103 protein-coding genes and 1 pseudogene (1 of these 104 only partly in view) are annotated in these 115,343 nt (G+C 40.6%); 47 read left to right on the plus strand and 57 right to left on the minus strand.

Annotated features, from left to right (window positions below):
* The 4 genes from metF to gloB form a co-directional block, all read right to left on the minus strand.
* A protein-coding gene (gene metF, locus EC846_RS10460) for a methylenetetrahydrofolate reductase [NAD(P)H] (RefSeq protein WP_005229551.1) crosses the window boundary here: on the minus strand, positions 1 to 406 show its 5' portion. The gene continues 431 nt to the left of window position 1, outside the view; 406 of the gene's 837 nt are visible here — the first part of the coding sequence; the start codon lies at positions 404 to 406; the stop codon falls past the left edge of the window.
* Between the two features lie 73 nt (positions 407 to 479).
* On the minus strand, positions 480 to 1,862 hold the full coding sequence (ahcY, locus tag EC846_RS10465; RefSeq protein ID WP_123775131.1) for an adenosylhomocysteinase: 1,383 nt from the start codon (positions 1,860 to 1,862) through the stop codon (positions 480 to 482).
* A gap of 562 nt (positions 1,863 to 2,424) precedes the next feature.
* The gene (locus EC846_RS10470) at positions 2,425 to 2,631 is read right to left on the minus strand and encodes a hypothetical protein (protein WP_004771531.1); all 207 of its coding nucleotides are present in this window, start codon (positions 2,629 to 2,631) and stop codon (positions 2,425 to 2,427) included.
* A gap of 297 nt (positions 2,632 to 2,928) precedes the next feature.
* A complete protein-coding gene (gloB, locus tag EC846_RS10475; RefSeq protein ID WP_123775132.1) occupies positions 2,929 to 3,660 on the minus strand; it encodes a hydroxyacylglutathione hydrolase in 732 nt (243 codons plus the stop codon).
* Positions 3,661 to 4,011: 351 nt separating this feature from the next.
* On the opposite strand from gloB, the gene EC846_RS10480 reads away from it, so the two are divergent.
* Together EC846_RS10480 and EC846_RS10485 are read left to right on the plus strand one after the other, a co-directional pair.
* The gene (locus EC846_RS10480) at positions 4,012 to 4,998 is read left to right on the plus strand and encodes a hypothetical protein (RefSeq protein WP_123775133.1); all 987 of its coding nucleotides are present in this window, start codon (positions 4,012 to 4,014) and stop codon (positions 4,996 to 4,998) included.
* Entirely contained in the window at positions 4,992 to 5,858 is an 867-nt protein-coding gene (locus EC846_RS10485; RefSeq protein ID WP_123775134.1) for a histone deacetylase, read from the plus strand. The genes EC846_RS10480 and EC846_RS10485 overlap by 7 nt, the downstream gene beginning before the upstream one ends.
* Before the next feature lie 54 nt (positions 5,859 to 5,912).
* Here EC846_RS10485 and EC846_RS10490 read toward each other — a convergent pair whose 3' ends face one another.
* The 9 genes from EC846_RS10490 to EC846_RS10530 all read right to left on the minus strand — a co-directional run bounded on the left by EC846_RS10490 (position 5,913) and on the right by EC846_RS10530 (position 15,598).
* Positions 5,913 to 6,608, minus strand: coding sequence for a methionine ABC transporter permease (locus EC846_RS10490; protein ID WP_123775135.1), 696 nt, complete (start codon positions 6,606 to 6,608; stop codon positions 5,913 to 5,915).
* Positions 6,605 to 7,633, minus strand: coding sequence for a methionine ABC transporter ATP-binding protein (locus EC846_RS10495; protein ID WP_005256835.1), 1,029 nt, complete (start codon positions 7,631 to 7,633; stop codon positions 6,605 to 6,607). Before EC846_RS10495 ends, EC846_RS10490 begins: the two co-directional genes overlap by 4 nt.
* Before the next feature lie 337 nt (positions 7,634 to 7,970).
* The gene (locus EC846_RS10500; protein WP_004771540.1) at positions 7,971 to 8,846 is read right to left on the minus strand and encodes a MetQ/NlpA family ABC transporter substrate-binding protein; all 876 of its coding nucleotides are present in this window, start codon (positions 8,844 to 8,846) and stop codon (positions 7,971 to 7,973) included.
* A 608-nt stretch (positions 8,847 to 9,454) separates the two neighbouring features.
* A complete protein-coding gene (purD, locus tag EC846_RS10505; protein ID WP_004771543.1) occupies positions 9,455 to 10,741 on the minus strand; it encodes a phosphoribosylamine--glycine ligase in 1,287 nt (428 codons plus the stop codon).
* Positions 10,742 to 10,944: 203 nt separating this feature from the next.
* The gene (gene purH, locus EC846_RS10510; RefSeq protein WP_009514779.1) at positions 10,945 to 12,519 is read right to left on the minus strand and encodes a bifunctional phosphoribosylaminoimidazolecarboxamide formyltransferase/IMP cyclohydrolase; all 1,575 of its coding nucleotides are present in this window, start codon (positions 12,517 to 12,519) and stop codon (positions 10,945 to 10,947) included.
* 80 nt (positions 12,520 to 12,599) lie between these two features.
* Entirely contained in the window at positions 12,600 to 12,869 is a 270-nt protein-coding gene (gene fis / locus EC846_RS10515; RefSeq protein WP_001086304.1) for a DNA-binding transcriptional regulator Fis, read from the minus strand.
* Positions 12,870 to 13,243: 374 nt separating this feature from the next.
* Positions 13,244 to 14,104: a DUF3426 domain-containing protein gene (locus tag EC846_RS10520; RefSeq protein WP_123775136.1), complete on the minus strand. Its 861-nt coding sequence runs from the start codon at positions 14,102 to 14,104 to the stop codon at positions 13,244 to 13,246.
* 14 nt (positions 14,105 to 14,118) lie between these two features.
* Positions 14,119 to 15,021 (minus strand): 50S ribosomal protein L11 methyltransferase, encoded by a 903-nt coding sequence (gene prmA / locus EC846_RS10525; protein WP_004771547.1) that lies wholly within the window; start codon positions 15,019 to 15,021, stop codon positions 14,119 to 14,121.
* A gap of 184 nt (positions 15,022 to 15,205) precedes the next feature.
* The gene (locus EC846_RS10530; protein WP_004771548.1) at positions 15,206 to 15,598 is read right to left on the minus strand and encodes a hypothetical protein; all 393 of its coding nucleotides are present in this window, start codon (positions 15,596 to 15,598) and stop codon (positions 15,206 to 15,208) included.
* A gap of 251 nt (positions 15,599 to 15,849) precedes the next feature.
* On the opposite strand from EC846_RS10530, the gene mnmG reads away from it, so the two are divergent.
* Positions 15,850 to 17,730, plus strand: a complete 1,881-nt coding sequence (gene mnmG, locus EC846_RS10535; RefSeq protein WP_123775137.1) for a tRNA uridine-5-carboxymethylaminomethyl(34) synthesis enzyme MnmG — start codon at positions 15,850 to 15,852, stop codon at positions 17,728 to 17,730.
* Positions 17,731 to 17,844: 114 nt separating this feature from the next.
* Complete coding sequence (locus EC846_RS10540; RefSeq protein ID WP_047432466.1) at positions 17,845 to 18,177, plus strand: DMT family transporter; 333 nt, start codon at positions 17,845 to 17,847, stop codon at positions 18,175 to 18,177.
* A 184-nt stretch (positions 18,178 to 18,361) separates the two neighbouring features.
* Here the strand turns inward: EC846_RS10540 and EC846_RS10545 are convergent, their stop codons facing one another.
* Positions 18,362 to 18,595 (minus strand): DUF6500 family protein, encoded by a 234-nt coding sequence (locus tag EC846_RS10545; RefSeq protein ID WP_123775138.1) that lies wholly within the window; start codon positions 18,593 to 18,595, stop codon positions 18,362 to 18,364.
* A gap of 335 nt (positions 18,596 to 18,930) precedes the next feature.
* On the opposite strand from EC846_RS10545, the gene EC846_RS10550 reads away from it, so the two are divergent.
* The 4 genes from EC846_RS10550 (at position 18,931) to EC846_RS10565 (ending at position 24,387) form a co-directional block, all read left to right on the plus strand.
* Positions 18,931 to 21,132, plus strand: a complete 2,202-nt coding sequence (locus EC846_RS10550; RefSeq protein ID WP_123775139.1) for a TonB-dependent receptor — start codon at positions 18,931 to 18,933, stop codon at positions 21,130 to 21,132.
* 309 nt (positions 21,133 to 21,441) lie between these two features.
* Entirely contained in the window at positions 21,442 to 21,627 is a 186-nt protein-coding gene (locus EC846_RS10555) for a hypothetical protein (protein WP_123775140.1), read from the plus strand.
* 329 nt (positions 21,628 to 21,956) lie between these two features.
* Positions 21,957 to 23,276, plus strand: coding sequence for an NCS2 family permease (locus EC846_RS10560; protein WP_123775141.1), 1,320 nt, complete (start codon positions 21,957 to 21,959; stop codon positions 23,274 to 23,276).
* 112 nt (positions 23,277 to 23,388) lie between these two features.
* A complete protein-coding gene (locus EC846_RS10565; RefSeq protein WP_123775142.1) occupies positions 23,389 to 24,387 on the plus strand; it encodes an adenosine deaminase in 999 nt (332 codons plus the stop codon).
* A 45-nt stretch (positions 24,388 to 24,432) separates the two neighbouring features.
* Here EC846_RS10565 and EC846_RS10570 read toward each other — a convergent pair whose 3' ends face one another.
* Entirely contained in the window at positions 24,433 to 24,990 is a 558-nt protein-coding gene (locus EC846_RS10570; RefSeq protein WP_004771560.1) for a cytochrome b, read from the minus strand.
* A gap of 226 nt (positions 24,991 to 25,216) precedes the next feature.
* Here EC846_RS10570 and EC846_RS10575 point away from each other — a divergent pair, with 226 nt between their 5' ends.
* Together EC846_RS10575 and rnhB are read left to right on the plus strand one after the other, a co-directional pair.
* Positions 25,217 to 25,600 (plus strand): hypothetical protein, encoded by a 384-nt coding sequence (locus EC846_RS10575; RefSeq protein ID WP_004771561.1) that lies wholly within the window; start codon positions 25,217 to 25,219, stop codon positions 25,598 to 25,600.
* Positions 25,601 to 25,636: 36 nt separating this feature from the next.
* Positions 25,637 to 26,209 (plus strand): annotated as a pseudogene (rnhB, locus tag EC846_RS10580) (ribonuclease HII); the annotation flags it as partial.
* A 56-nt stretch (positions 26,210 to 26,265) separates the two neighbouring features.
* Here the strand turns inward: rnhB and csrA are convergent.
* From csrA to alaS, 3 genes are all read right to left on the minus strand, one after another.
* The gene (gene csrA / locus EC846_RS10585; RefSeq protein ID WP_004771563.1) at positions 26,266 to 26,529 is read right to left on the minus strand and encodes a carbon storage regulator CsrA; all 264 of its coding nucleotides are present in this window, start codon (positions 26,527 to 26,529) and stop codon (positions 26,266 to 26,268) included.
* Between the two features lie 237 nt (positions 26,530 to 26,766).
* A complete protein-coding gene (locus tag EC846_RS10590; RefSeq protein ID WP_004771564.1) occupies positions 26,767 to 28,047 on the minus strand; it encodes an aspartate kinase in 1,281 nt (426 codons plus the stop codon).
* A gap of 66 nt (positions 28,048 to 28,113) precedes the next feature.
* Positions 28,114 to 30,804, minus strand: a complete 2,691-nt coding sequence (gene alaS, locus EC846_RS10595; protein WP_171410015.1) for an alanine--tRNA ligase — start codon at positions 30,802 to 30,804, stop codon at positions 28,114 to 28,116.
* 257 nt (positions 30,805 to 31,061) lie between these two features.
* On the opposite strand from alaS, the gene EC846_RS10600 reads away from it, so the two are divergent.
* The 6 genes from EC846_RS10600 (at position 31,062) to EC846_RS10625 (ending at position 36,727) form a co-directional block, all read left to right on the plus strand.
* The gene (locus EC846_RS10600) at positions 31,062 to 32,090 is read left to right on the plus strand and encodes a type I glyceraldehyde-3-phosphate dehydrogenase (protein ID WP_047432484.1); all 1,029 of its coding nucleotides are present in this window, start codon (positions 31,062 to 31,064) and stop codon (positions 32,088 to 32,090) included.
* 37 nt (positions 32,091 to 32,127) lie between these two features.
* A complete protein-coding gene (locus EC846_RS10605; RefSeq protein WP_123775143.1) occupies positions 32,128 to 32,445 on the plus strand; it encodes a hypothetical protein in 318 nt (105 codons plus the stop codon).
* A gap of 69 nt (positions 32,446 to 32,514) precedes the next feature.
* Entirely contained in the window at positions 32,515 to 33,582 is a 1,068-nt protein-coding gene (locus EC846_RS10610; RefSeq protein WP_123775144.1) for a hypothetical protein, read from the plus strand.
* A 204-nt stretch (positions 33,583 to 33,786) separates the two neighbouring features.
* A complete protein-coding gene (locus tag EC846_RS10615) occupies positions 33,787 to 34,953 on the plus strand; it encodes an ATP phosphoribosyltransferase regulatory subunit (protein WP_123775145.1) in 1,167 nt (388 codons plus the stop codon).
* Between the two features lie 58 nt (positions 34,954 to 35,011).
* Positions 35,012 to 36,331: an adenylosuccinate synthase gene (locus EC846_RS10620; RefSeq protein ID WP_004771572.1), complete on the plus strand. Its 1,320-nt coding sequence runs from the start codon at positions 35,012 to 35,014 to the stop codon at positions 36,329 to 36,331.
* Positions 36,332 to 36,409: 78 nt separating this feature from the next.
* Complete coding sequence (locus EC846_RS10625) at positions 36,410 to 36,727, plus strand: putative quinol monooxygenase (protein WP_123775146.1); 318 nt, start codon at positions 36,410 to 36,412, stop codon at positions 36,725 to 36,727.
* Between the two features lie 331 nt (positions 36,728 to 37,058).
* Here EC846_RS10625 and EC846_RS10630 read toward each other — a convergent pair whose 3' ends face one another.
* A complete protein-coding gene (locus EC846_RS10630; RefSeq protein ID WP_123775147.1) occupies positions 37,059 to 37,991 on the minus strand; it encodes a hypothetical protein in 933 nt (310 codons plus the stop codon).
* A 98-nt stretch (positions 37,992 to 38,089) separates the two neighbouring features.
* Positions 38,090 to 39,094, minus strand: a complete 1,005-nt coding sequence (locus EC846_RS18400; protein WP_123775148.1) for a helix-turn-helix transcriptional regulator — start codon at positions 39,092 to 39,094, stop codon at positions 38,090 to 38,092.
* A gap of 202 nt (positions 39,095 to 39,296) precedes the next feature.
* On the opposite strand from EC846_RS18400, the gene EC846_RS10640 reads away from it, so the two are divergent.
* Entirely contained in the window at positions 39,297 to 40,031 is a 735-nt protein-coding gene (locus EC846_RS10640; RefSeq protein WP_047432498.1) for a proteasome-type protease, read from the plus strand.
* A gap of 49 nt (positions 40,032 to 40,080) precedes the next feature.
* Here EC846_RS10640 and alr read toward each other — a convergent pair whose 3' ends face one another.
* The 13 genes from alr to ppsA all read right to left on the minus strand — a co-directional run bounded on the left by alr (position 40,081) and on the right by ppsA (position 53,436).
* Complete coding sequence (alr, locus tag EC846_RS10645; RefSeq protein WP_123775149.1) at positions 40,081 to 41,151, minus strand: alanine racemase; 1,071 nt, start codon at positions 41,149 to 41,151, stop codon at positions 40,081 to 40,083.
* Positions 41,152 to 41,210: 59 nt separating this feature from the next.
* Positions 41,211 to 42,656, minus strand: a complete 1,446-nt coding sequence (gene dnaB / locus EC846_RS10650) for a replicative DNA helicase (protein ID WP_004771579.1) — start codon at positions 42,654 to 42,656, stop codon at positions 41,211 to 41,213.
* Between the two features lie 184 nt (positions 42,657 to 42,840).
* Complete coding sequence (locus EC846_RS10655) at positions 42,841 to 43,140, minus strand: TM2 domain-containing protein (RefSeq protein ID WP_123775150.1); 300 nt, start codon at positions 43,138 to 43,140, stop codon at positions 42,841 to 42,843.
* A 114-nt stretch (positions 43,141 to 43,254) separates the two neighbouring features.
* Positions 43,255 to 43,701, minus strand: coding sequence for a 50S ribosomal protein L9 (gene rplI / locus EC846_RS10660; protein ID WP_004771583.1), 447 nt, complete (start codon positions 43,699 to 43,701; stop codon positions 43,255 to 43,257).
* Positions 43,702 to 43,713: 12 nt separating this feature from the next.
* Positions 43,714 to 43,941, minus strand: coding sequence for a 30S ribosomal protein S18 (rpsR, locus tag EC846_RS10665; protein ID WP_000090661.1), 228 nt, complete (start codon positions 43,939 to 43,941; stop codon positions 43,714 to 43,716).
* Between the two features lie 11 nt (positions 43,942 to 43,952).
* Positions 43,953 to 44,336: a 30S ribosomal protein S6 gene (gene rpsF, locus EC846_RS10670; RefSeq protein WP_004638540.1), complete on the minus strand. Its 384-nt coding sequence runs from the start codon at positions 44,334 to 44,336 to the stop codon at positions 43,953 to 43,955.
* 386 nt (positions 44,337 to 44,722) lie between these two features.
* Entirely contained in the window at positions 44,723 to 45,601 is an 879-nt protein-coding gene (gene cyoE, locus EC846_RS10675) for a heme o synthase (protein ID WP_004771584.1), read from the minus strand.
* Between the two features lie 10 nt (positions 45,602 to 45,611).
* Positions 45,612 to 45,941: a cytochrome o ubiquinol oxidase subunit IV gene (locus EC846_RS10680; RefSeq protein WP_004771585.1), complete on the minus strand. Its 330-nt coding sequence runs from the start codon at positions 45,939 to 45,941 to the stop codon at positions 45,612 to 45,614.
* Positions 45,941 to 46,561 (minus strand): cytochrome o ubiquinol oxidase subunit III, encoded by a 621-nt coding sequence (gene cyoC, locus EC846_RS10685; protein WP_004771586.1) that lies wholly within the window; start codon positions 46,559 to 46,561, stop codon positions 45,941 to 45,943. Before cyoC ends, EC846_RS10680 begins: the two co-directional genes overlap by 1 nt.
* Before the next feature lie 4 nt (positions 46,562 to 46,565).
* Positions 46,566 to 48,557, minus strand: coding sequence for a cytochrome o ubiquinol oxidase subunit I (gene cyoB / locus EC846_RS10690; RefSeq protein WP_004771587.1), 1,992 nt, complete (start codon positions 48,555 to 48,557; stop codon positions 46,566 to 46,568).
* Positions 48,558 to 48,560: 3 nt separating this feature from the next.
* Positions 48,561 to 49,628 (minus strand): ubiquinol oxidase subunit II, encoded by a 1,068-nt coding sequence (gene cyoA / locus EC846_RS10695; protein ID WP_062847228.1) that lies wholly within the window; start codon positions 49,626 to 49,628, stop codon positions 48,561 to 48,563.
* Between the two features lie 298 nt (positions 49,629 to 49,926).
* Complete coding sequence (locus EC846_RS10700) at positions 49,927 to 50,691, minus strand: RDD family protein (protein ID WP_062847227.1); 765 nt, start codon at positions 50,689 to 50,691, stop codon at positions 49,927 to 49,929.
* A 366-nt stretch (positions 50,692 to 51,057) separates the two neighbouring features.
* Positions 51,058 to 53,436 carry a phosphoenolpyruvate synthase gene (gene ppsA, locus EC846_RS10705; protein ID WP_123775151.1) on the minus strand — a complete coding sequence of 793 codons (2,379 nt, stop codon included), beginning with the start codon at positions 53,434 to 53,436 and terminating at the stop codon, positions 51,058 to 51,060.
* 158 nt (positions 53,437 to 53,594) lie between these two features.
* On the opposite strand from ppsA, the gene EC846_RS10710 reads away from it, so the two are divergent.
* Together EC846_RS10710 and EC846_RS10715 are read left to right on the plus strand one after the other, a co-directional pair.
* Positions 53,595 to 54,431: a pyruvate, water dikinase regulatory protein gene (locus EC846_RS10710; RefSeq protein WP_004771591.1), complete on the plus strand. Its 837-nt coding sequence runs from the start codon at positions 53,595 to 53,597 to the stop codon at positions 54,429 to 54,431.
* 77 nt (positions 54,432 to 54,508) lie between these two features.
* Positions 54,509 to 55,225 (plus strand): hypothetical protein, encoded by a 717-nt coding sequence (locus EC846_RS10715; protein WP_123775152.1) that lies wholly within the window; start codon positions 54,509 to 54,511, stop codon positions 55,223 to 55,225.
* A gap of 42 nt (positions 55,226 to 55,267) precedes the next feature.
* Here the strand turns inward: EC846_RS10715 and EC846_RS10720 are convergent, their stop codons facing one another.
* Entirely contained in the window at positions 55,268 to 56,269 is a 1,002-nt protein-coding gene (locus EC846_RS10720; RefSeq protein ID WP_171410023.1) for an LLM class flavin-dependent oxidoreductase, read from the minus strand.
* A gap of 144 nt (positions 56,270 to 56,413) precedes the next feature.
* On the minus strand, positions 56,414 to 56,911 hold the full coding sequence (locus EC846_RS10725) for a glycine zipper 2TM domain-containing protein (protein WP_004771597.1): 498 nt from the start codon (positions 56,909 to 56,911) through the stop codon (positions 56,414 to 56,416).
* A 246-nt stretch (positions 56,912 to 57,157) separates the two neighbouring features.
* Here EC846_RS10725 and EC846_RS10730 point away from each other — a divergent pair, with 246 nt between their 5' ends.
* Positions 57,158 to 57,871 (plus strand): pseudouridine synthase, encoded by a 714-nt coding sequence (locus EC846_RS10730; RefSeq protein WP_123775154.1) that lies wholly within the window; start codon positions 57,158 to 57,160, stop codon positions 57,869 to 57,871.
* Here EC846_RS10730 and EC846_RS10735 read toward each other — a convergent pair whose 3' ends face one another.
* The 3 genes from EC846_RS10735 to EC846_RS10745 form a co-directional block, all read right to left on the minus strand.
* On the minus strand, positions 57,872 to 58,315 hold the full coding sequence (locus tag EC846_RS10735; protein ID WP_004771600.1) for a GNAT family N-acetyltransferase: 444 nt from the start codon (positions 58,313 to 58,315) through the stop codon (positions 57,872 to 57,874). It abuts the gene before it with no gap.
* A 98-nt stretch (positions 58,316 to 58,413) separates the two neighbouring features.
* Positions 58,414 to 58,722 carry a type II toxin-antitoxin system RelB/DinJ family antitoxin gene (locus EC846_RS10740; protein WP_004771601.1) on the minus strand — a complete coding sequence of 103 codons (309 nt, stop codon included), beginning with the start codon at positions 58,720 to 58,722 and terminating at the stop codon, positions 58,414 to 58,416.
* 109 nt (positions 58,723 to 58,831) lie between these two features.
* Entirely contained in the window at positions 58,832 to 59,740 is a 909-nt protein-coding gene (locus tag EC846_RS10745; protein ID WP_123775155.1) for a pseudouridine synthase, read from the minus strand.
* Between the two features lie 116 nt (positions 59,741 to 59,856).
* Between EC846_RS10745 and tsaE the strand changes: the two genes are divergently transcribed.
* From tsaE to EC846_RS10770, 5 genes are all read left to right on the plus strand, one after another.
* The gene (gene tsaE, locus EC846_RS10750) at positions 59,857 to 60,333 is read left to right on the plus strand and encodes a tRNA (adenosine(37)-N6)-threonylcarbamoyltransferase complex ATPase subunit type 1 TsaE (protein ID WP_123775156.1); all 477 of its coding nucleotides are present in this window, start codon (positions 59,857 to 59,859) and stop codon (positions 60,331 to 60,333) included.
* Positions 60,323 to 62,269 (plus strand): DNA mismatch repair endonuclease MutL, encoded by a 1,947-nt coding sequence (gene mutL, locus EC846_RS10755; RefSeq protein ID WP_123775157.1) that lies wholly within the window; start codon positions 60,323 to 60,325, stop codon positions 62,267 to 62,269. The genes tsaE and mutL overlap by 11 nt, the downstream gene beginning before the upstream one ends.
* A gap of 6 nt (positions 62,270 to 62,275) precedes the next feature.
* Positions 62,276 to 63,220 carry a tRNA (adenosine(37)-N6)-dimethylallyltransferase MiaA gene (miaA, locus tag EC846_RS10760; protein ID WP_123775158.1) on the plus strand — a complete coding sequence of 315 codons (945 nt, stop codon included), beginning with the start codon at positions 62,276 to 62,278 and terminating at the stop codon, positions 63,218 to 63,220.
* 92 nt (positions 63,221 to 63,312) lie between these two features.
* The gene (gene hfq / locus EC846_RS10765; RefSeq protein WP_004771610.1) at positions 63,313 to 63,828 is read left to right on the plus strand and encodes an RNA chaperone Hfq; all 516 of its coding nucleotides are present in this window, start codon (positions 63,313 to 63,315) and stop codon (positions 63,826 to 63,828) included.
* Positions 63,829 to 63,909: 81 nt separating this feature from the next.
* Complete coding sequence (locus tag EC846_RS10770; RefSeq protein ID WP_004771611.1) at positions 63,910 to 64,767, plus strand: EamA family transporter; 858 nt, start codon at positions 63,910 to 63,912, stop codon at positions 64,765 to 64,767.
* Positions 64,768 to 64,801: 34 nt separating this feature from the next.
* On the opposite strand, the gene EC846_RS10775 is transcribed toward EC846_RS10770, so the two are convergent.
* The 3 genes from EC846_RS10775 to EC846_RS10785 all read right to left on the minus strand — a co-directional run bounded on the left by EC846_RS10775 (position 64,802) and on the right by EC846_RS10785 (position 66,947).
* Complete coding sequence (locus EC846_RS10775) at positions 64,802 to 65,455, minus strand: oxygen-insensitive NAD(P)H-dependent nitroreductase NfsB (protein WP_047432537.1); 654 nt, start codon at positions 65,453 to 65,455, stop codon at positions 64,802 to 64,804.
* A 244-nt stretch (positions 65,456 to 65,699) separates the two neighbouring features.
* Entirely contained in the window at positions 65,700 to 66,416 is a 717-nt protein-coding gene (locus EC846_RS10780; protein WP_123775159.1) for a UDP-2,3-diacylglucosamine diphosphatase, read from the minus strand.
* A gap of 21 nt (positions 66,417 to 66,437) precedes the next feature.
* Complete coding sequence (locus EC846_RS10785) at positions 66,438 to 66,947, minus strand: peptidylprolyl isomerase (protein ID WP_004771615.1); 510 nt, start codon at positions 66,945 to 66,947, stop codon at positions 66,438 to 66,440.
* Between the two features lie 168 nt (positions 66,948 to 67,115).
* On the opposite strand from EC846_RS10785, the gene EC846_RS10790 reads away from it, so the two are divergent.
* Complete coding sequence (locus EC846_RS10790; RefSeq protein WP_123775160.1) at positions 67,116 to 68,843, plus strand: glutamine--tRNA ligase/YqeY domain fusion protein; 1,728 nt, start codon at positions 67,116 to 67,118, stop codon at positions 68,841 to 68,843.
* Positions 68,844 to 69,317: 474 nt separating this feature from the next.
* On the opposite strand, the gene EC846_RS10795 is transcribed toward EC846_RS10790, so the two are convergent.
* The 5 genes from EC846_RS10795 to EC846_RS10815 form a co-directional block, all read right to left on the minus strand.
* Positions 69,318 to 70,031, minus strand: coding sequence for a glutamine amidotransferase (locus EC846_RS10795; protein ID WP_123775161.1), 714 nt, complete (start codon positions 70,029 to 70,031; stop codon positions 69,318 to 69,320).
* A gap of 118 nt (positions 70,032 to 70,149) precedes the next feature.
* A complete protein-coding gene (eutC, locus tag EC846_RS10800) occupies positions 70,150 to 70,962 on the minus strand; it encodes an ethanolamine ammonia-lyase subunit EutC (RefSeq protein WP_123775162.1) in 813 nt (270 codons plus the stop codon).
* Positions 70,963 to 70,972: 10 nt separating this feature from the next.
* A complete protein-coding gene (locus EC846_RS10805) occupies positions 70,973 to 72,358 on the minus strand; it encodes an ethanolamine ammonia-lyase subunit EutB (RefSeq protein ID WP_123775163.1) in 1,386 nt (461 codons plus the stop codon).
* A 23-nt stretch (positions 72,359 to 72,381) separates the two neighbouring features.
* The gene (gene eat, locus EC846_RS10810) at positions 72,382 to 73,812 is read right to left on the minus strand and encodes an ethanolamine permease (protein WP_123775164.1); all 1,431 of its coding nucleotides are present in this window, start codon (positions 73,810 to 73,812) and stop codon (positions 72,382 to 72,384) included.
* A gap of 151 nt (positions 73,813 to 73,963) precedes the next feature.
* A complete protein-coding gene (locus EC846_RS10815) occupies positions 73,964 to 75,475 on the minus strand; it encodes an aldehyde dehydrogenase family protein (RefSeq protein WP_004771624.1) in 1,512 nt (503 codons plus the stop codon).
* Positions 75,476 to 75,597: 122 nt separating this feature from the next.
* Here EC846_RS10815 and EC846_RS10820 point away from each other — a divergent pair, with 122 nt between their 5' ends.
* Positions 75,598 to 76,776 (plus strand): transcriptional regulator, encoded by a 1,179-nt coding sequence (locus tag EC846_RS10820; RefSeq protein WP_123775165.1) that lies wholly within the window; start codon positions 75,598 to 75,600, stop codon positions 76,774 to 76,776.
* 20 nt (positions 76,777 to 76,796) lie between these two features.
* Here EC846_RS10820 and EC846_RS10825 read toward each other — a convergent pair whose 3' ends face one another.
* Positions 76,797 to 77,762: an alpha/beta hydrolase gene (locus tag EC846_RS10825; protein ID WP_123775166.1), complete on the minus strand. Its 966-nt coding sequence runs from the start codon at positions 77,760 to 77,762 to the stop codon at positions 76,797 to 76,799.
* Positions 77,763 to 77,957: 195 nt separating this feature from the next.
* On the opposite strand from EC846_RS10825, the gene EC846_RS10830 reads away from it, so the two are divergent.
* The 6 genes from EC846_RS10830 to EC846_RS10855 all read left to right on the plus strand — a co-directional run bounded on the left by EC846_RS10830 (position 77,958) and on the right by EC846_RS10855 (position 89,376).
* Complete coding sequence (locus EC846_RS10830) at positions 77,958 to 79,670, plus strand: AAA family ATPase (RefSeq protein WP_123775167.1); 1,713 nt, start codon at positions 77,958 to 77,960, stop codon at positions 79,668 to 79,670.
* Positions 79,671 to 79,682: 12 nt separating this feature from the next.
* Positions 79,683 to 80,045, plus strand: a complete 363-nt coding sequence (locus EC846_RS10835) for a 5-carboxymethyl-2-hydroxymuconate Delta-isomerase (protein ID WP_123775168.1) — start codon at positions 79,683 to 79,685, stop codon at positions 80,043 to 80,045.
* Positions 80,046 to 80,274: 229 nt separating this feature from the next.
* Entirely contained in the window at positions 80,275 to 83,469 is a 3,195-nt protein-coding gene (locus tag EC846_RS10840; protein WP_123775169.1) for a type VI secretion system Vgr family protein, read from the plus strand.
* Positions 83,470 to 83,488: 19 nt separating this feature from the next.
* The gene (locus EC846_RS10845) at positions 83,489 to 88,525 is read left to right on the plus strand and encodes an RHS repeat-associated core domain-containing protein (RefSeq protein ID WP_123775170.1); all 5,037 of its coding nucleotides are present in this window, start codon (positions 83,489 to 83,491) and stop codon (positions 88,523 to 88,525) included.
* The gene (locus EC846_RS10850; RefSeq protein WP_123775171.1) at positions 88,515 to 88,925 is read left to right on the plus strand and encodes a hypothetical protein; all 411 of its coding nucleotides are present in this window, start codon (positions 88,515 to 88,517) and stop codon (positions 88,923 to 88,925) included. Before EC846_RS10845 ends, EC846_RS10850 begins: the two co-directional genes overlap by 11 nt.
* Positions 88,926 to 89,100: 175 nt before the next feature.
* On the plus strand, positions 89,101 to 89,376 hold the full coding sequence (locus tag EC846_RS10855) for a hypothetical protein (protein WP_123775172.1): 276 nt from the start codon (positions 89,101 to 89,103) through the stop codon (positions 89,374 to 89,376).
* A gap of 13 nt (positions 89,377 to 89,389) precedes the next feature.
* On the opposite strand, the gene thiM is transcribed toward EC846_RS10855, so the two are convergent.
* Both thiM and EC846_RS10865 read right to left on the minus strand, forming a co-directional pair.
* Positions 89,390 to 90,217, minus strand: a complete 828-nt coding sequence (thiM, locus tag EC846_RS10860) for a hydroxyethylthiazole kinase (RefSeq protein WP_123775173.1) — start codon at positions 90,215 to 90,217, stop codon at positions 89,390 to 89,392.
* Between the two features lie 33 nt (positions 90,218 to 90,250).
* Positions 90,251 to 91,411, minus strand: coding sequence for a hypothetical protein (locus tag EC846_RS10865; RefSeq protein WP_123775174.1), 1,161 nt, complete (start codon positions 91,409 to 91,411; stop codon positions 90,251 to 90,253).
* A gap of 346 nt (positions 91,412 to 91,757) precedes the next feature.
* Between EC846_RS10865 and EC846_RS10870 the strand changes: the two genes are divergently transcribed.
* Together EC846_RS10870 and EC846_RS10875 are read left to right on the plus strand one after the other, a co-directional pair.
* A complete protein-coding gene (locus EC846_RS10870; protein WP_123775175.1) occupies positions 91,758 to 92,231 on the plus strand; it encodes a DUF2147 domain-containing protein in 474 nt (157 codons plus the stop codon).
* Positions 92,232 to 92,443: 212 nt separating this feature from the next.
* Positions 92,444 to 92,917 (plus strand): DUF2147 domain-containing protein, encoded by a 474-nt coding sequence (locus EC846_RS10875; protein ID WP_004771644.1) that lies wholly within the window; start codon positions 92,444 to 92,446, stop codon positions 92,915 to 92,917.
* Positions 92,918 to 92,976: 59 nt separating this feature from the next.
* Here EC846_RS10875 and EC846_RS10880 read toward each other — a convergent pair whose 3' ends face one another.
* On the minus strand, positions 92,977 to 93,234 hold the full coding sequence (locus EC846_RS10880) for a hypothetical protein (protein WP_004652954.1): 258 nt from the start codon (positions 93,232 to 93,234) through the stop codon (positions 92,977 to 92,979).
* 342 nt (positions 93,235 to 93,576) lie between these two features.
* On the opposite strand from EC846_RS10880, the gene pepN reads away from it, so the two are divergent.
* The 6 genes from pepN to EC846_RS10910 all read left to right on the plus strand — a co-directional run bounded on the left by pepN (position 93,577) and on the right by EC846_RS10910 (position 101,215).
* Entirely contained in the window at positions 93,577 to 96,183 is a 2,607-nt protein-coding gene (gene pepN / locus EC846_RS10885; protein ID WP_123775176.1) for an aminopeptidase N, read from the plus strand.
* Between the two features lie 112 nt (positions 96,184 to 96,295).
* Positions 96,296 to 96,982, plus strand: coding sequence for a dienelactone hydrolase family protein (locus tag EC846_RS10890; protein ID WP_032810658.1), 687 nt, complete (start codon positions 96,296 to 96,298; stop codon positions 96,980 to 96,982).
* Between the two features lie 65 nt (positions 96,983 to 97,047).
* Positions 97,048 to 97,485: an RDD family protein gene (locus EC846_RS10895; protein WP_123775177.1), complete on the plus strand. Its 438-nt coding sequence runs from the start codon at positions 97,048 to 97,050 to the stop codon at positions 97,483 to 97,485.
* Positions 97,486 to 97,794: 309 nt separating this feature from the next.
* A complete protein-coding gene (locus EC846_RS10900; RefSeq protein WP_123775178.1) occupies positions 97,795 to 98,490 on the plus strand; it encodes a hypothetical protein in 696 nt (231 codons plus the stop codon).
* Between the two features lie 56 nt (positions 98,491 to 98,546).
* Entirely contained in the window at positions 98,547 to 99,266 is a 720-nt protein-coding gene (locus tag EC846_RS10905; protein ID WP_004771651.1) for an MgtC/SapB family protein, read from the plus strand.
* A gap of 116 nt (positions 99,267 to 99,382) precedes the next feature.
* Positions 99,383 to 101,215: a monovalent cation:proton antiporter-2 (CPA2) family protein gene (locus EC846_RS10910; protein ID WP_005256967.1), complete on the plus strand. Its 1,833-nt coding sequence runs from the start codon at positions 99,383 to 99,385 to the stop codon at positions 101,213 to 101,215.
* 105 nt (positions 101,216 to 101,320) lie between these two features.
* On the opposite strand, the gene leuE is transcribed toward EC846_RS10910, so the two are convergent.
* The 3 genes from leuE to EC846_RS10925 form a co-directional block, all read right to left on the minus strand.
* The gene (leuE, locus tag EC846_RS10915) at positions 101,321 to 101,971 is read right to left on the minus strand and encodes a leucine efflux protein LeuE (protein ID WP_004771654.1); all 651 of its coding nucleotides are present in this window, start codon (positions 101,969 to 101,971) and stop codon (positions 101,321 to 101,323) included.
* A 74-nt stretch (positions 101,972 to 102,045) separates the two neighbouring features.
* Positions 102,046 to 103,035 carry a transaldolase gene (gene tal / locus EC846_RS10920; protein WP_123775179.1) on the minus strand — a complete coding sequence of 330 codons (990 nt, stop codon included), beginning with the start codon at positions 103,033 to 103,035 and terminating at the stop codon, positions 102,046 to 102,048.
* A 113-nt stretch (positions 103,036 to 103,148) separates the two neighbouring features.
* The gene (locus tag EC846_RS10925; protein ID WP_005256980.1) at positions 103,149 to 104,039 is read right to left on the minus strand and encodes a LysR family transcriptional regulator; all 891 of its coding nucleotides are present in this window, start codon (positions 104,037 to 104,039) and stop codon (positions 103,149 to 103,151) included.
* Between the two features lie 88 nt (positions 104,040 to 104,127).
* On the opposite strand from EC846_RS10925, the gene aceI reads away from it, so the two are divergent.
* The 5 genes from aceI (at position 104,128) to EC846_RS10950 (ending at position 110,998) form a co-directional block, all read left to right on the plus strand.
* Positions 104,128 to 104,556, plus strand: a complete 429-nt coding sequence (aceI, locus tag EC846_RS10930) for a chlorhexidine efflux PACE transporter AceI (protein WP_004771659.1) — start codon at positions 104,128 to 104,130, stop codon at positions 104,554 to 104,556.
* A gap of 219 nt (positions 104,557 to 104,775) precedes the next feature.
* On the plus strand, positions 104,776 to 105,279 hold the full coding sequence (locus tag EC846_RS10935) for a hypothetical protein (protein WP_123775180.1): 504 nt from the start codon (positions 104,776 to 104,778) through the stop codon (positions 105,277 to 105,279).
* A 138-nt stretch (positions 105,280 to 105,417) separates the two neighbouring features.
* Positions 105,418 to 108,876 (plus strand): transcription-repair coupling factor, encoded by a 3,459-nt coding sequence (gene mfd / locus EC846_RS10940; protein WP_123775181.1) that lies wholly within the window; start codon positions 105,418 to 105,420, stop codon positions 108,874 to 108,876.
* 198 nt (positions 108,877 to 109,074) lie between these two features.
* Positions 109,075 to 109,509, plus strand: coding sequence for an HIT domain-containing protein (locus EC846_RS10945; protein WP_004771663.1), 435 nt, complete (start codon positions 109,075 to 109,077; stop codon positions 109,507 to 109,509).
* A 52-nt stretch (positions 109,510 to 109,561) separates the two neighbouring features.
* Positions 109,562 to 110,998, plus strand: a complete 1,437-nt coding sequence (locus EC846_RS10950; protein ID WP_004771664.1) for an adenylate/guanylate cyclase domain-containing protein — start codon at positions 109,562 to 109,564, stop codon at positions 110,996 to 110,998.
* 12 nt (positions 110,999 to 111,010) lie between these two features.
* On the opposite strand, the gene EC846_RS10955 is transcribed toward EC846_RS10950, so the two are convergent.
* Positions 111,011 to 111,466 carry an Rrf2 family transcriptional regulator gene (locus tag EC846_RS10955; RefSeq protein WP_123775182.1) on the minus strand — a complete coding sequence of 152 codons (456 nt, stop codon included), beginning with the start codon at positions 111,464 to 111,466 and terminating at the stop codon, positions 111,011 to 111,013.
* 113 nt (positions 111,467 to 111,579) lie between these two features.
* Between EC846_RS10955 and EC846_RS10960 the strand changes: the two genes are divergently transcribed.
* On the plus strand, positions 111,580 to 112,461 hold the full coding sequence (locus EC846_RS10960; protein WP_123775183.1) for an NAD(P)/FAD-dependent oxidoreductase: 882 nt from the start codon (positions 111,580 to 111,582) through the stop codon (positions 112,459 to 112,461).
* Between the two features lie 58 nt (positions 112,462 to 112,519).
* Here EC846_RS10960 and fdx read toward each other — a convergent pair whose 3' ends face one another.
* From fdx to hscB, 3 genes are read right to left on the minus strand one after another with little or no spacing between them, the layout of a single operon-like run.
* Positions 112,520 to 112,858 carry an ISC system 2Fe-2S type ferredoxin gene (gene fdx, locus EC846_RS10965; RefSeq protein WP_004771669.1) on the minus strand — a complete coding sequence of 113 codons (339 nt, stop codon included), beginning with the start codon at positions 112,856 to 112,858 and terminating at the stop codon, positions 112,520 to 112,522.
* 17 nt (positions 112,859 to 112,875) lie between these two features.
* Positions 112,876 to 114,735, minus strand: coding sequence for a Fe-S protein assembly chaperone HscA (hscA, locus tag EC846_RS10970; protein WP_123775184.1), 1,860 nt, complete (start codon positions 114,733 to 114,735; stop codon positions 112,876 to 112,878).
* Positions 114,736 to 114,773: 38 nt separating this feature from the next.
* The gene (gene hscB, locus EC846_RS10975; protein ID WP_123775185.1) at positions 114,774 to 115,292 is read right to left on the minus strand and encodes a Fe-S protein assembly co-chaperone HscB; all 519 of its coding nucleotides are present in this window, start codon (positions 115,290 to 115,292) and stop codon (positions 114,774 to 114,776) included.
* Positions 115,293 to 115,343: the final 51 nt, after the last annotated feature.

Consider the following 115,343-nt stretch of genomic DNA (forward strand, 5'->3'; position numbering starts at 1 on the left):
CTGCCACTTCAATGTGGAAATGATCACCTGAATGTTCACGAATAAAGCGAACCAGATCCTGTGCATAAGGAAGTTCACCTAAGCCCACCTGACCTGAAGGTAGATCACCACGCAACGCAACAATACGATCAATGCCTTGAGATTTATATAAGTCTAAAAGTTCTGCGATACGGGCCTTGTCATCCCCGATACAAGACAGGTGAGGTGCAACAGGCGTACCTTGACCATTAAAGTCATTAATCGCAGCTAAAGTACGTTCACGGGTAGAACCGCCAGCACCATAAGTAATGGAGAAAAACTCTGGATTTAACAGTTGTAGTTCTTGATGAACAACACGTAACTTTTCCGCACCCGCATCAGTTTTTGGTGGGAAAAACTCAAAAGAAATAGGAACACGCTTCGTCATTTCAAATCCTTTTTAACTCGCCTGAAAAATTTTAGAAAAAAGGGCAGTCCGTAAAACGTCTGCCCTGATTTTCTTAGTATTTGTAAGCGTCAGATTTGAACGGGCCTTCCACTGGAACGCCTAAGTAATCTGCCTGTACTTGCGTCAGTTGTGTTAATACACCACCGAAGCCAACAACCATTGCTGCAGCAACTTCTTCGTCTAATTTCTTAGGAAGTACTTCTACGCGAATCGCCGCTTGTTTTTGATCAGCAGGCAAGTCAGCAAATTTCTCAGCGAATAAATGCATTTGACCTAAAACCTGGTTTGCGAAAGAACCATCCATTACACGTGAAGGGTGGCCTGTGGCATTACCAAGGTTTACTAGGCGACCTTCAGAAAGAAGGAGAAGGTAGTTATTTTCATCTTCTGAACGATATACTTGGTGTACTTGTGGCTTCACTTCAACCCACTTGTAACCACGGAGGTAAGCTGTATCGATTTCAGTGTCAAAGTGACCGATGTTACATACAACCGCACCCGCTTTTAAGCTATCTAACATTGCTGAATCACATACGTGGTAGTTACCCGTAGTAGTTACAACAAGGTCAGTATTGCCGAGTAGATCGTGATTGATGTCTTCTTTCTTGCCTGTTTGCACGCCATTTTTGTATGGAGATACAACTTCGTAGCCATCCATACATGCTTGCATTGCACAAATCGGATCAACTTCAGTTACACGTACGATCATGCCTTCTTGACGTAAAGATTGCGCAGAACCTTTACCTACGTCACCATAACCGATCACAAGTGCACGACGACCAGAAAGCAACATATCAGTTGCACGTTTGATCGCATCGTTTAATGAATGACGGCAACCATATTTGTTGTCGTTTTTCGATTTAGTGATCGAATCATTCACATTGATTGCAGGAACTTTAAGTGAACCGTCTTTCCACATTTCCAATAGACGTTGCACGCCTGTAGTGGTTTCTTCGGTAATACCGTGAATGCGTTCTAACAGCGCAGGGTATTTTTCATGAACAAGTGCAGTCAAGTCACCGCCATCGTCCAGAATCATGTTGGCATCCCAAGGCTGACCATTCACATTGATCTGTTGCTCTAGGCACCATACATATTCTTCTTCTGTTTCACCTTTCCAGGCAAATACAGGCACACCGCTTGCAGCAATGGCAGCAGCAGCATGGTCTTGAGTAGAGAAGATGTTACAAGAGGTCCAACGCACTTCTGCGCCAAGTTCAACTAATGTTTCGATTAGAACAGCAGTCTGGATTGTCATGTGGATACAACCCAAGATTTTTGCGCCAGCAAGTGGTTTAGCTGCTGAATAACGCTTACGTAAACCAATCAAAGCTGGCATTTCTGCTTCAGCAAGTTTGATCTCTTTACGACCGTAGTCAGCAAGGGAAATATCAGCAACTTTATAATCTGTAAATGAAGCATTCACCGCGTTCATCAGGATCTCCTAGAAAAAATAGTATGGATCATTCTGTTCGCGGATGCCGTTGTTGGCTAAAGCGAATGTTTAACCGATCGTCGAGCCTGGCAAATTGATCTTTAGTGCCGATCAATTGTCGCAGCATCCCTCGACTGGGCAATATGATACTTGGAAATCAGTTTTGTTCCAATAGGGACTGTTGATATTTCACAGATACTTGCGACAGAGGATATTTTTTAGGCGGTACAAGGAGAGTTTTGCGAAACTTAGTACTCTAAGTAAGCAAAACATAACGTAGTAACGGCAAAAAATAGCCCTGTCCCAGAGGGTTGTAGCTAAATTCCCTAAACTACGTTATGAAACTTGGCAAGGGGCTGCGATTGCCTGCTTTTCATGCCTTGTTGATGTGGTTTTAGCGAATAACGCAATGTATGGCTGAAATGTCACCAGACCCTAATATTTTATTGGAAATGGCTAGAAAATGAAGAATTAAAAGGGAGATAAAGTTGGAAATATTCTTATCTGTATAAATCAAGGATTCCAAATCCCTTTGGAATCCTCATATTTAGGAAATTTGTCATTAGGCTTTTAAATGATCTTCGAATTCTTCACCCAACTGCATTGCTAAAGCATTACCAGAGAGATCGCCTGTCACCAAACCATATTCTTTTTTAAAGCTAAAGGTAAAACCACGGTTATCTGTCAGATTCTTAACTGAATATCCCAATTTTTCTAACCAAATACGGAAAGCCAATACGTTTTTTGCTTTAACAACTCTGTTTTTCATGACAGATCTCCTTGTGAACATGTATTTATTAATAAGGGTCAGATAATTTTTTTTAAAGGGGCATTGCATAGAATTATTTTGCCACGTGTAAGTAATGTAAAATTAGCGTAATTTTTCTAGGTATAATGTTATCTGATGATTTTTTATCTAATTGAAATTAAAGGTTAAAGTGTTTTTATTTTTTGGTATTTAAAAATTATTTTTTAAATAAATATTTCATGACAAATGTAAAAAATGATTTCATTTTCTACCTAAATAGAAAAGTAGAAAATGAATCGCTTAAATTTACATCATTAATTAAAACTGATCTTTTAGGCTGCGGATACGCGCAAAGTCCTCAGCACTTTCAGTACGTAAAAATGGATTGGTTTCGAGTTCCTGTTCAATCGTACTTGGTAAGGTGATTTGATCTGCATCTCTTAATGCTTTGACCTGTCGCATACGTTCTTGCAGGGCAACATTATGTGGCTCTACAGTCAAGGCAAATTCACCATTCGCAAGCGTATATTCATGGGTGCAATACACTTTGGTCTGGATAGGTAGTGCACCCAGTCGATTTAAGGAGTGATACATTTGCTCGGCTGTGCCTTCAAATAATCGTCCACAGCCCATTGCAAACAGAGTATCTCCACTGAACAAACTGTCCATCTCTTCAATGAAATAAGTGATATGACCTAAAGTGTGACCAGGGGTCGCGATGACTTCAATTTTGAGGTCATTAAAATGAAAATGATCATTATTCTGTAGTGGATTTGAGATCAGGGAAATTTTACTTAATTCATCTCTAGGGCCATAAACCAGAAGATTCTGATTTGCCAATAAGCCCGGGACACCGCCAGTGTGGTCAGGATGCCAATGGGTCAGCCAGATCTGTTTCAGAGTGAGTTGATGTTGCTGGCAAAACGCTGTGACCAGCTCGGCTTCCGTCGGATCGACCGCCACAACTTCTTTGCTGCGGGTATCTTCCAATAACCAGATATAATTTTTTAAGGCATTTTTTACGTCAATTACATGAATCTTGTAATGCATAGCCGAGTCCTGAATCTTTGTTCCATGTGGTTATTGCGAGTTGGGTACTCAATACTGAGTGCCTGATTCTAGTTTAAGTGCAAATGCTATCGAGTGCAAAAAAGTGCTGTATTTGTACAGTAATACTGACTTTTTGGGGCAGATTCTGACGTCGATATTGATCGCGTCTATTTATAGTTGACAAGTGTTGTATTTTAAATAAAGATGAAAGAAAACTTTTATAAGTTAATAGTTTATATTCATCTTTAATCTTATAAGAAATACTTTATTAAAGCTAAATCAATTAAAAATTAGATTTAACAAAATAAGGATGAGGTCGTTTTAAATCATTAGGATGAAGCAGGGGAGCTTATGTCTGATTTGGTCGATCACGAAGTGGTCATGATTTTTAAAAAATATTTATATCCGCTCTCTGCCAAGCTGACAGAAATGTTAAATGAACACTTTAGTCATCAAACAGAACGGAGAGGTTGTGGCTATACACAAGCGACTCGCGTTATTGCAGAGTTTGTTTCGCAGGTGCGTGATCCGGTTGGGTTTCAGGATTTACGAATTTTTGAGGACTATGAAACCAAAGCGCTGAGAAATATTCTCAATCAAGCGGGTTCATATGGTCTGACATTAGAAACGTGGCGGAATCTGGATATCAATTTAGAAGTCCAGCAGACTTTAAAACGTTTAAACCCGCAAGAGAGCTTTGCACAGAATTTACAGCAAGAGGTCGATTTTCAAGCCAAACTTCGAAGCATTCATCAATATGCCCAGTTGGAAGAAAGTATCCTGATTTGCCAGTTGCTTGCCGATATTATCCTGCCTCGAGCGGCGCAGGATTTTGGCATGATCGAATGTCAGGCTTTGCTTGAAAAGCCTAAAGTGGGTTCTTGCCCGATGGCAGAAAAATTCTTTTTGCGCATTGCGCATCATCGGTTATTACGACAGGGTGAAATCAATATTTTTGTTGATGAACATGCTCAACCGATCATGATGGAAAAATTGAATATGGGCGATAACCATTCCTGTATCAGTTTGGTGCCTTTAATGATGAATGGGGTACGATTACCTGCGGGGAGTTTATTCTCAGCGCATTATGAGATTGAACAGCTCGATAAGCATAAAAACAAGCAATATAAAGGCTATGTGATCCCGATTGCCGAGATGAATGGTTTCTGGTTTTTGCGTTTAACCACTTTGGCTGTTTCACCACAACATCGTGCGCGGGCATTTGGCTATCATTTTAAACAGCAGGTAGACAATGGATTATTCAGGCCTGATAGCACTGAATTAAGTCAACTGATGGATATTGCTAAAGATCAGATTTATGTAGGACATCCATGCTAAAAGCTTGTTACTCTCCACGCTACTTTGCGCAAACGCATACCAATAGTATGGAAAAACTCACAGCTGTAGCTGATGTGTTGCGTACGCATCAAATGGCAGAACTGGTGGATCCTGGGCTGATTGATGTGGAAATCTTGAGGAAATTGCACAATCCACAATATGTCGATGCTTTTTTATCAGGAGAATCGGCATTTGCCACTGTTCAAGGTTTTAAGCCGTGGAATGAACAGTTGCGAGATGCGATTTTATCGGTTCAGGCTGGACAATTACTGGGCGCTGAAATTGCCTTGAAAGAAGGGGTTGCGGCCAATATTGCACAGGGATTTCATCATGCCAGTTATGAATCCGGTGCAGCCTATTGCACCTTTAATGGTCTGGCGCTGGTTGCCAAACAATATCCCGAGAAACGTATTTTTATTTTGGATTGTGATCAACATGGTGGGGATGGCACGGCTATTTTCACCAACCGTATGACCAATCTGATTAATTTTGGCATTTTTGGAATTCGGTTTGGCTGCAAGGCTGGCGAACGTAGCTTGACCCGTTATATTCATCCCAAACAAGGTAATTTTGATTTATATCGAGAGGCAATTTTTGAGGCCTTTCAGTATGCTTCACGTTGGGAGGCGGATCTGATGATTTATCAGGCGGGCATGGACTGTCACCAACATGATAAATATGGTTCAAAATGGTTGACCACAGAATTACTTTTTGAGCGTGATCGCATTGTCTTTGAAATGGCGAAGAAAATGAAAATCCCGATGCTATTTGTATTGGCTGGCGGCTATCAGAATTTAACCGATTTAGTTCCGCTCCATGTCAACACCTTCAAGGCAGCCAATGAAATTTACTTTCCTTAAAAAGGTTCAGGTGTAAAAAAAGCGCCCATCATGAGCGCTTTTTCTATATTTTTATTAACGTAATTTTGCTAGCCAGTCACCGAACATTTGTACCATTTGCACTAACAGCAATAATACAATGACGGTTAAAATCACTACGCTCGTATCGAAACGTTGGTAACCATAAGAAATCGCCAAGTCACCGATACCGCCTGCGCCTACAGCACCTGCCATTGCAGTCGCACCGATGAGAGAAATCGTACCTGTGGTCAAGTTTAGTATGAGTGAGCTACGCGCTTCAGGAATAATAAATCTGAAGATGATTTGCCACGGTGAAGCACCCATTGCCTGAGCAGATTCCACAATACCTTCATTCACTTCAAGCAATGAGGTTTCGATCAGACGGCCTAAGTATGGGCCCACATAAATGGTCAAAGGCACAATCGCTGCCCATGTGCCAATTGAAGTGCCAACCAGCATTTTAGTCAGTGGAATAACGGCAATCAGCAGAATAATGAAGGGAAGGGAACGCAGTGCATTCACAATCGGGTTTAGGAAATAATAAATCGCACGATTTTGCAGGATACCGCCTGAGCGAGTAACAACTAGCGTAATACCTTGAATCAATCCCCAAATGCAACCAAACAGCAGAGAGAAGAACACCATTTGAAAGGTTTCTTGCAGTGCTGTCACAAACTGGTCGATTGAGAGGGAACTATGCCAAAATGGAGCAGTGACTTGGGTCAGCCATTGTACGATTAAGTCTCTCATTGGCTTACCACTCCAGATTGTTCCACTTTCACGCCTTGAAGCTCAAGGAATTTTACGGTTTCCTGAATGATCAACGGATCACCTAAAAGCTGGATAAACATTTGTCCGATCACCGTACCATTGATCTCGGTCATATTGGCAAACAGAATATTTAAACTCACATCAAATTGTTTAATCGCAGCCTGAATCACGGTTTCCTGTGCTGAAGTGCCGAGGAACTGCAAGCTATAGATACTATTATGATGTTGATGTTCAAGATTACTCAAAATATTTACAGGTAACTGCTGTTGCAATACCGTTTGAATAAAGGTCTTGGTGGTTGGATGCTGTGGCTGACTGAAAATATCCAGCGTCGGGCCAGTTTCAATCACATGACCTGATTCCATGACCGCCACATAATCACATACTGATTCGATTACATCCATTTCATGGGTGACCATGACAATGGTAATGTTCTGTTCTTTGTTAATTTTTTTTAATAGCGCTAAAACAGATTTGGTGGTCTGTGGATCAAGGGCGGAAGTTGCTTCATCGCACAGTAGAATCTTGGGATGATTGGCCAGCGCACGCGCGATACCCACACGTTGTTTTTGACCCCCTGAAAGCTCATCAGGGTAGGCATCTTTTTTATGTTTAAGATCGATAAACTCTAATAGTTCAGCCAGACGCTTTTCACGTTCAGCTTTGCTATGCCCAAGTAATTTAAGTGGCATTTCAATATTTTCAGACACGGTTTTAGTCTGAAGGAGATTGAAGTGCTGAAAGATCATGCCAATATTTGCACGTTCTTGACGAAGTGTTCGCGCGTCCATAGCAGTAAAGTCTTTTTGATTGATAATGACTTGTCCCTGCGTCGGGCGTTCAAGCAAATTAATCAAACGGATCAGCGTACTTTTACCTGCACCACTATAGCCGATAATGCCAAAGATACTACCGTCCGGAATCTCTAAATTGATCTGGTCCAGTGCATTGATCGTTTGACCTTTCAACTGATAGTGTTTCGAAATGTTTTTAAATTGGATCATGTTCGTCAGTACTATGGCAGAAAAGAAAAAACAGGCAAAATCACTTTGCCTGTTTTAGGATCTGTTGATATTTCAGTCATGCATTGCGTTATTGGCGAAAACCACGCAAACAAGGCATGAAACGAAGGCAATGGAGATACCCTTACCAAGTTTCATAACGAAGTTTGCGGCAGTTTTAGCCATAACCCTTTGGGACAGGGATATTTTTTGCTGTTACTACGTTATGGCTTAATCATTTAGAATGACTAAATTTCATAAGCCATGCCTTGTACCATCTAAAAAATATCCTCTGTCGCAAGCATCAGTGAAATGTCAACAGACCCTGTGCGACATTATATTACGAATTTGCTTCTGTGAGGTAGCTTGTTGGTTTGTTCACGTCAACTTTCGTACCTGCAAAGTGTTCTTGAACATATTGCTTCACAGCTTCAGTATGGTAAAGCGCGCCAACTTTTTGCAATACAGCATCATCTTTACGAGATTCTGCAGTCGCTAGGACGTTTACATTCAGCTTCGTGCTTTGATCTACAGGCTCATAGAAGATCGCATCTTTCAGAACGTTTAAACCGCCTTCCATTGCAAGTGTATTACCTAATAAAATCGCATCAACTTCGTCTTTAACACGTACAGCTGTTGCCATTTGAATTGGTTTGATCACAATTTTTTTCGGGTTTTCAGTAATGTCAGCAGGGGTGCCTTTTACTGGATCAAAGTCAGCTTTTAACTTGATTAAGCCCGCGCTTTGTAAAAGTAATAATGCACGTGATTCGTTCGCGCCGTCATTTGGAATCGCAATGGTTGCACCTTCAGCAAATTCGTCAACTTTTTTGACTTTGCTTGAGTAGATACCCATTGGCTCTAAATACGTGGTTGAAACAGGTGCAATCTTATCTTTATTGGCAGCATTAAATGCCACAAGGTATGCGTAAGACTGGAATGCATTCAAATCAACTTCTTTGTTCGCTGCAGCAGTATTCATGGCAACGTAATCAGTGAAGTTTTTAATTTCAAGTTTGAGACCAGCAGCTTTGGTTTCTGGTAAAGTTGCGATATAACGCCAGATATCAGCGTCAGAACCTGTAGAAGCGATTACAACAGTTTGTAATGCAGCAGCATCACCTTTTTGCTCGGTAGATGCGGTATCTGGTTGTTTACTGCAAGCTGCAAGTAATAACACCGATACACTTAAAAAAAGACTAATCAGCTTTTTCATGTATAAATCCTAATCGGAATAATGGCGAGAAAATCAGCATTTCTCGAGCATTAATAATTGCAATAGGTTTGTATGTTGTAAATTGGCATCGTCCTCAAACAATCACGTGAATTATTTTTGAGGTTTTTGGTAGAGTCCTTTCCACAACACGCGAAAAATAAATGAATATTCATGTTCCCATTCAGTATATATACAGTGGGAAATCAAGCATTCATATCTTTTTCTAATCAAATTTGGATTTAGCTGCAATTTGTTTTGTTAGGAAAAATATTCTAATCATTTGAAATGAATGAAAAAGAATACTGAATTAACATAAAAACAACATCTAAAATTTCGGCAATCATACCAATAATTTAATGCAGGGGACAGTGCAGCAGATTGTCCTAGTGAGTATAAGACTATGATTATTTGAGAGAAATTAAATCATAAGTAAATATAAATTGATGATAGTTTTATGGTTTTTTCAAAAAAGATCTGTAGCAGATTGAATTAGAACACAAATATATATTTTTCTGAATTTTATATTTAAATAATGAATATAGAAGTGAGAATTATGCAATTTAAGGAATAAAAAAGCCTTCCGAAGAAGGCTTTCAAGCATAATTTACTTATTCAGCTTTTTCACGGGCAATGGCGCGATAACCAATATCGCTACGGTATTGCATACCAGTGAAAGTGACTTGACCACAAACTTCCAGCGCATTGATTTGCGCTTCAAGCACGGTATCACCCAGTGCAGTAACGCAGAGTACGCGACCACCCGCAGTAATCACATGACCATCAGCACTCATTGCAGTACCGGCATGGAAGATTTTGGTATCTTCTGGAGATTGACCAAGACCTGAAATTACATCGCCTTTGCGTACAGTTTCAGGGTAACCACCAGCAGCAAGAACGATACCAATCGATTTGCGCTCATCCCATTCAGCTTCGCTTGGTAAGTTACCTGCAATACCAGCCTCAACCAAATCAACCAAAGATGATTTTAAGCGCATCATGATCGGTTGAGTTTCAGGATCACCAAAGCGACAGTTGAATTCGATCACACGTGGTTGACCTTGTTCATCAATCATCAGGCCTGCGTATAAGAAACCTGTATAAACGTGACCGTCCGCAGCCATACCATCAACGGTTGGACGCATCACTTCATTCATGACACGTTCAAAGACTTCCGCAGTGACGACAGGCGCAGGAGAGTAAGCACCCATACCACCTGTGTTTGGACCTTCATCGCCTTCAAAAATACGTTTATGGTCTTGTGACGTTGCCATTGGCAAAATATTATTGCCATCGATCATGCAAATGAAGCTTGCTTCTTCGCCTGCAAGGAATTGTTCAATCACAACGCGTGAACCCGCATCACCAAATTTGTTGCCTGCTAGCATATCGTCGATTGCTGCAAAAGCTTCTTCATTGGTCATGGCAACGATCACGCCTTTACCCGCAGCAAGACCATCGGCCTTAATGACGATAGGTGCGCCATTTTGCTCAACATACGCTTTAGCCGCATCTACTTCAGTAAAGACATCATAAAAAGCGGTTGGAATGTTGTGACGTTTTAAGAAGTGTTTTGCAAATGCTTTAGAACCTTCTAGCTGAGCTGCATATTGGGTTGGTCCCCAAATTTTTAAGCCAGCTTCGCGTGCTGCATCAACCACACCATTCACTAAAGGCGCTTCAGGGCCAACGATGACTAATGCCACATCATTTTCTTTGGCAAAAGCAATAATGGCTGGATTGTCTAAAATATCGAGTTCAACATTTTCACATTTGTCTTCAGTTGCAGTACCTGCATTACCTGGTGCTACAAAGACTTTAGTGACTTTTGCATCTTGTGCGATTTTCCATGCAAGTGCATGTTCACGGCCACCGCTACCCAAAACTAAAATATTCATTATAAAGTTATTTCCCTTTTTCCGTATTTAAGAATATACCTGTTCAGAATAAAAAAGTCCCCCTTAACCTCTCCCTTACGGAACTACAATCGTTCCTCATCTCCTAAGAGGAGAGGGAACCCATATTGATATTTGTGTAGTCTCCCTCCTTTTAGGAGAGAGATTTAGAGGGAGGTAAATAAGATGGAAACTTTAAAGTAGGATTAGTGACGGAAGTGACGCATACCCGTGAATACCATTGCAATACCAGCTTCATCTGCTGCTGCAATTGTTTCTTCGTCACGCATCGAACCGCCTGGCTGGATAATGCATTTAATGCCAGCTTTGGCAGCATTATCAATACCATCACGGAATGGGAAGAATGCATCAGATGCCATAACTGCACCTTCAACCACTAAACCTGCATGTTCAGCTTTAATCGCAGCAATACGTGCAGAGTTTACGCGGCTCATTTGACCAGCGCCTACACCAATTGTTTGACGATTTTTTGCATAAACGATTGCATTTGATTTCACATATTTTGCAACTTTCCATGCAAAAATAAGATCATCAATTTCCTGTTCAGTCGGTGCGCGTTTAGTCACAACTTTCAAGTCATCTTTAGTGATCATGCCCAAGTCTTGATCTTGAACCAATAAGCCGCCATTAACACGCTTATAGTCAAGCTGTGGAGCACGTGCATCAATTGCAGGAAGTTCGCCACAGACCAGCACGCGTACATTCTTTTTCGCACCTGTGATTTCAAGTACGCCATCCGCAATGCTTGGTGCAATAATCACTTCAACAAATTGACGATCAACAATTGCTTGCGCTGTCGCGGTGTCTAATTCGCGGTTGAATGCAATGATGCCACCAAATGCTGATTCAGGATCGGTTGCATAAGCAAGATCATAAGCTGCTTTGATACCATCCAATGAAACAGCGACGCCACAAGGGTTTGCATGTTTAACGATGACACACGCAGGCTTCGCAAATGATTTCACACATTCAAGTGCTGCATCGGTATCTGCAATATTGTTATAAGAGAGTTCTTTGCCTTGTAATTGCTTCGCAGTAGAAACAGATGCTTCTTTTGCATTTTCTTCTACATAGAATGCTGCGTTTTGATGAGGGTTTTCACCATAACGTAAATCTTGTGCTTTATTTAGTTGCGTATTGAAGGTACGAGGGAAGAGATCCGCTTCGCCTTCTGCTTTACCCACGCGTGCACCTAAATAAGAAGCAATCATGCCATCGTATTGTGCTGTATGTTCAAATGCTTTTACTGCTAAGTCGAAACGCGTTTCATAAGAAAGCGTACCATTTGCTTTTAGCTCGGCAACAACTGTGTCATAGTCCGCTGCATTAACGATAATTCCCACTGAAGCGTGGTTTTTCGCTGCAGCACGAACCATGGTCGGACCACCGATGTCGATGTTTTCGATTGCATCTGCAAGCGAGCAGTTTGGTTTAGCCACAGTTGCAGCAAATGGATAAAGGTTAACAATCACCAGATCAATCGGATCAATGTTGTGTTCTTGCATCACCGCTTCGTCCAGACCACGACGAGCCAGGATGCCTCCATGAATCTTTGGATGTAATGTTTTAACACGACCATCCATCATTTCAGGAAAACCTGTATGTTCAGAAACTTCTACTACGGCAATATTGTTGTCTTTAAGCAACTTATATGTACCGCCCGTAGATAAAATTTCTACCCCTAGAGCTACAAGATTTTGAGCGAATTCAACGATTCCGGTTTTATCAGATACAGAGATTAAAGCACGTTTGATAGTCATGATTTTAGTCAACAGTTTGAAGTCTACAGATTAAAACAAAGGCAAAAAAAATGCCCACGAGAACGTGAGCATTTTATCAATTATTCACTCATTAAACCGTGAGCTTTTAACTTTTTGCGTAAAGTTCCGCGGTTAAGGCCTAAAATCTCAGCAGCACGCGTTTGGTTGCCACGAGTATATTCTAAGACCACAGATAAAAGAGGTTTCTCCATTTCTGCTAAAACCATGTCATAAACTTGAGATGGTTGCTCACCTTGCAATTGTGCAAAATAATGACGAACTGCGCGATCTACATGGATGCGAAGAGCGACATCAGATTGAGCCGTAAAAATAGGAGATTTGCTATTCATGCGTGTTAATCCGAAAAATCAAAATATCACTTGGGTAAAGTGATATAAATGTGGTCTAAATTACTGAGCCCCGTTTTAGATCCTAAAACAGTGACTCTAAAACAAAAGGACTATTAGCTTGCCACAAATCCTCGAGTTGTGTAAAAAATAAGCGTAACAATAGTTAAATATTTGTTACCGCCTACTTTCAAAAACAAAAAAACCAACAATGCGCTTATTGGGTAAAAGCACAGTTCGTTTAACGATTTTATTGTCTGTAGATTACGAGGAGTAAGTGGGTCAAAGCATTCGTGGCGCGTATCATACCACTGTCAGCGAAAAAGTGAGCAAATTAACTGCACTTTTTTTTGTTTTTTTGTCACTTTTTTGAGCTTTTAGGGCTGTACAAATTCTAAACTATAGTCATTGAAGCTATTTTTGCTTTTCGGAATGGTAAATTCGAAGCGAAAAGGGCTATTTGATGGGATGCGCTGAATGGTCTTTAAACTGTCGACTAAATAGTCTTGCGGTTTCAAAACGGTATAAGAAATTGCTTCACCGTTTTGTTTAAGTACCACTTTAATTGGGGGAAGCACAACGCTATTTGCATCTTGGTTAAGCAATACGCCAGAAAAACCTGTGGCATTATGCTCAACCCGTTTCAGTTTTACTTTCTCAAAACTAAGAGACTGATATTGTTCATTGGCGACTTTGCAGCTCAAAAGACCACAGACATAATTAAACATCTGGTTTAATGCTGGGCTTTCATGCATGAGTTTCGGGTTAAACCATAAAATTTGAAAAGCAAACACCAGAATCAGTGCAATATTTCCAATACCCCAAAGGGTGTAATACAACCAGCCATGTTGTTTGTCATTATTTTCCTGATCCATTGACAGTGCATCTTCTGAAAGATTCAGGTTAGGCAGGGCAGTGACGGGTTCGGTATTAAAGTAATTCAGGTTATTTAAATAAGTGAGTAGATCAATATTTGAGTTTTCAATTTTCTGATCGAAGATCCTTAAGATCTGCATCTGCTTTTCTGCAAATGAGCTATCTGGCTGAATCGATGAAAACAGTGAGCGATTAACGGGCGTTGGTGTCGCATCACTGTCTGTTTCGAGCAAATTGGTTAATGCATTAAAGTTAATGACGCATTTTGGGCAACAAACCATACCCTGTGCAACACTGAGTTGTGAAAGGGTCACTTTGTACACAGTTGAACATTTAGGGCAGCGGGTTTGTTTTTCACTCATAAGTTATAAAATTCTCAAATTGTTTTTCGTTTTCCTGAAATGCGGCACCAGTTTTCTTCACGCTTTTCGATTTCTAATATATCAAAAAACTCAGCGTAAACGCTAGAAACATCAGCAACTTGCTCTTCAATTACACCTGCTAGTGCGAACTCTCCCTCATTTTTTAATAAAGTTGAGAATTCAGGCGCAAGTGCCATGAGTGGAGCTGCAAGAATATTGGCAACCAGAATATCAGCCTGTTGAGGTTTGAATTCCTGATCAAACTCTTCAGGCAAACCGACATAAAGGCGGTCAAGCACACCATTTAACTCGGCATTTTGTTTTGTTGCCAGTACAGCTTGTGGGTCGATATCCGTTGCATAGACTTTTTTAGCGCCTAATAAAAGGGCAGCAACGCCTAAAATACCTGAACCACAACCATAGTCGATCACAACTTTATCTTTTACATCAGTTTTACCTAACCACTGTAAACATAAGAATGTGCTGGCGTGGTTACCTGTACCGAACGCTAGACCTGGATCAAGTTTAATGTTGGTTGCATCTGCTTCAGGTGGTTCTAACCATTCAGGGACGATCCAGAATTTTTCACTAATTTGAATTGGTTCGTAATAATCCATCCATGCGCGTTCCCACACCTGATTTTCAAGGTATTCATGGCGCATTGGAACATCAGGAAGTTGTGCTTTAAGGAAAGTTTCCAAAGCATCTACGTCAATTGGGTCATCTTCTTCTTGTTGGTAAATACCCGTAACGATGACTTTATTCCAAAGCGGAGTTTCGCCTGGTAATGGCTCAAGCAGGGCTTGATCTTCTGCATCATCTAAAGTAACACTCACCGCACCCAATGAAAGGAGCAATGTTTCGGTAAGTTCAACTTGATTTTGATCAACAGTAATATGAATTTGTAGCCAGTTCACAGGAAAACCTAAATAAATGTATTTGTGCGTATTGTAATAGATTAAAACTTATTAAAGGGATTATAAAATAGACAGATTACAATTTTAAGGACAAATATTTAAGTCAGTGAGCTCTAGAACATTGTTTTTAGATTTAATAGATAAAAAAAGAAGGCCATCAAGACCTTCTTTATTTGTGCTGCAATTATGGCGCAGTCTGTTCAACATCTGGAGCAACTGGTGGTGCAGGAGTCGCTGCAGGTGCCTCCATAGCAGGCGCAGCTTCCATTGGGGCGCTGCTCACTGGACGTGGAGCTGACTGAGTTTCAGAGAGACGACTTTGTGTGTCTACAGCAGCGTTAGAAGCTGGCATTGGCGGTTGGAATGCGAGTTTACCGGCTTCATTTGGTTCACATGAACCATTGAAAACAACGCCTTTATACGCAAATGAAACTGGATCACCTTGTTTTTTGCCTTTACAAACCTGTTGGTACTTTTTGGCTTGTTGATCTTGGGTAGCTTTGGTATCTGCCGCATGTGCAGCTACGCTAAAACATAGGCTACAAATAAGAGATGAAAATAAAAGCTTTGTGTTCATATCATTTTCCTAAAGTATTTGTTATGCACTTTTTAGGATAAGAAATTCATCAAATAAAACAGTGGTGTTCGAGTTAATAGTTTAGGCAGCTCTGTTAAGTATAAGATGAAAATGCAACAGAACGTTTCTTTTTGTATGTTTTGTCGACATATCTTAGGCTTGGAATCCAGAAGAATATTGATGATTTTTGCCAATTTGATGCAAAACTCCTGTATAATACTCTGTCATTTTTTGAATACATATTTACCACTATGCACTATCCTAAAGTTTACGACGTTATCGTAATTGGTGGCGGTCACGCTGGTACGGAAGCGGCGCTCGCTGCGGCACGTATGGGAAGACAAACATTATTGTTGACGCATAATATTGAAACTTTGGGGCAGATGAGCTGTAACCCGGCAATTGGTGGTATTGGTAAATCACATCTCGTCCGTGAGATTGATGCACTCGGTGGTGCAATGGCACTTGCGGCGGATAAAGGTGGTATTCAATTCCGTATTCTCAATTCGCGTAAAGGCGCTGCCGTTCGTGCGACACGTGCACAGGCAGATCGCGTACGTTATAAAGCTGCAATTCGCGATACTTTAGAAAATCAGGCCAATCTGGACATCTTCCAGCAAGCAGCAGATGACTTAATTGTTGAAGGGGATGCGGTTAAAGGTGTTGTTACCCAGATGGGTATCCGTTTTGATGCCAAAACTGTGGTATTAACAACAGGTACTTTCCTTGGTGGTGTGATCCACGTTGGTTTACAAAACTCAAGTGGCGGTCGTGCAGGGGATCCACCATCCATTGCACTAGCTCATCGTTTACGTGAACTTAAACTTCCTGTTGGGCGTTTAAAAACAGGTACACCACCACGTATTGATGCACGCTCAGTTGATTTCTCTGTGATGACGCCACAACCGGGTGATTTCCCATCTCCTGTCATGTCATTTATGGGTGATGCGTCAATGCATCCTGAGCAAGTTAATTGCTATATCACGCATACCAGTGAAAAAACCCACGAAATTATTCGTGGCGGTTTAGACCGTTCACCAATGTATACGGGTGTGATTGAAGGTGTTGGCCCACGTTATTGCCCATCGATTGAAGATAAAATTCATCGTTTTGCTGATAAAGATTCACATCAGGTATTCCTTGAGCCAGAAGGCTTAGATACTCATGAGCTTTATCCAAATGGTATTTCGACTTCATTGCCGTTTGATGTACAGTTCAATTTAGTTCGTTCGATCCGTGGTATGGAAAATGCACATATCCTTCGTCCGGGTTATGCGATTGAATATGATTATTTCAATCCACAGGCTTTGAAGTTCACACTTGAAACCAAAGCGATTCAAAACCTGTATTTTGCTGGCCAAATTAACGGTACGACAGGCTATGAAGAAGCGGGTGCGCAAGGTTTATTGGCGGGCTTAAATGCTGCACGCCGTGCTTGGGAACAAGAAGAGTGGACGCCAAAACGCGATCAGGCTTATATGGGCGTGTTGGTTGATGACCTGATTACATTAGGGACCAAAGAGCCGTACCGTATGTTTACTTCACGTGCGGAATATCGTTTGATGTTGCGTGAAGACAATGCGGATCAGCGTTTAACCACGATTGGCCGTGAGCTTGGTCTGGTTGATGATGAACGTTGGGCGGCTTATAGTGAAAAAATGGAAGCAGTTGAGCGCGAAACCTCTCGTTTACAACATTTATGGGCAGCACCAAATAACCCAATGGGTAAAAAATTCGTTGAAATGACGGGTGTTGATCTTAGTAAAGAATGTAGTGCGGTTGATTTGCTTAAACGTCCAAATATTAACTTCAGTCAAATTGCGGAATTAACAGGTTCAGAAGTTTCACAGCAAGTCGGCGAGCAAATTGAAATTGCGGTGAAATATGAAGGCTATATCAATCGTCAGCATGAAGATGTTGCGCAATTGAAGCGTCTTGAAGAAACCAAGATTCCAGCTGATTTTGAATATGATGGTATTTCAGGTTTATCGCGTGAAATTACTTTGAAGTTGAAAACAGTTCGTCCAGAAACCTTGGCACAAGCAAGCCGTATTCCTGGTGTTACACCAGCTGCTGTGCAGTTACTGATGATTACCATCCGTAAAAACAACATGGCGAAGAAGTCAGCTTAAGCTTTCATTCGACACATTCAAATAAACATTAAAAAACACCCTTTTCATAAGGGTGTTTTTTTCTCTGAATATTTTATTCCTATCATAAATATAGATTTGCTGAGGTGCGGTTAAATGAAAAACTGGATTATTTTGTTTATCGCGATTATTGCGGAAGTGATTGCGACTTCAGCATTGAAAAGTAGTGAAGGTTTTACCAAGCCGCTCGCTTCTATTGTGGTTGTACTTGGCTATGTGATTGCATTTTACTGTCTCTCTTTGACACTTAAAACGATTCCAGTCGGAATTGCGTATGCAATCTGGTCGGGTGTCGGGATTGTCTTGATCACAACAGTAGCATGGTTTGTGTTTGATCAAAAACTAGATGTTTGGGGAATTGTTGGAATTGCACTGATTATGAGTGGGGTACTGATCTTAAATCTGTTGTCGAAATCCAGTTCGCATTAATTCTCTAATTATAAAAAACCGAGCCGTCTGAGCTCGGTTTTAGAAATCCTTATCTATCTTTGTAAGACTATTTTAATGTCTTTTCATATACGTTGGGGCTAAATGTGATGTGGCCTGAGCTTTCCAATAATTTTAAATCTCATAATACAGACCGGTTGTAAGGGGCGTTACAATACGCACTTAATTACGTATTTTCTTGAGTAGATTGACTCAAGATCAGCGCTTTAATTTTTGTGGCTTTCTCAAAATGATCAAGTCGATTTTCCATAATCCACCATTGGGCAGCTTCCATAAGACGTTCAGGATCATCATTCTTATTAGCAAAGAACGCATAAAAAGAAAGCCCGACCTGACTACCTTTTTTAGCAATTTTTTCGTCGCACACTTGAATGATTTTGGCTCTAATTTCTTTTCTCATTTTTTGTAAATAGTCTGTTGATGGCTGAACTGAATTATTTTAGCACTTATGTCATGAGAATTTGCTGAAGGAGAGGCGGTTTACATTGATTTAATATGTGAAAATCCAGTGAAAAGATCATCAATTCATCAATCTTTGGATGCTTACAAAGCGTATTCTTTATTGATATGAGGGTAATAAGGAATGTCAAACAGTCTGAATGTTTAATAAACCGACCAAAAGATGGAAAATGGTAGAAAATATAGTGAAAATGAGAATGATTTTTATTAAAATTGTAGCGTTTGTTTATTTTTAAGTTTTTTTTAATTTTTTGTCTGAATTTTTTTGGAAATTTTATGAAGCCTTTAGACTTGGGTGTGAGCATTAAACCGATATTTAAGTTTAGCTTGTTAACCATGATGATGTTGCAAGCACATCATGCAATTGCAAATGAACAGAGCGCTCCAACGGCAGTCATGCCAACGATTAAAATTGAAGCGATGAGCGAGCTTGATCCGATCAAAAGTTATATTGATTATGAGCAGGCAAGTGTGACCCGTAATGGTCTTAAGAAAAAAGATATACCACAAACGATTGATACCATTGATGTGCAAAAATATAAAATCTATGGTGCAAATGATCTCAGTGTCATGTTGCAAGGCACACCAGGGGTTTCTACCAGTTATGACATGCGTGGGGATGGTATTAATTTAAGAGGATTCAATGCAGATACTGGTGATATTTACCGTGATGGTATCCGAGAAAGTGGCCAAGTTCGCCGTAGCACTGCAAATATTGAACGTATCGAGATTTTAAAAGGCCCTGCATCTGTACTTTATGGTCGTAGCTCAGGTGGCGGTGTGATCAATATGGTAAGTAAATTTGCCAATTTTGATTCTAAAAGTTCTGTTGGTGTTTATGGTGGATCATATGATAACTATGGAACCACAGTCGATTTCAACCAAGTATTGAATGACAACGTTGCGGTACGTTTGACAGGTGAATACGGAGAGTCGAATAGTTTCCGTTCAGGCATTGAAAATAAAATCGAAATGCTTTCCCCAAGTTTTACTTATAAAAATGATGACGGTTTAACTTGGACCATGCAATATACCTATGACAAGTTGCATCGAGTTCCTGATCGTGGACCGTCATATACATCGCTTCCAAAAGGTACCTCAATAAAAACTGGTTTTGCGCAAGAGGGGGATTTCGTCAATGACGTATTGCAGGTTGCGCGTTCTGACTTGAATTATGAATTTGCACCAAATTGGAATTTTCATTGGGCTTTAAGCTATCGTCAAGCTGAACAAAATTTTGATCATTTTTATGCGGGCGGACTTTGTACGACTGAGAGTACTACAATTTCAAATGCTGGATCATGCAAAGGGCATGTCGGTGACATCTCGCAAATTTATTATTGGCAGAAAACTGATAATAAAACCACCAGTAATACTTTTGATATCCGTGGTGAGTTTGATACAGGCAGTATTAAGCACAATTTATTGGTCGGTGCAGACTGGACCTATGAACAGCGTGAGCCACTTCTAGCGAATAAGAACGAAGATGGTACGGCAATATATGGATATGTAAATCCATTAACGGGTCAGCGTAGTAGTTCAAGAGGTTCTGGTCATCTAAAGCTAAATACACATAACTATAATCAAGGGGAAGGTTATGGCGTGTTTATTCAGGACTTAATCAGTTTCAATGATTATTTTAAGGTGATGCTGGGTGGCCGTTACGATTATTACCAATCGGAAACAACCAATCGTTTAAAGCCAAGTGACGCTCTGGATTATCACCGTAGTATTGATGGGGATAGTTTTAGTCCTAATATTGGTTTTATCTGGCAACCCGTTGAGAGTCAGAGTTTCTATGCTTCTTATAGCAAAAGCTTTGCACCATTTGGTGGGCGCGTGGGGGTAAGTGTCGTCTCTGCAAATACAGATGTTGATACATTCGATGCTAAACCACAATATAATGAACAATATGAAGTCGGTGTAAAAAGTGACTGGCTAAATGATCGTTTAAATACGCAGCTTTCTGTGTTTGATATTCGCAAGAATAATATTCGTTACCAGCCAAATCCAGATGAACCAGAAAATTGGGTAGTTGGTGCTCAGCACCAGTCGAAAGGCATCGAGTTTAGCTTTATTGGGCGCGCTTTAGACAATCTCTTTGTTCGTGGTGGTTATAGTTATATGGACACCGAAGTGACGAAAGATCCTAAGCCAGAAAATGTAGGTAAGCAGCTAAACAATACACCACGTCATACTGGTAATCTATTTGTTCGTTATTTACCAACCGATAAGATTTATGGTGAAGTTGGTGCAACCTATGTCGGTGATGCCAAGGTTTATCCGAATGGTAACCTTGATAGAGAACCGAATGATTTTGCAGGTTTTACTCGTCTTGATGCAGCAATTGGCTATAGTGCAGATCCATGGAATCTGACAATTGCAGTCAATAATCTCACCAATAAGGAATACTGGCGCTCAGAGTCAATGCCAGGCACTCCACGCAACTTCTTGGTGCGTTTAAATTACCAGTTCTAAATAATTTAGTTCATTATTCTTTTAAGCATCTCTGTATCAGCAGGGATGCTTTTTTATTGGGGAGCACTAAAACAATCTAAAAAATAAAGATGTAATTTATATCTATCTTATTGAATTATATAAAATGCCATTGCTTAAAATACGGTAATATTCTAATATTTAATTGTATGAAAAATAAGCAATAAAATCTTAAGAATAACTGTATAATTGTGATGTAGTTCTCATTTTTGGTTTTATTATGCTTATTTTTACTCTGTTTAATACTTTTTTGCTAGTATTAAAGAAAACATTAAAATAGAGATAATAATAATGAAGATTACACTGACTTTACTTGTGAGCTTTGCCATCATCGTTTTAGGTTATGTGGCCTATACCGACGCGCAGATGAAAAAGCGACAAGAGCTCATGAAAATTGTCCAAGATGCAGAACATAGCCTTGATAATATTCAGCAAGACCCTCGTAGCCATTTATCCTCATATAAACGCGGTAATTAGAAGTCTACCGCTTCACACAGGGTAGATGACTCAATTGTTTACTTGAGATTGTCGATTAAGTGGTCTTTTTTTACTTTGCGATGCGCAAGTTTTAAATAGAATCTGTTAAAATATTTACCACTAAATAAAAAGCTGCATCAAGATATGCGGCTTTTTACGTTTTGATAGCGAAATTAAATTTATACATGTTGTCTATGTAACAAGTACCAAGCTGGCATATAGATTGCTTTCTAGCTTCGAGTACTCTTTTGTGCAAATTCAAAAAAGATTGTCGCACAAGAGTATAGATTTCACGTCCTACGATCTTAGATTTTAACAGGTGCTATGTTATGACAACGCCTAATGCTTCAGCTGGTTTGTTAGAACGCTTATTTAAATTAAGCGATAACAAAACTAACTTTAGAACAGAAGTTTTGGCAGGTGTAACCACATTCTTAACCATGTGTTACATCATTATTGTAAATCCGCTCATTCTTTCTGAAACAGGAATGGATCACGGAGCGGTGTTTGTTGCGACCTGTCTGGCTGCTGCAATCGGCTGTTTAGTCATGGGGATTATTGCGAATTATCCAATCGCATTAGCACCTGGTATGGGCTTAAATGCTTATTTTACCTATTCTGTCTGCTTAGGCATGGGTGTGCCTTGGCAAACTGCCTTGGCTGCTGTTTTTGTTTCAGGGATTATTTTCCTTGCCATCAGCTTCTTCAAAATCCGTGAAGCAATTGTCAATGCGATTCCAATGTCACTTAAATTTGCCATTGGTGGTGGTATTGGTTTGTTCCTAGCTTTGGTTGCTTTAAAGAACTCAGGCATTATTGTTGCAAATCAGGCAACTTTAGTTGGGCTGGGAGATATTAAACAGCCGACGGTATTGCTTGCATTATTTGGCTTCCTGTTGATCGTATTGTTACATCAATTCAAAGTGCGTGGCGCAATCATTATCAGTATCTTGGCTGTGACTGCTATTGCAACATTGCTGGGCTTAAATGAATTTAAGGGTGTGGTAGGTGAGATTCCTTCGATTGCACCGACATTTATGCAAATGGACTTTGAAGGTCTGTTTACAGCCAGTATGGTGGGCGTGATTTTTGTTTTCTTTATTGTCGATTTATTTGACAGTACAGGGACATTGGTTGGTGTTTCGCACCGTGCAGGCCTCTTGCAAGATGGTAAATTGCCGCGTTTGAAAAAAGCATTATTTGCTGACTCAACTGCGATCGTTGCTGGTGCTGCTTTAGGTACATCATCAACTACTCCTTATATTGAGTCTGCATCAGGTGTGGCAGCGGGTGGTCGTACAGGCTTGACCGCTGTTGTTGTGGCACTCTTATTTGTGGGCTGTTTATTCTTGGCACCATTGGCTCAATCTGTACCAGGTTTTGCAACTGCGCCTGCATTATTGTTCATTGGTGTGTTGATGATCCAAGGGATCACCAATATCGACTGGGATGATATTACTGAAGCCGTTCCTGCATTTTTAACGATTGTATTTATGCCATTTGCGTATTCAATTGCTGATGGTATTGCAATGGGCTTTATTAGCTATGCGCTGGTTAAATTATTCACAGGTAAAGCGAAAACTGTACCGTATATGGTCTGGATCATTGCTGCGCTTTGGGTGTTTAAGTTCGCGGCATTTGGCGGTTAATCCAAGATTTATTATTTTTAAATAATTCTTTGTTTGAATGGTTGTTCAGGCAAAGAACCCGAAAAGGGTGTCCATTTGGTAACACCCTTTTTTCTTTAGACGTGGAGTTAATATGAATCAAATCGAGCTGATTCGTGCTTTACCCAAAGCCGAATTGCATGTGCATATTGAAGGGACTTTTGAACCGGAATTGATGTTTGCTATTGCACAGCGTAATCAGATTCAGATTCCTTATCAATCTGTTGAAGAAGTGAAGCAGGCGTACAACTTTCATAATCTTCAATCTTTTCTCGATATTTATTATGCAGGCGCGAATGTGCTTGTGCATGAGCAGGATTTTTATGACCTTGCTTGGGCTTATTTTGAAAAATGTGCTGAAGATCATGTTGTTCACACCGAAATGTTCTTTGATCCACAAACGCATACAGAGCGTGGGGTGGCGTTTGCAACGGTATTGGCTGGTCTTAAACGTGCCTGTAAAGATGCACAAGATAAGTTGGGCATTAGTTCTCAATTGATCATGTGCTTCCTGCGCCATTTGAGCGAAGAAAAAGCGTTTGAAACGCTTGAGCAAGCATTGCCTTTCAAAGATGACATTATTGCGATTGGTCTAGACTCAAGTGAAGTAGGGCATCCTCCTTCGAAATTTGAGCGTGTATTTGTCAAAGCCCGTGACGCAGGTTTCTTAATCGTTGCGCATGCAGGTGAAGAAGGTCCACCAGAATACATCTGGGAAGCGCTGGATTTGCTTAAAGTCAATCGTATTGACCATGGTGTGCGTTCGGAAGAAGATGAGCGTCTGATGGCGCGTCTGATTGCAGAAAAGATGCCTTTGACGGTTTGTCCTTTGAGTAATTTAAAGCTTTGTGTCGTAAAAGACATGGGTGAGCATAATATTCGCCGTTTGTTGCAGAAAGGCGTTCATGTGACGGTGAACTCGGATGATCCTTCATACTTCGGTGGCTATATGAATGATAACTTTGTTGCCATTCAGCAGGCGCTGGATCTGAGCAATGAAGAATTAAAGCAACTTGCGATTAACTCTTTTGAGGCTTCATTTATTTCTGATGAAGAAAAGCAAAAGTGGATTGCTGAAGTGAATAAGCTTTAAAAAATAAAAAAACCGCGTAAAGCGGTTTTTTTATATCTGAATATTTTACTTTTTTGGCTGGCGTAACATGCTGAGTAAGACATTATCTTTATCAACAACATGATGTTTAATCGCAGCCAAGATATGTCCCGCAACCAGTAAACCTGCAAACCAAGAAAGATAAATGTGCAATGGTTTAACAATCGCCAGTAGGTCAGGATTATCTTGAACTAAACGTGGAATTTCGAATAAATATAAAACGGGTGCAGGATGCCCAGCACTCCAGCTAAATAAACAGCCTGTTATAGGTAAAGCTAATAACATTAGATACAGGAAAAAATGTCCGACATGAGCCAGTGTTTTCATCATCGGTGACATGGTATCTGGCAGTTGCGGAACAGGGTGGGTGTAGCGCCAAAAAATTCGGATTATCACTAAGAAAATAATGGTCGTGGCAATATTCTTATGAAGTGTGATGACATTACCTTTAAAGCTACCATCAACGTCATAGCTAAGAAAGTTACCACTGTAAAAGCCAATCAACCAGGCAGTGATAAAAATTGCAGCCATGAGCCAATGAATAACTTGTGCCGTACGCGTGTAATATTGTGCTGAGGTTGGCATTGCAACATCCTGGCATTGTTATAGATGGGATTTTTTTAATTTTAATTAGGCTTGGTTCTTTCTCATACAATGGAAATGTAACGGAGCGTTTTATGCTTAGAACGGTCATCAAGATATTGTTAAGTTATAATTGTTATATTATGTAAAGATTGCATTGAGTCATATCATAAAACTTGCTGTTTAGGCACAATACGCCTGCCAAAAATTTAGATACAGGTAAGAAATCATGAAAAAGTTGGTACTTATTGTTGCCCCTGTTGTTTTAGCCCTAACAGGATGTGTAACACCAGATGGCAGCAACTCGGCTGGCGCGACTTCTCAGCAATTGGGTATGGCGGCATTAAAAGTTGCGGTAAATGCAAAATGTATTAATGAGATTAATACTTTACCAGCATGGAAAACAGCAACACGTGTAATGACTGCTGAACAACGTGAAAATATCCAGACTGAAGTCTGTGGTTGTGTTAGCGAAAAAGCGCCAAACAGCGTAACAGCAGTTGAATTAGCAACAGCTGCAATTGATCCTACTGCTCGTGCAACAATTGTGACTCAAGTGGTTTCACAAACTGTAAATGCATGTGTGGCAGAAACGTTTAAAAAAGCAGGTTAATAAGATCAGGCTGAGTCATCAGCCTATTTTGAGAGAAGTAGTATGACAATTGCGGGTGTAGATGAAGCGGGACGTGGGCCACTTGTGGGTTCTGTCGTTGCCGCTGCCGTCATTTTAGATCCAGATAATCCGATTGAAGGTTTAAATGATTCTAAAAAGCTAACAGAAAAGAAGCGCGAAAAATTATTCTTGGAGATTCAGGAAAAGGCTTTGGCATGGTCAATTGCTGAAGCAACCCATGCTGAAATTGATGAGTTTAATATTTTACAGGCAACTTTTCTGGCAATGCGTCGTGCGGTCGAAAACTTGCATACTCAGCCTTTAAAGGTGATTGTGGACGGTAATCAGATTCCAAAAGGAATTACGATTGCATGTGAAGCAATTGTCGGGGGAGATGCGAGTCATGCTGAGATCAGTGCAGCAAGTATTCTGGCAAAGGTCACACGTGATCGCCAGATGCAGGTGCTTGATCAGCAATATCCTGAATACGGCTTTGCCAAACATAAAGGATATCCAACCAAGGCTCATTTTGAAGCGATCGCGGCCCATGGTGTGATTGATGAACACCGCCGCAGTTATGGACCGGTTAAAAAAGCACTAGGTCTATAAACAATTAAAGCGACTATAAATAGTCGCTTTAATTGTTCAGAAAAGAATTCTGCACATTAACGGTTGAAGTTATTATGACGAGGGAACTCGTTATTATCTTCTTCATAAGAATGTTGATAATCTTGATCAAGATGTTGCAGATGCTCATGCATGGCACGTTCATGTTGGATACGTTGGTAAATTTCCTCACGATGCACAGAAACTTCTTTTGGAGCATTTACACCAATACGCACCTGATTGCCTTTTACGCCAAGCACAGTAACACTGACTTGATCCCCAATCATTAATGTTTCTCCGACACGACGGGTCAGAATCAGCATGTTTATCTCCTTGCTAAACGCTTAAACTTGCGACAGGGAATTCATTGTTCGAAAGCACAGCCTAATATACAGAAAATTCTAACAGAAATATGTAAAAAACATTCTTTTTCGTAAGTTCTGTGAGAATCTTCTTAAAAACCTCAAGGCTAATATAACAGAGCCACTATAAAAAAAACTATAGTGGCTCTGTTTTTTTTCTTATTTACTCACAAGTAAATATGTTTAAGCAGCTATTAATTAAGCACGAGCACTGCTTTCACCGTGTTCACGGTCTAGGCCAAAAGCTGTATGTAAACAACGAACTGCCAACTCAAGGTAGTTTTCTTCAATGATGACAGAAACCTTAATTTCTGATGTAGAAATCATGAGAATATTAATGCTTTCTTCAGCCAATGCAGTGAACATTTTACTCGCTACGCCAGCATGAGAGCGCATACCAACACCCACGATTGATACTTTTACGATGTCATCACGCGTTACAACTTCACAACCTTCAATGCTGTTTGCCGTTTGGTCTAAAATCGCTTTCGCTTTTGCCAAGTCATTGCGGTTTACAGTGAAAGTGAAATCAGTTGTACCATCTTCTTCAACATTCTGGATAATCATATCCACTTCAATGTTGGCATTACTGATTGGCGACAAGATTTTAGATGCAATACCTGGCTCATCAGGAACGCCCAAAATTGTTAATTTTGCTTCGTCACGGTTAAATGCAATACCTGCAATGATTGGTTGTTCCATATCGTCTTCTGCCTCAGTCGTAATTAGTGTGCCTACGTTTTGTTTGAAATCTTCATCAAATGCGCCATCATTTTCATTATCAAAGCTTGATAATACGCGTAATGGAACTTGATATTTGCCTGCGAATTCAACAGAGCGAATTTGTAAAACTTTTGAACCTAAAGATGCCATTTCAAGCATTTCTTCAAAAGAGATACGGTCGACTTTTTTCGCTTTAGGCGCTACACGTGGGTCAGTGGTATAAACACCATCCACATCGGTATAGATTTGGCATTCATCTGCTTTTAGTGCGGCTGCAAGCGCAACACCAGAAGTATCAGAACCACCGCGACCTAGCGTTGTGATATTGCCATTGGCATCATAACCCTGGAAGCCAGCAACAACGATTACACGACCTGCATCTAAATCAGCCGTCATCACATCAGTATCAATTGACTCAATACGTGCTTTGGTAAACGCGCTGTCTGTTTTAATACCAACCTGACGACCTGTATATGATTTAGCTTCTACACCAATTGAATTAAGTGCCATAGCTAACATGGAAATCGTTACTTGTTCACCCGTTGACACCATTTGATCTAATTCACGTGGGTCAGGGGTGCTGGTAATGGCTTTGGCAAGCGCAAGTAAGCGGTTGGTTTCACCACTCATTGCAGATACAACCACGACCACCTTGTGACCATGATCATGCCAGCGCTTGACACGACGAGCAACATTTAAAATGCGCTCAGGAGTACCCATAGAGGTACCGCCATATTTTTGAACGATTAATGCCATAGTTGTTCCATATAAGCCATGACCCTGAGAGGCATCAGGGTCAGTTACACAAAAGTGAAGTTTTGTTTATTGCTCAAGCCAAGCAGGTAATGCTGCCATCACTTGATCAAACTTCTCGTTAAGTGGCGCGCCACCTTGTGCTAAGTCAGGTTTACCACCACCTTTACCACCCAGCTCTTGAGCCAAGTGTTTGATGATGTCACCTGCTTTTAGAGTTGCAGCATATTGTTTAGCGACAGAGGCGATTAAACTCACTTTATCGCCATCAACACCAGCTAAAATAATGACTGCATCTTCCAATTTTGATTTTACGCTGTCATGTAGATTGCGTAATGATTTGGCATCCAAACCTTGTACAGCTGTAATTAACGTTTGACGACCAGCAATTTTTTTCACTTGATCCAGTAAGTCAGCAGCTTGGAAGCTTGCTAATTTCTGATTCAATTGTTCGATTTGCTTTTGTAGACTAGAAGCTGTTTCAACAATCGCTTCAACTTTCTCAACAGTTTGATCTTTCTGTGCTTTTAACAAGCCATTGATCGTCTGGATATCTGTTTCAGTTTTTTGAACCACTTCAAGTGCTTTTGTGCCAGTCACTGCTTCAATACGACGAACGCCTGCAGCTACGCCACCTTCAGAAGTGATTTTGAATAAGCCAATATCACCTGTGCGTTTAACGTGAATACCGCCACATAGTTCGATCGAGAAGTTTTTCTCTTCAATGACTGAACCCATCGACAATACACGAACTTCTTCACCATACTTTTCACCGAACAGCATCATTGCGCCTTTGGCTTTTGCTGTGTCGATATCAAGTAGTTCAGTGGTTACCGCAGTATTTGCAATTACTTCGGCATTGACTAAACGTTCAATCTGTTGCAATTGTTCAAATGAAACAGGCTGGTCATTGGCAAAGTCAAAACGTAAAACGTCACTTGCAACCAAAGAACCTTTTTGTTGAACATGCTCACCAAGAATCTGGCGTAAAGCTGCATGTAAAAGGTGAGTCGCTGAGTGGTTACGCGCTGTTGCAGCACGGATGTCTGCTTTAACAGTCGCTTCAACATTTTGAGCTGCTTTGAGGCTACCCATGGTCACGATACCTTGATGGACAAAAGCACCACCAGATTTTTTAGTATCTTGTACTTCGAAGATACCAGTATCGTTTTTGAAGATACCTGTGTCACCAATCTGACCACCGCTTTCTGCATAGAAAGGGGTTTGGTTTAGAACGATAAGTGCTTCGTCACCTTCGTTGATTTCATCAACCTGAACGCCATCTTTGTAAATCGCAACAATTTGACCTTGGCCTTGGGTTGCATCGTAGCCATCAAACTGAGTTTCGCCTTCAACTTTTACAATGCTGTTATAGTCAACTGCGAATTTACCTGCATCACGTGCGCGTTGACGTTGTGCAGCCATTTCAACTTCGAAGCCAGCTTCATCAATGGTAAGGTCACGCTCACGTGCGATATCAGCGGTTAAATCTGTTGGGAAACCATAAGTATCATAAAGTTTAAATACAGTTTCACCAGGAATTACATTGCCTTTCAGTTGAGCCAACTCACCTTCAAGTAATTTCAGGCCTTGCTCAAGTGTTTTCGCAAATTGCTCTTCTTCTTTAAGTAGTTGCGCTTCGATGCGTGCTTGCTGTGCGGCAAGCTCTGGATAAGCATCGCCCATCACTTCGATCAGTGGTTGCAACATCTTGTAGAAGAATGAACCAGTCGCACCGAGTTTGTTGCCATGGCGTACTGCGCGACGAATGATGCGACGCAACACATAACCACGACCTTCATTTGAAGGGTTAACACCGTCAGCAATCAGGAATGAGCATGAACGTGCATGGTCTGCAATCACTTTTAAAGAAGCAGGGTATTCAACTGGTTTATTTTGAGCTTTCGCTTCAGCTTCAATTGCAGTGGTATCTAAACCAATGATTTCAGCCGCTGCTTTTAATAAGTGTTGGAACAAATCAATTTCATAGTTTGAATTAACGTGTTGCAATACCGCAGAAATACGCTCCAAGCCCATACCTGTATCTACAGATGGTGCTGGAAGAGGGTGCATGACACCATCTGCAGTACGGTTGAACTGCATGAAAACGTTGTTCCAGATTTCGATGAAACGGTCACCATCTTCTTCAGGTGAACCTGGTAAGCCACCCCAGATATGATCGCCATGGTCATAGAAGATTTCAGAACAAGGACCACATGGGCCTGTATCACCCATTGCCCAGAAGTTGTCTGATGCGTACTGTCCGCCTTTATTGTCACCAATACGGATAATACGATCTGCGTCTAGACCGATTTCTTTATTCCAGATATCAAACGCTTCATCATCCGTGTGATAAACCGTGACATATAAACGATCTTTCGGTAAACCTAACCATTGCTCACTGGTCAAGAATTCCCACGCAAATTTAAGCGCGTTTTGTTTGAAATAATCACCGAAAGAGAAGTTACCTAACATTTCAAAGAAGGTATGGTGACGTGCGGTATAACCTACGTTGTCGAGGTCATTGTGTTTACCGCCAGCGCGGACACACTTTTGTGATGAAACTGCACGGACATAATCGCGCTTTTCTAGACCTAAGAAACAATCTTTAAACTGGTTCATACCAGCATTGGTAAACAGCAAAGTTGGGTCGTTGGCGGGAACGAGAGAACTCGAAGCGACACGTGTATGCCCTTGCGATTCGAAATAACGCAAAAATGCTTCACGGATTTCAGCTGATGTCATAAAGCGAGTACTCACAACCAAGACACTCCATAATTTTGAATTTGGCTATATGCAATAAGGTACGTTGTTTTTAACGTTTTACAATCGAACCCATTGCGTGGCATAGATTTTAAAAGTGCTAAATTATAACGGAAAATACCCGCCTCACCAACGATTTTACAAGCAATATCATATAAAACTGTGTTTAAGCTAAAAATCTATATTCAATAGGGCAACTGATGTTTTACCATATAGCACAGAAAAGATGATGTTTTTATGAATAAGGACGCTACATGCAACGTATCGCTATCAATGGATTTGGTCGAATTGGTCGGAATGTATTACGTGCATGGTTTGAAAGTCCTAAACAGTTTCAATTTGAAATCGTTGCAATTAATGATGTGGCTGATGTCCAGACGCTGGTGCATTTATTTAAGTACGATACCACGCATGGTCGCTTTGCTGGGCAAGTTGAAATTCTGATTGAAAATGAATGTATTTTTCTGAACATTCAGTCCAATCAACGCCAATTAAAACTACAAGTTCTGAAACAAGAGAAACCCGAATTATTGCCTTGGGCGGATTTAAATATTGATGTAGTACTGGAATGTACAGGTCTATTCCGTTCACGTGCCGATGCAACCCGTCATGTCGAAGCGGGTGCGAAGCGAGTCATTATTGGTGCTGCGCCTTTTGACTCAGTTGATGCTGCAATTGTCTATGGTGTGAACCATAATGAAGTCAAAGCAAGCGATCAGATTATTTCCAGCGTGTCGTGTACCACCCAAGCTTTAGTTCCGCTGGTTAAAATCATTGATGATGCCTTTGGTATTGATACTGCATTAATGACAGAAATCCATGCAGTCACAGCCGATCAATCAGTATTAGATCATGCGCATCGGGATTTACGTCGTGCGCGTGCCTCGGGTCAAAATATTATTCCGACGACCTCAAGTGCCTTAGGTGCGTTAAAACAGGTCATGCCAAAAATGGAAGACCGCATTGATGGTTATTCAATTCGTGTACCGACCATTAATGTAGCCGCAATTGATTTAACTTTTGTTTCGCACTCGCCAATTACCGTGCATAAAGTCAACGAAGTCCTCACTAAAGCGGCTCAGTTTGATTATGCACAGATTATGCAAGTAACAGATGAGGATTTGGTTTCGAGTGACTTTAATCATTCACCTTATTCTTTAATTGTTGATTTAACGCAGACGATGGTGGTGGGGCACCAAGCGAAAGTTTTTGCGTGGTATGATAATGAGTGGGGTTATGCAAATCGTTTACTGGATTTGTGTGAATCATTTTGTGATGAATAACATTTAAGAACAGATAATAAATAATTCGGAGCAACGGATGACATTTATATTGATTTGGGGTTTTCTGCTGCTTTTATTAGGGGCAGTGATATTTTTATTCTGGTTTCAGTTTAAAAATACCGAAGTTCAACAACCTGCTGATATTCAGATCGTACAACTTGAGGAAAAAGTAGTGCATTTGGAGTTACATCTCAAAAAGAGTCTGGAAATCATGCAGGATCTTGCCAAAAAAATGCATGTACAACAGGAAGTACTTGATCGAACGGTGGCAAATATTGCGGCATTAGAAAAGCAGAATGTTGAATTGGTGAATGTATTAGAAATAATGGTTAAAGGTAGTAACAAGAGCCATTAAAATACATTTTGTATTATATGGTTGATTTATATAATATGATTTTCATAACAAATAATATGAAGTGATTTTATGAAGTGGAATTTTAAAAAGAAGGGTATTTGTATTATCGCAACGAGTCTGGTGTTATCGGCTTGTGGTGGTGGGGGCTCAGGTCATAGTGACGAATCTAAAGTTGAAGAAAAACCAACTCAGGAAGATGTGCTTTACCAAGTTTATTATCAGGCACCAAGAGTTTCTGACCATATTATTGAAGACTATTTTGAGATAACAAACTATTCTATTAAGAATAATCAGATTAATTTCAATAAGTCACATAATGAGCCTTTAGACCAGAAGATATTGACTGAAACAAAAGTGATAGAAAAAGGTACGCCACAATCGAATGTCGTTAAACGGCTATCTTCTACCCAATGGCTTTATGAACGGACACCTGAACTTAAGCAGAATTTAAACTTTGAATGGGTAAAATTAGAAGGTCAAAATATTTTTGATCGCATAATGCCGGGTTATAGAGAACATTTTGATTTAACAGCGAAACCTGATCGACTTGACCAGAATTTAATTAAATTTTATTCGACCTATAAAAACGCTGTATTTCCTAAAGGTAGCTATTGTTATCGTTTAAAAGAGACCCAGTGGAATCAAGCTTATCTTGAGTCAGATTTTTCATTTTCTTATTTTTCATCTTTTAATGAGCAGAAGCGACAAATTGTCGATCTATATAATGGTCTAGGTGAAGATAAAAAATATTTTAAACTTTTAGATACCCAATGGCATGGCTATAACGTCATTGCATTAGAAAATTTAGAGACGGTTGAAACATACAGTAGATTAGGGAATAGCCAAAATCAAAGTACAAATAGCCAATTCATTTCAGGCCAGTTATGGGATGCTGATAAGCATTTAGCCTATGAGAAAAGTCATCCTTATCAAGGTGGAGATTCTCCAATTGATTTATGGATGAAGCAAAATCAACGTTTAAATAATGCCAAATTAGAGAACGGCTGTTTTGCATTCAATACTCAGGCTGTTGATGCAATCAAAAAATTGAATTTGATCAACTGGAAACAGGGTGATAGTTCAGATGTTGGGCAGTTCTTTGGAACAAGAACATGGACTTACACAATCAATGAGTAACTTCAATCTATTGAATCTATTCGTTAATTTTATATGCAAGTCTATATAAACAGAGCATAAAACTATGAAGTTTTATGCAAATTCGAAGGTGCATCACATAAATCTTCGTGCTACACTACGCTGAATCGGGCATTCACCCGATTTTTTTATGTGGTTGCTTTTTGTGTGGATGCCTCCACATTGAACAGATTTTAGGTTTGGAACATGACCATTTCAGAGACATGGTTGCTCCCTGACGGGGTAGCAGATGTATTGCCCGAACAAGCGCAAGTTGTTGAAACGTTGCGTCGAGAAGCGTTAGATTTCCTCGCAGTTCGAGGTTATCAATTGGTGTATACGCCATTTATTGAATACATTGAATCGTTGTCTTTACTTTCAGAATCTAATCAAGATTTAGATTTAGTTACTTTCAAAGTAATTGACCAACTGTCTGGCCGTTTACTCGGCGTTCGTGCGGATATGACACCGCAAGTTGCACGTATCGATGCCCATGTACGCCCGGTTGAAGGTGTGGCACGTTATTGCTATGCAGGTTCAGTCTTGCATACTAAACCACAGAATTTTAATGCAACACGTGCACCTTTACAGTTAGGTGCAGAGTTGTATGGTCATGACAGCATCGAAGCTGATGTTGAAATGGTCAATGTGATGCTGGCTTTAATTCAGCATACACATACGCTTGAAGGTGCGCATTTAGATCTGGGCCATGTCGGTTTATTCCGTAGTCTGGTGAAACATGCCGGTCTGAATAAAAATACCGAAAGTGAACTTTCTGATTTATATCAGCGTAAGGCATTACCTGAGCTTGAAGAATTTACCCAAGATTTAGCGATGGGTACGGACTTTTATGCATTAGGTCGCTATGCAAGTGATCTGGATGCATTACAAGCACATTTAAGCCAAGAAATTTTAAATGATGTTGATTTCAAGATTGCATTTGATGCATTGAAAACAACATTAGCGCAAATCCAATCAAGCTGGCCAAATCTGAATGTGGGTGTGGACGTGGTTGAACTACGTAGTTACCACTATCATACGGGCTTGATGTATGCCATTTATGCACCAAATCGTGCTGCGCCACTGGCTCAAGGTGGACGTTATGATGGTATTGGTGAGCACTTTGGTCGCGCGCGTCCAGCAACAGGTTTCAGTTGTGACTTATATGCTTTAGGTGCAACACAGTTTGTCGAAATTGAAACTGTCGTCGCGCCAAAAGGTAATCAACAAGATTTATTGAATGCAATCGTAGATGCGCGTAGCCAAGGTTTACGTGTGGTGCAATTGTTAGGTAATGATGATTTAAGCTCAGTGCCATATGCGACCCATCAGATGGTGTCTCAAAGTGGCCAGTGGGTAATTGAAAAGATTTAATTGCCAAGTTTTTGAGACTTGGTTTCCAATTTTAACAGCATGATGTAATGAGGCTATTATGGGCAAAAATGTTGTGGTACTTGGTACCCAATGGGGCGACGAAGGAAAAGGTAAAATCGTCGACCTGCTCACAGATCAAGCGGCTGCGGTAGTACGCTATCAAGGCGGACACAACGCAGGCCATACTCTTGTGGTAGGTGGTAAGAAGACTGTATTGCACCTCATTCCATCAGGTATTTTACGTGAAAACGTATTGTGCTTAATTGGTAATGGTGTTGTTCTTTCTCCTGAAGCCCTAATTAAAGAAATGGCGATTCTGGAAGAAGAAGGCGTACCTGTTAAAGAGCGTTTACGTATTTCTCCAAACTGTCCATTAATTTTGCCAAACCACATCGCGCTTGACCAAGCACGTGAGAAAAAACGTGGTAACGCAAAAATCGGTACGACAGGTCGTGGTATTGGCCCAGCTTACGAAGATAAAGTTGCACGTCGCGCTGTACGCGTAGCTGACTTGATCCGTGGCGGTGCATTGCTTGAAGAAAAACTCAAGGAAATGCTTGAGCTTCATAACTTTCAGCTTTCTCAATTCTATGGCGTTGAAGAAGTTAAGTTTGAAGATGTACTTGCGCTTTGTAACCAATGGCGTGAAGTGCTTGAACCATTAGTGATTGACGTGACTAAAGTGTTACATGATTACCGTAAAGAAGGTAAGGCAATCATGTTTGAAGGGGCACAAGGTTCATTACTTGACATCGATCATGGCACATATCCATACGTAACCAGCTCGAATACCACTGCTGGTGGCGTAAGCTCTGGTTCAGGTATGGGCCCACTTCATTTAGACTATGTATTGGGTATTACCAAAGCATATACAACACGTGTTGGTGCTGGTCCATTCCCAACTGAATTGCACTATGATGCTGCAACCGATACAGGTGATGCAATTGGTCGCCATTTAGGTACTGTAGGTCATGAATTTGGTGCGTCTACTGGCCGTCAACGTCGTTGTGGTTGGTTCGATGCCGAAATTCTACGTCGTTCAGTTGAAGTAAACTCATTGTCTGGTATTTGCTTGACTAAACTTGATGTATTAGATGGTTTAGAAGAAGTGAAAATCTGTGTGGGTTATGAAGATGTAGATTCAGGTTGTGCAGGTTCTTCTGATGCGATTTCATTCGAAAGCTTGAAGCCGATCTATGAAACAATGCCAGGTTGGAGCGAATCTACTGTAGGTTTGACTCAAATCGATCAACTTCCTGCAAATGCATTGGCTTATGTACGTCGCATCGAAACTTTAATTGGTTGCCCAATTGATATCGTTTCAACAGGTCCTGACCGTGCAGAAACAATCGTATTACGTCATCCATTTTCAGCATAAGCTGAGTTGGTGACAAAAAAGCTCTCATGAATTTGAGAGCTTTTTTTATGGAAAAATTTCAGAAGAATAAGAGCTACTATGACTTTAAAACTAATTGCAGAAGACTTTATTCAACCCGAACACACTGATGCAGTTTTACCGCTGTATCAAGAGCTTGTTGAAAAAACCAGAATGGAAGCAGGATGTATCGCTTACGACCTTTATCATAATCATAAGCAGAAAGGGCATTTTGTCTTTATTGAAGAATGGGGCGATCGGGCAGCACTGGATTTACATGTACAGTCTGAGCATTTTCAGCGCTTGGTGCCTCAAATTGATCAATATCAAACACAAGCTGGACGTTTTACGCATCTACATCGTTTTGAGACCTTGTTTGAGCATCAAGATGATCAGTAATATCGCTTTGATCTAGAAAATTGTGATAGCAAAAAATCAGCTTTGGATTCCAGACTTTGTTATTTCACAGCCTCAAAAATCCTCGTTATATTAGCTTTACGTTCAAACAAAGAGGGTTTTAACTATGACGAAAAAGAGAATCCGCTACAATGGCTATGAATTGGCGTGCCGATGTTGTTTTGCATCACAGCGCTAAAAAAAGGTGCAAACCAATTTTGATCAAGGCGGGGAGAGAGGTTGGTTTGGCATTTAAAACAAGAATAATAATATTGAGTGATTAATAATAAAACCTATAAAAAGTCTAAGAGAACCGAAAGGTTCTCTTTTTTAATTATAATCCTGTTGAGCCATTAAGATAAAGATCGCCGAAAAAAATGCCATTTATTTTCGTATTATGGAAAGTTACCTCATAGTTTAGAGGGTTATAAGTTCCATTCTGGCATTTAAGTGTGAAAACTCCACAATAAAGTGGATAAATAATTAAGTTAGGAAACGTAAGATTCACATATTGAACTTGATTGTTTTGAATACCTATACTTAATTCATCAAGTTGAAAAGCTGCTTGATTATGATTGGTAAATGAAAGTTGTTTATATTGAGTTGATAAAGATGATATTTGGTCCTGTTCTGATGGAAGAAATGAAACATTCAGAGTACGTGATTGACTCTCTGGCAACTGAACTTTAGTCGGTGCTTCTGTAAGCCTTCCTTCAACAGAGCCCACAAGCATAATGGTATTGATTGGAGCATCTACCCAAGATTGTTTGGTTAATAATAGATTATTAAAATCAAGCTTGGCTTGGCCTGTTTTCATATTGACTGAATTGACAATATTAGCGCATGGATTATTATTTTTTGAGCATTGAAATTCTTTTTTTACAGTTATGCTTTGACCACTTTTTTCAAACTCTGTTAATTTGACTGAATTTGGTGTGGCATTAATTAATGTATCATAATCCGCTTCTAAGCGGTAAAGCGTATTTGCATTCATATCAAAATCAAACTCTAATCGATAGCTTGTTTTGAACTGATCATTTTCTTTATTGAAGATTTGAGTGTAACGATAGACTGGGGTATCTACATTGGTCGATTGGGTCGAAGGTAAGGTTTTCTCTAGAAATTTCAAATCTGTCTTAACTTCACTCATAACCTTTGGTGGAATATAACTGCTATTGGAATTAGAAGAGTCACCACCACATGCAGATAATAAGGTAAGACTTGAAATCATCCCAACAGAAAGGAATACTTTTTTATGGCTGTGCATTTTGATTCTACCGATAGCATTATTATTACCGTGGCTAATTATATTTAGCCAATTTCGGTAAAATTCTATCATGCAAAATGTTGGATATATATCGCTATTTATGACTCTTCAATTTCTTTCACTGCGTTATAAACAGGAGCAGGTTCGATATTCAGAATCTTTTTACCAAAACTTCTGAGCCACCAGACCAGTTGTGACGTAAAGGGAACGGTTGCAGAAACTTCAACAATATTCTCTTCAAATGGTTGAATGACTTGATCCTTGCTGAGCTGACTTTCATAAAAACTTCGTGCTGTACTCTCGCTCATAGTCAGTTTTAACTGAATCTGTTCAGTTGGCTTGTTATAGTCCACACGGAAACCGAGAGCGCCTGATTCAATATAATTATCAATATCAAAATTCACAGGATGTAATGCGCGATTATCTAGTACGGTCGCAGATTTAAAGCGGTGCAAGGCAAAGGTCTGAACTTCGGTTTTATCGTTACGGGTACAGATCAAGTAAATCACTGCACCTTTTTGTACCAATGCCAATGGGTTCAGGATATAGGTTTTATCTTCACCTTGATGAGTTCTGGCGCGGTAAATACATTCAATCTGTTTATCTTGTAATAAACCTTCATAAATCGCTTGCTGAGCATGCTTGTCGACCACTGGCGGGATGAGTGGCTGGGTCGCAGGTACGATTCGGACACGGTTAATCCATTGTCTCACGTTGTTTTGGGTAGAAAGACTACGCTTGGCAAGATCAAACCAAGGGGTCATTTCTTCTAATAAGCTGGGTGGAAGCAAGTGACGTAAATGTTCTTCAACCATCATGAACGTTACCGCTTGCGAACTGGTCATGTGTGGCAAGCTTTGAATAGGTGCGTCAGAACGCCAGCGCCAGCCTTGAGGGACGGTTTTATTACTTTCAATAGGGAAACGCTGCGCAATCTGATTTAAATCGCGCTGAATCGTTCTCAAGCTAATATCAATGCCTTCACGTTCTAAAATTTCTTGTAATTCTCGGGTACCCATCCATTTCCCAGTAGAAAGGCGGGATAAAATTTGCCACTGGCGATAAAGGCTATTCGAAGTTTCTTTTTCTTGTACGGATGACATAAGCGTAATACGTAATTCAATGGTCTAAAGCACACACAATAAAAAAACTATACCTAATTAGCAAGTCCATCCTATCCAGATTACGTATTTACGACTGAAATGAGCACGCTTTTGCTTAAATATTTTAAATAAGAGTAAAAAATGTTCATTTAAAAGGTGTCTACGGTTCAGGTTTTGACTTGTCAAATGTAGAGAGAAAAAGATGACGTATTGTTGTGCTTTAAGATTAGAACAGGGTCTGGTACTGATTAGTGATACCCGTACTAATGCTGGGGTCGATCATATTTCTGTGTTTCGGAAATTGCACACCTTTGGGGTCGAAGGCGAGCGCTTTATAGCCTTGCAAACCTCAGGTAATTTAGCGACAACCCAAGCGGTGATTGGACATTTGCAAAATGCACTGGTGTTACGACAGGAACCTAATCTGAATACAGTCAATACCATGTTTGAGGTGGCCGAACTGATTGGTAAAACCTTACGCAAGGTACTTGGAGATATCACTGCAGATCCACATGAACAGATAAATTACTCTTGCAGTATCTTAGTGGCAGGCCAAATTCAGGGCGATAAAATGCAGCTGTATAATGTCTATCCGCAGGGTAATTTTATTTGCGCAACCACGGATACGCCATATTTTCAGATTGGTGAAAGTAAATACGGAAAACCGATTCTGGATCGCGCTTTGTATTACAAAATGCCTTTAGATGATGCTTTGCGTTGTGCGCTTATTTCCTTTGATTCGACGTTACGTTCAAATGTATCTGTGGGTCTACCATTGGATGCGCTGGTTTATCATAAAGATAGCTTCAAGATTCCCACAGGCAAGCGGATTAGTGAAAATGATCCTTACTTTACCCAGATCAGTAAGCAATGGTCGGAGACATTACGTCGTGGCTTGCAAGAACTACCCAAGCCGACAGCAGATTATGATCTTTAAATGAGCGCGAATAAAAAAATCCAGACATTGGTCTGGATTTTTTGTGCACTTAAATGACTCTACGTCGTGGTCGATTGCTTAAACGACACAATAATTCATAGCCAATGGTTCCGTTTGCAGTTGCAACATCATCCACAAGGCGATTTGGTCCCCAAAGCTCCACTTTAGTGCCAAGTTCAGCTTTTATGTTAGTGATATCAATCGCCATCATATCCATGCTGACACGTCCCACGACAGGAACGAGCTGTTGGTCAATCACAACAAAATTCTGTTGGGTATAGGCACGTGGATAGCCATCTCCATAACCAATCGAAACAATGGCAATTTTTGAAGGGCAGGTTGCTGCATAGGTTGAACCATAGCCCACACATTCACCTTGCTGGATTTCATTCAAAGCAATGATTTCTGCACTAAAGGTCATTACAGCCTTGAGATCGAGATCATGTATATTTTTATCTGCAAATGGAGAGGCACCGTATAGCATGATGCCAGGACGGACAAAATCAAAATGCAGTTCAGGATATTTATAAATTGCCGCTGAATTGCAGCATGAGGCTAAAATAGGTGCACATGCTTGTTTTACGTGTAAGAATTGTTCTATTTGCTGTTCATTGAGCGGGTGATCTACATCGGCATTGGCAAAGTGCATAGCGAGCACACAGGTAAAACCTTCTGCTTTTAAACGCTGAATAACATCGATAATTTCAGTCACTTTAAAGCCTAAACGGTTCATTCCGCTATTCAGCTTTACCCAGACTTTTAAACCCAATGCATTGTAGGCTTGTTTATGCTGGATCAGCCATTCAACTTGCTGGGTATGGTGAACGATACATTCAAGCTTTTGCTCAATGACATGGGTCATTTCATCTTCAGAGAAAATACCTTCAATCAGCGTGATCGGTTGGGTATATCCCAGTTGCCTGATCTCTAGCGCTTCTTCTAAACAGGCGACACCAAAGGCGTCTGTGGCGTCCAAGGCGGCTAAACAATCTTTAACTCCATGTCCGTAAGCATTGGCTTTGACCATACTGACAATTTTTGAATGGGGAGCAAGTTGTTTAACGCGGTTAAAATTATATTGTAGTGCATCACTATCAATATAAACTGTTGCTTGGCGCACCCTGATTTCTCCTTTGGGACGACTTGGAAAGTAGATAAAGCAATTAAATCGGGTAGGAATTATTCCTCATCATCATACTGAGCATAGAACTCAGGTGAGAGGTTACTAAAACGGGTGTATTGACCTTCAAAGGCAAGGCGGACGCTACCAATTGGGCCGTTACGCTGTTTACCGATGATGATTTCAGCAGTACCTGCTTCTTTGGATTCCTTGTTATAGACTTCATCACGATAAATAAACATGATTAAGTCGGCATCCTGCTCGATCGCACCCGATTCACGTAAGTCGGACATCACTGGACGCTTATTTGGTCGGTTCTCCAAACTACGGTTAAGCTGTGATAGTGCGATAACAGGACATTGCATTTCTTTGGCAAGCGCTTTCAAGCTTCGGGAAATTTCCGAGATCTCACCCACACGGTTATCACCCATACCTGGCACTTTCATCAACTGCAAGTAATCGACCATGATACAGCCGATTTTGCCATCATGCATTTTGGCCACACGACGCGCACGGGCACGAAGTTCGGTTGGCGGCAGGGCAGATGAGTCATCGATATAGAGATGCATTTCTTGTAATTGCAGGATTGTGCCCGTTACTTTGGTCCATTCATCCGCATCCAGATTACCCGAACGCAAATGTCCTTGATGGACTTTACCCATTGCTGAGATCAAACGCATAGCAATTGAGTCGGCTGGCATCTCCATTGAGAATACGAGGGCTGGTAAGCGGTTATATTGCAGTACACTTTCAACAAGGTTCATCGCGAATGTGGTTTTACCCATCGATGGACGTGCCGCAACAATAATCAAGTCACCTGGTTGCATCCCTGAAGTTTTATTATCTAGCTCTAGGAATCCCGTGGTTAAACCGGTAATGTTGCCATCAAGTTTAGAAAGTTCATCTAGTTTGGTGATAACGTCAGCAGTTACAGAGCTGATTGATTTTGGCCCAGAATCTTTTTTATTGTTGTTGTGCTGTTCCGCTAAAGAGAAAATACTGGTTTCTGCTAAATCTAGAATTTCGCTGACTGGACGACCTTTGGTGTCATAGGCATTTTGTAAAATATCACTGCTGATCTTGATCATGTTACGCAGAGTTGAAAACTCCTTGATTTTATTTGCATAAATTTCAAGGTTGTAGAAACTTGATGGAGAGTCTGCCATCAATTGCATCAGATATTCTTCACCACCAATGGCATCAAGCAAGTTTTGTTTGAGCAACCAGTCATTCACCAAAACCGCATCGTAAGGTGAGTTTTCTTGTGCGAGTTTTTCAATGGCACGATAGATATATTTGTGACGCGTTGCATAGAAATCATTTTCTTTCAGTAAGTCACTGACTTGTTCAAATGATTCAGCCACCGTCATCAAAGCGGCTAAAACAGCCTGCTCAATTGCAAGATTGTGAGGTGGAGTGCGGAATTCTTTTAGTTGACCTGAGTCACTCACTTTACTCTCTGTGTTTGGAGAATTTTTTGTAAAATTGGCATTCGCCTGTGACATAACAAGACCTAATAAAAAAGATGAAACACGACCGAGTGACTATCTTAATCCAAATGAAGCTGATCTGGACAATTTAATTCAGGGAAAATTGTGTAAGTGATGCAATAGCATAATAGATAGTCATTTCTGCTATTACATCCAGTGTGGTCAAGTTTGTGTAAAGAAAAAAATAGAAGATTTTAGGTTAAGATTTTGCAAACCAGTCCTGTACGAATTTTCCATTTTTTAAGCGGTAAGCAGAAAGGCCGTAGCAAAGATCATTATTTTGAGCATCCTTGACGAACCCCGTATCTTTGCCCAAGGAATAAAGGAAGGCATCAAGTAGGAGTAGGGTGGCATCAATAAACCACCACAAGCCTAAGCCACCAAAAGTGATTAATTTTAAAATACCACTGGTCTTTTTGCCGAGATAGAAACGATCTATTCCGAAAAAACCTAAAAACATTGCGAGTACCAAAGCGATGATACGATTTTTCTTTTGCATATGAGGCCCTATAGAGATGAGAATTATAAAATTTAAAACTTAATTCGAAGTCTTTTTGTATTTTTTAGACATAAAAAAAGAGCATGTAAAACATGCTCTTTTTCTTTGCAGAAATTACTCAGATACGATAGTAACGAGAACTTCAGCAACAACATCATGATGCAATTGGATTGCGATGTTGAATTCACCAGTGTGACGAAGCGCACCGTTTGGTAAACGAACTTCTGCACGGTCTACAGCAAGACCAGCATTAGTTAAAGCATCAGCGATGTCACGAGTACCGATAGAACCGAAGAGTTTACCTTCGTCACCAGCTTTCGCAGTGATAACGATGTTAACTTCGTTCAATTGTTCAGCACGTGCATTCGCAGCAGCTAATACTTCAGCTTCTTGTTTCTCAAGTTCAGCACGACGAGCTTCAAAAGCAGCAGTGTTTGCTTCAGTTGCAGCTACAGCTTTACCTTGAGGGATCAAGAAGTTACGACCGTAACCAGCTTTAACTGATACTTTGTCGCCTAATTTACCAAGGTTTTTAATGCGTTGTAATAAGATAACGTCCACAGCTCACCTCACTTACTTATGGTTGTCAGTGTACGGAATCAAAGACAAATAGCGAGCTTGTTTAATAGCTAACGCTAATTGACGTTGATAACGAGCTTTAGTACCTGTAATACGGCTAGGAACAATCTTGCCGTTTTCAGTGATGTACTGTTTTAAAGTGTCGATATCTTTGTAGTCGATGTACGCAACATTCTCAGCTGTAAAGCGGCAGAACTTGCGACGACGGTAAAAACGTGCCATTGATGTTCTCCTTATTCAGCTTCTTGAACTGCTTGTTGTGCTTCTTCACGTTGAGCTTTACGCGCACGTTTTTCTTCAGCACTCTTAGCAAGTAAAGATTCTTCAGTAATTGCGTGTTCACGACGGATGATGATGTTACGAATGATCGCGTCGTTATAACGGAACAATTCTTCTAATTCATCAAGAGTCGTTTGACCACATTCAACATTCATAAGAATGTAGTGTGCTTTGTGAATTTTGTTAATCGGGTAAGCCAATTGGCGGCGGCCCCAATCTTCTAAACGGTGAATTTGACCTTCAGCTTCTTTGATCTGAGAGATATAGCGTTCAACCATACCTACAACTTGATCGCTTTGGTCTGGATGTACCAATAGTACGATTTCGTAGTGACGCATTGTCAGCTCCTTACGGTTTAAGCAGCCCCTAATTATAAAAATCAGAAGCAAGGAGTCATAACTTAAAAAGTTATGTCGCAAATTGCGAAGCGGGGATTATATTCAAATCAGAGCGATAAAGCAAATCTGCTTGGTTTTTTTAGTTTTAATTTTTTGATGAAACATTTAAAAATAGAATGAACATTTAATTTATTTTAGGTGAAATGAGAAGGGGGCTTTAAAAATAAATGGTGTGAGCAAACTTGATCATCAATTTGAGTGCAGGGTCGAGTTTAAGATAACGCAAGGTGAACGTCTCATTTAGGCAATAAAGAAGCGAATGTTTTTATTGCACGAAATGAAGAACGATACAGGGAGAATAAAAAGATAGAGAATCCTCTATCTTTTTAAAAAATAGGGAAGAATGGTGCAGGGCTTTTAAAGGTAAAACTAAAGCTTAAACTGATGACAGTAACGAGAATTACTGAAAAAAGGAAAAAGCGTTTAGCCCAAAGTTGATCATCTTTAGCCTTAAATCCTAAAATACCAATGTAGAACCAGTAAATGCAAAGTGCATTACAGATCACCAGAAAAATGATGTTGGTGTATCCATATACAAATAAAGCATTCATTGCAACGGTAAATAAAACCACATAAATCAGTGATTCAATCTTCGTTCTTAAAATTGAGCGTGCTACAGGTAAAATCGGAACGCCTGCATTTTTGTAGTCGTCAAAACGATAAATTGCGATTGCCCATGAATGTGGCATTTGCCATAAAGCATATGCAACAAAAATCAATAAGGCAGCCATATCGAACTGATGACTTACAGCCGTATAACCAATAACAGGAGGACTCGCTCCAGAAATACTACCAATGACAGTTTGATGGATTGTGGTACGTTTTGTCCACAAACTATAAAAACCGACATAGACCACAAAACCAATCACAGCAAATAAAAATGCATAGGCGTTAACATAGAACCAGAGAATGCTAAAGCCAATAACACCTAAAACCAATGCATATAACATGGCAACAGTAGGGGAAATTGTTTTAGTCACAAGCGCTCGGTTCATGGTGCGCTGCATTTTTTGATCGATGTCTTGATCAATTACATTATTCACCACACAACCAGAAGCAACCACAAGCGTTGTTCCAATCAAGGTCAATAATAATAAGAGGAAGTCTATAGAGCCTTGGGCGGCTAAGAAGAAGCCGCCCAAGGTGGTAATAAAATTACCGAAGAGAATTCCTGGTTTAGTCAGGAATAAATACTTTTTCCACATGACAATCAGTTTAGATCATCATGTTGTAGTGTAGGTAATTCATAATCCACACAGAGCCGACTAAAAGTACAGCGATACATAAGATTGTGTAGATAAATGCAATAAGGTTCCAACGTTGATCAGACGATGTATTCATGTGTAGGAAGTACACAAGTTGTACAAGTACCTGAGCAACAGCAGTAATTGCAATTACTGTAACTAAAACGCCACGACTGAAACCGCCAGCCATCACCATCCCGAACGGGATGATGGTGAGGATAACAGATAGGATAAATCCAACAGTGTATTGCTTAAAGTTACCGTGTGACGCACCTGCAGCATTATGGTCATGACTACTCATTAGAGAACTCCCAGTAAGTAAACGACGCTGAATACACAGATCCAAACGATGTCAAGGAAGTGCCAGAACAAGCTTAAGCAAGCAAGACGACGTGTATTCGGTAAAGTCAAACCATTCTTTTTGATTTGATACATCAATACCAGCATCCACACTAAACCAGAAGTTACGTGGATACCGTGTGTACCAACCAAAGTAAAGAACGATGATAAGAATGCACTGTGAGTAGGACCGTGGCCTTCGTGTACAAGGTGATGGAATTCATAGATTTCCATACCAATGAACGATGCACCAAAAAGGAATGTAATGAATAACCAAGTGATCACTTGATTTACATTCTTTTTATAAGATGCAAGTACAGCAAAACCAAATGTTACCGATGAAATCAATAAGGCAAATGTTTCAGTTAACACGAAGCCTAATGAATCATGGAACAGGTCATATGCACTTGGGGTTCCTGGCGGGATATGACTGCTTAATACAGCGAACGCAATGAAGAGTGATCCGAAAAGAATCAAGTCACTCATCAAGTATGTCCAGAAACCAAAGACCGTTAAGTCCGTATCATCATGTTCATGATGACCATCGTGGCCGTGGTTGTCGTGATGAAGTACTTCAGCCATTTCCTTAGTCCTTCTTCAAGTGTTTTTCAAGTAAAGCATAGCGTTCGTTTTCAATACGCTCAACTTCAGCAGCAGGAACGTAGTAATCAACATTCTTAGTGAATGAGCTTACGATCAAGCTAACAACAGCTGAAACGAATGAAACAACAACAAGCCACCAAATATGCCAGATAAGTGCAAAGCCAAGTAATGTAATGAACATTGCAATGACAAAACCAGCAGCCCGATCAGTCGGCATGTGGATGTCTTCATATTTAGTGTTACGTGCGTATGCTACACCATTTTCTTTGTCAGTCCAGAAACGGTCAACACCGCTAGCTTCTGGTACATGTGCAAAGTTATAGAATGGAGCAGGAGATGACGTTGCCCATTCAAGGGTACGGCTATCCCATGGATCGCCAGTATGGTCCATGTTGTCCTTACGTTGTAAGAAACCAACGATGATTTGCATCAAGAAGCATGCAATACCGATCGCAACAAGAACAGCACCGAATAACGCGATAGCCAAGTACGGATCCCATTCTGGGTTGTCATATGTATTCAAACGACGTGTCATACCCATGAAACCAAGGATATAAAGTGGCATGAATGCAAAGTAGAAACCGAAGAACCAGAACCAGAACGCAGCTTTACCCCATGCTTCATTGAGCTTCCAACCAAACATTTTCGGCCAGTAGAAGATGATGCCGGCAAACATACCAAACACCACACCACCGATAATTACGTTATGGAAGTGAGCGATCAAGAATAATGAGTTGTGTACAAGGAAGTCCGCAGGTGGAACAGCCATAAGTACACCAGTTAAACCACCAATACCGAATGTTACAAGGAAGCCAAGTGTCCATAACATAGGGGTAGTGAAGGTGATGCGACCTTTATACATTGTGAATAACCAAGAGAAGATTTTCACACCTGTAGGAATCGCAATAACCATGGTCATGATACCGAAGAACGCGTTAACGTTCGCACCAGCACCCATGGTGAAGAAGTGGTGAAGCCATACAACGAACGCAAGAACAGTAATCGCGATAGTTGCATACACCATAGACTTATAACCGAACAACGCTTTACGAGAGAAGGTTGCAACGATTTCTGAGTATAGACCAAATGCTGGCAATACCAAGATATATACTTCAGGGTGACCCCAAGTCCAGATCAAGTTCACGTAAAGCATTGGGCTACCGCCAAGCTCATTGGTGAAGAAATGGAAGCCGAAGTAACGGTCAAGTGTAAGCATTGCAAGTGTACCTGTTAATACAGGGAACGATGCAATGATTAATACAGCCGTACAAAGTGAAGTCCACGTGAAAATAGGCATATCCATCAATTTCATGCCAGGTGCACGCATTTTGATGATGGTAACAAAGAAGTTAACACCAGATAAAAGCGTACCTAGACCAGAAACCTGAAGTGCCCAGATATAGTAGTCAACACCAACACCAGGAGAATATTGAATGCCAGATAGAGGAGGGTAAGCCATCCAACCAGTCGCAGCAAATTCACCTAATACAAGTGAAAGCATCATCAAACCAGCAGCACCGGCGAATAACCAGAAGCTTAAAGAGTTCAATAATGGGAAAGCAACGTCACGAGCACCAATCTGTAAAGGTACAGAGATGTTCATCATACCGACAACGAGACCCATTGCCACGAAGAAGATCATGATAACACCGTGTGCGGTGAAGATCTGGTCGTAGTGGTCAGGATGTAAGTAACCTTCACCGCCGCCTTTAGCGAGGAAAAGTTGTAGACGCATCATGATCGCATCGGCGAAACCACGCAAAAGCATGACAACAGATACGATGATATACATGATACCAATCTTTTTATGGTCTACAGTAATAAACCACTCATTCCACAAATATCCCCATTTTTTGAAATAGGTGATACCGCCTAAAACAGCAATTGCACCAAGTGCCATAAAGACCATGGTGACAAGTACAAGGGGTTCTGTCGGGATCGAATCCCACCCAAGTTTACCAAAAATCATATCCATGTCTTATTCCCCTTGAGCAGCGTGTTCTGCTGCAGCATGAGTTTCTGCTGTTGCATGTCCAGCAGAATGGTCAGCACCGTGATAGTTACTCATATAGTGGTTGATGATTGTTTCAAACAATTTTGGTTCAACTGATGAGTAATAAGTCACTGGGTGTGGCTTAGTCGGGAACGGTGTCATCGCTTCAGCTTTAGCAAGCGCTTCTTCATCACCAGCAGCTTTAGCACGATTCACTAAATGCTCGATCTGATGCTTAGAACGATCGCCATCTTTCAGCGTTGCTAACTCGGCTTGGTCAAGGATCGGTTTTTGAATGGCTTTTGTACCATGGTCATCAACAACGATTGTGTCGCCTTTACCAGCTTTGATGTCTGCTACCCATTGTGCAAATTCTGGTTCAGTCACACTGTGTGCTTTAAAGCGCATTTGTGAGAAACCGTAACCTGAATAGTTTGCTGAGAAACCACGGAAAATACCTGGTTCATCTGCTAATAGGTGCAGGTGAGTTTGCATACCAGCCATTGCGTAGATCTGGCCACCTAACTGTGGGATGAAGAAAGAGTTCATCGTAAAGTTAGAAGTGATCTTGAAGCTTACTGGTGTTTGCTCTGGGAAGCGTACTTCATTTACCGTTGCAATGTTTTGCTCAGGATAGATAAAAATCCACTTGAACTGTTCAGCGACAGCTTGAATAGTTAATGGTGCTTTATCAGATTCTAACGGACGGTAAGGGTCGTACTTGTGGGAACCCCACCAAGTTAACCAAGCTAAAATACCAATAATAATGACAGGAACACCCCAAACAACGATCTCAATTGTCGTAGAGTGTGCCCAAGTAGGTTTATAGTCTGCATCTTTATTCGACGCGCGATATTTCCAACCAAACCACAATGCCATAACAATTGATGGAATTACCACCAATAGCATTAAATAGATCGCAGTCATCATCAAGTTACTTTGACCTTGACCAACTGGACCTTTATTGTTTAGAAGTACCATATCACCGCCACACCCAGTTAAGAGCGCGGCCATCGCAGATAAAGACAATACAGCTAAAATCGTTTGTCTCATTTTACAACCTCGGTGAAGAGTCCCATTCCCTAATTAAATTATGGGATAGCGATTAAAGTGTCGCGTGATTGATAAGAATTGTTTAAAAAATGCTTAGCAATCACGCGACACCGCTACGTTGTTGGGCATTATGCCTCATATTGAAGAACTAAGCTACTGATAAAGTGGCCTGAAATGCTTGTTTTAAAACCCGATTTATCTTGTAGGAATTAAGGTTGAGTTAAGTTCTTTTTGTATAGATATCAATTTAATATAAAAGAAAAGAGGAATAAATCCTCTTTTCTTTATTGATTTGTGATTACTGTTTAATTACCTTGGTTTTTGCCAATTTATCGTGCAGAGTTTGACGATTTTTGTTCAATGCGAAGAAAGCATAATCAACAATTGTAATAAATGGCATAAACAGCAGATTTAAAATAATGAACAAAATACTGCGTAACCAAAAAGCGCGAATTGTACTGACTTGAGTAAATGTTTCGGCATCTACAATTTTAATTTTCGCAATTTTCTTACCAATACTCTGACCTGATTTTGCAATAAAAAAAGCCTGAATCATGAGCATGATAATCAGATAAGCAAAAATACTCATCCATGCTTCATTCGGGATAAGGTGCATGAGCTGCTGCTGTAATTCTACAGCCTTACTTGATGCAACTTGAGCTGCCTGTAATTGCTTTTGAATTTCAAACAATTCTTTATATTGGCTTTCGTTAAAGAAGAAAGAAGGAATAGCTGCCATTGGCAACCAAAGAATCAAGTCCAGTACTTTTGCAAGCGCACGAGAGTGGAAGGGTGCTAATTCTGGTTTGGCTTTTTGCTCAACCTTGATTTTAAAAGAAGCGTTCTCTGTTTCTGTTTTAATCGGAGCACTAAAAGGTGTGTAACCTACAGGTTCGTATACAAGTTTACCTTGAGTAAGTTCACCAAGTGTTTTCCATTCAGTCATACCTTCGTGCCAAGCCAGATCCGTCAATAAAACTTGTTGACTGGCAAGCATTTGGTTCACTTGTTCTAAACTATAGGGACCAGCTTGTTGATTGTTACGAGCCAAGTAAATTTGCATAATTTAAAAATCTCAATTACAAGGGGGTGTTGACATTTCAGACATGTCTTGTGTTATAGGCTAAAACAACCCAAACAAGGCATGAAACGTAGACAATGGTAAACCCCTTGTCAAGTTTCATAACGAAGTTTGGGGAGGTTTTTGCCATAACCCTATGGGACAAGGACATTTTTGCCACTACTACGTTATCTTGCGCAGCTGTAATCGCTGCTCATTATTTAGAATAGCTAAATTACGTAAGCCATGTCTGCCTGATGGCAAAAAATCTTGCGCCAAAAATGGCTCATGTCACAAGTATCTCTGAAGTGCCAACAGACCCTACGATGAAAAAAGACCCTACGAAAGAGGGTCTTTTTCTAAAAAAGATTAAGCTTTCTTGATCTGTTCTTCAGCGAGGAAGAACCAGGTATCAAGCACTGAGTCAGGGTTCAATGACACAGATTCAATGCCTTGTTCCATGAGCCATTTCGCAAGGTCAGGATGATCCGAAGGACCTTGACCACAAATACCAACGTATTTGCCTGCTTTGCGGCATGCATGAATTGCCATAGAAAGAAGCGCTTTAACTGCTGGATCACGTTCGTCGAACAGGTGAGAAACGATACCAGAGTCACGGTCAAGGCCAAGTGTTAACTGGGTTAAGTCGTTTGAACCGATCGAGAAACCATCGAAGTGTTCAAGGAACTGTTCAGCCAATAATGCATTGGTTGGAAGCTCACACATCATGATCACTTTTAGACCATTTTCACCACGTTTTAAGCCGTTTTGAGCAAGTAATTCGATCACACGTTTTGCTTCAGAAACCGTACGTACGAATGGGATCATGATTTGAATGTTGGTTAAGCCCATTTCATCACGAACTTTTTTCAATGCACGACATTCAAGTTCGAAGCAGTCGCGGAAGTTATCCGAAACATAACGGCTTGCACCACGGAAGCCCAACATTGGGTTTTCTTCTTCTGGCTCGTACAGTTTGCCGCCGATCAAGTTTGCATATTCGTTTGACTTGAAGTCAGACATACGAACGATCACTGGCTTGTCTGCAAATGCTGCTGCAAGTGTAGAAATACCTTCAACCAATTTCTCAACATAGAATTCGATTGGAGAAGAGTAGCCCGCAGTACGCGCCATAACAGCAGCACGAGTTTCGCGTGGTAAGCTGTCAATGTTCAATAATGCTTTCGGATGTACGCCAATCATACGGTTAATGATGAACTCAAGACGTGCAAGGCCGATCCCTTCGTTTGGAATCTGAGCAAAGTCAAATGCGCGGTCAGGGTTACCCACGTTCATCATGATTTTGAACGGTAATTGCGGCATAGAGTGAATTGAGTTGCGTTGCACTTCAAAGTCTAGCGCACCTTCATAAATGAAGCCTGTATCACCTTCAGCACATGAAACAGTCACTTCCTGACCATCAGCAAGAACTTCTGTTGCATTACCACAACCAACAATCGCAGGAACACCTAATTCACGTGCAATAATGGCTGCGTGACAAGTACGACCACCACGGTTGGTCACAATGGCAGCGGCACGCTTCATCACTGGTTCCCAATCTGGGTCAGTCATGTCAGATACAAGTACATCACCGTCCTGTACCTTGTCCATTTCTTTAATCGACGTGACAACGCGGACTTTACCAGAACCAATACGTTGACCGATTGAACGACCTTCACAAATTACAGTACCACGTTGTTTTAACAGGTAACGTTCCATTGTGCCGACATTCTGGCGACTTTTTACTGTTTCTGGACGTGCTTGAACGATATAGATTTGGTCGTCATCGCCATCTTTCGCCCATTCGATGTCCATTGGAGAACCATAATGCTGTTCAATGATCAAAGCTTGCTTCGCTAATTCGTGAAGCTCATGATCATTTAATGCAAACTGTTGACGTTCCTGTTTTTCAACATCAACGATCACAACTGATTTACCCGCCGCACCTTCTTCACCATAAATCATTTTCTGGTGTTTAGAACCGAGGTTACGACGTAAAACAGAATGTTTACCCGCATTTAATAATGGTTTTGATAAATAGAATTCGTCAGGGTTAACTGCACCTTGTACAACCATCTCACCCAAGCCGTAAGATGCAGTAATAAATACGACATCACGGAAGCCAGATTCTGTATCTAGTGTAAACATTACACCAGCCGCACCAGTTTCAGAACGAACCATACGTTGTACACCAGCAGAAAGGGCAACAACACTATGTTCAAAACCTTGGTGTACGCGGTAAGCAATTGCGCGGTCATTATAAAGAGAAGCAAATACTTCTTTAATCGCGATAAGAATATTATCAATACCACGGATATTTAAGAAAGTTTCTTGTTGCCCTGCAAATGAAGCGTCAGGTAAGTCTTCAGCAGTTGCCGAAGAACGTACAGCAACGGCAATGTCTGGGTTGCCGTTTGAAAGTGCTGCAAAAGCATCACGAATTTCTTGTTCTAATGTCGCAGTAAGCGGAGTGTCAACAATCCATTTACGGATTTTCGCACCAGTCTCAGCAAGTGCAATGACATCATCAACATTGAGTTGGGTAAGTTCAGCCTGAATTCGAGCATTTAAGCCGCTTTGATCCAAGAACTCACGATAGGCAGCAGCAGTTGTTGCAAAACCACCCGGTACCGATACACCAGCATTGGATAAATGGCTGATCATTTCACCCAGAGATGAGTTTTTCCCACCTACGAGTTCGACATCGTGTTTTCCTAATTTTTCCAGACCGATTACGCGCGCTTCCAAAGTATTTACTCCACTTTTTTTGCAGTATGAATGACCATCATTGGTATGAAATTATACAAAAGTGCCTAGATTTAGTATTTTACTAAGCGACAGTCATGTTAGATGAGTTTACTATAAAGATTATAGAGCACTAAGACAAATGTTTAAGGAGAATTTTGATGCCCGTAAGTAAAGAAATTAAACGGAGCGTTTTTTTTATTTCGGATGGCACCGCGATTACCGCAGAAACCCTTGGACATTCACTACTTGCGCAATTTCCAAACGTGGATTTTGATATCCATATCATGCCTTATATTGCGACAGAAGAGGCAGCAATGGTCGCTGTGGCAGAGATCAATGCGTGTCAGTCTCGGGATGGCTCTTTACCGTTGGTTTTTGATACGCTGGTCGATCCGCATGTCCGTGAAATTATCAATACGGCCAAAGCAGTCAATCTGGATGTGTTTGAAGGTTTAATCAGTAAATTAGAACAAGAAATAGGGGTTCCGCCAACGACATTGGTTGGACAAACGCATGCCGTAACAGATTCTGAATATTATAAAGCCCGTATCGATGCAGTACATTTCGCACTGGATAATGATGACGGTGCGAGAACACGTCATTATGACAAAGCCGATATTATTTTGATCGGTGTGTCCCGTTCTGGTAAAACCCCAACCTCGATTTATTTGTCATTACAATTTGGTATTCGTGTTGCAAACTATCCTTTAACCGAGGAAGATCTGGACGATAACCGTTTGCCAAAAGTGCTACGTGAACATAAGCATAAACTGTTTGGTTTGATGATTGATGCAGAGCGTCTGGTGGCAATTCGCAATGAGCGTAAGGCCAATAGTCGTTATTCAAGTTTTAGTCAGTGCCAGATGGAGCTACGTGCGGTTGAAGGCATTTATATCTCGGAAGGGATTAAATATCTCAATGTCACCGAGATGTCGATTGAAGAAATTTCAACCCGTGTTTTACAGATGACTGGTTTAAAACGTCGTATTGGTTAAATAGGTGTTTCAATCGAAAAGCGTGGTCGAAGTGCTACGCTTTTTTATTTCCAGAATGACAAGAACAGGAAAATACAATGAAAAGACTGGTACTTCTTCTTCCACTTCTTGTGGTTTCGCAAACCTATGCAGAAACATTGGCGCAGTTTGAGAAAAAGCTGATTCAAAAATATGCGAATAAAGACTTTTATCAGGTCAATCAGACAATCGAGTCTGATATCGTTCATAAAATAGAGAATGATCCTGCCAGCTTCAATTATTCCTTTCCCGCTTTTGAAGACCATTACCATGTGCGTATTCAGTTTTCACCAGATAAACAGTTAAAGTTTTACACTTTTGATGTGGGCGGTGGCGGAACGATGGGGGAATACTCATCTTATGTGCAAACTCAAAAGAGTGGAAAAACTCATTTAACGCCTGTCGAGACGGGCTTGATTTTTGATGTTAAACAAACTGTATTAATGGAAAAACCTGTTTATTTGGTGAATAGTTATTATAAAGGCAGCAGTTGTATTGGTGCTTATACGATTGATGCTTTGCAGCCGACTCAAACGGGACTGATTCAGACAGTAAAAATATTCCAGACCAAAACCAAATTACTGGATCGCATACAGGTCGATTTTGATTGTAACAATCATGAAGGTCCGAATGATGTTCCTGACTATATTCGTAGTGATAAAAATCTGAATCATATTGATATTATGCTGCTGGATAAAAATGGAAAACCACAAGCCAAGTATTTGCGTTATCGTAAAACCAATACGGTTTATCAATATATCGGTGTCGTGAAGTAAGCATTATTTGAAAAAATAATGCTTACTTTCAGATAGCGGCATTTAGCTGTTCTTAAGATCCATCAACAGGCTAAAGTTTTCTAAACGTTTCTCTGTATCATAAATATCACAGGTGAAAATAAACTCATCAACCTCATATTGGCTGGCAATTTTATTTAAACCCGCTTTAACTGTTTCTGCCGAACCGATTTGAGCCATAGCATAGAAATTCTGAATGGCAAGCTGCTCAGCGCTGGTTGCCAAGCCTTGAGTAGATTCAATCGGTGGCTTGAGTTTCAAGCTGTGACCACGGATCAGATTCAAGATACGTTGATACGAACTTGTTGCCAGATATTGTGCTTCTTCGTCTGTCTTAGCAACCACGGTAGGGACGCCCATTGAAACATAAGGCTTGTCCAGATACTCAGAAGGCTGGAAATTATCTCGATAGATTTCGATTGCTTGGCCTAACATTCGTGGAGCAAAATGTGAAGCAAATGAATAAGGCAGCCCAAGCTTGGCTGCCAGCTGCGCACTAAATAAACTTGAGCCTAATAACCAGACTGGAACGTGGGTATTTTGACCAGGTGTTGCAATAATGCGCTGATTAGGCTGTGGGGCTTTGAAATATTGTAAAATTTCCAGCACATCTTGTGGGAATTGATCTTCAGTTTCCTGACGGCCTCGGCGTAACGCACGCATGGTCATCTGATCTGTACCGGGTGCACGACCCAATCCTAGTTCAAAACGGTCTGGGTACAGGGTTGCTAATGTTCCGAATTGCTCAGCAACAACCAGTGGCGCATGGTTTGGCAACATGATACCGCCTGACCCTAAGCGGATCTTTTGCGTATTTGCAGCAATAAAACCCAATAAAACCGCTGTAGCAGAACTGGCAATTCCATCCATGTTGTGATGTTCTGCCAGCCAAAAGCGTTCATAGCCTAACTTTTCAGCATGCTGTGCGAGCTCCAAAGCATGGCGTAGTGAAAATTCAATAGTCTTATCATCTCTAACAGGGGCTAATTCCAAAATAGAGAACTTTATATCTTGTAGTGTTTTCATCATTACATCTCAAAACTATATATCGAAATACTACGATATAAGTTTGAGTTTGTATATCGAATTTGTTCGATATATTGTTTCAATGCAATAAAAAAAGCACCCGAAGGTGCTATAAAGGGTAAAACGAATATTCAACCGAACGAATTAACGGTTTTTGTACCAACCGCGATGGCGACCATTGTCATGGCGGTAGTTATGACGTGAATTGTAATAACGGCGGTCATCATAAGAGCGGCGGTTGTCATAACGGCGATCATAACGACGGTCATCATCACGATCCTGACCTACTTTTTGACCTAAAGCGGCACCACCAGCAGCACCTAATGCAGCACCGATATAGCCACCATTGGTTCCGCCCATGTTACGACCGACAGTATAACCACCGACACCACCTAAACCACCACCAATCGCAGCTTCAGTACGGTCACGACGATTACTTGATGCAGCTGCACCGCCAGCACCACCAATTGCTGAACCAATCATGGCACCCGTATTACCGCCCAGTTGTTTACCTATAGCTGTACCGACTACGCTGCCTAGAGCCGAAGTTGCTGCAACCCGAGTCGTGTTGTCTGCATGTGCAACAGTGACCATTGATGAGGCTGCCAAGATAACGCCACATAACCACATATTTGATTTCATGATGAAACTCCTTATCCATTCTTTTGGACAGTATTCTTTTTGCTTGTGACAAATGTAACAAGACTTTTTAGTGAAATTATGGAGTGCAATATCTGGATTGAGAGAGTTTCACGAGGGTTTTGTTTGAGTTCTATTACAAATGAAGACATTGTGAATAAATTATAAAAATAAAGAATGAATGCGCAATGAACAACGGGCTTTACGCTAATCGGGTACAATAGAAAAAGTTTCGTTTAGGATTTATATATGCTGCTGGAAAAAATTTTGCAATCTCAAGGCTTTGGTTCACGTAAATATTGCCAGCAGTTAATTAAAAATGGTTCTGTCCAGATTGAAAATCAGATTTGTGATAATCCCAAACAGAATGTCAATATCGATCAGCTCATATTTCAGGTCTTTGGTGAAGAATATCAATATCGCGAGCATGTCTATATTGTTTTAAACAAACCGCAAGGCTATGAATGTTCACATCAGGCTACGCATCATAAAAGTGTATTTAGCTTATTTCCTGAAATTTTACTTCATCGTGGTATTCAATGCGTAGGGCGACTGGATCAGGACACTACGGGTTTATTGCTTCTCACCGATAATGGGCAATTTTTACAAGCATTGACCCATCCGCGTAAACATGTGCCTAAGGTTTATCATGTCACTACAGCGGATCCGATCACACCTGAGCAAATTCAGGGCTTGCAGCAGGGTGTTGAACTTAGAAATGAAAAGGGGATTTATGCTGCAACAGATATCGAATTATTCTCGGAACATCAGTTGAGCATGACCATTCATCAAGGTGTTTATCATCAAGTTAAGCGGATGTTGGCTGCTGTAGGGAATAAAGTGGAAGCTTTACATCGACATCAAGTCGGTTTGCTTGAACTTCCAGACTTACCTGAAGGTGAATGGATGTATTTAAGTGATGAACAAAAACAGTTGAGCCAAAATATCGCTGTAGAAGCTTAATTACTTCAGGAAGCAATGATAGGTCTTAAACTCACTGTCCTGAATAAATCCCATTTGTTCATAGAGGCGATGGGATTGATAATTATTTTTTTGGGTTTCAAGACTAATCCGTTGAGCGTTTTCATGACGGGCAAAAAGTATGGCTGTATCAATCAACTGTTTAGCGGAACCCTGTTTACGATAACTTGGGGTGACATAGACATCATCTAATAGGTAATAGGTTTCACAGGCAACTGAAGAAAAGGCAAGGTAGAGTAGAACAAAACCTGTGAATACATCATCTTTAACGTGAATGAAAATAACACTGTCTTTATTATCAAAACGATGTTTAAGAAATTGATAGGATTGTTCAAGATTTGATGATGCACCGTAGAATTGACGGTATTCGTCAAACAAGACAGCAAGTTGATGAAGATCTTCCTTTGTTGCTCGCTTAACAATCATTCCAGCCCATCCTTACACTTATAGTTTTATTTGGACTGTCAGAATAGCGAAAAAAATTCAGCTTAAAAAATAAAAACTTGTTTATAAATGCAACATTGTTAAGTTTTGTCACTTTCACCTAACAGCGCATTCAGTTCTTCAAATAGATCTTCGTGATCGTCCTCAATTTCAACTGCTGAAGGATTCTCGGCAGATGCTGCGGCTTTCGATTTACGTAACTTAAGCAGTTGTTCCATATTGATGTTCTGGTTTTCAATTGCAAAAGGAATCGATTTGGTTAGTACGACTTGTTTAAAGAAAAGGCGAACGGCTTGAGCAGGGGAGATACCCAACTGCTTAAAAACGGCAAAGGCCTGTTTCTTTTCCTGAGAATCGAGGCGAACCTGATAAACTTCTGTTTTACGCATTAAGAATGTAACCACATATTTTTAGTTATCGTCATGTATTTTAAACCATTGCAATGTAATTTCAATATTTTTGAGGTGAAAAAATAGAATTTTTGTCATTACGATGTAACTACAGTGTCAGTTCAAAGTTGGATTTAAAGGCCATTTCCTGTTTTAGAATAGGATCTATGAAATGAATGTCCTTCGCCAATAGCTGTAATGGATGGCTGAAATCATCGTCTGCTTTATGTGCGACAACTGGGTAAAAAGGGTCATTTAAAATTGGAATGCCAAGATAATTTAGATGCACACGTAACTGGTGCTGCTTCCCTGTTTTTGGTTTGAGCTGGTATTTTGCGAACTGTTGGTTGTGTTCCAACAACTCAATGAGTGTTTCCGTATTCTCAGTTTTTTCAGGATTAATTTGCATGGTGTAAAAAGGATTGCCCTTTTCTAGATGCAATTGCAAGATTTGCGGAAGGTTGAGTTCTGGTCGATAGGCGGCAATAGCGTGGTAAGTCTTTTCGACTTTACGCTCGGCAAAAAGTTGCTGATAAATGCCGCGAGTCGCAGGTGTCTTGCAGAATAAAACCACACCCGCCGTTTCCCGATCCAGTCGATGAATCGGTGTGAGATCGGCATATCCTGTTTGTTTCTTTAATCTCACCAAAAGCGTTTCCTGAACATATTGTCCAGTTGGTGTCATAGTGAGAAAGTGGGGTTTATCGACCACCAGCAAATCTTCATTTTCAAACAAAATCTCATGTTGAAAAGGCACATGAATTTCATGCGCGAGAAAACGATAATAAAAAATGTGGGTATTGGGCGTGTAACTACTTTCTATATTGAGTCTTGCACCATCTGCTGCATAGATCAGCCCATCGGCAAAGCGTTGTTGCCATTCTTCTTGTTGTATATGAGGGAAATGCTGGCAGAGATAGTCAAAAATAGTGTTTGCAGAAGCATCATGAGGTAAAAAGACTTTACTGGCACTCACGCCGTCGATCAGTGGCGGAGCAAATTCAATAATAGAGGTCATGCAGCGATACGACTCAGTATAAACGATGTAAAAAAAGCCAGTTTAAAAGGAGTTTATTAGGCTTTGAAGCAGGGCAATGTTATCATAGCCAGCATCCCAATTTTGTTCTATTTGCCATGTCATATTCAGTGAAATTCAACTTAAATCATGAACAAGACACTCAACAGTTTGCACACATTCTGTCTCAGCATGTGCATTCAGGCATTATTTACTTGATTGGTGATTTGGGTGCTGGCAAGACGACCTTTACCCGTTATTTTTTACAACACCTCGGTCATCAAGGTTCGGTAAAAAGCCCAACGTATACGCTGGTTGAACCGTATACCATTCAGGGTAAAGAAATTTTCCATTTCGATCTTTATCGCTTAGATGATCCTTATGAATTGGAATTGATGGGGATTCGTGATTATCTGGAAATACCCGATGCCTTATTTCTGTTTGAATGGCCCTCTAAAGGTGGCGATGAGATTCCAAAGCCAGATATCGTGATTGATATTCAAAAATCAGAGGATGAATTGACCCGATCTGTCACCTTAACCACAGAATCAGAACTTTTAATTCAAATTTTGCAGGAACAACTGAATGGCGCATGATGCAACTCGTCGTATTCATACCCTTGATGCTGCTTTAGCCAACCAGATCGCAGCGGGTGAAGTCATTGAACGTCCTTCATCAGTGGTTAAAGAATTATTAGAAAACTCGATTGATGCGGGCGCAACTGAACTGATTATTCGGGTGGCGCAGGGCGGTTCTACCCTGATTGAAATCATTGATAATGGTAACGGGATTCATCCGGAAGATTTACCCTTGGCGGTGATGCGTCATGCCACAAGCAAAATTCAAACCGCAGATGATTTACATGCGATTGTGAGTCTGGGCTTTCGTGGCGAAGCTTTAGCGTCTATCGCAGCCGTATCACGTTTAACTTTAACCAGCAGTCAGGATGAACAGGGTGTTGGCTATCAGGTTGAAGTGAATGGGACGGCTTTTGATCATCAGCAGATTCAGGCAGTGGCCGCCCAGAAAGGTACGCATATTCGTGTACAGGATTTATTTTTTAATGTCCCCGCACGCCGTAAATTCTTAAAAAAACCAACTACAGAATTTAATCATATTGAAGAAATAGTTCGCCGTCTGGCTTTAACGCATTTCGATATCCGTTTTGTTCTGGAACATAACGATAATATTCGTTTAAATCTGCCGATCGCGGATAGTGGCGAATTACGTTATCAGCGTGTGCAACAATTATTGGGTCAGCAATTTATCCAAAATGCCTACTGGATTGATTCGGATAGTATCAATATGCGTTTGTCTGGCTGGTTGGGGCACCCATCCGATGCGCGTGCTCAAGCAGATTTGCAATATGTTTATGTGAATGGTCGTATTGTTAAAGATAAAACTATTTCGCATGCCTTGCGTATGGCCTATGACGGTATTTTGCACGGGCATCAACATTCTTCTTATTTGTTATTTTTAGAAGTTGATCCTGAGAATATTGATGTCAATGTGCATCCTACAAAGCATGAAATTCGCTTCTTGAATCAACGCGAAGTGCATGAATTTGTACGTCATTATGCTAAAGCAACTTTGTCGCAGTTCCAGACGGCAACTGCTGATCTGGCACAGGCCATGAAAACAGCTGAGGCGGATGATCATTTTAATTATCAACCTCAACCCAAATATCAGGAACAATTTAATCTGCATCGTGCAGCAGTAGAAGTAGAACCGCAATCTAATCAGCCCGCTGCAGTGTCGACAGACTTGTTAACTGATTTTAATCAGAGTCGTCCACAGGCGGTACAGTACAATTCGGCCCAGACTCAGCAACCCAAATATAACGGTTCAGCACAATTGAATAATGCCTTGAAAACCTATTTGGCACCTTTACGTGAAGAGTCTGAGACAACGACTGAAGAAGACAATGCGCCGTCCCGAGTAGATGAGTTTCCGTTGGGTATCGCGATTGCTCAGCTACATGGTATCTACATTCTGGCTCAGAATACGGAAGGCCTGATTATTGTGGATATGCATGCTGCTCATGAGCGGATTCTGTTACAACAAATGAAATCGGCATGGGATAAGCCTGAGTTCTGGATCTCACAGCAATTGCTGATACCGAAAGTGGTGTCTATCACCCGCATGCAGGCGACGCGAATTGAGGATTTACAGCCACAATTGCAACGTTTAGGTTTGGAAATTGATCAATATGGCGATGAGCAGGTGATTGTACGTGGCGTGCCTGCCATTTTGCACAAGGCTGATTTTGGTAATCTGATTCCAGAGCTATTAAATGATTTGGATCCAAATGATGAAGCCAGAGGTTTATTACAAAAACGTGATGAGCTTTTAGCAGGAATGGCATGTCATGGTGCGGTACGTGCTCATCGTCAATTAAGCCTTTCAGAAATGAATGCCTTACTACGCCAAATGGAACAGACCGAATTCGCCAGTCAGTGTAATCATGGTCGCCCAACCTGGCGCGCTTTTCCATTGCATCAACTAGATAAATTATTTGCTCGAGGAGAGTAGTTTTACATGTCAAATCAATTGCCCGTCATCAATTTAATGGGGCCTACCGCAAGTGGTAAAACAGCATTGGCATGTGAACTTTACGAGCGTGGTAATTATGAACTGATTTCTGTGGACTCGGCTTTAGTTTATAAAGATATGGATATTGGAACTGCCAAACCGACCAAAGAGGAGCAAGAACAGTATCCGCACCACTTAATTGATATTATTACGCCATTAGAAGTGTATTCAGCGGCGCAATTTGTAGAAGATGTCTGTCCACTCATTGATGATATGCATGCACGCGGTAAAACTCCGATTTTGGTGGGGGGAACCATGTTGTACTTTAAGTCTCTGTTAGAAGGACTGGCTGATAATTTACCTAATGCAGATCAAATTATTCGGGATGCCATTAATTTAAAAGCAGAACAAGAAGGTTGGCAGGCAGTTTATGACGAATTGGTCGCAGTGGATCCAATTGCTGGGCAGAAATTCAAAGTGTCAGACAAACAGCGAATTATTCGGGCTTTGGAAGTTTATCGAATTACGGGCGAGCCAATAACAAAATTACAAGCTGAACAACCTAAAAATCAACCATATCGTTACACATTTCATAACTACGCCTTAATGCCTGATCGGTTAGAATTACATCAACGTATTGAGCAAAGATTGCGCAATATGTGGGATATGGGTTTTTTGAATGAAGTAGAGGAACTGATTGAAAAATACGATTTAAATGATGATTTGCCATCTATGCGGTCTGTCGGTTATCGTCAAGCTTTAGAATTTTTATTAAAAAGTGACTTGAGTCTCGAAAATAAAGTAGAAATGGAGAACAAAGCGCTATTTGCTACAAGGCAATTAGCAAAACGTCAATACACTTGGTTACGTTCTTTGCAAGAAATACACGATTTTAAAACTTACGTGACGATAAAGCAGGCGAAAGAAGACTTGCGAAACTTCTTTGGATAAAGCAAAATTCGCAAGCTGTCTTTTTAATAATTTTTAGTTGAAAAATAAAGATAGTTTTTTTGCGCTGATTTAAAAATTTTTTGGAGTTAAAAATGTCTAAAGGTCAAACTTTACAAGATCCGTTCTTAAATTCTCTCCGTAAAGAACGTATTCCAGTTTCTATTTTCCTTGTAAACGGTATCAAATTGCAGGGACACATTGAGTCATTTGACCAATATGTCGTTTTATTGAAAAACACTGTAAGCCAAATGGTTTACAAACACGCGATTTCTACAGTTGTTCCTGCGCGTAACCCACGTCCAGCTGGTGCTCAAGGCGCTGCAGGTGGCTTCCCAGCTCAAGGCGCGACTGGCGGCTTCGGTGGTCAAGGTTCTACTGGTGGCTTCGGTGGTCAAGGTGGCTTCGGTGGTCAAGGTGGCTTCGGCGGTCAAGGCGGCTTCGGCGGTCAAGGCGGCTTCGGTGGCGGTCAAAGCGGCTTCGGTGGTCAAGGTGGCTTCGGCGGTCAAGGCGGCTTCGGTGGTCAAGGCGGCTTCGGTGGCGGTCATCAAGGTGGCTTCGATGGCGAAACTAAATTTGAAGATGGTCAAGAAGACGAAAATAATCGTTAATTGATCGATGATCTTTAAGAAAATGCCAGTCTTTTAATCGACTGGCATTTTTTTGTGTTCTAAAAAGCTAGAATAAATATTATGGAAATGATTGTTGCTGCGGCATGTTGTAGTGTTCTCGTCTCGATTGTGTTGAAGTATCTGAAAGCAAAGGGATTTGATGTTTTTCAAATGATTGCATGGAATTATTTGAGTGCAAGCATTTTATGTTTTTACTGGTTCAAGACTGATATTACCCATATTTCTTTTAATCACACGCCTTGGTGGTTGATTTTAATTCTTGCCATTTTATTGCCGAGTATTTTTCTGTGTCTGGCAAAATCATTACAGTTCGCCGGGATTCTTAAAACTGAAATTGCACAGCGCCTAGCAGTAATTTTGTCCTTGCTGGCGGCTTATTTTATTTTTGGGGAACAGTTCAGCCAGATCAAATTACTCGGTGTGGGGCTAGGAATCATCGCGATTTTAGCGATTATTATTGGACAGGCAACCGAGAAAGCCAGTAAAGGATTAAACTTAAAGTCCGCCTTATTTTTATTCAGTGTCTGGGCGGGTTATGCTGCAATTGATGTTCTGCTTAAATATAGCAGTAGTTTGGGACTACAATCCGCTGTTACCCTCAATCTCGCTTTTATAGGCGCTTTTATACTTTCAATTGCGTATATCGCGATTACACAACCGAATTGGCAACCTAAAAATATTTTTACGGGTTTAGTACTCGGCGTACTGAATTTCGCCAATATCGCTTTATATGTAAAAGCACATATGATGTTCAAGGAAACGCCTGCTATCGTTTTTGCGGGTATGAATATTCTGGTGGTGGTACTCGGTGTGTTGAGCGGTGTGATTTTCTTTAAAGAACGTTTACAGGCTTATACGTGGATTGGTTTGGTCAGTGGTATTGTTGCGGTACTTTGTCTGGCAAAAGCCATGATGTAAAAAGGGAGTAACCAATACTCCCTTTTTTGAATGCTTATAAACGAGTGAAAATCACGTCGTCAGGGAGACGTGATTTAGGCAGTTTGGCATTAAAATCACTTTCACTGCGATATCCTAAGGCCACGATGACCGAGGCTTTTAGACCTTTTTCAGTTAATCCGAATTCCTGATTGATGATGTTACGGTCAAAGCCTTCCATCGGTGTTGCGTCAATTCCTTCCAGACCAGCAGCAAAGAGGAGTTGTCCTAATGCCAGATAGGTCTGATTTTCCATCCATGCTGAAAGATTTTTCAGTTCATTACGATAAAACTCAACATAGCCTTCGCGTGTGGCGCGTTGTCCCTGTTTTGCAGTTTCATCTTTAAAACGGCCACTGAGATCATCTTGTTGTAATAACTGTTCTAAATACTCAGCCGAGATATCGGTACGCGTACAAAAGATTAAAGTATGCGAAGAGTGAAGCACTTTAGCTGCGTTATATACATAGTTGCCAGTCAAGCCTGATGCAATACGTTGTTTGGCTTCATCTGTCTCAGCAATCAGAAAATGCCACGGCTGGATATTCACAGAAGAAGGGCTGAAACGTAAAATTTCTAAAAGCTTTTCAAATTGTTCTTTTGGAATTTTTTTTTCTGCATCATAAGCTTTGGTTGCATAACGTGTTTTTGCTGTAGCTAAGGTATCCATCCGTCATTCACTCAATTAAAAATTTAATTTATTTTACTTGATCTAACTGCCGCTGAAAGTAGCTAAATGTGATTTCTATATAGATTTAAGTCGTATGTGCTTGAGCTAAGTAAAATGGCTAAAGCGCTGATGTAGTGCAAGGAATTAATCGACAGAAGGGTGACTGAAGAACAAGCTAAATAATTTAAGCTTTGAAAAAGGATGGAAATAGTGAAGGGATATTGAGGGAATTCAGCTAATTTATTTAATAGCTCCACTGTTTAAAATCTAATTGATAATTTTCTTGCTCATTCAGCTCTAATATCCATGCAGAATCTTCGCGCCAGTCGCCTAATACAATACGCTGTTTATTTTGCAGTTGATGGATTTCAGGGCGATGGGTATGACCGTGAATTAAATAATCAACGTGTTCAATCACGGATTCTACTGCTTGAGCATTCACATCCATGATGTCATAGCTTTTCAGTTGTTTGGTTGCACTACTTTTTTTACGGAAACCATTGGCAAGTTTTTGTCTAAAACTGAGCGGCGTTTGTTTTATTAGCCCCAATAGCAAAGGATTACGAATCACTTTGCGAAAACGTTGGTAAGCCACATCATCGGTACATAAGGCATCGCCATGTTCCAGTCGAAATTTCTTTTGACCAATTTCAATCGCAAAAACATCGGGTAGCAGAGTACCGTTGAATTGATCTAAAAACTTTTGACCTAAGGCAAAATCACGATTTCCCACTTGGAAGTAGATCTGATTACCTGCGGCAGAAAAGGATTGTAGGGCGGTGATAATTTCATCTAGCCAAGGTGCTGTATAATCATCACCAATCCAGGCATTAAACCAGTCACCTAAAATATAGAGCTGGGTATTTTTATTCTTGTATTCATCTAATAAAGCCAAAAACCCTCGAACGAGTCGAGGGTGATCAGGTGACAAGTGTAAATCTGAAATAAACAGATAAGTCACAAAGAATCCTGCTGGATAAAATTATTCAGAAATAATTTTAGCAGATTCAATCACAACATTCTCTAAAGGAACGTCTGCGTGGTAACCACGGTTACCTGTACGAACGCCTTTAATTGCATTTACAACGTCAAGACCTTCAACAACTTTACCAAATACTGCATAACCCCAGCCTTGAGCTGTTTTACCAGTATGGTTTAAGAAAGAGTTGTTTTTAACGTTAATGAAGAATTGAGCAGAAGCAGAGTGCGGAGCTTGAGTACGCGCCATTGCAATTGTGCCTTCATCGTTGCTTAAGCCGTTATCAGCTTCGTTTTCGATTGAGTCACGAGTTGCTTTCTCTTTGAAGTTTTCGTCCATGCCACCGCCTTGGATCATAAAACCATCAATCACACGGTGGAAAATTACGCCGTCATAGAAACCGTCACGTACATATTCTAAGAAATTTGCAACCGTTTTTGGTGCTTTTTCAGCGTTAAGCTCAAGAACAATACGACCTTTGTTGGTGTTTAATTCGACTTGAGGAAAACTCATTACATTAATCTCCTAAACATGGGCAAATTGACCATGGGTTTTTGGTTGAGAGAAGCATAAGCAAACTGTAAACTACAAGGCAAGTAAAAAACGTTAAAATCTTTCAGAAAAAGTAAAGATTGCGTTTTTATTTCCTATTTTTTAACTGTAAGAAGTGATTTACACCCTATGAAGCCAAATGATGTTGTTTCAGAACTGCCAAAGACCCCGACGCCGAATACTCAAGCCTCTGTCGATGCTGCGCAGCAAGAACAACAGGCAGGCTTAGATTTTGTTCGTCAAGTCATTACTGATGATTTAAAAGAAGGTCGTACCCAAAAAGTTGTCACACGTTTCCCGCCTGAGCCAAATGGTTACTTGCATATTGGTCATGTTAAAGCGATTTGTTTGAACTTTGGTATTGCCGAAGAATTCGATGGTTTATGTAATTTACGTTTTGACGATACCAATCCGGATGCTGAAGAACAAGAATATGTTGATGGTATTGCCAACGACGTAAAATGGTTAGGCTTTAACTGGAATGGTGAGCCGCGTTATGCATCGGGTTATTTTGATCAACTTTATGCATGGGCAGTTCAGTTGATTGAACAAGGTGATGCGTATGTTGATTTGCAAACCCCAGAAGAAATTAAGCTGAATCGCGGTAATTTCGTTGAACCTGGTAAAAACTCGCCATACCGTGATGCAACGGTTGCCGAGAACCTAGCGCGCTTTGAACAAATGCGTAATGGTGAAATTCAGGAAGGCGGTGCTGTTCTACGTGCCAAAATTGATATGGCTAGCCCAAACGTGCATATGCGTGATCCGATTCTTTATCGTGTATTGCATTCAGAGCATCACCAAACTGGTGATAAATGGAAAATGTACCCAATGTATGACTATGCTCATCCATTGTCAGATGCGATCGAGGGCATTACCCATTCACTCTGTACCTTAGAATTTCAGGATCACCGTCCATTCTATGACTGGATTGTAGAGAAAGTTCACTCGCAAGCAGTACCGCGTCAGTACGAGTCTTCACGTTTAAATGTCGATTATACGATTACCTCTAAACGTAAATTGCGTAAATTGGTTGAAGGCAACTATGTACAGGGGTGGGATGATCCACGTATGCCAACCGTAGTCGGTATGCGTCGACGTGGTTTTACACCTGAAGGTTTACGCGATTTCTGCAAGCGTGTTGGCGTTTCAAAGACTGATGGTATTGTCGATGTGGCTATGCTTGAATTCTGTATTCGTCAGTCATTGGAAAATGCAGCAGCACGTGGTATGGCAGTATTAAATCCACTTAAAGTCACGCTCACCAACTTACCTGAAGAATTGGATTTAACTCATGCACGTCATCCAAACGTTGATATGGGCGAGCGTATTATTCCTTTAACACGTGAGCTTTATATTGATCGTAAAGATTTCGAAGAAGTGCCACCTAAAGGCTTTAAACGTCTGATTCCTGAGGGTGAGGTGCGTTTACGCCATGCCTATGTCATCAAATGCGATGAAGTAATTAAAGATGCCAATGGTGAAGTGATTGAGCTTAAATGTTCAATTGATCCTGAAACTTTAGGTAAGAACCCTGAAGGGCGTAAAGTGAAAGGAGTTGTGCATTGGGTATCGGCGAGCAAGGGCGTACCTGCGGAAGTTCGTATCTATGATCGTTTATTTAATGAAGCTGCGCCTGATGCAGATGATGATTTCCTTGCACATCTGAATCCAGAATCATTAAAAATCGTTCAAGCGGTGATTGAGCCTGCTTTGGCACAAGCAAAACCTGAAGATCGTTTCCAGTTTGAACGTGAAGGTTATTTTGTTGCGGATCAGTATGATCATCAAGCGGAAAAACCTGTATTTAACCGTATCCTTGATCTGAAAGATAGCTTTAAAGCAGATAAGAAGTAATACGAAAAGGGCCTAATATTTATTAGGCCCTTTTTCTTTAAATAAAAATACAATTACAAAATCATAGACGATGATTCTCTTATGATGGAATTTTCATATTTTCCAGTTAAAGAGGATTGATTTGATAGAAATAGATTAAGAGAACCATCAGTACAAGAGCAGACAGAACTAAATACGTATTCAGCGTATGAAAACTTTTGATAAATTTTAAAATAACCATTTTTCTCAATCACAAAAATATTATTAATCACTTTGCAATGTGCTGCACATTCTTTGAACAGTAGAATGAATTAGATTTTCTTTCAATATTTCAGTGATTGGATGACAGCATTTGTCCTAAAGCGTATTCCTTTTCTACCTAAAGTGTATTTCTTTATGTGTTCTAATTCATATTGTCTTATTTTTAGGCGTAGAAAGAAGTGCTTTAAATCATTAAAGCACTGGAAATAAGGGTTTCTTTTAAGTCGTTGAAAATTATTCTTGCTCTAAATGCGCAAGGAAATGCTGGATGACTTTTGCAGTCTGATCTTCCAGTTGCGTTGCATAAGCTAAGTTATCTGCTCTTAGCTGCGGAATCGACAGCCCTGCATGACGTATTTCACAGGTATGACCAATTAACCATTTCTCAAAGCTTTGTTCAGTGATTTCAAGATGGAACTGTAGGGCAAGAATATTGTTTCCTATAGAAAAGGCCTGATTTGGATAAATGGCTGAACTGGCAAGTAAGGTAGCATTGCTTGGCAAATCAAAAGTATCGCCGTGCCAGTGTAAAACCTCTACATTTTCGAGGGCTACTAATGGATTATTTTCAACCGCTTTAATCTCTAACTGACTCCAGCCAATTTCCTTTTGGTGTCCTGCATAGACTTTTGCACCTAATGCATGCGCAATCAATTGTGCACCTAAGCAAATGCCGATGGTTGGTTTATTGGCTTTGAGGCGTTGTTTAAGTCCAGCAATTTCATCTACGAGAAATGGATAATCCTCAGTTTCATATACGCCAATAGGCCCACCTAATATCACTGTGAGTCCTTCATAATTCAGGGCGGGACTCAGATCATCGACACCTGCTTCAAAATAACGTACGCGAAAACCGAGCTGATAAAAGACATCTTCTAAAGAACCTAGATCTTCAAAAGCAAGGTGTTGAATAACATTGACTGTTTTCATAAAAGTGGATTTTGTCATTATCGCGTACCCATGATTGATATAGGAAAATACCGCATCTTAAAGCATTTATACAGTCAATGTCTTAATCCTGACCTAAGTTGAATAAAGAAGAGCACGTTATTGTTTAAAAATCATTTTAAAATAGTAGCTTACGGTTTTTAGACTCTTCTAATACAGGGACGACATGCTCGTCTTTGAGATCAACACCAGAACGACCCAATTGCTTGGAATTATGCATTAACGCCAATAAGCGTTGGGTTGCGATAGGAATACTTAAACCTGCAGGACGAATATTTGAAATACAGTTACGTTGTGAGTCCAGACAATCACTATGGGCTTCCCATGTGTAATAAAGTCCCATACTGTTAGGAGAGCTCAGTCCAGGACGTTCTCCGATCAGCATAATGAGCATGCGTGCTTTAAAAATCTCAGCAATTTTATCTCCCAAGGCAACCCGACTACCTGTAGCGATTGCAATAGGTGCTACAGACCATTGTTGCTCTGCAAGGGGCTGAATAAGTGCCTGAATAAAAGGGAGAGCATTTTCTTCAATGGCACGGGCCGATAGACCATCGCCAATCACGATACAGACATCATAGTGCTGTTGATCTGTTTTAATTTTCTGAAGTTGTTCAACAGAGTGGCTACAAAGTAGACGACCTAAATCAGGACGCTTTAAATAAAGCTCTTTATGCTCAGCCTGACTTTTTACATGGATTGGATTTAACCCAAGTTGTAGTAGCTGCTCAGCCAGCAATTCGACATTTAAAGACTGGAAAACTGCATCTTTTGCTTGAGCATGACTCAATTGAAAATCGAGCAATGCACGAGTCGGAATACTGCATCCTGCACGTCCAATCGCAATGCGGGCATCAGTAAACTGTTTTAGCGTTTCCCACTGATCTTGATGAGACTGAGCAGGATATTGAATATCTTTAGAAAGTTTCATTTGGCCTTCCTTAGTGCGTAAACAGTTTGGAAAATTGGGCGGGCACTTGCTCTGCCCAATGAATATGATGCTGCTGTTGTCGCAGGATTCCTTGTTGTTCTAACCAGTGTGAAAATTCAGGTGCAGGTTTTAGTCCAAGTAGTTGACGCAGATAAAGCGCATCATGAAAAGAGGTGGTTTGATAATTCAACATGACATCATCTGAACCGGGAATTCCCATAATAAAATTAATGCCTGCTGTTCCAAATAAGGTTAACAGCACATCCATATCATTTTGATCAGCATCGGCATGATTGGTATAGCAAATATCACAACCCATCGGAACGCCAAGTAATTTTCCACAAAAATGATCTTCTAAGCCTGCACGGATAATCTGTTTACCATCGTAAAGATATTCGGGGCCAATAAAGCCGACGACCGTATTCACCAGTAAAGGATTATATTTACGTGCGACGGCGTAGGCACGCGTCTCGATAGTCTGTTGATCAACACCATGATGTGCATTGCTAGACAGAGCACTGCCTTGACCCGTTTCAAAGTACATCACGTTATTTCCAATGCTGCCTCTATTTAAAGCCAATGTGGCTTCATAGCCTTCTTGCAACATGGCTAGAGAAATACCAAAGCCCTCATTGGCTTTCTGTGTACCGGCAATGGATTGAAACATCAGGTCAATCGGGACATTTCTTTCTGCCAGTTGGATACCTGAACTGATATGAGTCAGGACGCAAGACTGGGTAGGAATTTGATATTCCTGAATAACATGATCGATGAGTTTGAGCAGTTCAGATAAGTTATGCAGGTTGTCTGTTGCTGGATTAATACCGATGACAGCATCACCATTGCCATACATTAATCCATCCAGAATACTGGCAGAAATACCGAGTACATCATCTGTTGGATGATTGGGTTGCAGGCGGGTGGATAAATGACCTTTTAAACCAATGGTATTGCGAAACTGGGTAATCACCTCACATTTACTGGCAACATAAATCAAATCCTGATTGCGCATGATTTTACTCACAGCAGCGACCATTTCAGGTGTTAAACCAGCAGCAAGCTGTTGCAGTTTTTCTGTCGTTGCATCTTCACTTAAGAGCCAGTTCCTGAAATCACCTACAGTAAAATGTGCAACAGGTGCAAAGAGGTCTGACTGGTGTTCATCCATAATCAGTCGGGTAATCTCATCCGTTTCATAGTCCACGACTGTTTCATTTAAAAAATTCTTGAGTGGTACTTCCGCAAGTGTCATTTGTGCAGCGACGCGTTCAGTGGCATCTTGTGCTGCAACACCCGCCAACTGATCACCAGAGCGTAAAGGGGTGGCTTTAGCCATTAAGGTTTTCAAGTTGGCAAAATTGTATTGTTGTTGAGCCACGATTTGACGATAGCGCATTAGATTCTCCTTAATCTGATGATTTATTTCTGTTCATCGGCTTTAAGATGAGCAAATTCTTCCTCTGGGGTGCCTTGTATCAAATGATGGCGACTGTAAAATATGAAATAGCCAATAAAGAGCGCATAGATTGCTGCGGCTATGCACCAGACTTTAGGGTTGACTAGAAAGCCAGCAATCACAGCGATTGCAGCAAGTATCAAAGCAATGCTTGAAGTGAAAATGCCACCAGGCGTTTTATAAGGACGATGCATAAGTGGGCGGGATAGACGTAATTTGATATGTGAAAGCATCATCAATACATAGGAAATGGTTGCTCCAAATACAGCAATTAAAATCAGTAAATCACCTTCCTTAGTTAAAGACAGTAAGAAACCGATAATGCCTGGAATAATAATGGCCAAATAAGGGGCTTTATTCTGATTGGTGAGTGAGAGTGATGTTGGCAAATAACCAGCACGGGATAAGGCAAAGATCTGTCTTGAATAGGCATAGATAATCGAGAAGAAGCTGGCGATCAGTCCTGCAAGTCCCACAAAATTTACAAAGTTGGCGAGCCATGTGCCTTGACCGTAAACTTTTACTAAGGCATCGACCAGTGGTGCGCCAGAATGTTGCAATGAACTTGCACCAGCAGCTCCTGCACCCAAGAATAAAATCAGCATGGCAAAGGCTGTTAAAATCAACATGGAACCGATCAGGCCGCGAGGTAGTGACTTGGCTGGATCTTTGGCCTCTTCGGCAGCAAGAGGGACACCCTCAACAGCCAGAAAAAACCAGATTGCGTAGGGAACAGCAGCCCAAATTCCGAGATACCCGTGCGGTAGAAAAGCACTGGCGCCGCGTTGTTGTCCAGCGGGAATATCAAACAGGTTCTGTAGACTAAAATGAGGGAACATGGCTACAATAAAAACAGCCAGTGCAATGGCTGCAACCAGTGTAATACCAAAGATAATTTTAAGTGCTTCTCCAGCACCTTTAAGGTGAATACCCATAAAAATGAGATAGCATCCCAAATAGACCTGCCAGCCACCGATACCAAATAGTGATTCACAATAAGCACCAATAAAGGTGGCGATTGCAGCAGGAGCAATTGCATATTCGATCAAAATTGCCGTACCTGTTAAATAGCCACCCAAAGGGCCAAATGCCGTACGGGCAAAACTATAGCCGCCACCTGCTGTTGGCAACATCGTCGCCATTTCTGACATAGAAAGGCATAAACATAAATACATAAAGGCGACAATCGTGGTCGCGACAAACATACCGCCCCAGCCACCTTGAGCGATACCGAAATTCCAGCCTGCAAAATCGCCAGAAATTACATAGGCTACACCCAGCCCGATGAGTAATAACCAGCCAACTGCACCTTGTTTGAGCTGTCTTTGGGCAAAATAATCCTCAGAAGAGGTTGGGGATGCTGACAATGCAGAAATGGGTTCTTGATTGTTCATACAAAGCTCCATGTATTCGTTTAATCAGCAAGATGCAAAAGCAATGCCGATTAGCACACCCTGTGCAAAACTCGATTGTGAATGTCTGTGTTTTTAATCTGTTGTCATATCAATTGCTCGCTGTTTTATGTGGATATGATGAATATCTCGCTTAGAAAAAGCCCATTGCTTTGGTTGAATAACTCACCAAAAGGTTTTTCGTTTGTTGATAATGATCAAGCATCATTCTGTGGTTTTCTCGACCTACACCTGACTTTTTATAGCCGCCAAAAGCAGCATGGGCAGGATAAATGTGGTAGCAGTTTGTCCAGACGCGACCAGCTTCAATTGCACGACCAGCACGATAGGCTGTATGGGTGGAACGTGACCAGACACCAGCGCCTAAACCATACATGGTGTCGTTGGCGATCTGAATGGCTTCATCGAAATCCTTAAATGTCGTTACAGAGAGGACAGGGCCAAAGATTTCTTCCTGAAAGACCTGCATATTGTTATGGCCTTTAAAAATCGTTGGTTCGATGTAATAACCATTACCAACTTCTTTACGGTCATGACCACCTAGCAGTACTTCGGCACCTTCTTGTCGACCTGTATCAATGCAACGTAAGATTTTTTGCTGCTGTTCCAATGATGCTTGAGCGCCCACCATTGTTTCTGTATCAAGCGGATGTCCAAGTTTAATGCGTTTCACCCGTTCGATGGCTTTTTCCATAAATTGATCAGCAATACTTTCCTGAATCAAAGCACGGGACGGGCAGGTACACACTTCGCCCTGATTTAGGGCAAACATGGCAAAACCTTCAAGGGTTTTATCCAGAAAATCGTCATCCTGATCCATCACATCGGCAAAGAACAGATTTGGTGATTTCCCACCGAGTTCTAAGGTGACTGGAATGATATTCTCAGTCGCATAACGCATGATCAGTTGCCCCACCTGTGTAGAACCTGTAAAAGCAATTTTGGCAATACGTGGATTGGTTGCCAGTGGCTGGCCCACCTCGGCGCCGTAGCCATTCACAATATTTAATACGCCAGCTGGTAATAGATCCTGAATGAGTTCTGCAACCAGTAATATGCCAACAGGCGTTTGCTCAGCAGGTTTGATCACTACACAGTTACCTGCTGCTAAAGCAGGAGCCAGCTTCCATGCGGCCATGAGAATAGGGAAATTCCAGGGAATGATTTGCCCAACAACGCCTAGTGGTTCATGGAAATGGTAGGCAATGGTATCTTCGTCAATTTCAGAAATTCCACCTTCTTGAGCACGGATACAGCCAGCAAAATAACGGAAATGATCAATGGCTAAGGGGATATCTGCTGCAAGTGTTTCACGGACTGGTTTGCCATTGTCCCACGTTTCAGCAACAGCCAGCATTTCCAGATTGGCTTCCATGCGGTCTGCAATTTTCAGTAACAGATTTGAGCGGGTGGTTGGAGATGATTTATTCCATTCTTTTTTTGCTTTATGAGCAGCATCAAGTGCTAGTTCAATATCTTCTGCACTTGAGCGTGGAATGCGAGTAAAGCTTTTGCCATCGACAGGGGAAATATTGTCAAAGTACACTCCTTTGACTGGTGCCACCCATTGTCCACCAATAAAGTTTTCATATTGGGCTTTAAAGTGTATTTTGGAATCAGGTTGGTTAGGATCGATATAGCGCATAAACATATTCCTTTATGTGTGTAATTTTGAATAAAGTACCAAGTACGTTATTGAACAGAGCTTAAATAACCCTAGGTTGGGAAAAGGTTGGAATCGCCTGTGAATGAACAAGGAAATTACAAATGTTCACAAAAAAAGAGCTAATCCAGCAACGGATGCTGGTCGAGCAATGTCGTACACAAAGTGTTTTAAATCCGCAACATGCAGAGAAACTTGGACAAAGCATTGCAAGCTCTTGGGAGCGTTCAACTCAAGCCAATATTCCGAAAGAGCGCGATGCTGCGCCTTTACAAGATCAAAGTGCTGAAAGTAAAAGTTCATTGATGCAGGCATTGGAATATTGCAAAGAAGATCTGAAGCATATTGCAGAACAATCGTCGATGGTGCTGGCAGTTGGTGATGCGGGAAGTACCATTATCTGGACGGCATCCAGTGCGCAAATGCGCAATGCTGCTGAACGGGTGCATTTTGTTGCAGGTGGGCAGTGGCAGGAAGAACTGGTTGGAACCAATGCACTGGCATTGTCTTTGAAAACACGTCAATCCAGTTGTGTGTTTTCTAATGAGCATTACATGGCTTCCGTACATGACTGGGTTTGTTATGCAGCCCCTGTGATTGATCCTCATTCCAAGCAGATTTTAGGTGTAGTGGATTTATCAACGACTTGGAAAAATCATAATAGTCTAGGTCTGCTGGCTGTTGAACGTTGTGCCTCAATTATTCAAATGGCTATACAGGAGTTACAACAGCAATCGCTTTATTTACGTACTTTTTCTGCTCCTCAAGCCACATTGAATGCTAAAAATCTGATGCTGACCCCGAGACAGATTGAAATTATGACGATTTTAGCGTTATGTCCCCAAGGCATGAGCCTTGATCACTTACATCAAGCACTATATGGCGAGCGCAAAGTCAGTATTGGAACTTTAAAGGCTGAGATGTCCCATCTGAGAGAGAGATTAGGGAATACCTTAGGTTCACGACCTTATCAGTTGAAAATTCCAGTTGAAGCGGATTTTCTGCAACTGGAGCAGGCACTGGATGCGGGTTATCTAAATACCGCTTTACAATGTTATACAGGCATTTTTCTAGCGAAAACCGAGAGTCCATTTTTGTGTACATGGCGTGACTGCATCGAATCGCGGTTGAGTCATGCTATTTTTCAGGCGCAGGAAAGTGATATTTTATTAAAGCATCTGGCATATAGCCCTGAAGCAATTGATGCTGTGGAGAGGTTGATGGAATTGTTACCTATAGACCACCCCGCCAAGCAGATGCTCAAACGCTATCAACACGGTTGAGCATCGAAAGGTCATAGTGATTATTTAAGTTTTTCTGCCAGCCACTCAAAAAGTCCTTGATAAACTTTTTCCCGTGCGAGAGGGGCTGAAAGCACAAGGTCATGTAAACCATTGTGAATCGCTAGCGTTTGTACATCACCTTTCATTTTTTTAGCATTATGAGTCATATCTTTTACATCCAAAATGACATCACTTTGCTGTGCATCAATACCCCATTTTCTTGGATTATTGGATTGATGTGAGTGCATGATCAAGGTTGGAACACTTAAGGTTACACCTTGATGAATTTCTTTTTGTGCTTCATGAATCGCCGTCACAAAACTTAAATTCACAAATGGCATGGTTTTTGGTTTCCAGTCTAAATTAAAATCCCATTCCCCATAGAAATCCTTATGTAAGCTAGGGGTGTACCATTGATTGAGACCACTTGGGAACTTCGCCTTTGGTAGTCGTTTACCAACTTCACTGAGCAAGGGAATGCCGAGTTTTTTCTCGAGGGTACTTTTGTAGAAATCATAAAAAGGGCTGTTCGCCCAAACTGCTTTAATTAAACGGTGATCTGGATAATGTGCAGCATATAGTGTTGCAATCAAACCGCCCGTCGAATGTCCAGCCAGTACAACCTGTTGATGATTTTCTTGTCCAATAATTTCTAGCGCTTTGCTGATTTCGGCATCGTATTCGCGTAAATCAAGCACGTAGTAGAATTTCTGATGGGGCAGTCTGGAACGGCCATATTTTCTTAGGTCGAGCGCATAAAAGTCATAACCATGCTGGTTAAATTGTTCTGCCATTTCTTTTTGGAAGAAATAATCTGCAAAACCATGAATGTATAAAACTGCTTTTTTTGTGGTTTGAGCGGCCTTCTTTCGTACCAAAGTGGCTACAACTTTTCCATCATAATCATCAGCGAAATTTAAGGTCAGTTGCTGATAATCTTCACCTAGTATATCTGGCTGATAAGTATAAAGATTTGAAGTAGTCATTTTTATAGATCAAGTCTGAATTCATTAATAAATACCTTAAATGAAAACATCTGGATGTCAACGTAAATATACGATCGCACCAGTTGAATCACTGATCGTCATTTGATGTTAGAGAGCAGATTGATGCTGGATTGCATTTTTATTTTTGCCAAAAAATCGTTAAGCTATGTGCTGTTGTTTTTGACTGAAGAAATTATGAAACAAGAGACTGCACTGAAGTTACTTAAAGCTGGGGAAAATGTTTTTTTGACGGGTTCAGCTGGTGCAGGAAAAACCTATACGCTTAATCAGTACATTCATTATTTAAAAGCACGCAAAGTTCCCGTTGCAATTACGGCATCGACTGGTATTGCGGCGACGCATATGAATGGGATGACAATTCATACTTGGGCAGGTATTGGCATTAAAGATAGCTTGAGTGATGATGACCTCAAGCGTATGAAAGAGCGTAAATATTTAAAAGAGCATTTGGAAAATGCCCAAGTCCTGATTATTGACGAGATTTCTATGTTGCATGCCAAGCAACTAAATCTGGTGAATCAGGTTTTAAAATTCTTTAAAGAAAGTGATGAAGCATTTGGTGGTATTCAAGTTATTGTAGCAGGTGATTTTTTCCAGTTACCACCTGTGGGCAGAAAAGATGAAAACAATCGTGATAAATTCTGTTTTATGTCCGATGCTTGGGTGGAAGCCAAATTCCGCGTTTGCTATTTAACTGAACAACATCGTCAGGATGATGAGATTCTCAACCAGATCCTAAATGCGATTCGGGCGCAAAGTATTCAGGACAATCATATCTCGGCATTACATCAGTCACGCCAGCATGATATTGGTGACACCTTTACCCGTTTGTACACGCATAATATGGATGTAGATAATATTAATTATCAGCATCTTAATGAAATTGACAATGAAAGCCATCAATTTAATGCAGTGTTAGATGGCAATGAAAAGTTAATTGAAACTCTGAAATCCTCAGTCCGTGCCCCAGAAGAATTGACCCTGAAAAAACATGCCAAAGTAATGTTTGTAAAAAATAACTTTGATATGGGCTATATCAATGGCAGCTTGGGCGAAGTCATTGGCTTTGAAGAAGATGATAAGCAAGGCATTTTACCTAAAGTAAAACTGACTGATGGCACCACTTTTCTGGTTGAGCCTGAAACATGGTCAATCGAAAATGAAGCAGGTAAGGTGATTGCCAGTTATCAGCAGATTCCTTTACGTTTGGCTTGGGCTATTACCATTCATAAAAGTCAGGGCATGACGCTGGAGGCGGCAGAAATCAATTTAAGCCATACCTTTGAGAAAGGTCAGGGCTATGTTGCTTTATCCCGATTAAAGTCACTGACGGGACTGAAATTACTGGGCTTTAATGAGCAGGCGTTAGAACTGGATAGCTTGGCTATTAAAGCAGATCGCCGTTTTCAGGAGTTATCAACCGAAGCGGAAGCCAACTTTGAAAATATCGATCTCACGACCCAGCACAATGCTTTTATTCGTCATTGCGGTGGTACGCTTAACGCGACTGAAATTGCCCGCAATGAGAAGAAAATTGCCAAAGGTGGCAAACAGAATTACGCTGCTGCGACTTTGGATGAAACTCGTGCTTTATTCGAAGGCGGTTATGAAATTGAAGACATTGCGCATGAGCGAGGTTTAACACCAGCTACGATTATCAACCATCTGGCACGACTGCATAAGGAACAGGGACTGGATATTTCGGTGGCTAATCCTGGTGAGGAAGTGGTTGAAGAAGTGCGCAAGATTTATAAGCGTTTGCATAAACGTAAGAATCCAGAACATTTTACCGATGATGGTTCAATCAAATTACGTCCCATCGTGGAAGCCACCAGCCCGCGTATGGCCTACGATCAAGTCCGTTTAGCGTTGTTATTTATCGAATAGGAAAAATAAAAAATGCCTCATCTCGTTGCCAATTATTCAGCAAATCTCACTGATCTTAATCAGCAAACATTACTCAGCAGCGTCAATTCGGCATTGATTGAAACAGATCTGTTTAGCCCAAATGATGTGAAGTCTCGTATTTTTAAAGATGATGCTTTTCTGATTGGTATGGACGAATCTCAAGATGCTTATATTCATTTAAAGCTGTATTTGCTGAGCGGTAGAACCGAGGTGCAAAAGCAGAATTTAGGTAAGGTCTTATTGGCAATACTTGAACAAAAAGCATATCTGCCTGTAGAAAATCAATTGCCGCTACAACTTTGTGTCGAAGTGATTGATATGCCAAGTGAGTATTATTTTAAGGCAAGCGTTTAATTTTATCTGAATCAACTTCACTTGATTGGAGAGGTGAAGTTGATTCGGTTTTGAATAAAAAATATTCATTATCTGGCAATAATGAACTCGCCGTGAGCTATGTTTTTATTTTCTCAGATAATTTTTCCTACAAGGAAAAAAGCTGGTGGGCGCGTAACATTAAAAATATAGACAAGTATGTATGCTGTTTATAAAATGCGCCAAATTTTATTAAATAATCTATAAAAAGATGCTGAATAATATCTTTCAAGCTTTAGAGACTTTAGGGCTGAGCGCGCAAAAACGTGCGATCCATGCTCAGTTCTCCAACTCATCTTTAAATGATCAAGTATTCTTACAATATATAGAAGGCACTCATCAGCTCAATCAGGGCATTGACCTTCAACTGGTCTGTCTTTCGACCAGTGCCGTCATTCCGTTAAAAAGCTTTATTGGCAGTCAGGTTGCGATTGATATTGTAACCGACAGAGCTGAACTGAACCGTATCTCAGGCATCGTGACCCAAGCCGATGTTGGTGCAAGCGATGGTTCGCTCACCCTTTATAAACTTCGTGTCCAAGATCCAACTGCACTATGGAAGCATCGACGCAATAGCCGTGTTTTTATGGCGAAATCAGTCGTTGATGTGATCCAGACCATTTTTAAAGAATGGCAGTCAAAAAGTCCATTATTTGCAGCGAGTTTGACATTGGATATCAGTGGACTCAGCAAAGACTATGATGTCCGTCCTTTTATCATGCAGAGCAATGAAAGCGATTATGACTTTGTTACCCGTTTGATGCGGAGTGAAGGGATCAACTGGCTGATTGATGAAGCCAAGTTAAAAGTTGCTAGCTCAAGTGAGCAGATTGAAGCACAGAAACTCAGATTAATTGATGACAACACTCAATATAACGCTTTAAATCGCCGTAATATTCGTTTTCATCGCAGTAACGCCACGGAAACTCAGGACAGCATCACTGCATTCGTCGCACAGCGTTCACTGCAACCCAATGCGGTACATGTACAACGTTGGCAAGCCGATGCTTTGGAACAGGAAGAAGGCGCTGGTAGCGTTCAGAGCAAGCATCATCATAGTGATCAACATGATAACCAACAGCTCGCATTAGAACAGGCATGGCACTTTTCACCCGCGTGGATTCAAGACCTGAATGGTGAAGATGGTACGACCAAAGCGGGCAATGCCCAGATCGAAAAACTGAATCAGAATTTGGGACAATACTATGACGCTCAAGCCAAGCAGTTTGTTGCAAGTTCTACTGTTCGGGATACGCAGGTGGGTTACTGGTTCGAATTGAATGAGCATCCTGAAATTGATCAGCATCAGGGGGCAGATAAAGAGTTTTTAATTACCTCAAAAAGCTTTTATAACCAGAACAATTTGCCTAAGGACTTGACGGATCAGGTTCAAACTTTGCTTCAACACAGTCAGTGGCATTTAAAAGGCTTAAATGCTGAGCAGACGGATGAGCGCCAAGCGAACCAGTTGACGCTACAACGCCGTAATATTGCATTGGTGCCAGAATATAATCCGTTGCAACATCGCCCAGCGGCACATCCACAACGCGCTAAAGTGGTGGGGCCGAGTGGCGATGAAATCCATGTCGATGAATGGGGACGCATTAAAGTCAGATTCCTGTTCACGCGAGCAGATGATCATAGCCATGATGGGGGTGCAGGCGCCAACAATAACGATACCGATTCTGCTTGGGTCGATGTGCTTACCCCGTGGGCGGGTGAAGGTTATGGTGCACGCTTTTTACCGCGTATTGGTGAAATCGTGGTGATTGACTTCTTTGATGGCAATATTGATCGTCCTTATGTCGTCGGACGAATTCATGAGGCGCAACGTAGTCCGACCAAGTTTGACAATGCAGGCAAGCTGCCTGATACCAAAAAACTCGCAGGGATCAAATCCAAAGAATACCAAGGCGAAGGCTTTAACCAGCTGCGCTTTGATGACACGACGGGACAGATCAGTACACAACTGCAAAGTAGTCATGCTGTCAGCCAACTGAATCTCGGTAAACTCAGCCATCCAAAAGATAAAGCTGAAAGTGAAGACCGTGGTGAAGGCTTTGAACTGCGTACTGACCAATGGGGCGCAGTGCGTGCGGGTCAAGGTTTGTTGCTGAGTACGCAGAAACAGGATCAGGCACAAGGCGAGCATTTAGATGCGCAGCCTGCCAAACAGCAGCTTGAGGGCAATCAAAGTAATGCCAAAGCATTAAGTGAAGTTGCAAAGAATCAGCAAACTGATGAGATTGAATCAGTTGAACAATTAAAAGAATTTGCCGAACAGATCGAAGAAAAAATTGCTAGATTTAATAAAGCCTTATTGCTACTGAGCTCACCTGCAGGAATTGGTCTGAGTACCAATGAAGATATTCATGTTTCTGCAGATGGACAAGTTAATCAGCTAGCGGGCGATAGTATTAATCTCAGCACGCAAAAAAACCTGATTACACATGCTCAAAACCGAATCAGTCTGTTTGCTGCACAGAATGGGATCAAGCAGGTTGCAGCGAAAGGGAAATTCGAAGTGCATGCCCAATCGGATGGCATGGATTTACTGGCCAAGCAAGGCATTCAAATTATTTCGACCGCAGACCGCATTGAGATTGCTAGTCCTAAAGAGATTGTGATTACTGCGGGAGGCTCTCAAATTAAGCTGAATGGCTCAGGAATTTTTCCTGTGACAGGCGGTAAATTTGAGGTGAAGGCAGGGCAGCATTTGTTTATGGGCGGCTCAAGTGTCAGTACTCAATCCAGTTTGCCACCGCCGCCAAAACGTGGGCAAGGGGTACTGGAGTTGCTGCACGATTACAAACATGGCGAGTTTGTGAAACAAGGTGGCTATCAGGTTATTGATTCACTGGGACAGCAGTTTTCTGGTCAGTTGGATGATAAAGGTTTTGTTCGGGTTTCTGGACTGGCAACGGGTGCAGCTAAAGTTGTATTTGAAGATGACAAGCGTAACCCTTGGGATGAAGCAAGTGATTTCAAACGTCCTCCACAATGGCCAAATGAAAATGACCCTGATGCACAAACCTTATTGGGCAAAGCAGAAACAGGCCTAAAAAATGCGGTTAGCAGCGCCAAGAATGCTTTAGGTCAATCCTTTACCAGTCCTTCTTCAGTGTTAAAAACGCTTGAGACTGCAAAGGAACTGAAGGCGGGTGGAGCCAAAGCATTATTGCCAATGCTACAGCAGGGAGTGGAATCGCAGTTAATAGATCAAGTTACTGGGCTGATCTCAAAAGGGTTTAGCAACACTCAGCAAACAGGCCAAGCTGTAATCAATGGGCTCAAGAACACTATTTCAGAACAACCTATTAATCCATTACGTCAGTATATTCGAGCAAAAGATACCGAGACTGATCAAAATCGTAAATTAGATACGATGAATATGACGTTTAAATAAGTTTAGAGAATTACAAAGAATGACGACAGCATCTAGAAATACTGGAAATACATCTACACAGAATAAAAGCACGAGAACAGGCACTGGGAAAGTGGCTATTGCTCCTGTTAATACAATTAAGCTAGCTGACGTTAATGCTGGAACTCAAAAAATCAACCAATGGCTGAAAAAAAACACTGGTGATATGGTTGATCTGGATACTCTTAAAATGGTGGCTGGATCATTGCCTGTGATTGGTAACATTATCGCACTTACAGATGCAGTATATGATGTTATAGAGATCACAGAAAAACCAAATCCTGGTTTTCCGGATTGGTTAAATTTAGGTATTGATTTAGTCGGAGTGATTCCTCTTCCTCCGGGCTTAGCCGCTTCTCGCATGGCATTAAGACCTGCATTAAAAACCTTGAAATCAAAAAATTTGGCGAAGCAGATTCCAGATACGATAATTGAATTGCTTACAATTCATGTAAATGAACGTGTAGCAGGAGAATTGAGTCAATTTGCTGAAAAAGCTCAGCCTCTTGTTAAAAAAACAGTTGATGACTGTGGCAACAAAGCCAAGGAGCTAGGCAATAATTTTGCTGATGGTATGAGCAAGGTATTGTCAGGAAAATTATTCAGCACAGGTCAAGATATAAAAAGTGCAAAATCAAGTTTAACAAAAGTCGGGGAAAATGCTTTAAGGAATCCATTAAAAGCCTTCTCACATGGCGTTGACTTTCTAGCGAGCGTAGGTGCAGCTGGAGCAAAAGAATATGGAAATATGGGAGCTAAAGTTGCTACTTCCTTTTTAGACTCAAAAACAAAAAATCAGATTAATAAACAAATCGGTAATTTTAGAAAGTTTAGTAATACTGTACCAACCAAGCTTGCTCCTTTAGCTGACCCTGGCACAGCAATGAGTTTTTCATGGTTATTACAGAATTTAATGGTTGCTGCTAAAAAATATAAATTAAAGCAAAAGCATACAGTCTCGATAAGGGATAAGCAGGTTAGTAGTAAAGAAAAGAAAAGAGCAAATGGAGAGCTAGAAACTATACAGCATCAGAAAAAACCAAATAATAATCCGAATACCAGTTGTGAAATAAATACCAATGGGGCAAAAGGCAATCCGTCTAAGAAAGTAAGCAAGACCTCAAATAGTATTACTTACGCTCTAGGAACTGAGTTTTTGACTCATATTGATGCATATGAATCTTCAATATCTAGTTTCGTACTCTCAAGAACTTATGCCTCCAATTTATATCAACTTGATCTTGGTGAGTTTGGTGCAAGATGGTTAACACCATTTACAACTCGGATTATTCCAAAGACAGTCTATGTCGAAGGCTCAGAAGAAAAAGAAGGTTATATTAAAGAATTAAGCGGATTTCAGTACATTGGTACCGATGCTCGTCCAATTACATTACCTGATATTAAAGTTGGAGAGAGTATTCACGATCAACAAGAAGGGTTTTATTACAGCATTATCTCTGATAATCTAAAAATGATTTCTTTTGGATTAGATGAAAAGCATATATTTGAAAAGTATCTTAATAGTTATCGTTTATCAGTAATTGAGTATAAAAATGGGGTGACTGCTGCAATCCGATATGACCATATTTTTGAAGAAAAATCATATATTTCTGATATTTTAATTAAGCATAATGATCAACAGTTATTACATGTTGCTTTTGGTATCAATCTCGAAGGCCGTATTGCAGATGTTTGGACTGTTGAAAATGGGCAGTTGAAACGACCATTAGCTAGTTATGACTATAATGAAAAAGGTGAGTTAATAGAGGCAATCACTGAAAACGGCGCGGCTTATCAATATCAGTATGATCATCATTTACTCACAAGATATACAGATTTGACTGGCCGAGGCATGAATCTTGAATATGATGGGATAGAACCTACTTCTAAAGCCTTTCATGAATGGGCTGATGATGGGAGTTCAGATGTACGTTTAGAATGGGATGAAAATATTCGTCTAACTTATGTGATTGATGCTTATGGAAGTGAGACCGAATATTATTATGATATTGAAGGGTATACTTATCGAATTGTCTATCCTGACGATTTAGAAGAATGGTATTTCAGAGATGAATGTAATCGCGTAGTCCGCCATATTGATACGGATGCTGCAACTACTGAATACGAGTTTGATGATAATGGTAATTTAATAACAGTTACTCAAGCTGATGGAGCAACTGTTTATTATGATTATGATGATAAAGATCAAATGACTGGTATGGTTGACGCAGTAGAAGGACGATGGTTTAGAGAATATGATGGCCAAGGCAATATTGTAAAAGTAATAGATCCATTAAAAAGGGAAACTACTTATAGCTATAATGCTATGGGCTTACCACTTCAAGTTACTGATGCGAAAGGTGGTAAGAAGAAGCTTAAATATGACGATTTAGGCAACTTGGTTAGTTATATAGATTGTTCAGGTAAGGAAACAAAATGGGAATATGATTCACGTGGACGTGTTAAGTCTGTAGAAAATGCTTTAAAGGATAAAGTTGAATACTTTTATAGTGAATTTACAACTGAAGAACGTCGACCTAGAGTGAAAGGATTACCTTTGAATGCTTTTGGTCAGTTAGACAAAATTAAGTATAGTGATAGTTCAGAAGAATATTTTATCCATGATGCTGAAGGCCGGTTACTGGCTCATATTGATTCGAATGGTCTGCAAACAAAATATGAGTATGATGCTGCTGGTTTAATTTCATTACGTATAGACCCGCAGAATTATAAAATTAAATATCAATGGGATAAATTAGGTCGTCTTAAACGTCTAACAAATGAAAATGGTGCTCATTTTGAGTTTTTCTATGATGTTGTGGGTCGATTGATAAAAGAAATTGACTTTGATGGAAAAGAAACTATTTATGAATATGAAGAAACGAGTGGTCAGTTAAAAACAAGTATTGAAGTTGCGATGAGTTATGGCCAAGGTCTGACTGATAGAGCGGTTTCAAAAGATCGTATTCAACAATTTGTGCTGGATCGTATGGGACGATTAGAACAACGTATTTCTGGCTACGGGCATGTTGGTCAACAATTAGAAGATATTCAGGTTGAAGAGTTTGCTTTTAATAGTCATGATCAAATTTTACTAGCAAAAAATTCAGATAGTAAAGTTGAGTGGTTCTATGATCTCACTGGAAATTTGGTAAGAGAACATATTCAAGATTCTAAGACAGGTAAAACGGCAGTATGGAAACATGGCTATGACGAGTTGAATGATCGTGTTAAGACAGTTAGGCCAGATGGACAAAAAATTAGCTGGTTAACTTATGGTACAGGACATGTATATGGCTTAGTCTTAAACGGCAAAGATATTGTTAGCTTTGAACGAGATGATTTACACCGTGAAATTGCTCGACATTATGCAAATGGTTTAAGTCAATCTGAACATTATGATGAATTAGGAAGGTTAAGCAGCCAAATTATTGTAAATGACCACGAAGATGGTTATAACGTATCTGATAGTCAAAAAAATAATGCATTGAAAGAAACTCAGCAGTTATTAACTCGTATTTATTATTATGATAAAGCTGGTCATCTATCTCAGATTCATGATATACGACGTGGTGATATTCATTACAAATATGATCCTTTGGGACGTTTACTTGAAGCGACAAGTAAACTGGGCAAAGAAATATTTAGCTTTGACCCTGCAAGTAATATTCTGAATCCTTTCAATCGGAAATTGGGCGATAACCTCACTGGATCGCATCAAGTAACTACAGACGGTTATCGACATAATCATTTAGTGAACAATGTAGTTAAAGATTATTTAGAACAGCAATACCAATATGACGCTTATGGGCAACTCATTAAACAAAAAACAAAAGCAGGTGAACTAAATCTTGTTTGGGACGTCTTAGGACGTTTAATAAAAAGCCGAAATACACAGTTTACAGCTGAATATCGTTATGATGCGATGGGACGGCGTCTAACCAAGCAAAGTAAACATCACTATACGGGGCATGAACAACATATTGTTTATGGTTGGGATGGAGACACACTTGCTTATGAATCAGATGGAAATGCTACTCGACACTATATTTACGAAAAAGATAGTTTTATTCCTCTGATTCAAGCAGTGCATATTGGAGATATTCAGTTACATTCTACTCCTGTGTGGAATGATAAATATAGTTTTAATCGAGACCCTCTATGGACGAGTAATCAACAAAGCCAAGGTTTTAATGATATTTGGTTCTATCATTGTGATCATTTAGGTACCCCTCAGGAGATGAGCGATTCACAAGGTCAGATGATCTGGAAAGCTCAATATAAAGCATGGGGTGAATGTAAAGCAGAAAAGTCAGAATCTAACTTTTTTGAAAATAGTGAAATCATTACAAATAATATTCGCTTTCAAGGACAATATTATGATGAGGAAACTGGTCTCCACTACAATCGACATCGTTACTATTCTCCTTATGTAGGCCGATTTATTTCTAAGGATCCTATTGGTTTACTTGGAGGACATAATGTTTATGCTTATGCCCCGAATCCAGTGGAGTGGGTAGATCCGAGAGGATTAACGAAAAGAAAAAGTGGTACAACTACTGGAAGTGGAAGTGCTTCTAAGAAAACTCACCCATGTCCGAAAAAAACAGATCCTTGTGATGGTAAAGATCCTTCAAAAACAGCTCGATCATGGCAAGGATCAAAACCTTATACTGGTATTGATGCATATAAAAATGTAGTAGTAAAAAAAGGTACTGTACTGTACACATTATATCCGCATGGCGATGCTCCAGGAAATTATCTTGCTACATCACCTGATGTATTAAAAGCTGGTACTGCTAGAGGTTATAATGATGCTGTTCAAGTTGCGCATAAAGGAAATTGGAGTGACCCTAGAGCAAGAGATATGCGAACACAGCTACATGCTTTTATTGTTACTAAAGATACATGTGTGGCTAAAGGTAGAACAGCTGCAAATCCTCATTTAGGTGCAGGAGGCGGAACACAATACTTTATCGAAAACTCAGATAAAAAGAACTTACTTTCTACTGGGAAAATTATTAAATATGATAGGTAATAAATTGAATTTAAGTGTTTTTTTTGATCGAAAGATTGTAAAAAGTGATAATTTTTCTCTTGATGTTGAAAATGAGTCGGGGAAGGTTAATTTTAATTTAGGGAATGAAGATGATTTAGATAATCTTATCTATTTAAGTGATAAAGTATGTGTAAAAATATTTTATGAACAAGAAAGAGCTGTTTATATTTTATTTAATACACCTGAATTTTTTGATGTTAATTTACTTCACTCAAAAATTTTAAAAAGATTTAAGAAGAAGTATAAATTTAATGATGAAGATTTTATTGTTATTCATCCTGCGCGAGTTTTTTTGAAGCATGATAAAACGAAATGGAATAAAGTTGAATTTACTTATGATCCCAAGCAAGGAGATATATCTTTAATGCTTGAGTATTAATTTTTTATATGTAGTTTAAATTAATTTTGAGTTTTTGTTTTTAATTTTAGTCAGTTATATGGTTTTTAATTAGAGTCGAAAGAGAAACGTATAAATTAATAGGATTGATTTAAATAAAGAGTATGTTGGCATGTTTGAGCTTTGATATTAAATGCTGAGGAACGTAAATTAAGAAATGGAAAATACAGAAATACCTGTTTGTGAATGTTTAGTGATTATTATTCTAAAGGAAATAAAATTAGGAAACTCTATCAGATCTTATAATTCAGATCCTGAATGGCCTGAAAAAGATAGTAAATTTGTTTTTCTAGAAAAAAGAATAAATTTAACATCTTTAAGTGAATTTCCTGACTGGGTTTCAGTGAGAGTTAATAATGATATGCATTATACTTGGTACAATGAGATTTATTGCAAAGAGCATCATGATTTGTTAGTAGCAGGTGAAATTTAAGTCTTAAATCTCTTTAAGACTCCATATCAACAACCTGAATATCAACATATTGCTGGATTAAATTATCATCAAGCATATGCACATAATCCAAAAATGCGACATTAAAACTACCGATAGTTTGTGCATGATCAAATGCCAGTTTACCCGCTATGGCAAAATGAATATGTGCAGCCAGTGCTGCAATCGTAGCGGGAGCAACGGCATGATAGGCCGCTGTTAAAGCGCCTAAGGCACAACCCGTTGCGGTAATTTTAGGCTGTAAATGGCAACCACCATTGACCTGAATCACGGCATTTAACGGCTTGGAAATGATGAAGTCAGATTCACCAGAAATCGCTACACATTCAGTATATTGCAATAAACTTTTAGCTTGCGCATAAACATCCTGACTATTCAAGGTGCTATCTACACCTTTAGACTGAATGTTATTACCTGCCAGTGTACTGATTTCTGAAGCATTGCCACGAATAATGCTTGGATGAAACTGTAGAAGTTGGTCGACGGTTTCACTACGCCATTTTAAAACAGCGCCATAACCTACCGGATCAAGCACCCAAGGCACTTGATGCTGCTGTGCCGTTTTCGCTGAAATTAACATGGCTTGGGTTTGTTCAGTGGTTGGTGTACCGATATTCAGACTGAGTGCAGCACTGATTTTTGTGAAATCTTCTGCTTCAAAAGGGTTATCGATCATGGCAGGTGAAGCACCCGCAGCCAGTAAAATGTTGGCAACATAATTATTGGCAACGCTGTTGGTCATGCATTGCACTAAAGGGGCTTGTTGTTGTAAAGCATGCCAAGCTTCAATGACTTGATCAATCAATTGTTGTTTTTGTGACATAACACATCCTTCATACAGGCTTGAATCTAGGAATTAACGTGTGAAATAGTGATCTTGATGCTTACATTTACGACAGATTAATGAGACATAATCTTGGGCATCATAATCTACGATCAGGTCATTTGAACCACAATACATACAACGTTTCACTGAATAAAAATTTAAACGTGGCTCGATTTTTCGCCATGATTTCCAGACGGGCTGGATAAAAATACTTTCGTCATAACCCAAAAATTTAAATAATAATACTTCACTCATTTTACTAAATGGAATAGTGTAGGGGCGTGGCAAAGTTGTGGTTTCCCACCGTTCATTCAATGCCCGTTCACGATATTGTTCCAATGTCTTTTTCAACAAATTGGTATTGATAAATTTATCATTTCTTGGCTGCAAGGCTTTTTGTTTATGCAGGTATTCCAAAGCAGTATGAATCAAATAGAAAATCTGTCCGACTGCAAGCCCTTCCATGAGGCGATAACAGAATGCCTGAAAAGGACGGTTTCCTGCAATTTGAATGCCCCAGGTGCGGCAATAGAACTGCATAAACTGTACGATTTCTTGGTACAGCACCAAATACAGCGCATCTTTTACTTCATCTGTGCTTTTAAAGGGAATTCCTAAACTCAGATTTTCATAAAACCATTGCCGTAATTGTTGAGTAATGCTGAATAGACTTGGATCTGCGTATCCATCGAGTCGAATATTCAAATAAAAATGTTCGGTTTCGATATTGCTGTCTTGCGACTTTAATACCCCAAGTTTCAGTAGCTCTTGGACGAGTTGATGTTGAAATAAGTAATTAGGGGTAAAGTCGTGATATTTAATATTTTGCCAATGAATCAGTTCATCGTGTTGTACGTCTTCACGAGCATATCGATCTAACAAGCTCAGCAAAAATAGCTTATGTAAGAAGCTCAGTTGATTGAGGCTATACACCACTTCATCTTTGATTTTATTTTTACGTTGTTCTTGCAAAATGGTTTGTTGGGTCAGTTTTTTACGACTAGCGGTACATTGCGCACAATGACAATTTAGTTTGCTATCGCTTTTAAATACCCGATGCTGACAATGACTACATTCATGGAATTGGAATTCTTGTGAGTATTGTTCAGCTTCTATCCAGTTCATCGACGCTTGGCATAGAGGGCAATGGCTACTTTCATCTAACTGTTTTTGTAGAATCTGTAAATCCATTGATGTGAAACCTATGACCATTAAAAAGGGAATTATACATGCTCCATTGCTAGAGTGATGCAAAGTTTATAAACAGTTAAAAGGTTGTATTCAAATCAAGGCGAAAAATATGAGTTTTTTATTCTGGCTAAAGTGGACGGATGCTAAGGGTCATACATCCCTAGTGCGAGGATAGCAAACTAACAGACTGTGCCAAGCCATAATCACTAATTATAAAATATGTGAATTGCTTAAAATTTTCTTTTATTTTAATGAATTAAATAGTGCTGAGTTGTGTTGACTGTTTGTAAACGATCGCATAAAAATGAAGTTATAGATGGATCTATTTTGCATTACGGAGATTATTATGCAAAAAAATACACTCATGAAAGGACTCATGGGAAGTTGCTTGGCTGTATTCGCCAGCATGAGCTTTGCCACAACACCAGAAGGCTTTTGGAAAAGTATTGATGACCGTACTGGGGAGCAACTTTCAATCGTTGAAATCAAGAAAAAAGCAGACAATACTTATACGGGAACGATTGTATATCGTTATCCAGTGCCCGGCGGTACGGTATTGACCCATTGTGTGAAATGTCCTGAACCGTTTAAGAATAAACCTATTCTGGGGCTGCAAATTGCATGGGGATTGAAGGAAGATCCAAAAAATCCGAATCAATTTATAGATGGTCGGGTACTAGAGCCAAAAAGCGGCAATATTTATAAAGGAAAAGCACAACTTAGTGCGGATGGTAAGCGTCTGCGTATGCGTGGATATATGGGTGTTTCTGCGCTAGGGCGCACACAAGTCTGGCTTCGTACCGATAGTGCAAATCCATAACTGTATTTGATTTTTAAGAAAGCCTAAACGACTGGTTTGGGCTTTTTTATTTGTCTAAAGAATACTCATTATCCTATGAAATTAATGCATAAAATCCGTTATTTCTTATACAAATGAACTCTGGCGTACAGTGTAACTTTATGAAAATTGTGATAATTTTCGTGCTTTAAACCTATCTCTTTGAATAGGTTATTTTTTTAGACGGGGTGAATATGCTAAATCGTATGCTCATGAAAGGAATCATGGGACTCACATTTGCTTGCGCGAGCGCAGCATCATTTTCAGCTTCAATTGAAGGTTACTGGAAAAGTATCGAAGAACGTACGGGGGAACAACTCTCTATTGTCGAAATCCGTAAAGGAAATGACGGACGTTATCATGGAAAAATTATTTATCGTTATCCAAATTCGCATGGAATTGCGCTAACAAACTGTACCAAATGTCCGGCACCGAATACCAATAAACCGATTCTGGGATTGGAAATTCTATCTGGTTTTAGAGAAGATCCAAATAAACCCGATTCTTATATAGATGGGCGTGTATTAGAGCCAACATCTGGTCGTGTCTATAAAGGCAAAGGTGTTGTCACTGGCGAAGGCAAACGTTTACGTATGCGTGGTTATATGGGCGTTTCCGCACTGGGACGTACTGTGGTCTGGCTTCGTACAGATAGCGCTACGCCTTAAATGTGATAAAAAAACCTCGAATCGATTTTCGAGGTTTTTTTTATGGTTAAAGTGAATGGCTAAACAGGGCATGGTAAGTTTTCGTCCTCCTGTCCAATTTTTTTAGCGGCAATCAATGCCTGTACTTTTTTACTTGGCAGCTTTTCTTTGCCAAGCGCATCATAAGTATTGACAATATTGGTGACTTCTAGTGTGGTCAGCTCGATTCCTTCTGCTGTTAAAAAAACGGAAATGACATGATGATCCACACCTGCTTTTGCGAGATCATGGATCGCCTTGATATTTTCTAAACGATAAAGATGTGCTTTTAATTCCATCGTCATAGCCCTCTCTTATTTTATTTACCTACATTGGCATAATTGGTTAAGCAATAACCGTGCACAAAATGTAAAACTCAGCCAAAAAATGTAAGTTAGGCGAGATAAGGCAATGGGTTCTGTAGTTTTTATTTAAGAATAGAAAACTGTGTTGTAATTCTGTCTAAACGTCCATGTTCTGTACGTATTCAATTTGAAAAGCAGAAGATGAAGCCCAATAAAACTGTTAAAACCCATGTATGCGTCTAAAGACAGGTTGCTTAAGTTGGCGTATGATCGATTGATCAAGAAGTCTTGCCAACAAGACCATCTAAACGACATGATGAAAGATAAGGAATACTGATGAATATTGCGGCACAGCCTCCTGTACAAGCAGACCAAACCATTTATTTAAAAGATTATCAAAAGCCAGCTTTTTTAGTTGATTCGATCAACCTGGATATTCAGGTTTATGATGAGCATACCCTTGTGGACTCAACATTGGTGATGAAGCGCCAGACTGCAGGTGATTTAATCCTGTTGGGTCGTGATCTTGAATTAAAATCTATTCAATTAAATGGTCAGTTGCTCAATCCAGATCAGTATCGTTTAGACAGTGAGCAGTTGGTGATCACCGATGCACCAGATCAGGTCATTATTCAAACTCAGGTCGTGATTCATCCCGAATCAAATACCCAGCTTGAAGGTCTGTATCAGGCAGGTGACTTGTTCGTGACCCAGAATGAACCTGAAGGTTTCCGTAAAATTACTTTCTATCCAGATCGTCCAGATGTACTCGCTGAATTTACCACCCGTGTAGAAGCCGATAAAAAATATCCAGTATTGCTCGCAAACGGGAACTTATTGGAAACAGGTGATGCAGGTAATGGCCGTCACTTTGCAATCTGGCAAGATCCAACCAAAAAGCCAAGCTATTTATTCGCTTGTGTGATTGGTGATCTGGCCGTATTGAAAGACCGTTATACCACTTCGGAAGGCCGAGATGTTGCATTAGAAATTTATGCAATTGAAAAAGACATTCCAAAATGTCACATCGCCATGGAAGCTTTAAAGCATTCAATGCGTTGGGACGAAGAACACTATGGCCGTCCTTACGATCTCGATAATTACATGATCGTTGCGGTAAGTCAGTTCAACATGGGCGCAATGGAAAATAAAGGTTTAAATATCTTTAATACTTCATGTGTGTTGGCTGATGAAGAATACACCACGGATGCTGCGATTATGCGGGTTCAGTCGGTCATTGCTCATGAATATTTCCATAACTGGACAGGTAACCGAATTACTTGTCGTGACTGGTTCCAACTTTGCTTAAAAGAAGGCTTAACTGTTTTCCGTGATCAGTCTTTCTCTGAGGATTTGCAATCTGCTGCGGTACAACGTATTGACGACGTGGCCGTATTAAAATCGCATCAGTTCCCAGAAGATGCGGGTCCATTGTCACATCCGCCACGCCCAGATCATTTCGTCGAAATTAATAACTTCTACACGGCGACCGTGTATGAAAAAGGTGCGGAAATTAACCGCATGATGGCGACCTTACTCGGTAAAGAAAAATATCGTCAGGGTACAGATGAATACTTCCGCCGTCATGACGGACAAGCGGTTACGGTTGAAGATTGGGTGGCTGCATTAAGCGCAGGTTCAGGCGTAGATTTATCTAACTTCCTGACGTGGTATAACCAACCAGGTACGCCAAAGCTAGAAGCCAAAGGTGAATATGATGCGACTGCACAAACTTATCGTCTCAGCTTAAAACAAAGCCTAAAAGCGCATCCTAAATATCCAGACTTGAAGGCAGTGCCGATTCCTGTGGCTTTGGCGTTATTTAATGCCCATACAGGTGAGCAATACATCTTGCACAGTGCTGATCTGTTTGTAAATGATGTGAAAGATGGCGTGTATTTATTTGATCAGAATCAAGCCACCATTGAATTTACTGGTGTGACTGAACAACCTGTCGCATCATTATTGCGTAATTTCTCTGCACCAGTGAATTTGGTATTTGATTATTCTGATGAAGATCTTGCCTTCCTGATCCAGCATGAAACCAATGGTTTTAACCAGTGGCAAGCCACACAAACTTTATTGGAACGGATTTTATTAGCAGATCACAAAGCCGATATTTATATTCAGGCCATTCAAAACACCTTACCAGAGCTAGTGAATAAGGATCCTTTATTGGCATCGCGTTTATTTGATGTGCCTAGCGAGAATTATTTAGGTAGCCGTATCGATCAGGACTACGAACCTGAGCTGGTGTTGGAAAAGCGCGAAGCAGTGTTGAATCGTTTAGCACGCGAATTGGGTTCATTCTGGAAAGACACTTATCTGGCCTTAGATCCGGCATTGCAAAAAGAGTTTTCTTTGGCAATGGGAGTACGTGCGCTCAAGAATATCATGTTAAATATGCTGGCGCGTCAGGGTGATGATGCGGTATTTGAGCTGGCTTATGCGCAATACCAAAATACGGGCAACATGTCTGAACGTTTAGGCGCATTACGTGTTATGGTCTGGAATGATGCGCCACAGGCGCAAGCTGCATTAGCGGATTTCTATAACCGTTTTAAAGATGAAGCCTTGTCTTTGGATCAATGGTTTACCATTCAGGCATCTAATCCAAATGCGACAGCTGAAACCATTGAATATCTCACCAAGCATGTGGATTATGATCTAGGTACACCAAACCGTATCCGTTCAGTCAGCGGTGGTCTGGCAGCTAATCCTGTCAATACGTGGAGCTTTGGTGTTGATCATTTCATTGAGTTGGCAGCTTATCTGGATGAGAAAAATCCAATCTTAGGCTCGCGTTTACTGCAAGTGCTTTCTCGCTGGTACACTTTGGCTGAACCGCAACGCACTCAAGTCCAGCAAGCGCTTAAAGCATTGCAACCGAAAGTAAAATCTAAAAATGTAGCAGAGACATTAAATAGTTTGTTAAGTATTTAATTTAAGCTTTAAATACCTTGGAAAAAGGATGTCGTCAGGCATCCTTTTTTATTTGACAATAATAATTGTCATAAATAGTATGGAAACGATTCGAATGCAATGGATGACTGCAATGGAAATAAAAACAATCACATTACCGACACGTCAAATCGAAGTAGAAGTGTATACGCCAGTACAGGCTTCGGAAAAAGCGCCTGCGATTTTATTATTACACGAGTTATTCGGTATCCTTGATGTGTATCGGGAAGATGCTCAAGACTTGGCAGAACGTGGCTATCTGGTTTATGTGCCTAATCTGTTTAGTGGCGGTGCAGTTAAATATTGTATTCGCGCAATGGTGAGCAAAGCAGGACGCAGTAACGCAGCGGATAGCGAGGTCAATCAGGAAATCCATGTATTGCTAGATGCACTCAAAGCAGATCCACGTTCAAATGGGCGTTTAGGTATGTTGGGACAATGCTTAACAGGTGGCTATGTGATCCAGATGGCGAAACGTGACGATATGCTGGCACCTGTGGTTTATCATCATTCTTTAGGTATCGAAGGAGCAGGGATTCCGAAAAAAGAATCTCTGGATGAGGTTCGTATTTTACAGGGGCACTGGTCGAATGTAGATCCATTTTGTCCAGCAACCAAGCGTAAGCAACTGATCCAGCAATTGGGAGATCGGGTCGAGGCCTATACCTATAATATGCCGCATGGTTTTCGTAGCGTCAGTCGTGGATTGCCTGAGGCCAAAGTGGTCTGGCAACGTACGCTTGACTTTTTTGATCGGGAATTAAAACAAAACATAATATAAATCATTGGAACAACAGGTTATTATTGATAAATATTAACTTTTAGAAATAAAAAAGTGAGGGGAAAATGTCTGATAAATACGAGTATGCAGGCTTCTGGATCCGTGTTGGCGCAGCAATTATTGATTCAATCATCGTGATCGTGGCGATGATCCCACTAACCATGATTTTTGGTGGTGGAGAAACTACGGTGGCTTCTGATGGATTCTCATCATTCCAGTACATGTCGACCTCTGACTGGATCTGGCAAATCATCACCGCCGTCTTTTATATTTTCTGCTGGATTAAATTTGCAGGTACACCGGGTAAGCGTTTATTGCGTTTAAAAGTGCTGGATGAAAAAACGGGTGAAAATGTAACTGTCGGGCAAGGGATTATTCGCTACATTGGCTATATTCCTGCAACATTGGTATTTTTCATTGGTTTAATCTGGGTGGCTTTCGATGCCAAGAAACAGGGCTGGCATGACAAAATGGCAAAAACAGTTGTGGTAAGAGAGCTTTAATTTAGACTGAAATTTTATCATGTAATAAAAAATTCATACGATAGGACTTGTGAATCAATTCGCATGTCCTATAATGCCTTTGAATTTATTCACGGAGATCCTAAATGGGTAGTTGTTCGAGGTTCGGGTTTAATCATCGATTAAATCAAAGCGAATACTGAACAAGATAGCCTATTAGGTTGGCTATCTTGCAATGAGATAGCTTTGAGATAAATTTTTTAACCCTTCTATAAAATTTTGCTGTATTCACAAAATTTATTGTATTGACTGCAACCTGTTTAGTTTCTCACCTAAAATGGGGAGAAGCCTATGTTCTTTCACGCTTCCATTCAATGGATTGCTGTTGTTCATGTATTTGTTTTATCTGGTTTATTGCTGACACAAAAAAGTAAGGCTGGCCCGCTGATCAATACCGATGATGTTTCGATTACAACAGCAAAGCATTGTCAGCTGGAAAGTACTTATACGCGTAATAAAGATGGCAGTTGGGGTTATCAAGTCGTGCCTGCCTGTAATCTCAATGAAAATTTAGAAATATCTTTAGGTTATCATTCGAGTAAAGATATTGATCAGATTCATGGATTTTCAGCTCAGGCCAAAACCATATTAAAACCGATGGAAAATGATTGGGCGGTTGGTTCTAGTTTGTTGCTCTCACGTGATGATGTTTCGCATCATGGTGGCAAGCTGGACTGGTTTTTCAATGTACCGGTGAGTTTTGAATTTTTAGATCAACGCTTAGCTATAGATACCAATCTTGGTTATCAACATGCCGATGAGCAACTTGTTCGTTGGGGCGTGGCTTCAACCTATAATGTAACGGATCGGGTGGGGCTAATTCTTGAAACCTACAATCAGGATCGTCAGGCGCCGTTCTTTCAGACCGCAGTGCAGTACAGTATTATTCCCAATGTGTTAAGTCTGGAGGCATCATTTGGTGATCGCTTGCATGCAGAGAAACAGCATTGGTTCGGCTTGGGATTGAGTTTTACACCGTCATCATAATTGCAGTATTTCACATTATCCTTCATTAAAAATCATTGATAATAAAGAGGTGAAAAATGCAATTAAAATTTCTGCAACATACCGATTTTTCTAATATTCTGGATACTCTAATCAGTCTTTCTGTGGCATTTATTTTAGGTGCCCTGATCGGTTTTGAACGTCAGTATCGGCAGCGTACAGCAGGGCTACGAACCAATGTTTTAGTTGCCGTCGGTGCTGCTATCTTTGTGGATATTGCAATTAACCTGACGGGTGCCGATGGTGCGGTTCGGGTAATTGCCTATGTGGTTTCGGGTATTGGTTTCTTGGGCGCAGGTGTGATTATGCGTCAGGAAGGTAATATTCATGGTCTCAATACCGCGGCGACCTTGTGGTGCTCAGCAGCAGTCGGAGCATCCGCTGGGGCAGATCTGGTGATTGAAGCGATATTGGCAACTTTATTTATTTTAGCTGCAAATACATTGCTGCGACCTATCGTACATGCTATTGACCGCCGTCCGCTGGATGATGATACTGAGGTCATGCATGTGATTTATATTATTTGTGATCGTAGTCACAGCAAAGCTGTCATGGATGAGCTGAATCTGACCTTGAAGCATCATAATTATCCTGCCAAAGATATTGATGTCACGCCTTTTGGTGAAAAGGAAGTGGAAATTGAAGTTACGCTCATTGCCACCTCAATTGAAGCGGAAGAAGCTCAACATATCATTAACCACCTCAATGCCATGCCTCAGGTTCGTCAGGCATTCTGGGACAAAAATACAATAAATTAAGTTTAGGAAAATCGTTTCCTAAATGATTGAATTGGGATGCATTGTCCTAAAAATGATATATATGGCCTTAATTGTTTCACCTAAAATGAAACCAGCATGATAACAATGAGAACAGTATGAGTTCAGAAGCACATTCAATCAGTTTAATTGCACCAGTGGTTTTGCTGGCTGCGGCTGTGGTTGCCGTCCCGATTTTTAAACGCATCGGATTAGGTTCGGTGCTGGGATATTTGATTGCAGGATTGATTATTGGTCCATTCGGTTTTGCATTCTTCCACGATTCAGCCTCGATTTTGCATATTGCCGAATTGGGTATTGTGATGTACCTGTTTGTGATCGGGCTGGAAATGCAGCCTTCCCATCTCTGGAGTTTAAGGCGGGAAATTTTTGGCTTGGGCACCTTGCAGATCGTGGCGTGTGGCTTGGCTTTAACTGGTGTTGGGCTGCTATTTGGTTTTAGCTGGCAGGTGGCTTTTATTGGTGCTGCCGGATTTGTATTGACTTCGACTGCAATTGTGATGCAATTATTGGGGGATAGAGGTGATATTACCCAACCACATGGTCAGAAGATTGTCGCTATTTTATTATTTGAAGATTTATTGATTGTTCCATTACTTGCAATTGTTGCCTTTATGGCGCCGAATCATGTGGTGGAAAGTACTTCTACGCGTCTTGAAAGTATCGGCATCGGTTTAATTGCAATTGCGGGTCTGATTGCTGCGGGTTATTGGCTATTAAATCCTTTGTTCAGATTGCTTGCTGCTGCAAAAGCACGTGAAGTGATGACTGCCGCTGCACTGCTAGTGGTTTTAGGCGCTGCATTGTTGATGCAAGTCAGTGGACTGTCTATGGCGATGGGGGCTTTCCTCGCAGGCGTATTATTATCAGAATCAACCTTTAGACATCAGATTGAAGCGGATATTGAGCCTTTCCGTGGATTATTACTGGGCTTGTTCTTCCTCGGCGTTGGGATGTCTCTCGATTTATCTGTGGTTGCACAAAACTGGCAACTAATCATCAGTGGTGTTCTCGCCATGATGTTTGCCAAGGCGCTCATGATTTATATCGTTGCGCGTGTAACCAAAAGCCCGCATACCGAAGCTTTAGATCGCGCGTTGCTGATGGCACAAGGGGGAGAGTTTGCGTTTGTTCTGTTTGCCGCTGCAGTTAGTGCTCAGGTAATTGATAACACGGTCAAGTCTAATTTGACCGCGATTGTTGTGCTTTCTATGGTGCTGACCCCGATCGTGGGAATTCTTTTTAAACGTTTCACTGAAACCAAAGACTCGATTAATCTGGACAATGTCACTGTTGCCGAAGGCTTGAGTGGTAGTATTTTAATGATTGGCTTTGGTCGTTTTGGTCAGGTTACCAGTCAGCTGTTACTGGCACGTGGTGTTGATGTGACCATTATTGATAATGATATCGACATGATTCAAAACGCAGAGAAATTTGGTTTTAAAATTTATTATGGTGATGGCTGCCGTCTGGATATTCTGCATGCATCTGGTGCTGCGACAGCACAAGCCATTGTTGTCTGCGTGGATAGTAAGGAAACCACCAACCGTATTGTCGAACTGGTGACCCATGAATTTCCACTCGCCAAGCTGCTGGTTCGTTCTTATGACCGTGAACATTCACTCTATCTCGTGAAACAGAAAGTAGATTATATGATTCGCGAAACTTTTGAATCTGCAATCAAGTTTGGTGGCGTGATTCTGCAAGAGTTAGGGGTTGAGCAAGATGAAGTACAACGCATTACTGATGAAATTCGTGACCGTGACGAAGAACGTTTTGAAACCGAAATTGCTGCAGATGATGTCTATGCAGGCGTGGGTTTACAATATACCCATACGCATCCACGGCCAACAGCACCATTGATTCGTCCTAAACAGACAGGACGTATTTTAAATGAAGAAGAAACACAAAAAGATTTAGAAGAAAAATAGCGATCATTGCGATTCAAGATTTTTCGGCCCTCATTTTGATGAGGGCTTTTTATTTTAAAACTAAGAGATAAATTAAATGAAATATCGAGAAAATAGCAGGTTGCATCAAGACAGCGTTGAGGTCGCCAATCTTAAACCAAAGCCAAAGAATAAAATGCCCACCAGACAAATGCCGCTGGCTGCCAATTTATAATTATGTTTGAAGAAGCCTGCGAGTTTGATACCTGAAAAAATTAATGCAGTCAGATAACTAAAACTGACTATTTGTAAGATGATAGCCAGAATTAAAAAGCTTAAAGCAGGATAGGCATAGCTTGGCTCGACAAACTGCACGAAGAAGGAGAGGAAGAACAAGATCGCTTTCGGATTGAGTAGGCTAATGCTTAAAGCGGTGCGGTAAGGATGGATCTGGTCTAAATTTGGTAGTGCTGCCAGTTCAGCATGATGTGGTGGCTTGTTCCATGTCTGATAAGCACCTTGTAGTAATTTAAAACCTAAATATGCCAGATAACATGCGCCTGTTAATTTTAAAATTACAAACAAGATCGGGAAAGCTTTCAACAAAGAGGCTGCACCTAGCACGGTACAGAGAATTAAAATAAAGTCGCCTGTAAAGACACCACATGCTGCCGCATAGCCAGTGCGGATGCCATAACGTGATGCCACAGACATCACATATAATGAGTTGGGGCCAGGTAATAACACAATTAAGATTGTACCAATAATGTAAGTGGTTAAATCTGTTATACCGAACACGATAGAAACTCATTAAAAAACCGATTTTCGCTAATATAGCAAAAATCGGTTTTTATTGGTGAAAATTCGACTAATTATGGTTTGATTTCAGCATCAATTCCAAAAGATTGGCGCAGCAATAAACTCAGTTGATCACGAGCTTTGATAAAGCCGTCGATACCACCTTGTAGTAACTGGAATGCCATCAAATCCTGTTCAAGTTCAGCCTTAAAGCTTTCTTTGGTTTGCGCTGGACGATCAATTTTTTCAGCTTGCTGGGCTGACTCAACACTCAATTGGGCCTCAACATTTTGCTGATCCTGTTCCAGTTGAGCCAATAGGTTTGGTGCAATCGTCAGTAAATCACAACCTGCCAAACCCAATACCTGAGCTGTACTGCGGAAGCTTGCTCCCATCACTTGAGTTGTGATGCCTTGCTGTTTGTAATAATTGTAGATTTTCTTGACCGAAAGGACACCTGGATCTTTAGCAATTGGATATTGCTCAACACCTTCAGCCTTTTTGTACCAGTCAAGAATACGACCTACAAAAGGTGAGATCAGCGTAACTTTTGCATCTGCACAGGCTTGTGCCTGATGTAGACCAAATAGCAGGGTAAGGTTACACGGGATACCTTCGGCTTCAAGCACTTTCGCAGCCTGAATACCTTCCCATGTTGAAGCAATCTTGATCAGGATACGCGATTGTTCAATGCCATAACCTTGATACAGCTTTGACAATTCGCGTGCTTTGGCAATGGTCGCTTCCGTATCATAAGACAAAGAAGCATCGACTTCAGTTGAAACCCGGCCTTCAATGAGTTTTAAAATTTCAACACCGAATTTTACAGTCAAAATATCAATCGTGCGCTCGATTAACTCGTCGCTTTGATAACCTTCTTGTTTTGCTTGGGTATAGGCATCTTCAATCAGCGCTCTGCTTTCTGGTAATTCCGCAGCCGCAGTGATGAGTGAAGGGTTGGTTGTTGCATCGAGTGGACGAAATTTTTCAATTGCTTCTAGGTCACTACTATCGGCAACAACGGTTGTTAAATCTTTTAATTGATGTAAGGCAGTCTGAGTCATTGATATAGCGTTCTTACTTAAACATATTATTGGTAATTTCTTTTATAGCATACTCTGGATAAAAGCAAAGCATCGCTTTTGTTGATGGAGTTATTCCTTAAAGTTATCTTTTATTACTTCATGTGTTGACGTTGTTTACGGATATGATCAATCAGGAATCTCGCTGCTGCACCCAGTTCACTTTCTCGACTCCAGACCAGATCGACGTAGTATTCAAATTTTGGTGTGAAATCATAAAGATCCAGAATTTTTAATTTTTTACGCAATTCAGGATTTTCATTAAACATTTCTAAAGGTAAAACGCCCCAACCCAAATTCCGAACGATCATCATACATGCGGAGTGATGGTTGTCTGTTCGCCAATAATCTTTTGAGTAAAGCAATTCAGGTCGAATGGTATTGTCTCGACTGGCGACGACAATCTGACGGGTCTGAACCATTTGCTCAAATGAAACCTTATCCAGTTGTGCCAAAGGATTTGTTTTCGCAATCACGGGAACAAGCGCTTCACTTTTTAACTCAACGAACTGCTCACGGCTATCTAATTGTTCCCGTTCAAACATCAGGGCAAGCTGCGCGGTTTGATCAAGTAACATTTGCAGTGCATCTTCTTGCGGTGCTGAAACGACATTGAGTGACAAGCTCGGAAAATGTTGATCGAGCAGGGTGATGTAATCTGTCCAGTTGGTATGTAGCAGTTCCGATACAACCACAATATTTAAAGTGGATTCCAAACCTGTACTTAACGCGTGGGCATGCTGTTTCCATTGATTCATTTCAATCAATAATTGCTGGGTTTTTTCATATAAAACCCATGCTTCGGCGGTCGGTGTTGGTTCTCGTCCGATCCGCTCAAATAGTTTCAGATTGAGATCAATTTCCAGATTGGCAATCGACATACTGACTGCTGAAGGTACTTTGCCTAATTTACGGGCAGCAGCAGAAAAGGAGCCTGTTTCAATGACCGTCTGAAACATGAGGAGTTGTTCTTGATTAATATTCATTTGTCAAAAAAACTGAAAGAATCTGATTGGATTAATCAATATTATAAAAATAAAATGGCAACTATCCAAACAAGAGAGTGTTACAAAAATGTTGATTTCCAAAAGAAGACTCGTTCATGCGATTAGCTATGAAGTGATTTTATTGGTCATCATCGCTATTGCGTTAAGTTTTATTTTTAGTATGCCACTAGAAGTAACGGGTGTTTTAGGTACGATCATGGCGGTGATTTCTGTATTCTGGAATATGATTTTCAACCATTACTTTGAAAAAGTGGAACAGAAATATCATTGGGAGCGTACGGTTCCTGTGCGTATTCTGCATGCGATCGGATTTGAAGGCGGCTTGATGCTCGCAACCATTCCAATCATTGCTTATTTAATGAAAATGACAATTATTGAAGCAATTATTTTAGACTTCGGTTTGACGATGTGTATTCTGGTTTATACATTCATCTTCCAATGGTGCTATGACATGATTGAAGGACGTTTCTTTCCAAATGCCAAACTTGCATCATAATTTATAATTAAGATGGATGAAGAAGCACTTTTCATAATCTGATGGAAAGTGCTTTTTTTATTGTCTGTAATTCATTTAATGTGATGATAGGTTGAGAAAATAGCCTAAGTAAGTTGAATTCTTTAATGCGATCAAAATTATGATTTCACAGGAACATAAAAATGTCTAAGACAAAGAAAATGAACTGATCTTGTTTTAAAATTAAAAGTAGAGATTTTTATGACTTTTAAAGCGCTTTTTATTGAGATTCATTATGGTGAGTCCCCTAAAGAAATCATCGCCAAAAAAATTAATGAATATATAGAAAACAATGAAATTATAGAGATGGATTTTTTTGAACTATTAGATACAAGGGTAGATCAGAAAGCTTTACTATTTGAACTGATTCAAGCAACAGATCCCAGTTTTTCAGTAGATTGTGTTGAGGCAGAAGTTTTAGCTGCTCATTACTTCCTAAATATTCTTGCGCGTTACCAAGTTGGTGAAATACGTCCTTTTGAATTATGTGAAATTTTTAACAATATAGAGGCTGGTTTTATCGGAGCTCCGCGTCATCTTGATGAGAAAATTGTATATTATCCCTCATGGTTAGGTGATTTATATGGTGCTTGTGACTGGTGTGATGAAGAATGGACACTTGAAGATAATCCTCATCTTCTTATCGAAGTAGAAAAGCAAATTCAGAACATTAAAGATTGGTTATCAAATCCGACTTTTAGGTAACACCGCTACTTTCTTGAAAATAGATATGATCTTTTATAAAGATAATTTTGCATTCAGGATCAGCCAAAAAATTCCTATTCACAAAAAACATCATGCTAAAATAGGGAACTTATCTTTTTAGATTGCATGATTTTCTCTATGTTCCAACAAGAAATCTCTCAATTAAACCTACAACAATTTAAAGCGGGCGAAAAACGCTGGATCGGTTCCTTATTGGGGTCATCGGCTGCATTATTATTCAAAGAAATCGCAACCCAAAGCTCGAATCTCTATGTCATTGTAGCTCGGAATAATCAGCACCTTGCCCAGTTGGAAAGTGAGCTTGAGTTTTACGGTGTTAAGCCAACGATTTTTCCTGATTGGGAAATTTTGCCTTATGACCGTTTGTCTCCGCATCAGGATATTGTGTCTGAGCGTTTGGCCATTTTGTCGCATATGCCGCAAAAGGGCATTCTACTGATTTCGGCGAGTACGTTAGCACAGCGTGTTGCACCTTATTCATGGGTGGTGGGAGAACACTTTGATATTAAGGTTGGGCAAAAGTTAGATTTAGAAGTACAAAAAAAGCAGCTGGTACAAGCGGGTTATCGTTTGGTAGACACGGTTTATGATCACGGCGAATTTGCTGTTCGCGGCAGTATCATGGATATTTTTGCTTCTGGACAAGATCAGCCGATTAGGATTGACTTATTTGATGATGAAATTGAAAGCTTAAAATTCTTTGATCCAGAAACACAACGTACGACAGAATCATTAAAAAACTTCACGGTTTTGCCTGTAAAAGAATTTCCTTTAAAGGAAGGGCGTTCTATTTTCAGAGACCGTTATGCGGAAAGTTTTCCAACGGCAAATCCAAAGAAAAATCCAATTTATCAGGATGTACTTGAAGGTATTTCGACACCTGGATTGGAATTTTATCTGCCATTATTCTTTGATAAGAAGGTAATGGAAGCGCAAAGTATGTTCACGACATACTTACCAAAGAATTGCGTTGTCATTACAAATAATGAGATTGAAGACGAATTAATCAATTTCTGGAAAGAAGTTGTGCGTCGCTATGAAGATCGTCGTCATAACATTGATCAACCGATTCTGCCGCCTGAAGAACTATTCTTAATGCCCAACCATGTATTGCAGGCACTGAATCAGTTTCCAAGAATGGTGGCTTCAGCAGAGGTATTTGAAGCAAAAGCGGGTGTGTTAAATCTTGCCGCCGAGCAACCACCAAAATTGCCTGTTGATCCAAAAAAGGAACAACCTTTCGAAGCAGTTAAACACTATATTGATCAGGTTAAACATCCAGTCCTATTGGTGGCTGAGAGTGCGGGTCGCCGTGAGACCTTGAAAGATGCGTTGCGTGCTGTATTGGGTGAAATTCAGAATGTAGAAAGTTTTGCTCAATTCCAGAAAGATAAATTACAAGTCGCGATTACCAGTGCGCCTTTAGACCGTGGTTTGTTGCTTACAGATCAGTTATCGGTCATTTCAGAAAATCAGCTGTATGAACATCGGGTGGTACAACGTCGCCGTAAGCGTCAGCAGGAAGTTTCTGAAGAATTTCTTATTCGCAGCTTAACTGAGCTGAGTATTGGCGCGCCTGTCGTGCATATTGACCATGGTGTCGGGCGTTATGCAGGTTTGGTGACGTTGGAAATCGACGAGCAGGATCATGAATTTTTACAACTAGATTATGCCGATGGCGCAAAAGTCTACGTTCCTGTCACCAATTTACATTTAATCAGTCGCTATAGTGGTGGTGATCCAGATCTGGCGCCCTTACATAAGCTGGGTACAGACACATGGAGCAAAGCAAAACGTAAGGCTTTGGAGCAGATTCATGATGTGGCGGCTGAATTACTGCATATTCAGGCGCGTCGCCAGTCTAAACCCGGCTTTGCTTTTGAACTTGATCATACAGGTTATATGCAATTTGCCAGCGGTTTTGCCTATGAAGAAACGCTTGATCAGGCCAATGCGATTGAAGCGACTATTCATGATATGCAGCTTGCCAAACCGATGGATCGTTTAGTGTGTGGTGATGTTGGTTTTGGTAAAACAGAAGTGGCGATGCGTGCGGCATTTGTTGCGGTTCAGAATAATAAACAGGTGGCTGTTTTGGTTCCCACCACCTTATTGGCTCAGCAACATTTTGAGTCCTTTAAAGACCGTTTTGCGGATACGGCAGTACGTATCGAAGTGTTGTCTCGCTTCGGCAGTAATAAAGCCCATTTAAAAATCATTGAAGATTTGGCCGAAGGTAAGGTCGATATCGTGGTCGGGACGCACAAAATTTTGCAAGAAAACGTGCAATTTAAAAATCTTGGCCTGATGATTGTCGACGAAGAGCATCGTTTTGGCGTGCGTGACAAAGAGCGAATCAAGGCGCTACGTGCCGATGTGGATATGCTGACGCTGACAGCGACACCAATTCCGCGTACCTTGAATATGGCTTTCTCTGGCATGCGTGATCTTTCGATTATTGCTACGCCGCCAGCACGTCGTTTAGCGGTGAAAACTTTTGTTCAGGAACATACCGATGATTCGGTGAAAGAGGCAATTCTGCGTGAATTGTTACGTGGTGGGCAGGTGTACTTCTTGCACAATGAAGTTGATACCATCGAACGGACTGCGGAAAATATACGTCATCTGGTACCTGAGGCGCGTGTTGCGGTGGCGCATGGACAAATGCGTGAACGTGAACTTGAGCAGGTGATGCAGCAGTTCTACCATAAGGAATATAACGTATTGGTGTGCTCGACTATTATCGAGACCGGTATTGATGTGCCGAATGCCAATACCATTATTATCGAGCGTGCAGATAAGCTTGGCCTCGCACAATTACACCAGTTGCGTGGTCGTGTTGGGCGTTCACATCATCAAGCCTATGCCTATTTGTTGGTTCCTTCGATTAAACACCTGAAAGGTGATGCTGAAAAACGTCTAGATGCCATTCAACGTGCTTCAACGCTCGGTGCGGGCTTTATGCTGGCTACAGAGGATCTGGAAATTCGAGGCGCGGGTGAGTTGCTCGGTGAGCAGCAAAGCGGTTCTATGCAGGCCATCGGGTATAGCCTGTATATGGAAATGCTTGAGAAAGCGACCAAAGCAATTCAGAAAGGTAAAACACCAAACTTTGATGCGCCATTGTCATTAACGGCTGAAATTAACTTACATATGCCAGCGTTGATTCCAGATGATTATCTTGGTGACGTACATCAGCGCCTGTTGTTCTATAAGCGCATTAGTAATACCGATAGTCAGGAGAAGCTCGACAATATTCGTATGGAGCTGATTGATCGTTTTGGTATTCCGCCACAACCTGTAAAACAGCTATTTAGCGTTCATCAGTTGCGTTTAAAGGCAGAACAACTGGGCATCACCAAGATTGATATCAATAGCAATGGCGGTTATATCGAGTTTTCTCCAGATACACCTGTACAGGCAATCAGTATCATTCAGCTGATGCAGAAGCAGCCAACGTATTATCGGATGGAAGGCGGGCAACGCTTGAAAGTCATGGTTCAACTGGCTGAGTATGACAAACGAATCCAGTTCATTATTGATCTGCTCAACAAGCTGGTGAGTGAGTTGAATTAGTGCCTTGAAAAAAGTGAATTGCGTGTTAATTGAGCAAGTTTGGTTTTTTGCAAGATCGCGACATGTTTTTGATCAGATGTTCCTGCAATAAATGAGGAAAATCATTGTTATTTGTAAGCAAACGGGTGACTAATAATATTCACATCAAAACTGATGTGATAGTATTGATCATCATTATTCTGCATCATTTATAAAGATATGTTTAGTTTGCATCCACAACTTGCTCAAGATACATTTTTTGTAGGCGACTTTCCGCTTTCAACATGTCGTTTAATGAATGATATGCAATTTCCTTGGCTAATCCTTGTACCTCGTGTACCAGGCGTTACAGAACTATATGAATTAAGCCAAGCAGATCAAGAACAGTTTCTACGTGAATCAAGCTGGTTATCAAGCCAACTTTCACGTGTGTTCCGTGCAGACAAGATGAATGTGGCAGCACTAGGGAACGTCGTTCCTCAGCTTCATTTCCATCATGTTGTACGTTATCAAAACGATGTGGCATGGCCGAAACCAGTGTGGGGAACGCCAGCAGTACCATACAGTAATGATGTACTCGCGCATATGCGTCAAACATTGATGCTTGCGCTACGCGGTCAAGGTGATATGCCATTTGACTGGCGCATGGACTGATCCAGAAAATAGAATAAAAAACAGTATTCTATAATAAGAAAAGGAGGACAGAGTGCCACTAGATAGGTTGATTGATAAAGAACCTAGACAGTTCGCTTATTTCCATCGTTTGATGGGATACTCGATTCTGTCACTGATTTTGGTAATTTATACATTTACCTCTACCAGTGCTAGCTATCAGCTCTATCTCCTTCCATTATTACTGGCTTATTTTCTATTTTGTCCCCGTTTGGAAAAATGGCTGCAATATAAATTTGATAAAAAAATAGAAAAAAACGTTCTATTTGCCAATGAAGCCATCATTATTGCGCTTGTTCTTGCGGCATTACATTTAAGTTTAGTGCCGACATTTACGATCTTATTTGCATTGCTCTATGTCGGTCTGAACAATAAAATTTCCTTGCCTGTCTCATGTCTGATCGGATTAATCGGTGTAATTACATTCTACTTTAGTACCTATATTATTTTCGGTACGGAAGAGTATTTTGAACCGACTAATCCTGAATTGACCGTTGTCAGTTTGCTCGGCTTGATGATGTTTATCGTGATTGGTAACTATTACCAGCATCGTCGTTTGAATATTCTCGGACAGCAACGCCAGCATTATCATAATCAGATGACGCGCTATATTGCTTTTGCAAACCAGCTTAGTCGCTATGCGCCACTGCAATTGTGGCAATCGATTATGCGTGGTGAAGCGGAAGCAAAAATTGAATATAAGCGTAAAAAACTCACGATTTTCTTCTCTGATATTCAAGGTTTCACGGAACTTTCAGAAACACTTATCCCAGACGATTTAGCCTTCTTGCTGAACGATTACTTGAGTCATATGACTGAGATTGCCAAGCAGTATGAAGCGACAGTCGATAAGTTTATGGGTGATGCGATTCTTATTTTCTTTGGTGATCCAAATTCGCAAGGCGTTGAGCAAGATGCAAAATCTTGTGTGGAAATGGCGATTGCGATGCGTCAACAAATGAAATTGTTGCGTGAGCGCTGGAAGAAAATGGGCTATCCAGCTTTGCATATCCGCATGGGAATTAGTACGGGTTATTGTCACGTAGGCAATTATGGCGCTTCACATCGAATGGCATATACCATTGTCGGGCGTGATGTGAATTTGGCTGCACGTTTGCAGTCTGCTGCTGAAGTTGATGAAATCCTGATTGCCGATGACACACATCAACTGATTAAAAATGAGTTTTTATGTGTGCCGAAAGTGCCGATCTATTTAAAAGGTATTCAAGGCCCAGTGAAAACCTGGCAGGTGATGGAAAAATTCACAGGCAAAAAATCTGATACGCAACAATGGTTTGATTTTGATTATAAAGGCTTCCATTTGGTTCTCAATCTGGAAGAAGTACAAAACTATGAATACCCAGAACTGGTCGAGATTCTGGAAAACATGGTTCAACGTATCAAAACCCAGCAAAAGATTACCAATGCGCAGGGCATTCCTAAACTCACTTTAGATGATGAAGTAAGATAAACAACTCAATACTCAATGTTGAGTATGACTATTCTGATGTTCATGTAACTCATATAAATGATCAAATTCTAAAGCGAGTGCTGCCAGCGTGGTGGATTTTAGCTGTCGGGTTAAAATGTGCTGTGCATCCTGAATGGCCTGATCTAAAGCGGCGTTTACCACACGCTCAACTAAGCACTCTGGATTCTCTCTTTCATTACCTATCGCAAAAATAGTGGGTTCACCCACAGCTTGATAAATATCCCACAAGGTAATTTTTTCTAAATCTCCAGTTAGCTGCCAGCCACCGCCAGCGCCTTTTTCTGAATGGACAAATCCCGCTTTCTTTAAACCCGACATGGTCCGTCTTACTACGACAGGATTGGTTGATAGCATTTGCGCAATTTCATCTGAGGTAAAAGTCTTATGTTGTCTGGCCATATGTAACAGCACATGCAGCATTCGGGAAAGTTTACTGTCAGTACGCATCTAATCAATCCAAACAAAATAAGAGAATAGTTTTAAATGTAACATCAAAAGTTGCAAATTAAAATAAAAAGTATTAATGTAACTTTAAAAGTTACATATAAGTGGTGAATCCTATGCAATATGATGTTGCGATTATTGGTGGAAGTTATGCAGGCTTGGCTGCGGCAATGCCATTGGCGAGAGCACGAAGAAAAGTGGTTATTATTGATGCTGGACAACGCAGAAATCGCTTTGCCGAGTATTCACATGGTTTTCTGACTCAGGATGGAACGCAGGCAAGCGAAATTGCACAAATTGCGAAGCAGCAAGTTTTGTCTTATAAGACTGTGGATTGGCAGAATGGCAGTGTAAAGCGCGTAGAAAAAATTGAAGAGGGCTTTGCGGTATGTATTGATGCAACGCATTCAATTACGGCCAAGCGCCTGATCATTGCAGCAGGAATTACGGATCAATTGCCTGATATTGCTGGTCTGGTGGAACGCTGGGGCAAGACAGTATTTCATTGTCCTTATTGCCATGGTTATGAATTGAATCAAGGCAAAATTGGCATCATTGCCAGCTCAGAACATGCTGCTCATTTAGCGATGATGCTCCCAGATTGGGGCGAAACGACACTTTTCTTGAATGATTATCCTGTGGATGCTGAATTACTTGAGCAATTAAAGGCTCGTGGCGTTGTCATCGAGCAGCGATTGATTCAGGAAATTATGGGGCAGAGTGATGTTTTGCTTGCTGATGGCACTGTGATTCAACTGGCTGGTATTTTTGCAACGACCAAATGCACCATTGCTCAAGACTGGATTTTTAAGCTGGGTTGTGAAATTGAACAGAGTGCGATGGGAGAAGCCATTAAAACCAATGCAATGAAGGAAACATCTGTGACAGGAATTTTTGCCTGTGGAGATGTTGCACGTTTAGGAGGTTCAGTATCCCTCGCAGTTGGTGATGGTACTCTGGCAGGCGTTGCTGCGCATCGTTCTTTAATTTTTGCTTAGCCATAAAAAAGCTAGAGATTTACTCTAGCTTTTTTGCGTTTTGGATGAACCACTCAGCTTAATGATTTTCTGAAGCGTGGTTGATGGTGTATTTAGGAATCTCGATTTCTAAATCTTCATCTACAATTTTCACTTGGCAAGACAAGCGTGAGTCAGGTTCTAAGCCCCAAGCACGATCCAGTAAGTCTGCTTCAACGTCATTCATCTCATCTAAGCTGTCAAAACCTTTACGAACAACCACATGGCAGGTCGTACATGCTGCAGACATATCGCAAGCATGTTCAATTTTGATGCCTTGTTTTAATAAACTTTGGCATAAATTGGCGTTCTGTTCGACTTCAAATTCTGCACCTTCAGGACAAATTTGTGCATGAGGAAGAACTTTAATACGTGGCATATTGATCACCTATACCTTTAGTTTGAGTTTGACCAATCTTCAAGTTTCGTACCTTTCAAGGCATGGTCAATATGTCGGTTCATGCGAAGCGCAGCAAAGGCATCGCTGTGAATTTTAAGTTGCTGAACAGCATGTTCAATCGCTGCAAGGTCATCCGTTTTAAGACGAGCTTTTAACGCTTCAGCGGCAAGAATCAAGTCGCGAGCCTGTTGCTGAGAAAGTAAATCTGTATCCGCTTTCAAAGCTTGCTCTAAGGCTTCTAGCTCACGCTGTGCTTCAACTTTAGTTTCTTGCAAGTGGCGAAGTTGTTTGTCTTCTTCCGCATGCTGGAAACCTTCTACCAGTAAACGTTCAGTATCTGATGCGGATAAGCCATACGACGGTTTGATGTCGATTTTGGCTTGCACACCAGAGGTAGTTTCTTTCGCAGAGACAGTGAGTAAGCCATCGGCATCCACTTGGAATGTCACTTCAATACGCGCTTGACCCGCAGTCATTGGTGGAATGCCATGTAAGACAAAGCGACCTAATGAACGGCAATGCTCAACCAGATCACGCTCACCTTGAACCACATGGATCAACATGGCAGTTTGACCATCTTGATAGGTGGTAAATTCTTGACGGCGTGCAACAGGAATGGCTGTATTACGTGAAACCAGACGTTCAACCAAACCGCCCATGGTCTCTAAACCAAGAGAGAGTGGAGTCACATCAAGTAATAATGAGCCATCTTGGCTATTGCCAATGAGCTGGTTAGCGGTAATTGATGCGCCAATTGCAACGACTTCATCTGGGTTAATGGTACATAGCGGTTCACGTTCAAATAGGTCACGTACGGCTTTTTGTACAGCGTAAGAACGTGTTGAACCACCCACAAGGACCACATGCTCAATTTCATCAAGTTCAAGTTTGGCATCACGTAATACACGTTTGCAGACACTCATGGTTTTGTCGAGTGCGACTTGAATAATTGATTCAAAAGTAGGGCGGTCGAGTGTTAAGCGATCATCCAGTAATTTTAATTCGGCAGATTCATGATCTGTTAAATGTTCTTTGGCTTGACGTGCAGCAACAACGAATACCGCATATTCTTCATCGCTTAATGCTTCAATATTAAGCTGCTTTTTAGCCCATTTTACGATTAAGCGATCAAGGTCATCTCCACCCAATGCGGTATGTCCGCCTGTGGCGAGGACTTCAAATACACCTTGTGAAAAGCGCAGGATTGAGACGTCAAACGTACCGCCACCTAAATCATAAATCACATAGTTGCGGTCAGTACTGAGATTTGTCTCTTGATCAAGACCATATGCAACCGCAGCGGCTGTTGGCTCATTCAATAAGCGTAAAACATTAAGACCCGCAAGCTGTGCTGCATCACGTGTTGCCTGACGTTGTGCTTCATCGAAATAAGCAGGAACGGTAATCACAGCACCATTCACTGGGTTATTCAGACTTGCTTCAGCACGATCTTTTAATTGTTTTAAGATCTCGGCAGAAATTTCGACAGGTGTTTTACGTCCGGCAGCCGTTTCAAATGCTGGCATTTCATTTTCTGCGCCAACAAGTGTATAGGGATGCTGGAATTTAATATCAGCTTGTGAACGACCCATAAAGCGTTTCACGGAAACAACCGTATTTTTTGGGTCAGTCATCATAAACGGTTTGGCTTCATAACCAAACGTTGTTAAATCTTTTGCATAATGAACAATAGACGGGAGTAGAACTCGATCTTTGTCATCATGTAGAACTTTCGGTTTTCCCGATAGCACTGTCGCCACTAAAGAGTGGGTTGTCCCTAAGTCGATCCCGATCGCAATACGATGTTCGTGCGGTGCGGTAGATTGACCTGGTTCAGCAATTTGCAAAAGCGCCATGCGTACGGTATCCCTTGAAAATAATCGGTAACAGCGGATTAAAAATCATCGTCTAGATCGAAGCTATCTTCTTCGTCCAGCATAAGATCTTCAGCTTTATCAATATCATTCATGACACGTTGGAAAAAGCGTAGCTTACGAACAGTATCACGTGCCTCAGCCCAGTCTTCATCCGCATAATCGAGTTTGAACTCGCGAACTAAACTATCAATCCATTGCTGAATTTCAACTTTTAATGTACGAAGTTGCTCGGTTGAGGTGGCTTCGTCAAGTTGCTCACGCATTTCGAGTGCTGATTGCAAAAACTCAAAATCGTTGATGGATTGATCAAGATGATGATCTTGTTTTTTGAGGGCAAGTAGATAGGCAGCACGACTATCAACCAGTGATAACACTTTATAAGCCTGATTGATTTCGCTTGACTTGATCAGCGCCTGATCCTTGTCACTAGCTTTATCTGGGTGATATTGCTGTTGCAAACTTAAAAACTGTTTTTTTAAAGCTGCTAAATCTATATCGAGTGCTTCTGGTAATTGGAACAACTCAAAATGATTCATGGGAGATGGATTCCGCTATTGATAAATACGTTAAAACAGTGCGGAACACAC

The organism is Acinetobacter sp. BIGb0102 (genome assembly GCF_003815055.1).
In the GTDB taxonomy this organism is placed as follows: domain Bacteria; phylum Pseudomonadota; class Gammaproteobacteria; order Pseudomonadales; family Moraxellaceae; genus Acinetobacter; species Acinetobacter vivianii.

Coding starts and splice junctions, on each gene's coding strand:
- ahcY (WP_123775131.1), bottom strand. CDS start 1,862: ATGAACGCGGTGAATGCTTCATTTACAGATTATAAAGTTGCTGATATT.
- EC846_RS10470 (WP_004771531.1), bottom strand. CDS start 2,631: ATGAAAAACAGAGTTGTTAAAGCAAAAAACGTATTGGCTTTCCGTATT.
- gloB (WP_123775132.1), bottom strand. CDS start 3,660: ATGCATTACAAGATTCATGTAATTGACGTAAAAAATGCCTTAAAAAAT.
- EC846_RS10480 (WP_123775133.1), top strand. CDS start 4,012: ATGTCTGATTTGGTCGATCACGAAGTGGTCATGATTTTTAAAAAATAT.
- EC846_RS10485 (WP_123775134.1), top strand. CDS start 4,992: ATGCTAAAAGCTTGTTACTCTCCACGCTACTTTGCGCAAACGCATACC.
- EC846_RS10490 (WP_123775135.1), bottom strand. CDS start 6,608: ATGAGAGACTTAATCGTACAATGGCTGACCCAAGTCACTGCTCCATTT.
- EC846_RS10495 (WP_005256835.1), bottom strand. CDS start 7,633: ATGATCCAATTTAAAAACATTTCGAAACACTATCAGTTGAAAGGTCAA.
- EC846_RS10500 (WP_004771540.1), bottom strand. CDS start 8,846: ATGAAAAAGCTGATTAGTCTTTTTTTAAGTGTATCGGTGTTATTACTT.
- purD (WP_004771543.1), bottom strand. CDS start 10,741: ATGAATATTTTAGTTTTGGGTAGCGGTGGCCGTGAACATGCACTTGCA.
- purH (WP_009514779.1), bottom strand. CDS start 12,519: ATGACTATCAAACGTGCTTTAATCTCTGTATCTGATAAAACCGGAATC.
- fis (WP_001086304.1), bottom strand. CDS start 12,869: ATGAATAGCAAATCTCCTATTTTTACGGCTCAATCTGATGTCGCTCTT.
- EC846_RS10520 (WP_123775136.1), bottom strand. CDS start 14,104: ATGAGTGAAAAACAAACCCGCTGCCCTAAATGTTCAACTGTGTACAAA.
- EC846_RS10530 (WP_004771548.1), bottom strand. CDS start 15,598: ATGAACACAAAGCTTTTATTTTCATCTCTTATTTGTAGCCTATGTTTT.
- mnmG (WP_123775137.1), top strand. CDS start 15,850: ATGCACTATCCTAAAGTTTACGACGTTATCGTAATTGGTGGCGGTCAC.
- EC846_RS10540 (WP_047432466.1), top strand. CDS start 17,845: ATGAAAAACTGGATTATTTTGTTTATCGCGATTATTGCGGAAGTGATT.
- EC846_RS10545 (WP_123775138.1), bottom strand. CDS start 18,595: ATGAGAAAAGAAATTAGAGCCAAAATCATTCAAGTGTGCGACGAAAAA.
- EC846_RS10550 (WP_123775139.1), top strand. CDS start 18,931: ATGAAGCCTTTAGACTTGGGTGTGAGCATTAAACCGATATTTAAGTTT.
- EC846_RS10555 (WP_123775140.1), top strand. CDS start 21,442: ATGAAGATTACACTGACTTTACTTGTGAGCTTTGCCATCATCGTTTTA.
- EC846_RS10560 (WP_123775141.1), top strand. CDS start 21,957: ATGACAACGCCTAATGCTTCAGCTGGTTTGTTAGAACGCTTATTTAAA.
- EC846_RS10565 (WP_123775142.1), top strand. CDS start 23,389: ATGAATCAAATCGAGCTGATTCGTGCTTTACCCAAAGCCGAATTGCAT.
- EC846_RS10570 (WP_004771560.1), bottom strand. CDS start 24,990: ATGCCAACCTCAGCACAATATTACACGCGTACGGCACAAGTTATTCAT.
- EC846_RS10575 (WP_004771561.1), top strand. CDS start 25,217: ATGAAAAAGTTGGTACTTATTGTTGCCCCTGTTGTTTTAGCCCTAACA.
- csrA (WP_004771563.1), bottom strand. CDS start 26,529: ATGCTGATTCTGACCCGTCGTGTCGGAGAAACATTAATGATTGGGGAT.
- EC846_RS10590 (WP_004771564.1), bottom strand. CDS start 28,047: ATGGCATTAATCGTTCAAAAATATGGCGGTACCTCTATGGGTACTCCT.
- EC846_RS10600 (WP_047432484.1), top strand. CDS start 31,062: ATGCAACGTATCGCTATCAATGGATTTGGTCGAATTGGTCGGAATGTA.
- EC846_RS10605 (WP_123775143.1), top strand. CDS start 32,128: ATGACATTTATATTGATTTGGGGTTTTCTGCTGCTTTTATTAGGGGCA.
- EC846_RS10610 (WP_123775144.1), top strand. CDS start 32,515: ATGAAGTGGAATTTTAAAAAGAAGGGTATTTGTATTATCGCAACGAGT.
- EC846_RS10615 (WP_123775145.1), top strand. CDS start 33,787: ATGACCATTTCAGAGACATGGTTGCTCCCTGACGGGGTAGCAGATGTA.
- EC846_RS10620 (WP_004771572.1), top strand. CDS start 35,012: ATGGGCAAAAATGTTGTGGTACTTGGTACCCAATGGGGCGACGAAGGA.
- EC846_RS10625 (WP_123775146.1), top strand. CDS start 36,410: ATGACTTTAAAACTAATTGCAGAAGACTTTATTCAACCCGAACACACT.
- EC846_RS10630 (WP_123775147.1), bottom strand. CDS start 37,991: ATGCACAGCCATAAAAAAGTATTCCTTTCTGTTGGGATGATTTCAAGT.
- EC846_RS18400 (WP_123775148.1), bottom strand. CDS start 39,094: ATGTCATCCGTACAAGAAAAAGAAACTTCGAATAGCCTTTATCGCCAG.
- EC846_RS10640 (WP_047432498.1), top strand. CDS start 39,297: ATGACGTATTGTTGTGCTTTAAGATTAGAACAGGGTCTGGTACTGATT.
- dnaB (WP_004771579.1), bottom strand. CDS start 42,656: ATGTCACAGGCGAATGCCAATTTTACAAAAAATTCTCCAAACACAGAG.
- EC846_RS10655 (WP_123775150.1), bottom strand. CDS start 43,140: ATGCAAAAGAAAAATCGTATCATCGCTTTGGTACTCGCAATGTTTTTA.
- rpsR (WP_000090661.1), bottom strand. CDS start 43,941: ATGGCACGTTTTTACCGTCGTCGCAAGTTCTGCCGCTTTACAGCTGAG.
- rpsF (WP_004638540.1), bottom strand. CDS start 44,336: ATGCGTCACTACGAAATCGTACTATTGGTACATCCAGACCAAAGCGAT.
- cyoE (WP_004771584.1), bottom strand. CDS start 45,601: ATGTGGAAAAAGTATTTATTCCTGACTAAACCAGGAATTCTCTTCGGT.
- EC846_RS10680 (WP_004771585.1), bottom strand. CDS start 45,941: ATGAGTAGTCATGACCATAATGCTGCAGGTGCGTCACACGGTAACTTT.
- cyoC (WP_004771586.1), bottom strand. CDS start 46,561: ATGGCTGAAGTACTTCATCACGACAACCACGGCCACGATGGTCATCAT.
- cyoB (WP_004771587.1), bottom strand. CDS start 48,557: ATGGATATGATTTTTGGTAAACTTGGGTGGGATTCGATCCCGACAGAA.
- cyoA (WP_062847228.1), bottom strand. CDS start 49,628: ATGAGACAAACGATTTTAGCTGTATTGTCTTTATCTGCGATGGCCGCG.
- EC846_RS10700 (WP_062847227.1), bottom strand. CDS start 50,691: ATGCAAATTTACTTGGCTCGTAACAATCAACAAGCTGGTCCCTATAGT.
- EC846_RS10710 (WP_004771591.1), top strand. CDS start 53,595: ATGCCCGTAAGTAAAGAAATTAAACGGAGCGTTTTTTTTATTTCGGAT.
- EC846_RS10715 (WP_123775152.1), top strand. CDS start 54,509: ATGAAAAGACTGGTACTTCTTCTTCCACTTCTTGTGGTTTCGCAAACC.
- EC846_RS10720 (WP_171410023.1), bottom strand. CDS start 56,269: ATGAAAACACTACAAGATATAAAGTTCTCTATTTTGGAATTAGCCCCT.
- EC846_RS10725 (WP_004771597.1), bottom strand. CDS start 56,911: ATGAAATCAAATATGTGGTTATGTGGCGTTATCTTGGCAGCCTCATCA.
- EC846_RS10730 (WP_123775154.1), top strand. CDS start 57,158: ATGCTGCTGGAAAAAATTTTGCAATCTCAAGGCTTTGGTTCACGTAAA.
- EC846_RS10735 (WP_004771600.1), bottom strand. CDS start 58,315: ATGATTGTTAAGCGAGCAACAAAGGAAGATCTTCATCAACTTGCTGTC.
- EC846_RS10740 (WP_004771601.1), bottom strand. CDS start 58,722: ATGCGTAAAACAGAAGTTTATCAGGTTCGCCTCGATTCTCAGGAAAAG.
- EC846_RS10745 (WP_123775155.1), bottom strand. CDS start 59,740: ATGACCTCTATTATTGAATTTGCTCCGCCACTGATCGACGGCGTGAGT.
- tsaE (WP_123775156.1), top strand. CDS start 59,857: ATGTCATATTCAGTGAAATTCAACTTAAATCATGAACAAGACACTCAA.
- mutL (WP_123775157.1), top strand. CDS start 60,323: ATGGCGCATGATGCAACTCGTCGTATTCATACCCTTGATGCTGCTTTA.
- miaA (WP_123775158.1), top strand. CDS start 62,276: ATGTCAAATCAATTGCCCGTCATCAATTTAATGGGGCCTACCGCAAGT.
- hfq (WP_004771610.1), top strand. CDS start 63,313: ATGTCTAAAGGTCAAACTTTACAAGATCCGTTCTTAAATTCTCTCCGT.
- EC846_RS10770 (WP_004771611.1), top strand. CDS start 63,910: ATGGAAATGATTGTTGCTGCGGCATGTTGTAGTGTTCTCGTCTCGATT.
- EC846_RS10775 (WP_047432537.1), bottom strand. CDS start 65,455: ATGGATACCTTAGCTACAGCAAAAACACGTTATGCAACCAAAGCTTAT.
- EC846_RS10785 (WP_004771615.1), bottom strand. CDS start 66,947: ATGAGTTTTCCTCAAGTCGAATTAAACACCAACAAAGGTCGTATTGTT.
- EC846_RS10790 (WP_123775160.1), top strand. CDS start 67,116: ATGAAGCCAAATGATGTTGTTTCAGAACTGCCAAAGACCCCGACGCCG.
- EC846_RS10795 (WP_123775161.1), bottom strand. CDS start 70,031: ATGACAAAATCCACTTTTATGAAAACAGTCAATGTTATTCAACACCTT.
- eutC (WP_123775162.1), bottom strand. CDS start 70,962: ATGAAACTTTCTAAAGATATTCAATATCCTGCTCAGTCTCATCAAGAT.
- EC846_RS10805 (WP_123775163.1), bottom strand. CDS start 72,358: ATGCGCTATCGTCAAATCGTGGCTCAACAACAATACAATTTTGCCAAC.
- eat (WP_123775164.1), bottom strand. CDS start 73,812: ATGAACAATCAAGAACCCATTTCTGCATTGTCAGCATCCCCAACCTCT.
- EC846_RS10815 (WP_004771624.1), bottom strand. CDS start 75,475: ATGCGCTATATCGATCCTAACCAACCTGATTCCAAAATACACTTTAAA.
- EC846_RS10820 (WP_123775165.1), top strand. CDS start 75,598: ATGTTCACAAAAAAAGAGCTAATCCAGCAACGGATGCTGGTCGAGCAA.
- EC846_RS10825 (WP_123775166.1), bottom strand. CDS start 77,762: ATGACTACTTCAAATCTTTATACTTATCAGCCAGATATACTAGGTGAA.
- EC846_RS10830 (WP_123775167.1), top strand. CDS start 77,958: ATGAAACAAGAGACTGCACTGAAGTTACTTAAAGCTGGGGAAAATGTT.
- EC846_RS10835 (WP_123775168.1), top strand. CDS start 79,683: ATGCCTCATCTCGTTGCCAATTATTCAGCAAATCTCACTGATCTTAAT.
- EC846_RS10840 (WP_123775169.1), top strand. CDS start 80,275: ATGCTGAATAATATCTTTCAAGCTTTAGAGACTTTAGGGCTGAGCGCG.
- EC846_RS10845 (WP_123775170.1), top strand. CDS start 83,489: ATGACGACAGCATCTAGAAATACTGGAAATACATCTACACAGAATAAA.
- EC846_RS10850 (WP_123775171.1), top strand. CDS start 88,515: ATGATAGGTAATAAATTGAATTTAAGTGTTTTTTTTGATCGAAAGATT.
- EC846_RS10855 (WP_123775172.1), top strand. CDS start 89,101: ATGGAAAATACAGAAATACCTGTTTGTGAATGTTTAGTGATTATTATT.
- thiM (WP_123775173.1), bottom strand. CDS start 90,217: ATGTCACAAAAACAACAATTGATTGATCAAGTCATTGAAGCTTGGCAT.
- EC846_RS10865 (WP_123775174.1), bottom strand. CDS start 91,411: ATGGATTTACAGATTCTACAAAAACAGTTAGATGAAAGTAGCCATTGC.
- EC846_RS10870 (WP_123775175.1), top strand. CDS start 91,758: ATGCAAAAAAATACACTCATGAAAGGACTCATGGGAAGTTGCTTGGCT.
- EC846_RS10875 (WP_004771644.1), top strand. CDS start 92,444: ATGCTAAATCGTATGCTCATGAAAGGAATCATGGGACTCACATTTGCT.
- EC846_RS10880 (WP_004652954.1), bottom strand. CDS start 93,234: ATGGAATTAAAAGCACATCTTTATCGTTTAGAAAATATCAAGGCGATC.
- pepN (WP_123775176.1), top strand. CDS start 93,577: ATGAATATTGCGGCACAGCCTCCTGTACAAGCAGACCAAACCATTTAT.
- EC846_RS10890 (WP_032810658.1), top strand. CDS start 96,296: ATGGAAATAAAAACAATCACATTACCGACACGTCAAATCGAAGTAGAA.
- EC846_RS10895 (WP_123775177.1), top strand. CDS start 97,048: ATGTCTGATAAATACGAGTATGCAGGCTTCTGGATCCGTGTTGGCGCA.
- EC846_RS10900 (WP_123775178.1), top strand. CDS start 97,795: ATGTTCTTTCACGCTTCCATTCAATGGATTGCTGTTGTTCATGTATTT.
- EC846_RS10905 (WP_004771651.1), top strand. CDS start 98,547: ATGCAATTAAAATTTCTGCAACATACCGATTTTTCTAATATTCTGGAT.
- EC846_RS10910 (WP_005256967.1), top strand. CDS start 99,383: ATGAGTTCAGAAGCACATTCAATCAGTTTAATTGCACCAGTGGTTTTG.
- tal (WP_123775179.1), bottom strand. CDS start 103,035: ATGACTCAGACTGCCTTACATCAATTAAAAGATTTAACAACCGTTGTT.
- EC846_RS10925 (WP_005256980.1), bottom strand. CDS start 104,039: ATGAATATTAATCAAGAACAACTCCTCATGTTTCAGACGGTCATTGAA.
- aceI (WP_004771659.1), top strand. CDS start 104,128: ATGTTGATTTCCAAAAGAAGACTCGTTCATGCGATTAGCTATGAAGTG.
- EC846_RS10935 (WP_123775180.1), top strand. CDS start 104,776: ATGACTTTTAAAGCGCTTTTTATTGAGATTCATTATGGTGAGTCCCCT.
- mfd (WP_123775181.1), top strand. CDS start 105,418: ATGTTCCAACAAGAAATCTCTCAATTAAACCTACAACAATTTAAAGCG.
- EC846_RS10945 (WP_004771663.1), top strand. CDS start 109,075: ATGTTTAGTTTGCATCCACAACTTGCTCAAGATACATTTTTTGTAGGC.
- EC846_RS10955 (WP_123775182.1), bottom strand. CDS start 111,466: ATGCGTACTGACAGTAAACTTTCCCGAATGCTGCATGTGCTGTTACAT.
- EC846_RS10960 (WP_123775183.1), top strand. CDS start 111,580: ATGCAATATGATGTTGCGATTATTGGTGGAAGTTATGCAGGCTTGGCT.
- fdx (WP_004771669.1), bottom strand. CDS start 112,858: ATGCCACGTATTAAAGTTCTTCCTCATGCACAAATTTGTCCTGAAGGT.
- hscA (WP_123775184.1), bottom strand. CDS start 114,735: ATGGCGCTTTTGCAAATTGCTGAACCAGGTCAATCTACCGCACCGCAC.
- hscB (WP_123775185.1), bottom strand. CDS start 115,292: ATGAATCATTTTGAGTTGTTCCAATTACCAGAAGCACTCGATATAGAT.